This is a genomic window from Sphingomonas xinjiangensis (assembly GCF_014199255.1).
GTDB classification, from domain to species: Bacteria; Pseudomonadota; Alphaproteobacteria; order Sphingomonadales; family Sphingomonadaceae; genus Sphingomonas; species Sphingomonas xinjiangensis.
This window is the reverse complement of sequence record NZ_JACIJF010000013.1, coordinates 1-80778: the sequence shown is the minus strand read 5'-3', so window position 1 is coordinate 80778 and position 80778 is coordinate 1. Positions and strand designations below refer to the sequence as shown.

The 80778-nt window shown below is 57.9% G+C and carries 75 protein-coding genes and 6 pseudogenes; 37 read left to right on the top strand and 44 right to left on the bottom strand.

Annotated features, from left to right (window positions below; translation table 11 throughout):
* Window positions 1-136: 136 nt before the first annotated feature.
* The 6 genes from FHT02_RS16725 to tnpA all read right to left on the bottom strand — a co-directional run bounded on the left by FHT02_RS16725 (window position 137) and on the right by tnpA (window position 4247).
* Window positions 137-430, bottom strand: coding sequence for a hypothetical protein (locus FHT02_RS16725; RefSeq protein ID WP_184090307.1), 294 nt, complete (start codon window positions 428-430; stop codon window positions 137-139).
* A 91-nt stretch (window positions 431-521) separates the two neighbouring features.
* Window positions 522-1049, bottom strand: coding sequence for a DUF2059 domain-containing protein (locus tag FHT02_RS16720; protein WP_184090304.1), 528 nt, complete (start codon window positions 1047-1049; stop codon window positions 522-524).
* Between the two features lie 258 nt (window positions 1050-1307).
* Window positions 1308-1586: a hypothetical protein gene (locus FHT02_RS16715; RefSeq protein WP_184090301.1), complete on the bottom strand. Its 279-nt coding sequence runs from the start codon at window positions 1584-1586 to the stop codon at window positions 1308-1310.
* A 124-nt stretch (window positions 1587-1710) separates the two neighbouring features.
* The gene (tnpC, locus tag FHT02_RS16710; protein ID WP_184090297.1) at window positions 1711-3360 is read right to left on the bottom strand and encodes an IS66 family transposase; all 1650 of its coding nucleotides are present in this window, start codon (window positions 3358-3360) and stop codon (window positions 1711-1713) included.
* Window positions 3361-3423: 63 nt separating this feature from the next.
* Window positions 3424-3777, bottom strand: coding sequence for an IS66 family insertion sequence element accessory protein TnpB (tnpB, locus tag FHT02_RS16705; RefSeq protein WP_184090294.1), 354 nt, complete (start codon window positions 3775-3777; stop codon window positions 3424-3426).
* Window positions 3774-4247, bottom strand: a complete 474-nt coding sequence (gene tnpA / locus FHT02_RS16700) for an IS66-like element accessory protein TnpA (RefSeq protein ID WP_184090291.1) — start codon at window positions 4245-4247, stop codon at window positions 3774-3776. The genes tnpB and tnpA overlap by 4 nt, the downstream gene beginning before the upstream one ends.
* A gap of 117 nt (window positions 4248-4364) precedes the next feature.
* Here tnpA and FHT02_RS16695 point away from each other — a divergent pair, with 117 nt between their 5' ends.
* From FHT02_RS16695 to FHT02_RS16680, 4 genes are all read left to right on the top strand, one after another.
* Window positions 4365-4583: a hypothetical protein gene (locus FHT02_RS16695; protein WP_184090287.1), complete on the top strand. Its 219-nt coding sequence runs from the start codon at window positions 4365-4367 to the stop codon at window positions 4581-4583.
* A gap of 5 nt (window positions 4584-4588) precedes the next feature.
* Window positions 4589-4855: a hypothetical protein gene (locus FHT02_RS16690; protein WP_184090285.1), complete on the top strand. Its 267-nt coding sequence runs from the start codon at window positions 4589-4591 to the stop codon at window positions 4853-4855.
* Window positions 4856-5045: 190 nt separating this feature from the next.
* The gene (locus FHT02_RS22295) at window positions 5046-5279 is read left to right on the top strand and encodes a Panacea domain-containing protein (protein WP_184090282.1); all 234 of its coding nucleotides are present in this window, start codon (window positions 5046-5048) and stop codon (window positions 5277-5279) included.
* Window positions 5280-5387: 108 nt separating this feature from the next.
* Window positions 5388-5840, top strand: coding sequence for a hypothetical protein (locus FHT02_RS16680; protein ID WP_184090279.1), 453 nt, complete (start codon window positions 5388-5390; stop codon window positions 5838-5840).
* Between the two features lie 310 nt (window positions 5841-6150).
* Here the strand turns inward: FHT02_RS16680 and FHT02_RS21960 are convergent, their stop codons facing one another.
* Entirely contained in the window at window positions 6151-6285 is a 135-nt protein-coding gene (locus FHT02_RS21960) for a hypothetical protein (protein WP_281393257.1), read from the bottom strand.
* Window positions 6286-6979: 694 nt separating this feature from the next.
* Here FHT02_RS21960 and opgC point away from each other — a divergent pair.
* The 3 genes from opgC (at window position 6980) to FHT02_RS16665 (ending at window position 10422) form a co-directional block, all read left to right on the top strand.
* The gene (opgC, locus tag FHT02_RS16675) at window positions 6980-8083 is read left to right on the top strand and encodes an OpgC domain-containing protein (protein WP_184090275.1); all 1104 of its coding nucleotides are present in this window, start codon (window positions 6980-6982) and stop codon (window positions 8081-8083) included.
* 386 nt (window positions 8084-8469) lie between these two features.
* A complete protein-coding gene (locus FHT02_RS16670) occupies window positions 8470-10155 on the top strand; it encodes an FAD-dependent oxidoreductase (RefSeq protein ID WP_184090272.1) in 1686 nt (561 codons plus the stop codon).
* 87 nt (window positions 10156-10242) lie between these two features.
* Window positions 10243-10422: a hypothetical protein gene (locus tag FHT02_RS16665; RefSeq protein ID WP_184090269.1), complete on the top strand. Its 180-nt coding sequence runs from the start codon at window positions 10243-10245 to the stop codon at window positions 10420-10422.
* Window positions 10423-10690: 268 nt separating this feature from the next.
* On the opposite strand, the gene FHT02_RS16660 is transcribed toward FHT02_RS16665, so the two are convergent.
* Both FHT02_RS16660 and FHT02_RS16655 read right to left on the bottom strand, forming a co-directional pair.
* Window positions 10691-10897, bottom strand: a complete 207-nt coding sequence (locus FHT02_RS16660; RefSeq protein ID WP_184090266.1) for a hypothetical protein — start codon at window positions 10895-10897, stop codon at window positions 10691-10693.
* A gap of 45 nt (window positions 10898-10942) precedes the next feature.
* On the bottom strand, window positions 10943-11797 hold the full coding sequence (locus FHT02_RS16655) for a hypothetical protein (protein WP_184090263.1): 855 nt from the start codon (window positions 11795-11797) through the stop codon (window positions 10943-10945).
* A 66-nt stretch (window positions 11798-11863) separates the two neighbouring features.
* On the opposite strand from FHT02_RS16655, the gene FHT02_RS16650 reads away from it, so the two are divergent.
* A complete protein-coding gene (locus tag FHT02_RS16650) occupies window positions 11864-12106 on the top strand; it encodes an XrtV sorting system accessory protein (protein ID WP_184090260.1) in 243 nt (80 codons plus the stop codon).
* On the opposite strand, the gene epsI is transcribed toward FHT02_RS16650, so the two are convergent.
* Together epsI and xrt are read right to left on the bottom strand one after the other, a co-directional pair.
* Window positions 12093-12815 carry an exosortase-associated protein EpsI, V-type gene (gene epsI, locus FHT02_RS16645; RefSeq protein WP_246352483.1) on the bottom strand — a complete coding sequence of 241 codons (723 nt, stop codon included), beginning with the start codon at window positions 12813-12815 and terminating at the stop codon, window positions 12093-12095. The genes FHT02_RS16650 and epsI overlap by 14 nt on opposite strands.
* A complete protein-coding gene (gene xrt, locus FHT02_RS16640; protein WP_184090254.1) occupies window positions 12812-13717 on the bottom strand; it encodes an exosortase in 906 nt (301 codons plus the stop codon). The genes epsI and xrt overlap by 4 nt, the downstream gene beginning before the upstream one ends.
* A 365-nt stretch (window positions 13718-14082) precedes the next feature.
* Between xrt and FHT02_RS16635 the strand changes: the two genes are divergently transcribed.
* Entirely contained in the window at window positions 14083-14691 is a 609-nt protein-coding gene (locus FHT02_RS16635; protein WP_184090251.1) for an FxDxF family PEP-CTERM protein, read from the top strand.
* A gap of 1794 nt (window positions 14692-16485) precedes the next feature.
* Window positions 16486-17304, top strand: a complete 819-nt coding sequence (locus FHT02_RS16630) for an N-acyl amino acid synthase FeeM domain-containing protein (RefSeq protein ID WP_184090248.1) — start codon at window positions 16486-16488, stop codon at window positions 17302-17304.
* 370 nt (window positions 17305-17674) lie between these two features.
* Here FHT02_RS16630 and FHT02_RS16625 read toward each other — a convergent pair whose 3' ends face one another.
* The 10 genes from FHT02_RS16625 to FHT02_RS16575 form a co-directional block, all read right to left on the bottom strand.
* Window positions 17675-17830, bottom strand: a complete 156-nt coding sequence (locus FHT02_RS16625) for a hypothetical protein (RefSeq protein WP_184090246.1) — start codon at window positions 17828-17830, stop codon at window positions 17675-17677.
* A gap of 177 nt (window positions 17831-18007) precedes the next feature.
* On the bottom strand, window positions 18008-18643 hold the full coding sequence (locus FHT02_RS21665) for a hypothetical protein (RefSeq protein ID WP_246352472.1): 636 nt from the start codon (window positions 18641-18643) through the stop codon (window positions 18008-18010).
* 279 nt (window positions 18644-18922) lie between these two features.
* Window positions 18923-19198, bottom strand: a complete 276-nt coding sequence (locus tag FHT02_RS16610; RefSeq protein ID WP_184090240.1) for a hypothetical protein — start codon at window positions 19196-19198, stop codon at window positions 18923-18925.
* 728 nt (window positions 19199-19926) lie between these two features.
* Entirely contained in the window at window positions 19927-20676 is a 750-nt protein-coding gene (locus FHT02_RS16605; RefSeq protein WP_184090237.1) for an SLBB domain-containing protein, read from the bottom strand.
* Window positions 20677-20742: 66 nt separating this feature from the next.
* Window positions 20743-22062, bottom strand: a complete 1320-nt coding sequence (locus tag FHT02_RS16600) for an outer membrane beta-barrel protein (RefSeq protein ID WP_184090234.1) — start codon at window positions 22060-22062, stop codon at window positions 20743-20745.
* The gene (locus tag FHT02_RS16595; RefSeq protein WP_184090231.1) at window positions 21989-22786 is read right to left on the bottom strand and encodes a WecB/TagA/CpsF family glycosyltransferase; all 798 of its coding nucleotides are present in this window, start codon (window positions 22784-22786) and stop codon (window positions 21989-21991) included. The genes FHT02_RS16600 and FHT02_RS16595 overlap by 74 nt, the downstream gene beginning before the upstream one ends.
* Before the next feature lie 10 nt (window positions 22787-22796).
* A complete protein-coding gene (locus FHT02_RS16590; protein WP_184090228.1) occupies window positions 22797-23639 on the bottom strand; it encodes a tyrosine-protein kinase family protein in 843 nt (280 codons plus the stop codon).
* Between the two features lie 38 nt (window positions 23640-23677).
* Window positions 23678-25054, bottom strand: coding sequence for a GNVR domain-containing protein (locus tag FHT02_RS16585; RefSeq protein WP_184090224.1), 1377 nt, complete (start codon window positions 25052-25054; stop codon window positions 23678-23680).
* Entirely contained in the window at window positions 25038-26348 is a 1311-nt protein-coding gene (locus tag FHT02_RS16580) for an ATP-binding protein (protein WP_184090221.1), read from the bottom strand. The genes FHT02_RS16585 and FHT02_RS16580 overlap by 17 nt, the downstream gene beginning before the upstream one ends.
* Window positions 26349-26856: 508 nt before the next feature.
* Window positions 26857-27942, bottom strand: coding sequence for a glycosyltransferase (locus FHT02_RS16575; RefSeq protein ID WP_184090218.1), 1086 nt, complete (start codon window positions 27940-27942; stop codon window positions 26857-26859).
* 227 nt (window positions 27943-28169) lie between these two features.
* On the opposite strand from FHT02_RS16575, the gene FHT02_RS16570 reads away from it, so the two are divergent.
* Both FHT02_RS16570 and FHT02_RS16565 read left to right on the top strand, forming a co-directional pair.
* Window positions 28170-29489, top strand: coding sequence for a cellulase family glycosylhydrolase (locus tag FHT02_RS16570; protein ID WP_246352481.1), 1320 nt, complete (start codon window positions 28170-28172; stop codon window positions 29487-29489).
* Between the two features lie 624 nt (window positions 29490-30113).
* Entirely contained in the window at window positions 30114-31331 is a 1218-nt protein-coding gene (locus tag FHT02_RS16565) for a glycosyltransferase (protein ID WP_184090212.1), read from the top strand.
* Between the two features lie 188 nt (window positions 31332-31519).
* On the opposite strand, the gene FHT02_RS16560 is transcribed toward FHT02_RS16565, so the two are convergent.
* The gene (locus FHT02_RS16560; protein WP_246352471.1) at window positions 31520-32614 is read right to left on the bottom strand and encodes an IS5 family transposase; all 1095 of its coding nucleotides are present in this window, start codon (window positions 32612-32614) and stop codon (window positions 31520-31522) included.
* A 354-nt stretch (window positions 32615-32968) separates the two neighbouring features.
* Between FHT02_RS16560 and FHT02_RS16555 the strand changes: the two genes are divergently transcribed.
* A complete protein-coding gene (locus FHT02_RS16555; RefSeq protein ID WP_184090209.1) occupies window positions 32969-33799 on the top strand; it encodes a glycosyltransferase in 831 nt (276 codons plus the stop codon).
* 901 nt (window positions 33800-34700) lie between these two features.
* Here the strand turns inward: FHT02_RS16555 and FHT02_RS16550 are convergent.
* From FHT02_RS16550 to FHT02_RS16540, 3 genes and pseudogenes are all read right to left on the bottom strand, one after another.
* Window positions 34701-35897 carry a glycosyltransferase family 4 protein gene (locus tag FHT02_RS16550; protein ID WP_221239534.1) on the bottom strand — a complete coding sequence of 399 codons (1197 nt, stop codon included), beginning with the start codon at window positions 35895-35897 and terminating at the stop codon, window positions 34701-34703.
* Window positions 35898-36103: 206 nt separating this feature from the next.
* Window positions 36104-37057 carry a polysaccharide pyruvyl transferase family protein gene (locus FHT02_RS16545; RefSeq protein ID WP_184090203.1) on the bottom strand — a complete coding sequence of 318 codons (954 nt, stop codon included), beginning with the start codon at window positions 37055-37057 and terminating at the stop codon, window positions 36104-36106.
* A gap of 442 nt (window positions 37058-37499) precedes the next feature.
* Window positions 37500-38252, bottom strand: a pseudogene (locus tag FHT02_RS16540) (HAD-IIB family hydrolase).
* A 465-nt stretch (window positions 38253-38717) separates the two neighbouring features.
* Between FHT02_RS16540 and FHT02_RS16535 the strand changes: the two are divergent.
* Entirely contained in the window at window positions 38718-38906 is a 189-nt protein-coding gene (locus FHT02_RS16535; protein ID WP_184090199.1) for a hypothetical protein, read from the top strand.
* A 633-nt stretch (window positions 38907-39539) separates the two neighbouring features.
* On the opposite strand, the pseudogene FHT02_RS16530 reads toward FHT02_RS16535, so the two are convergent.
* The 3 genes and pseudogenes from FHT02_RS16530 to FHT02_RS16520 all read right to left on the bottom strand — a co-directional run.
* Window positions 39540-40028 (bottom strand): annotated as a pseudogene (locus tag FHT02_RS16530) (IS630 family transposase); the annotation flags it as partial.
* Between the two features lie 8 nt (window positions 40029-40036).
* Window positions 40037-40199 (bottom strand): annotated as a pseudogene (locus FHT02_RS21660) (transposase); the annotation flags it as partial.
* Between the two features lie 91 nt (window positions 40200-40290).
* Window positions 40291-41790 carry an oligosaccharide flippase family protein gene (locus FHT02_RS16520; RefSeq protein ID WP_184090196.1) on the bottom strand — a complete coding sequence of 500 codons (1500 nt, stop codon included), beginning with the start codon at window positions 41788-41790 and terminating at the stop codon, window positions 40291-40293.
* Between the two features lie 1042 nt (window positions 41791-42832).
* On the opposite strand from FHT02_RS16520, the gene FHT02_RS16515 reads away from it, so the two are divergent.
* The 3 genes from FHT02_RS16515 (at window position 42833) to FHT02_RS16505 (ending at window position 46810) form a co-directional block, all read left to right on the top strand.
* Window positions 42833-43942 (top strand): glycosyltransferase family 4 protein, encoded by a 1110-nt coding sequence (locus FHT02_RS16515; RefSeq protein WP_246352470.1) that lies wholly within the window; start codon window positions 42833-42835, stop codon window positions 43940-43942.
* 104 nt (window positions 43943-44046) lie between these two features.
* The gene (locus FHT02_RS16510) at window positions 44047-45372 is read left to right on the top strand and encodes a hypothetical protein (RefSeq protein ID WP_221239533.1); all 1326 of its coding nucleotides are present in this window, start codon (window positions 44047-44049) and stop codon (window positions 45370-45372) included.
* 880 nt (window positions 45373-46252) lie between these two features.
* Complete coding sequence (locus tag FHT02_RS16505; RefSeq protein ID WP_184090187.1) at window positions 46253-46810, top strand: methyltransferase family protein; 558 nt, start codon at window positions 46253-46255, stop codon at window positions 46808-46810.
* 445 nt (window positions 46811-47255) lie between these two features.
* Here FHT02_RS16505 and FHT02_RS16500 read toward each other — a convergent pair.
* Window positions 47256-48019, bottom strand: a pseudogene (locus FHT02_RS16500) (IS5 family transposase).
* A gap of 393 nt (window positions 48020-48412) precedes the next feature.
* Between FHT02_RS16500 and FHT02_RS16495 the strand changes: the two are divergent.
* The 4 genes and pseudogenes from FHT02_RS16495 to FHT02_RS22290 form a co-directional block, all read left to right on the top strand.
* Window positions 48413-48586, top strand: a pseudogene (locus FHT02_RS16495) (IS481 family transposase); the annotation flags it as partial.
* Between the two features lie 192 nt (window positions 48587-48778).
* Window positions 48779-49948 (top strand): GumK N-terminal domain-containing glycosyltransferase, encoded by a 1170-nt coding sequence (locus FHT02_RS16490; RefSeq protein ID WP_184090184.1) that lies wholly within the window; start codon window positions 48779-48781, stop codon window positions 49946-49948.
* Between the two features lie 374 nt (window positions 49949-50322).
* The gene (locus tag FHT02_RS16485; RefSeq protein WP_184090181.1) at window positions 50323-50649 is read left to right on the top strand and encodes a hypothetical protein; all 327 of its coding nucleotides are present in this window, start codon (window positions 50323-50325) and stop codon (window positions 50647-50649) included.
* A 975-nt stretch (window positions 50650-51624) separates the two neighbouring features.
* A complete protein-coding gene (locus FHT02_RS22290) occupies window positions 51625-51831 on the top strand; it encodes a DUF5818 domain-containing protein (RefSeq protein ID WP_425506450.1) in 207 nt (68 codons plus the stop codon).
* A gap of 1063 nt (window positions 51832-52894) precedes the next feature.
* Here FHT02_RS22290 and FHT02_RS16480 read toward each other — a convergent pair.
* Window positions 52895-53077: a hypothetical protein gene (locus FHT02_RS16480; protein ID WP_184090178.1), complete on the bottom strand. Its 183-nt coding sequence runs from the start codon at window positions 53075-53077 to the stop codon at window positions 52895-52897.
* Window positions 53078-53508: 431 nt separating this feature from the next.
* Here FHT02_RS16480 and FHT02_RS16475 point away from each other — a divergent pair, with 431 nt between their 5' ends.
* Both FHT02_RS16475 and FHT02_RS22285 read left to right on the top strand, forming a co-directional pair.
* Entirely contained in the window at window positions 53509-54090 is a 582-nt protein-coding gene (locus tag FHT02_RS16475; RefSeq protein WP_184090175.1) for a hypothetical protein, read from the top strand.
* A 323-nt stretch (window positions 54091-54413) separates the two neighbouring features.
* Window positions 54414-54761, top strand: a complete 348-nt coding sequence (locus FHT02_RS22285; protein ID WP_425506449.1) for a PilZ domain-containing protein — start codon at window positions 54414-54416, stop codon at window positions 54759-54761.
* A gap of 183 nt (window positions 54762-54944) precedes the next feature.
* On the opposite strand, the gene FHT02_RS16470 is transcribed toward FHT02_RS22285, so the two are convergent.
* A complete protein-coding gene (locus tag FHT02_RS16470; RefSeq protein WP_184090172.1) occupies window positions 54945-56000 on the bottom strand; it encodes a mannose-1-phosphate guanylyltransferase/mannose-6-phosphate isomerase in 1056 nt (351 codons plus the stop codon).
* A gap of 1653 nt (window positions 56001-57653) precedes the next feature.
* Here FHT02_RS16470 and FHT02_RS16465 point away from each other — a divergent pair.
* The 3 genes from FHT02_RS16465 (at window position 57654) to FHT02_RS16455 (ending at window position 60395) form a co-directional block, all read left to right on the top strand.
* Window positions 57654-57851: a hypothetical protein gene (locus FHT02_RS16465; RefSeq protein WP_184090169.1), complete on the top strand. Its 198-nt coding sequence runs from the start codon at window positions 57654-57656 to the stop codon at window positions 57849-57851.
* Between the two features lie 428 nt (window positions 57852-58279).
* Window positions 58280-58993 (top strand): N-acyl amino acid synthase FeeM domain-containing protein, encoded by a 714-nt coding sequence (locus FHT02_RS16460; RefSeq protein ID WP_184090166.1) that lies wholly within the window; start codon window positions 58280-58282, stop codon window positions 58991-58993.
* A gap of 1042 nt (window positions 58994-60035) precedes the next feature.
* Complete coding sequence (locus FHT02_RS16455) at window positions 60036-60395, top strand: response regulator (RefSeq protein ID WP_221239531.1); 360 nt, start codon at window positions 60036-60038, stop codon at window positions 60393-60395.
* Window positions 60396-61257: 862 nt separating this feature from the next.
* Here the strand turns inward: FHT02_RS16455 and FHT02_RS16450 are convergent.
* On the bottom strand, window positions 61258-61614 hold the full coding sequence (locus tag FHT02_RS16450) for a response regulator (RefSeq protein ID WP_184090163.1): 357 nt from the start codon (window positions 61612-61614) through the stop codon (window positions 61258-61260).
* Window positions 61615-62382: 768 nt separating this feature from the next.
* On the opposite strand from FHT02_RS16450, the gene FHT02_RS22085 reads away from it, so the two are divergent.
* The 3 genes from FHT02_RS22085 (at window position 62383) to FHT02_RS16435 (ending at window position 67960) form a co-directional block, all read left to right on the top strand.
* A complete protein-coding gene (locus FHT02_RS22085; protein WP_184090160.1) occupies window positions 62383-65091 on the top strand; it encodes a PAS domain S-box protein in 2709 nt (902 codons plus the stop codon).
* Window positions 65092-65575: 484 nt separating this feature from the next.
* Window positions 65576-66169: an SOS response-associated peptidase family protein gene (locus FHT02_RS16440; RefSeq protein WP_184090157.1), complete on the top strand. Its 594-nt coding sequence runs from the start codon at window positions 65576-65578 to the stop codon at window positions 66167-66169.
* A gap of 195 nt (window positions 66170-66364) precedes the next feature.
* Window positions 66365-67960 (top strand): ATP-binding protein, encoded by a 1596-nt coding sequence (locus tag FHT02_RS16435; protein ID WP_184090154.1) that lies wholly within the window; start codon window positions 66365-66367, stop codon window positions 67958-67960.
* Here FHT02_RS16435 and FHT02_RS16430 read toward each other — a convergent pair.
* A complete protein-coding gene (locus FHT02_RS16430) occupies window positions 67930-68307 on the bottom strand; it encodes a helix-turn-helix transcriptional regulator (RefSeq protein WP_184090151.1) in 378 nt (125 codons plus the stop codon). The two genes, FHT02_RS16435 and FHT02_RS16430, sit on opposite strands and share 31 nt — an antisense overlap.
* A gap of 331 nt (window positions 68308-68638) precedes the next feature.
* Window positions 68639-69126, bottom strand: a pseudogene (locus FHT02_RS22280) (transposase); the annotation flags it as partial.
* Window positions 69127-70158: 1032 nt separating this feature from the next.
* On the opposite strand from FHT02_RS22280, the gene FHT02_RS16420 reads away from it, so the two are divergent.
* From FHT02_RS16420 to FHT02_RS16405, 4 genes are all read left to right on the top strand, one after another.
* Window positions 70159-70422 (top strand): hypothetical protein, encoded by a 264-nt coding sequence (locus FHT02_RS16420; protein ID WP_184090148.1) that lies wholly within the window; start codon window positions 70159-70161, stop codon window positions 70420-70422.
* Window positions 70422-71306 carry a DUF7146 domain-containing protein gene (locus tag FHT02_RS16415; RefSeq protein ID WP_184090145.1) on the top strand — a complete coding sequence of 295 codons (885 nt, stop codon included), beginning with the start codon at window positions 70422-70424 and terminating at the stop codon, window positions 71304-71306. Before FHT02_RS16420 ends, FHT02_RS16415 begins: the two co-directional genes overlap by 1 nt.
* A gap of 114 nt (window positions 71307-71420) precedes the next feature.
* Window positions 71421-71690, top strand: coding sequence for a hypothetical protein (locus FHT02_RS16410; protein ID WP_184090141.1), 270 nt, complete (start codon window positions 71421-71423; stop codon window positions 71688-71690).
* 770 nt (window positions 71691-72460) lie between these two features.
* The gene (locus tag FHT02_RS16405; RefSeq protein ID WP_184090138.1) at window positions 72461-72604 is read left to right on the top strand and encodes a hypothetical protein; all 144 of its coding nucleotides are present in this window, start codon (window positions 72461-72463) and stop codon (window positions 72602-72604) included.
* A 284-nt stretch (window positions 72605-72888) separates the two neighbouring features.
* Here FHT02_RS16405 and FHT02_RS16400 read toward each other — a convergent pair whose 3' ends face one another.
* Window positions 72889-73017 (bottom strand): entericidin A/B family lipoprotein, encoded by a 129-nt coding sequence (locus FHT02_RS16400; RefSeq protein WP_184090135.1) that lies wholly within the window; start codon window positions 73015-73017, stop codon window positions 72889-72891.
* Window positions 73018-73510: 493 nt separating this feature from the next.
* On the opposite strand from FHT02_RS16400, the gene FHT02_RS16395 reads away from it, so the two are divergent.
* A complete protein-coding gene (locus FHT02_RS16395; protein WP_184090132.1) occupies window positions 73511-73687 on the top strand; it encodes a hypothetical protein in 177 nt (58 codons plus the stop codon).
* A gap of 586 nt (window positions 73688-74273) precedes the next feature.
* Here the strand turns inward: FHT02_RS16395 and FHT02_RS21645 are convergent.
* The 3 genes from FHT02_RS21645 to FHT02_RS22070 form a co-directional block, all read right to left on the bottom strand.
* On the bottom strand, window positions 74274-74534 hold the full coding sequence (locus FHT02_RS21645; protein ID WP_246352476.1) for a zincin-like metallopeptidase domain-containing protein: 261 nt from the start codon (window positions 74532-74534) through the stop codon (window positions 74274-74276).
* Window positions 74440-74862 carry a hypothetical protein gene (locus tag FHT02_RS22075; protein WP_343056979.1) on the bottom strand — a complete coding sequence of 141 codons (423 nt, stop codon included), beginning with the start codon at window positions 74860-74862 and terminating at the stop codon, window positions 74440-74442. Before FHT02_RS22075 ends, FHT02_RS21645 begins: the two co-directional genes overlap by 95 nt.
* 74 nt (window positions 74863-74936) lie before the next feature.
* Window positions 74937-75485, bottom strand: coding sequence for a ParB/RepB/Spo0J family partition protein (locus tag FHT02_RS22070; protein WP_343056977.1), 549 nt, complete (start codon window positions 75483-75485; stop codon window positions 74937-74939).
* Between the two features lie 155 nt (window positions 75486-75640).
* Between FHT02_RS22070 and FHT02_RS16380 the strand changes: the two genes are divergently transcribed.
* Complete coding sequence (locus tag FHT02_RS16380; RefSeq protein WP_184090129.1) at window positions 75641-76063, top strand: hypothetical protein; 423 nt, start codon at window positions 75641-75643, stop codon at window positions 76061-76063.
* A gap of 7 nt (window positions 76064-76070) precedes the next feature.
* On the opposite strand, the gene FHT02_RS16375 is transcribed toward FHT02_RS16380, so the two are convergent.
* The 5 genes from FHT02_RS16375 to FHT02_RS16355 form a co-directional block, all read right to left on the bottom strand.
* Window positions 76071-76400 (bottom strand): PIN domain-containing protein, encoded by a 330-nt coding sequence (locus tag FHT02_RS16375; protein WP_184090127.1) that lies wholly within the window; start codon window positions 76398-76400, stop codon window positions 76071-76073.
* A gap of 409 nt (window positions 76401-76809) precedes the next feature.
* Window positions 76810-77196 (bottom strand): type II toxin-antitoxin system VapC family toxin, encoded by a 387-nt coding sequence (locus FHT02_RS16370; RefSeq protein WP_184090124.1) that lies wholly within the window; start codon window positions 77194-77196, stop codon window positions 76810-76812.
* A complete protein-coding gene (locus tag FHT02_RS16365; protein ID WP_184090121.1) occupies window positions 77193-77438 on the bottom strand; it encodes an AbrB/MazE/SpoVT family DNA-binding domain-containing protein in 246 nt (81 codons plus the stop codon). Before FHT02_RS16365 ends, FHT02_RS16370 begins: the two co-directional genes overlap by 4 nt.
* Before the next feature lie 297 nt (window positions 77439-77735).
* Window positions 77736-78101 (bottom strand): cupin domain-containing protein, encoded by a 366-nt coding sequence (locus FHT02_RS21640; protein ID WP_184090118.1) that lies wholly within the window; start codon window positions 78099-78101, stop codon window positions 77736-77738.
* A 56-nt stretch (window positions 78102-78157) separates the two neighbouring features.
* Window positions 78158-78619 (bottom strand): acyl-CoA thioesterase, encoded by a 462-nt coding sequence (locus FHT02_RS16355; protein ID WP_184090115.1) that lies wholly within the window; start codon window positions 78617-78619, stop codon window positions 78158-78160.
* 111 nt (window positions 78620-78730) lie between these two features.
* On the opposite strand from FHT02_RS16355, the gene FHT02_RS16350 reads away from it, so the two are divergent.
* Together FHT02_RS16350 and FHT02_RS16345 are read left to right on the top strand one after the other, a co-directional pair.
* Entirely contained in the window at window positions 78731-79321 is a 591-nt protein-coding gene (locus FHT02_RS16350) for a TetR family transcriptional regulator (protein WP_184090112.1), read from the top strand.
* Window positions 79318-79737, top strand: a complete 420-nt coding sequence (locus FHT02_RS16345; RefSeq protein WP_184090109.1) for a PaaI family thioesterase — start codon at window positions 79318-79320, stop codon at window positions 79735-79737. The genes FHT02_RS16350 and FHT02_RS16345 overlap by 4 nt, the downstream gene beginning before the upstream one ends.
* Before the next feature lie 313 nt (window positions 79738-80050).
* Here FHT02_RS16345 and FHT02_RS16340 read toward each other — a convergent pair whose 3' ends face one another.
* Window positions 80051-80386 carry an RcnB family protein gene (locus FHT02_RS16340; protein WP_343056976.1) on the bottom strand — a complete coding sequence of 112 codons (336 nt, stop codon included), beginning with the start codon at window positions 80384-80386 and terminating at the stop codon, window positions 80051-80053.
* Window positions 80387-80778: the final 392 nt, after the last annotated feature.

The following is an 80778-nucleotide window of genomic DNA, read 5'->3' as shown; positions in this document are numbered from 1 at the left end:
CGAGGTCAGGTTCGACCCCGATCCAGGCATCGTACGTGAAGGGGCTGCCATTCCATCTGCTTTCGAAACGCAGCCGCCGCGATACACCATCTTTTAGCGTCCGCTTTGCGGGCGCGGAACGTCGTGGTGTGGGTGGTTAGCTGCCGTTCTTCGTCAGGTCGTTGGAAGGGCGCTTCACTACCTTTTCTACCAAGCGGCCCTGCGGCACGTCACTGGCGATCAGCCCAGTTTTCGCCATCAGCCAAAGCCTCCAAAGCAAGAAGACCATCCACGCAACCGCGATGACGACACCCGGAATGCGCCACCAATCGCCAATAATCGGGGTAGCGGACAGCGGAAATGCGCCAGCGGCATACAGCAACTTGCCCGCGTAGAGGCTTCCAGACTGAACCTCATCGACCCAAATTCGGAACCGCTGGTAGATCGTCACGAGGCCTCCTGCGAGACACCGTAGCAGGTCGCGCTGTGTCGGAAAGTGGGCGTTAGCTGCCATGACCCCGAGGCGGGAAAGAGGACGTTAGTTATTCTGCCAAGCTGGCTTGCGCCTCGGCCACAATCCCTTGCTCAACGTCCTCGGTGTTAGTGTCGGTGTACGCCTCCATGCGCCACCGGCCATCGAGGTAATGCCTACCGGCGGGGCTCTCCAAAAACGCTACGATGACAGCGAGTTCTTTCTCTGTGAACTCCCAGTTTACGTGATCGTCATAGGCTTGCTGATAGGCCGTACGATGCTTTTCGTAGGCTCTCTTGAGCGCCGACATCCGCCGTTCAAATCCGCCACGCAGATCTTCCATTGGCTGACTGCCGGGCTTGATCGGCCACATAACTCCGCCTGGTATTGCGTAGCGCTCAAGGAAGCTTCCACTATCAAGCTGCTCTTGCCGACCAACGGCCCTCAGAAACCGCCTGATTAGAGCACGTTTGCTCGCGCTCGCCGGTGTCTCGGTCATCGCAGAAGGGTAGGTCTGGTTGGGAGCGATCCGCCTGTGCGGCTCATCAGGGAGTGCGGTGCTCATCAGTGCTGCCATGCCAAGCCAAATTCCGCTCATGTCACTACGTTGAACTAGAACCGCGGTGTCCGCAATTGGGCTATTGTGTTGAAAAAGTCGGCCCATCAGAACATCGCGAAATATCTGAACTCTGAATACTTCTGGCGCGCACGATCGATGCAAAGATGGCGTGAACCTGGTTCTATCCCTGCGCCTTTACGCAATAAGATTTCGCGCTCCGACTTTTTCAACAGAATAGGGCGGAAGCGGTCGGTCTGCTAACAGGGCAGTGCTCCGAAAGCGGACACGACTTCGCTGTCAGTTGAGGCCCCACATCGCGGCACGATTGCGGGCAAGCTCGCCCATAAAAACGTCCAACGCTGCTAATCGTCGATCGATTTCCGCACTTGGCACGTCGTTCCAGACGGAATGGTCATAGTTGGCGCGAGCCGATTTCAGATCGTCACCGGCTTGGTAGCGCTCGGATATATACAGCGTTTCAAGCAAGTCGGTGGGGCGCTCACGCTCGCTTGTTTTAGCTACCCCATACTTGACGAGATACTCGGACATAATGCCATCGTTGGATGTGCTGACCATGATCTTCCCCTTTCATTGAGGAACATGGGTAGATAGTAACGGCTCGTCCAGAGCAGGTTTGCCTTTGCGACCGGTGACCGGCGGCAAAATGACCGCCATTGGGCGGGAGCCGACGGGCAGCTTTTCACTCAGTTTCGGACGACGCAGCTGCTGAAGCAGTCCAGTTCCAGGGCAGCAGCTCGTTAGTGCGATTGATGGGGTGACCACGCCCGACCCGCTCAAGCACATCGGCCAGCCAAGCCTGCGGGTTGATGCCATTGAGCTTCGCCGTCTCGAGCAGGCTGTAGATCGCTGCAGCTCGCTCACCACCGCAGTCCGCCCCCGCGAACAGCCAATTCTTGCGGCCCACGGCGATCCCGCGCAAGGCGTTCTCCGCCAGGTTGTTGTCGATCTCGAGCCGCCCATTCTCCGTATAAGCGAGCAGTGCCGGCTTGAGGCGAACCGCGTAGCGGAGTGCCTCGGCGAGCGGAGACCGAGCCGACACTTGGGCGAGCACGCCGTCTGCCCACTTGAAGAAGTCGAGCGCCTTCAGCTTCGAGTATTTGCGGGCTTTGCGGCGGTCCTCATGCGGATCTCGGGTGATCCGTCGCTCGACCTCGTACAGGTCGCCTATGAGCACCAGCCCCTCGCGGGCAATGGACCGAGCATCGGCCACCAGCACATCGTTTAGCTTGCGGCGCACATGAGCCCAGCACGCGACCGGCGTGATGAGCCCCGGCTTTCGATCAGCAGCATAGAGCTTGTCGAACCCGGCATAGGCATCGGCTTGCAGGAAGCCCGCAAATGTCTGGAGGTGCTCGCGCGGTCGTTCTCCCTTACGATCAGGGCTGTAGCGAAAGAGTGCCGCCGGTTTGTCGCTGGGCCGCCATCGTCGGTTATCGCGGAGATACACCCAGAGCCGCCCCGTCGCCGTCTTGCCGCTACCCGGCGACAGCACCGGAACCGGCGTATCGTCGGCATGCAGCTTGGGGCTGGCCATCACATGCTCGGCGATGCGGTCGACCAGCGGTTGAAGCAGCCAGCTGACCTGGCCCGCCCAGTCCGCCAGCGTCGATCGGCTGATCTCAACGCCCTCACGCGCGAAGATTCGGGACTGGCGGTAGAGCGGCAGATGGTCAGCGAACTTCGACACCACCACATGCGCCAGCAGGCCTGGCCCGGCTCGGCCGCGGGGCACCGGCAGCGCCGGAGCCGGCGCCTGACTGATCGCGTCGCAGCGCTTGCAGGCTAGCTTGGGCCGAACGTGCCGAACGACGTGGAAGCGGCCCGGCACATATTCCAGCACCTCTGTCACATCCTCGCCCAACCGGGCCATGGCGCCGCCGCAGCTGCTGCAACCATCCGCTGCAGGCGCAGGGTGCAGCACCTCTTCGCGGCGGAGATGTGCAGGAAGCGGCTGACGGCGAGGCTGGTCACTCTCTGAGGCTGGTTCCTCTGCCGTCCTGCCGGCGACCACGCACGTGGCATGCGCCTGCGCGGCCTCCAGATCCTCCAGCGACAGCTCCAGCTGATCCGCTAGCAGCAATAGCCGCTCCGAGGACTGGCCGAACTTCATTTTACGCAGGCGGGCGAGCTGGACCTTTAGTTTCTCGATCTGAAGCGTCGTCAGCTTGATGGCATTCTCGGCCGCGGTGAGCTGTTGGCGCGTCTCCTGGTGCGCGGTTCGCTCGTCCGCCAACGCCTGCTCGGAGGCAGCGAGCTTGGCCTGCATTGCCGCCAAAAGCGCCTTCACCGCATCGGGATGGTCGGGGATGTCCAGCGCGCCGGAAGACATGGTTTTCTATACCAGAACAGCGACTCGCGCCCAAGCAAAATGCGGGTTTTCTGCCGCTTTCCGCTACATCTGGACCGGCAGGCGTGGCGCCTCCGGAGCCACGGTACGACGCCAGTCCATCGCCTCGATCAGCAGGGCAAACTGTGCTGCGCTGAGCACTACGCCGCCGTTGACCAGCGGCGGCCAAACGAAGCGATGACGCTCGAGCCGCTTGGCGAACAGGCAGAGGCCGGTGCCATCCCAATATAGCGCCTTGAGATAGCTGCCTCTTCGGCTGCGGAAGAGGAAGACGTGCCCGGCATACGGCTCTTGGTCGAACAGTGGCCGCACCAGCGCCGCCAGGCCGTCGAAGCCGAGCCGCATGCTCACCGGCTTGCTCGCCAGATACACCTTGGTGCCCGGAGCGAGCGAGATCATGCCGTTTCCCGCAGTGCCCGCAGCACGCGAGCCAAGGTTTTCTCGTTTACATAGCTGTCGACGGAAACGCGCACGCCGCTCGGCAAGTCGATGTCGATGCCACCGGGGCGCAAGCCCGGGTTGGGTCGCAGCAGCTCCTCCTGTGTCGACCCTGTCTCGCGCGCCGGCGCACGGAAGGACGCAGTCGGCAGCTCAGCGGTCATTGGGGAGGCCAAGGCATTTGGATCGGGGGCGGAGCTGATCGGCACTTCGCCATACGGTATAAACTGGAGCGGCTCGCTAGCCAGGAGGGCCATGTCGCGCTGCTTCTTACGCCAACCATGGATCAGGCTGGGGGACATCCCCAGCTGCCGAGCGACACCCACGATGGTAGCACCCGGCCGATCGCATTGCGCCAGCACCGCCGCCCGCTCCCCGTCCGAATACCGTCGGCGGCGCTCCACATGCGTGATGACCTCCATCCGCCCCATGCGCACTCTCCTTTCGGAGTGCCAAAGGACACTCCTGAGTGCTCATCGCCTCGCGCAGCAGAGCTCCGACCGCAATACGGGTCAGGTCGGACGCTTACCGTCATGAACGGAAATCTGATGGTTGAAGCGCCGGTCGATATCGGGTCCGGCCGGTCGCTGCTGGATCAGCAGGGCCGCGGGGATTGGATCGGCAGTCTGGCTAAGCAGCAAAGCAGGACCGCGCCTCCCGAAGGACGGCAGCCCCGAGGAGTGCGGGCACGGCTGGAGACGCTCGGCGCTGACAGCGACACTTTCGGAGCGCTCGACGACGCCGAGCGCCCCTGGCTCCGTCAATGAGGATCATGGTCGCAGACGAGCGTCGGACGCGGTTCGGCGAGCTGGTGCAGGCCTATGGCAACTCGGCTGAGCTGTCGCGGGTGCTGGGGCGCAGCGACGGCTATATTGGCCGCCATCTGCGTGATCGGGTGCCCTACGATCTGCCGGACTATGACCGGCGCAAGCTGGCGCAGTTCTTCGGGGTGCATGCGGAGACGCTGAAGCAGCTGCCGCCGTCACCGTCGCGGCTTCGTTGGCGGCGACCGCGGGTCTCCGAATGTCGCGGATCATAACCGAAAGTTGAATGTTGGTTTGATACATTCCGTCTAACTTGAAGCGGCGCGCTTCGACAGAAGGGCGCTTTTCTGGCGATTCACGCTCATGGAAAGAAAGGAGGGCTTCGCAATGACCGCGTTCCCACCTTTGGCAATTGCCAATGCGTAGCTTGATGAAGCGCAAAGGCAGGGCAAGTCTCTGACGATCATGCAGCTTTTGAGGCTAGTTTACATCGCTCATGGCTGGTCGCTCGGCCTGCTGAACGAGCCGCTTGTAAATGAGGAACCAGAGGCATGGCAGCACAAGCCGGTGTTCCCGGCCGTTTACCGGGCTTTTCGGAAGTTTGGCGCTGGCGGTATCAGCGAGAGGGCAACTACTCCGTTCGGGCCAATTGCTAGTCCCAGCTCTCCCCGGAGCAGGCTGGCATCATCAGCTCGGTAGTCAAATCCTACGGCAATATGCACGCCTTCACACTGTCGAACATCAAACACCAGCCCGATACGCCTCGGTCTCAGACCTATCGCGCGGGCAGCTCGAATGAGATCTCGGATGAACTCATCGCCGCCCACTACAAGCTACTGGCCATGGCACGGCAGGCGCAAGCGCGGCCCTGAGGCTGAGTTCGACGCGATCATCGCAGGCGTGGCGACTCAACAGGAGTCCGCCGCGCCGGATGAGCCTTCAATTGAGATTACGCGGCTGACCGAGCGCGTAGACCTGCTCGTCGCTGACTTCGGTAGGCTGTCCGACCATAAAGCTGCGTCGGCCGAGTACATCCGTGAGTTCACCACCGAAGTGAATTGGCACCGCTGGACGCGGATCGTCGTGGCGGGCTCATGCGGTGTGATCGTGATCGCCCTGGCGGCACTGCTTATCGTCGTGCTGACCTATTCACGACAGATTTTCGGGGACAAGCCCGGGTATGCCCTGACAGCTCTCATCGTTGCCTGCATCAGCGGGATTGTCGTCATTACGATCGCGGCGCTTCGTGGAGCGTTCTGAACGTAAAGGACCGTAACGAAGATTTGCCGATGCCCGAGCATATCAAACAAGCCGTCGAGACTATGCACACCCTCTTGGGCAAGGCCAAATTGAAGCGGCGGGACGGGGCCGCACCGTCCGCGCAGGCGGGGGCTACTTCAATGCATTGCCGTGGGTTTGCGATGCCGTTCTCGCTGCCTCTGGCCGCGCTCAACCGGTTCCTGACTACGCTCTCGGGCTCGCTGCGACCGGTCCATCAGCTTGCGAAACTGGAGCCGCCATGCATCTAGGCTGTCGGCTGGTGAGCGTCGGCGCTCTTACGGGCTATGCCTCAGAAGCTCAGGGAGCGGCGTTCGTACTCGCGCACCATGTCCATGTGTGCGCCGAAGGCCGTCATCGTAGCAGCACGCATAGCGGCGATACGCGCATCAAGGGCTCGAGAGCGGAAGTATTCAAAGTCGCTCACGGGCGCTCCAATCACTGCACCCGGGATATGGTTATGATTCCGTAAACGAAGAAGCTGGGTGTTATACGGAAGCCTGCACGCGCTCCGAAGGTGGCCGTCCCTGCGCACGACGCGCGTCAACCGCCTGCGCACCTGCCCGCAAATGTTCTGTTTGGCTCGGTGCCTTACGCCTGCTATACAGTTAACGGGTCTCCAAATGCCCACCTGACAAAGAGCCGAGCCGCGTTCATCCCTTTCGCGGCTCGGCTCGCCCGTCTCAGCGCGAGACACGCAAACTCCAAAATAACTAATCGTCGTTATGGCAGCGAAACCGCCTGTCGAGCATTGTACGCTCGGCTTTCCTGGAGCGCCCTCCTGGAAAGCCTGATAACGTGGCGGGCCGCGCAGAACTACGAAGCTGCGCGGTCCGCTATCAACCCTATGAACCAGAACGATAGTCTAAGTTGCTGGTGTAATGTTTCTGCAACGCAACATAGCCGAAGCCGAGGCATTAAGCCTCTGCCACGAGCACTCCTCTCCGCCGTGCGCGTAACTAAGCGCCCGGCGAAATTGGAAGTTCGCCGGGCGCTCTTTTCTACTCGCCCCGTAGCTGGGTCGGCACGACAGCGACGAAGCGCTTGGTCGCCGCGATCCGGCCATCAAACGATGTTTGCCAGCCATGCTTCAGCAATGATCGTACGCCACCCCCTAGAGGATGAAGGTGAAAGCCAAGGCACGAGACGCGCGGATTGACATCGTTCGTGGCGTAGCGATGTTGACTATCCTCATCAACCACATCACAGGAGGGTTTCGCATCTATGGCTTCGATGGCGTTGAAATATTGACGCCGACGAGCGTTGGTTACGCTTCAGCAGCACCTTTGTTCGTCATAATGTCGGGCTATATGGTCGGCATGGTGTATCTCAGAAAAGCTAAACCAGCGGTTGCAATACTAAAAAGGGCGAGCACTCTATACGCTTACAACACCCTTTTACTAGCGTCGCTACTCCCCGGGTTGATTTTCATGAGCGATTTAGAGGTCAAGTCATGGGGCGCTGACTTCATAGTCAACGGAGGATTGTTGGGATGGACAAAGTTCCTCGCGCTTTGGAAAGCTCCGATGCCTTTGGACGTCCTCCGGTTGTACGTAATATCAATGCTCCTGACGCCTGCTGCCATATGGGTGTACCGCAGATCGCCCATGATGCTAGCCGCCGGCTCGATAGCGATTTGGCTCGTCTGCCAGCTTGCTGCTGTCACGCGTTTTATTGATCCGGGGACCGTTCGATGGGGGTTCAACGCGGCCGCGTGGCAGTTGTTGTTCTTCATACCGCTCATTCTCGGAGCGAGCCGCGCACATGAGAGTTTTTTCGGTTTACTCGAGAATCGAAAGTGGCTGACGTTTGCGGTCGCGGCGGCCGCCGTAGCTCTGGCGGCAGCAAAGATCCACCAAGCCGATAGCGCCTTCCCTGGGAGCTGGTACTTATCGCTAAAGGGGAACCTTGGCCCTCTGCGTTTGGCCCATGCCTGCATAATGTTGGCTCTATACTGTGGCCTCTTGTCGCTCAGCGCGAGGATACCGGAGCTGCCGCCAATGCGCGCGTTGGCTTGCCTCGGGAGGCAGACGTTGAAATGCTACGTCCTCAGCGTCTGGTTGACTTACGTGCTTGCTGTAACCTGGGGTCGACTGGGTAGCGGTAACTGGGGATACTATGCAGCAGTAGCTTCCGTGGTGGTGGTAACATTCCTAGCTGCAGCGATATTCGAAAATCCATCAACTCGGCACGCGAAGCTTATGAAACCTGAACCAGCGTTGTGAGCGCCCCTCATGCTCGTTCGGGGAGGTGACGCGAGGCGTTGACGGCTCAACAAGCCGCATGTGCTGAATTCCCTAGAGCAGGGCCATCTGCCGAGCGGGGCAGCGGGAGCCTAGGTTTCCGTAAGGTAAACCAGAGCCACGGACCAGGTAAGCAAGTCCGGTAAGCATGTTGGTCCCGAAGCTGGACTAATATTCTGAATTTCCTCTGGATGTATCCTGATGTTGCTGCCATCGCGCAGTGATTGGGCCGGGGCCTGGCTACGGGGGAATACATGAATCGTCGTGAGTTGCTTTGCGCCGTTGGCGCAGGGCTAATGCTGTCCGCTTGCGGTCAGCCGCACAGTAGCGCTCCCAATCGTCGTCACTTGATACGGCAGGGGCGGACGTTGATCGCCGACTTGGTTGTCTACGGCTCGACCCCGAGCGGCATCACCGCGGCTGTCCAGGCTGCACGTGATGGTCTTGCGGTTGCTATCGTTGGTGGTTGGCGCGACAATCATATTGGCGGCATGATGAGCGGAGGTCTCGGCTTCACGGACTTCCGCCGTCTTGATGCGTTCGGTGGTTTGGCGCGCGACATCACGGTCGCAGCAGCGTCGGGTGGCACGCAGAAAAATGCTTACGCCTTCAAGCCATCGAGCGCAGAGGCCGAGTTTGAGCGCCTTCTTCGTAGCGAAGGCGTTCCGTTTATCCGGACCTCCGGTGTGACCGAGGTGATCCGTCAAGGCAAAGCCATCAAGGAGATCCGCACGGCGGATGGCCGGGTCGCGCGCGGACGCACGTTTGTCGATGCGTCTTATGAGGGCGACCTGATGGCTCGCGCAGGTGTCGGGTTTATCGTAGGTCGCGACGAGGCGGACGGCCGCAACCCGCTTGACGGGTATTTCGGAGAGACCAGGACTTCGGGAGGAAGCGAGCACCAGTTCGGCATGAACAAACAGCTGCTCGACGTTGACCCGTTTGTCATCGCTGGCGACCCATCATCAGGGTATTTGCCGACGGTGAAGGCTGCGAGCAACAAGCCGATCGGCTCTGCAGACAATGCAGTCCAAGCCTACAATTTCCGCATGGCCATGACAGATCAGCCGAGCAAGCGCCTGGACCTGCCGTCAACACCACCTGCCGGCTACGATCCTGTGAACTACGAGCTACTCCTTCGGATGATCGCCGCGATTGAGGCTGCAGGTATGCGGCACGGCCGTGATTGGGACTTTCCCACTGACATCATGGGCGCGCATGCCGTGGCGGACGGAGTCTATGACGTTAACGCAAACGGAGGGTTCTCCACCGACCCGTTCGGCCTGAGCTGGAACTATCCAAACGCCAGCTACGCTGAGCGGGAGACGATATGGAAGGCTCACCAAGACTTCATCAAGGGCTTCTTCTACACCTTAGGTTGGTCGAAGGACCCGCGCCTGCCTGCCTCCTTGCAAGCGGAAGTGCGTCAGTGGGGTTTAGTAAAAACTGAGTTCCAAAGGCCGCACAAGAATGACGAGGCGGGCTGGCCTTACCAGCTATACGTTCGTGAGGCGCGGCGGATGAATAACGGCCTGCTCTGGTCTGGCGCAGACCTGGAGCAGCGGGATCGCACACCTATACGTTCGGGGTCGCCCGTGGCCATGGCGTCTTACTGGCAAGACAGCCATCACGTGCAGCGTATCGCTATTGCGAAGCCAGGAGGCGGCTGGAAGGTTTGGAACGAAGGTAACCTGTTCGCGACTGCGGGCGGCGCCGACAAGATGTCGCAGCTGCCTTACGAGATCATGCTACCTAGGGCAGAGGAATGTTCCAACCTATTGGTGACGTTCTGTGTAGCCGCTTCGCACCAGGCATTCTCTTCAATTCGAATGGAACTCACCAGCATGGTTCTCGGCCAGGCCGCAGGTGCGGCTGCCGCACTGGCATGCGCTGGGTCAGACAAAGCAAGCTTCCACTCCGTTGATCGGGGCTCTTTGCAGTCCAGACTGACGGAACTTAACGTAGTTTTCGATGAGCCCGGTCTTGTCGATCGAGCGATAGAAAAGGTCGAGCAGAAGTTTGCTAGTTTCAAGAGCAGGGTAGTTGGCGGGTAACAAAATCAAACGCACTCTCCCCCTCCTGGGGAGAGTGCGTCTGTGCGTCTAGTCAGCTACCGCATTCACTCGCCCCGCAGCTGCTTGATGAACGGCGTCACGACGATCTCGAACCGGGTTACCCTCTTCCAAGGCATCGAAGTCGACCGAAAGCTGGCGGACTTCAAGCTGGTCACCACCTTGCCCGCGAGAGACGCGACGCCGCCCGTTTCGCCAACTCCGTTGATGGGGACCCGGCTCGCTGCGTACGTGAGGGTCGCCGGCTGATAGTCCGCCTCGATCCAACCCGTTGTGGTGATCGCCTGCGGGTTGGTGATCCGCCGCTGGATGGCGTCATCGCCGACAGCCTGGAACGCTGGGTACTTGGCCCGGAGATCAGCGGGGTGTGGACAATGCCGGCCATGGGGGAGAGTAACGCGGGGGCGGGGCGGGGGGTGCCGCCCGAGGTACGCCCCGCTCCGCTCTCAGCTCGACCGATCGCATTGCACGGTCTGCATTCACGCTGAATGCTTCCACCTGACGTGCGGCCTTAAGGCTAGACCTCAATCCAGTCGAGCAGACCTTCTCCAAGCTGAAGGCGCATCTGCGCAAAGCCGCCGAGCGCACCATCCACAGCCTCTGGACTGCCATTGGACGCATCCTCGACCTCTACTCGCCCACCCAGTCCGCAAACTTCTCCCCAACTGCGGCTACGATGAGATTCGATCGATGATCGCTCTAGCGTGACGTCGCTACGCGGCATCTGCGCCGCCGCCGTCCAGCGCCTTCAAGTGCCCTCAAAGCCAATTCAAGAAGTGGGGGACTTAGCGGGACCATAGCCTTTTGCATACTCAATCTTGACGGAGCCGCGCAGTGCATCTGCCTGTTGCCTAAGCCTTTCAGTGACACGCACCCTTTCTAAAGCTTTCCGAGCAATCGCCTGAGCCTTGTCACTAGGCAGCGGCGCGTCCGTCATCGACGTAGCAACCTGAGCAAGACTGCTCTGCCCGTCCGCAAGGATAAGGGGCTCGCCCGAGAGCGACTTGACCAGGCCGTCGAACATCTGGTGTGGTAAGATCGCCGAATCTAAGCTAATGTTAGTCGGCTTGTTCGTAACGCCATTCTGTTGCAGCAGCTGGGCGATTTCTCCCAGAGATCTAGCATTCTGAAGCTTAGCAATGATCCCTTTATCGGTAGGCATAGTGAATTGAATTTGGTTGATATTAACGATTTTTCTACCCTCTCCATATTGAGGGTGCTGAGCAAGATAATTGTTAATATCTGCTTCCGATATCATGGAAGAAACGCCGGCAGTAACCTGCTCCAGGTACTTTCTAGCGAGTAATATCTCTTCCTGACGGTCAGCCTGGAGACGAAAATTGGGATCCTTGTCCAATTTTTGCTCTTTGGCAGCGGCCACGAACAATTTGCGATTGATCAATGATTGAAGGGCTATGTTGCGGCTACTTTGATCGCCAGTGCTCTGGTCAACCGTTCGATCTACATCTAGCTCGGCTTGGGTTACCGGCTCGCCGTCAACAACAGCAACTGTCTGTCCGCCAGGCTTTGGGCCTCCGCACGCGTTCGTTCCTAAGGCAACGATCAAAGCCGAACCCGCTAAAAAAACGGCGCGGCGCGCTCCGTGACGGATATGTACTGACATCTGTGGAACTCTTCTGATAGTGGGTTCAGCGCGATTAAGTTGATCGTGTAAGAGGCAGCGAGCGCTATGGAAACCCCCTTCGACTGGATTACAGTTGCAATTTTTGCGGGACTCGCCGTACTACTGTTGCAAAGATCGATGGAGGATAAGCCGTCGGATAGCATTGCCATGTATTTTCCTCCGGCCATTGCATGCGCACTAGCGAATTGGCTAGGTAATAACGGTTACGGGATGCTGGCCGCAGCACTCTGCGTTGGGGTGCTCGCCTATGTCTTCATTGTGTTGAAGCCATTCCCTAAACGTAGCTGAGGCGACCGGCGAGAAGTGATCTTCCTTGTGGACTAGTCGAACGATAAAGAGCTGAGACAAACTCGCGCAGCGTCTCTAACGCGCGGCCTTCGTCTGCCGAAACCAAGGATACGCGGATCAAGGCGCCATCTGGGATGAAGCCGCGCAAGTTCTGCTTCGCAAGGCTCTCACGTTCCTCGTCCCAGGACGAAACAAACTCATCCCCCAGGCGGCTCCAATAAAGCACTTGTTCGATTCGCGGCAATTTTTCCGCGGAGATGAACCGTCCCGGGACGGACTTACCAGCCTCCAGTGAGATAGAAGCCGGTCTGTCGGCAGTGATTGAGAATCCCGCTCCTGGGTAGCATGACTCGGGACGGTGTATCATCAGCATACCGCTCTGCTCCCGCGCGTATGCGATCAGCAACATGATCTGAGTGTCGTTGCCGTTGCTGTAGGTCAAAGCGATTTGATCATCATAGACGGCGGCAGCCTTTCGCTCGTCCTCCGGCGGGAGTACGAACCCACTGTCAGCTCCGGCGCGCCAGCTTTCGAAACGGGTTGGAAAAAGGTTCTCAATACTTCCGGGAACCATCACGACGCTCCTGCGCGGCAGTCGTGCAAAGGTCAAACCAGCCAGAGCGAGCAAGCCTCCACCTACCAGTAGGTCTCGACGCTGGGAACTCAAGCGATCGGAAAGGCGAAGGCGGCTAGCGCTGCTGTCTGTCATCGTACCCATCCTATGCGGCGGACCAATGGGTACATAACCTCGTCAAGCGCGAGAAGTAACACAAGGGCGAGTCCGAAGATGGCTATACCACCGAAGTCATGAGCAAAATCGAACGCCGCCCCGTCACCGTACGCGTGGGTTACAAGGATCAAAATGATAATTCGCAAGAAGTTTGTTAGCACCGCTAGTGGAACGAGTAGGATGACCATAACGGCAGCGTAGCGCGCCTGGCTCCCGTGGCGGAGATAAATATAAAAAAGACCTATAGCGATTATCCCAATAAGTGAATTCACACCAGAACAGGCGGCTGCAACCTGAAGCTTATAGCCGTCAATCAAGATCATACTAGCTGTGCCAGCGATATCGAATCCCAACGCAGCCATGATATCAATGGAGCCCGCCGCAAGTGCGGACTTTAGTGGTCGCGTGGCGACAAAGAGCCAGTTTTCCGGCGGTGAGAGGATGAACGCCAGGTACAGAATCGGAAACCAAAATCGTATGACAGTGCTCCAGCCGAGCTTCAGGGCTGCGACAGCGATTATTATCGCGAAAAGCGCTATGCCCTCGGCGAGGAGTATCTGCGTCACGCGGCCGATGTAATAAAGTGGAAATGCGATTAGCAGCACTAACCCCGCTGTAACAAAGGTCGCTGGAACGCTCGGCATTACGAGGCGGCGTTCATGCCAAAGCAGCCAAAGGCCTGTAGCCAGCACAATCGGGCCGTGGGCGCCCGATTCGGTGGACCAGCTCCACCGAGCCAAAGTCCACAAGGTGGGTGCGGCAAGAGCCAGCAAGCCCGAAGTCAAGATCGCTTGGCTCAGCAAGGAAGGCCACGAGGCCGTTGGGACAAACTCGCGAATGCCCGCCGCTCTTTCAGCCTTCACGTAACTATTCTCCATCATGTCAGCTCGATCAAGGCGCGTAGGTGGTTGCGGCGCCTTAGCCCGTTTCCACCGGAGATTCGACCTGCCCTCCGAAGGGTTCCTCATCATGGTGCCGAATGGCCATTGTGGAACCAGGCATCGTCAATGTCCACGATTGTCAGATGCGCCAGGCGATAACGAACGGCCCGCGGCAGTCGCGCTCTGATCGCTTTGCCGCAGCGGCCGGCATTGTAGGAGTTGCTGGATGCTGTGCTGCAAAAAAAACTGGTGCAATTGGTAAACAACGTGTTAATGGTCCCCAGAGCGGATTCGTAGCCGTTCGTCTAGGGTTAAGCTCCTTGCGAAGGGCGCCTGGGGGCTTTCTAAAAAGGGAGTTTGGGATTATGAAGAATTATCTACTCGGCGTTGCCGCGGCCTCTTTGATGATTGGTGCTGCTGGAACAGCGCAGGCGGCTTCGATCATCGCTGTGAATAACTCGTGTAATACGGATGGACGGCAAAGTTTCTGCGTTGATGGCGATGCGCAAGCTCCCGGTGTTGATGATTTCATTTCGGCTACTATCTCCAATAGCTTTCGCGGCAACACCAACTTCGATGACACGTATTCGTTCATCATCGATAAGAATGGGATCGGCAGCGGTGGTCTGCAGACGTCGTTCGCTACCGAGGCGAATTTCGTCAACATCACTGATTTGATCATCAATAACGTTTCTTATGCGAGCTCCATCGTTTCGACCCCAGCCGGGCAGTCGGCGTCGGTGAACGGCATTAAGATTATCGCCGGGGCGCTTAACTCGATCCGCGTCGTCGGCTCTTTTATGCCTTCGACGCCTGCTGGTGCAGGTAACTATACTGGGAACCTTACTTTCAGCGCTTCGGCGGTTCCGGAAGCATCCACCTGGGCGATGATGATGCTCGGCATGGGTGCTGTCGGGTTCGGCATGCGTCGCCGGCGCAAGGCTTCCAGCTCGGCGCGAGTAACGTTTGCCTGACTGACCGGCCGGATTGAACACCGGGCGAGGGAAGCTTTGTAGAAGCTCTCCTTCTATTGGTGCCAAGTCGAAAGTGCGGGAGCTTGCGCTCCCGCACTTTTTGTTTAATCAAGATCACGAAGACGGCGATCGCTTCTTTCATCGTCGGCACCACGCTTACAACGGGAACATTCTCCATTCTCATCGCCGATGGCTGGACGAAAGTCTCGCGAGCGGGTCTAACTACAATCAAACCGTTTGAGTGTTGGGTCAGCGTCTTGGTTGCATTAGCAACTGGTCAATCTCGTCGGTGACGGCAACTCTGCCTCGCCCGTGTAACCCAAGCGGAGGTATGTAGCCGCTCAGCGTAGATCAAGAAGGTGGTCCTGAGGGCATAGAGCGGCGGACAATAGGGCTTTGACCTTGGTCTTCTTGACGCCAGGCCCATGACCGACCGCTTGCGCCAGGCGCCCCTTCTACGCCAACGCACGAGCGCCTCCCGCTGATGTTTGCGGTGGCAGTGCGTCGCAACACGGCGTACGGACACGGTGACGAGCAGCTCCCAACCGAGCCTTCAATCCGATCAGTGGATGAAGCGGTCGCATGTTGTGGCCCATGAACTCCGAAGCGAGTGGAACCAGTGGCATGCCCCTTCAGCAGATGCGGAATGCTGGATAATGCCGCAGATTGCCCGCCGCCGCCCGCGCACCGGGACCGAATGTATTGGTAGATGCGCCCTCTGGCATCAACGAACACAGCAACGGCTGGGTTGGCGAAATGCGCCTGAGGATTGTGACCGCAAAGTTCGGTGTTCGACGAGGGGAGGCGATGAAGCGGAAAGAAGTGGGCGTCGCATAATAAGAAGGGTGGCTGAGGCGCCGGCCCGGTGAAGTGAAGATCGACGCGACCTACCATACTGGATCAAGCCCGTGGTGAAGAGCTTGATCTCTGACGCGGCATCGGCGGCATCGCTACGAAACTGCATGCTGTCGTCGACGCTAAGGGCGAGCCCACAAAGCTTCCTCATGATGACCCCATAGATTCGCGATCACCGGAGCGGCTCCACTGCTGCACGGTTTGCCAACGGCGCAGTGGCTGTTCGACCACCGCCTCTACAACGCTGATGGTTCGGACGTGCGCTGCAAGCCTGAGACAAGCAAGGTTGGAACCTCGAGGTTATTCCGAACGAACGGGTCAAGTATGGCTCGCGCCGGCACTCATTCTGCAGCGTATATAGATTATGTTCGGGTCTCCTCGATGACCGCATGCGTCAGCACCTGCCAGGTCCGGTGTCCAGGGATCTTTCTCGCAATCGTTCGCAAACTGGGCATCTGCTCAATGTGACCGCTGAGGCTAAAGTCTAATGTGACGTCGCAAGGTTAGCAGTGAAATGACGGACAAAGCACTGCTGATCAGGACGTTCTCTGCGCCCAGCCGCGAAACGCATGGTTCCAAGTCAACGTGCTCCACTCATCGCACATTCGGCTCTGTTCACATAAAATAGGTCGCCATGTGGGCTCACTTGAACGACGTCTTGTAAACGGAACGGCCGGGGGAATCTGGGTATGACTATCCTGTGATAAAGGCGCCGCAGGAGGCGCGAGATCACCAAACGAGTTTTGAGGACCGCCTGAAAAATTTAGGGCGTCAAGTCAGGCAGCCCTCAGTTTGGCTCTTGCTACGGTCTCTTAGACTTCCGTCGTCGTTAATGACGGTCGTCACAGTTAATCGGCAATAACCCTATAAATTCACCGATTTGGAAACTTTGGACGCGATGAGCGGCCAAGGAGTTTGCAAAGCTCGAGGGTCGCAATAATGTCCATTCACATTCGCAGCAATGAATTTTCCGGAGAGGTTTTCGAACTGCCGGCTTCACCGGCTTCTTTGTTGAAGGCGGAAGCCTGTAGCGTTGGCCCCGAGACCGGGCAAAGCTCCATCGTGCTTCGGCTCGCTGAAACGAATGAAGATAAATTAGGCGCTGCTATGTTGTTAAACCGGCGCTTCGGATGGAGAGGCTATGGGTCGCAGCATACAATTCCGGAGGATCCCGGTCATACGACCTTTGTAGCTCTCGTGGATGATCAGATTGTTGGTACGATTACCTTGGGAATTGACTCGCCAGCGGGTCTTTCGATCGACTCTGTGTTCAAGGACGAAGTGGATGTGTTCCGAGACGGTCCCGCCGCCCTAGTCTGTGAATTAACGAAGTTCGCTTTTGAAACAGAGCTTCCCGATCAGCAGAACCTTGCGATCCTATTCCATACTGTTTTTCTTTACGGCCTGCACAATCATCAATGCAGCGACCTTTTCATCGAAGTGAATCCGAGGCACAGACGATTTTATCAAAGTATGCTGGGGTTCGAGCCAATCGGCGACATGAGGACCAACCCGACGGTCGGCGCGCCTTCCCAGTTGATGTGGCTCAACGTTATGCAAATCGCGAAGAGCATCTCCCACCACCGTACAAACCCATGCGCCTCTAAATCGCGCTCCCTCTATTCACTTTTTCTCTCGCAGTGCGAGGAAGCGCATGTTCGCACGCGTCTGGCGCTACGCCAGCAGGAAGGCTCACTGCATGGTACTAACCTCATCGAAAGAAGCATAGTGGCGAGACAAGTCGTCCCGACACGCTAGATTGCAGTCCCGCTCCAAGTGGGTCGGCCCTCGCGGGTTGCTCAGCGACTGCAGCTATCTTGGCGGAAGACCCAAAAGCTCGTTTGCGCAGCCGCATTGATGCGAGCTGGACCAAGGCGAGGAACCCGGTGGCGAGCTTGTTTAGCGGCGGCCGCTCGCCAGCACTGCCTTGCCTTGGAGAAGAGGCGTCGGATTGTAGCGGTTTCCCCGCCTTCTGAGTCGTTGAGAATAAACACAGCGGGGGTGCTCTGAATCAGCCTTACTACGAAGTTGAGAGGGCCGGTATGGATGCCAGGAGTGCTGTCACAGGATTCCGTGGGCGGGTGGTACCCGCGATTGAGAGTGGGATGTCCTGCCGGGCCGCAGCGGCTCAGTTGGGGTGAGTGCAGCGAGCACGATCCGCTGGCGGCAATTGGTCCTTCAGCACGGCACGCCGGCTGCCAAGTTGCAGGGTTGCGATCGTCGTGCGGCGGGGATCGACGCCGACGAGCTTCATGCTGGGTGCGATCGAAGGCAGGGGCGTCATTACCCTGGTGGACTTGCAGGGGCTGCTGGCCGAAACGGGGTACCCCGGTTGGGATCGGCCGCCTTTTGCGGTTCTTCGACCGCCACTGATCACGCGCATTGAAACAACGGCCCATGCCACCGAGAAGGGCCGACCCGACGGCGAGCAACGCCGGTCGCTCGGACGATTGGCCAAACTTCATCGGCCGCAGCCGCGCAAGCTGTACCTTGAGCTTTTCAAGTCCCAGGTGGTCACTTTGACTGGGTTCTGCGCAGCCTCGACCTGCTTGCGGATGGCCTCGTGTGCCTCCCGCTCCATCGCCAGCGCCTGCTCGGAAGCTGCAAGTTTCGCCTGCATGTCGGCAATGAACACCTTCAGAGCGTCAGGATCATTGGGGGATGTCGGTCTGGTGGCGACATGGACTCTTAACCAGATGCAGCCGTTCGCCCCGAGCCAAATGCCGGGATTTCCGCGGTTTCTTCTCACAACTGCACCGTAATCCGGGTGGCGGCGGAGCAACTGCTCGCCGCCAGTCCATCGCCTCGACGACCAGCGCTGGCTGCGCCGGCGAGACCACCACGCCGCCGTGGATAAGCGGTGGCCAAACGAACCGGCGCCGCTCCAATCGGTTGGTAAACAGGCACAGCCCAATGCCAGCCCAGTGCAGCGCCTTGAGGTAGTTGCCGCTTCTGCTGCGGAATAGGAAGACGTGGCCAGCATAAGGCTCGTCCGAGAACAACGGTCGAACAGCGCGGCGAGGCCGTCAAAGCCCAGGCGCATCCTTACTGACCGGCTTGCCAGATTCACCCGCTTCCCTGGTGCCAGCGAGATCATGCGCCATGCTCCAGCGCGCAGCACCCCTGCCAGGGCCTTTTCGTTGACGAAGGTATCCGCGGCAAGGTGAGCCCCTGATGGTAGCGTGATGTCGATGGTCCCTGCACGGGCGTACGAGGGGGCGGACCGTTTCCTCTCACGCGACGGCAACCCGGTCGGCGGAACGTGGGGTATTGGCTGCCGGAACCACTTGCGTCCCGCGCGGGCGCGGCGTCTCGATCTCTAAAGCCGGCACTGCACTAGATGACAATTTGCATCGGCTGGACGAGGCTAGCGGCCTTACAGTGCAACGACCGTCGATTGTAGACCTGGCTGTCGGGCCTTCTCATCGTCGTTGTAGATGCGCCGGCGTCCGGTCCGGGTGATGATCTCCACCCGAACCATCTTCTGTCCTCCTTCTGGACTCCAGAAGTAGAACTTAGCAGTCAGCGGCATGACCGCCTTGCCGTTCCCCGCAACACGGGTCAGGCCGGACGCGTACTCGAGACGGTGATCTGCCCTGCTTTGTGCCGTCCCCACCTGCTTGCGGGCGTCAATGGAGGTGGTGTCCATCATCTGAATGTTGCCCCACGCACGGCGGTGATGGCGTCCATCAGCCGGCGCCGTTCACGATCGCACGAGGCAATTGTAGCACGTGGTGCGCGGATCAAAACGCTCGAGTACGCCGCGCCACGGTACGTCGGGCGCAAGCAACAGAAGATGCCGTTCAGCGCGCCTCGATCATTGATCGCGCCGCAGAGGGACGTGTTGCGTCGGCACCGAACGTGCCCCCGACCGTGGTAACCTACTTGTCGGCGCGCTGTTCACCTCTACGGGGATCGTCCTGAGATTCACCCTGGCCCATGCCTTTCTCTCTGGCGGGTCACCTTGCTGGCTCTCCTCGTCTGCCTGATCAAAGTGCTAGATGATCGTTATGCCCCTGCCGCCGCCGGTCGCTTCCCCCGGCCGCAACTACCATCGTCAGCAATGCGATGAGTGGCATATAATTCGTTCTGCCACTCCGCTTATAAGCTCACGACCTGGCGACTACTTCGTCAGGTACCATAAACAGCGCACGGGCGTTGCAGCCAAACTATTATATGCTCGCCCGCTCAAGCGCCCCGCGTCGCCGCCCATCTCTTCCGCCGTTCAACCGCCTTCTTCTTGCTGACGCGCCTGCTACCGTCGTACTATCAAACTTGTGATCTGCGCGTCCGGATCTTAGCACTTCCGCCGGACCGCAGACAGCGCGCAGGCATGGAATTGGGCGATCCTAGTCTAGAACCGCCCCCGAGCTATAAGAATCAGAAAAGCCGCTCATGCACGTAAAGGACGTCGCCGTCCCGCACGTCGCTATCAAGCTCTACGCGCTTGATCTTCTTGCCATCGCGATACAAGGAGATGTTGTTCTGGGACCCTCCGAGTGTAGGGCCACCAGCTCTCGCAAGTGCCTGTAAAACGCTCATGTTGCTTTTGATGGAGTAGGATCCCGCTGAATTCACTTGGCCGTAGATATAAATAGTTGGGGCTACGGGCACGTACAATTCGTCGCCAGGAAGTATAGGTGTGGAACTGCTCCATTCCCCCGATCCATTCGAAAGTATGATACGGTGCTCCGCTCCGCCACGCCTCAGGATGACGAAGTCGGCGGCGGTGCCGCGGGTTCCACCAGCCTTTGCCATCAGGCGAGCGACTGTGAGCGGTTGATCCAAGGGATAAAGACCAGCCGTTCCAACTTCGCCGAAAACTGTAACGGTATTGCTAACGAATTGAAGCACTTCAACACCCACAATAGGATTGTTGAAGATACCCCGAGATTTTAGTAGCTTAGTCAACTCCTCGGATAGCTGCCTCGCAGTTAAGCCGGTCGCCTTGATCGCTCCGAGGTATGGAACAATGACGGTACCATCCTCAGTTATGCGAGACCGTACAGCCTGAGACTGACCGGCGCCGAAAATATTTATCTCCACCTGATCATTGATCCCAAGGACGTAGCCAGCATCTGCGGACGCTGCTGCGGGACCTACTACGCTTTGAGCAGCAGCGGTAGACAAGCTTGGAGCCAATGCTACCAGAGCCACAATTGCTATTCGCCTAACGAACATTATAAACTCCCCAAATCAAAACCTGCTACTCAAGGAGAGACCAAGTCTCGTCGCATCAAAGTCAAACAATTCTACATCAGCCCGGCGCGACAACAAGCCTCCGTTGAGCCCCAGTCGGAGCCGGCGTCCGATACTTCGCGTGATACCCACCGTTAGGGCATCGGACGCTTCAGAACCAATGTTCGACCCGGTGCCCAAATCGTTGCCTACGAAGCGTCGCAATTGCCGCACTGCTTGAAAACTCAACGACGTCCGATGAAAAACATTCAAGTCCAACCCAGTGCGAAGGTCTCGTCGCACCATGTATGTCGCCGATATGCCGGTGCTATTTTCGACATCTCGCATGGCGGACAAATTCAGTATCACCTGCGGAGAAAAGACGTAGCGGACGCTTGCGCGATACGAAAATCCAGAAAAGTCGGGAACTTTCTCACGCTGTGGCAGCGCCTGCAGGTACCCGATATTCCCAGTGAGCTGGAGTCTAGGAGCTACGGCGCGGGATAACGACACGTAGACACGCCTCATTTGAGTGGTGTCCGAGATACCTGTGGCTTGCTCAAATTCAGGGCGAGCGAGCCGTGCAACTTGTCCGTAGATTGTCACTGATCCCAGGGATGTTATATTGAGGCGGAGGCCCAGATGTCCTTCGAGGTAGTTGCTATCTGACAGCGAGGAGGCGCTATTCTTGACTATCCGATAAGATGTGCCGAGGCTTGGCGATAGGCCAGGCCTAGTACAGGAGGCGTCAGCAGTGATATTTTGAATCGTCTGAACTGAGCTCGCAACGGTGTCAAGCTCGTCTAGTTCATATTGCGCCTGCTCGTGGTCGAAGGAAAGCGAGACTGGACAGGGCGCCCCAACCGGCGACCGGACTGCGATACTTCCGGCAAGACGCTCCCTGTTCAAGTAGCGAAAGCGCGAGTTGAAGTCATATCCGGCGGAGCCAGCAAGGCGGATCTGTGTCCTCCCTATCTGTCGATTGTAGCTCAGGTTTAGCGACGGCGTGTAGCGAACGTTGTCGGTCGATCCGGCAACAGCGTCCGCGTCACGACGAAGAACGTTGCTGTCGTAGGCTATTGCAATGGAAGGCTCTACTGTGACGCGCTCGCGATTTCCCGCTGCCGCCGCTGGCCCGTCAATGCCGCTTCCTATGAGCGGCCGTCCGACCGTTCCACCTTGCGCGTTCGCAGGGATGCTGAAGGCCGGCAACACGGAGCAAAGAAGCGCGATCCTTAAATACAAAAAACGACTTGGAGCATTTTCAAACATGTGTCTGTAACTTGCCAGATGAGGACGCACGGTGCTGCCGCCAAACTCTGATGAGAAATACACCATTCCCCCAAAGGTACCTTTTCGCAAGCCTTCTAGGCTCAAGCAGCAGGCGAAACAGCCACTCGACTCTCAATTGGCGCATCCAGAGCGGAGCACGGGGGATCGCTCCCGCAGCCCGATCAATCAGGGCTCCGACACACAAAGAGGGAGCCTTCAGAGCTCTCATGTTGCTTGCGGCCCAGATCTCCTGCTTAGGGTGCCCCATGCCGACTAGAATCAGATCCGGATCCGCGGCTGCTACCTGATTGGCCACCAGCGACCCCTGATGATCTGAAAAATAACCGTGATGGCAGCCAACAAGCCGGACGTTCGGGTGCATAGCCGAAAATGCCTCCGCAGCTCGCACTGCTGTATCTGGTGAGCCCCCGACGAGATAAACCTTTGTGCCTTCGGGGAGCATTTCGAGCAAAGCTGGAGTCAGGTCAGTGCCGTTCAAGTTCTCCGGGAAGGCGGCTCCAAAAAGCAACCGGCTCGCGATGTCCACGCCGACACCATCATTGAACATCGTGATTTCGCCCACCGCCGCGCGGAAACGAACATCTTCGGCAGCCATATTAACTGTGTGGGCGTTGCAGAAGCCCCAAGTGGAACAACTCCGAGCTTCCACCGCCGTGCGGAGACGTGAAAGGGCGCCGCGTTGTGTTTCTACTTCAACTTCAACATGGCCAAGGCGACGTTTTTCGGAAGCCTCAATTCGAAGTCGTGACCTACTCATAAGCACCTCCATGCTGGCCTTATCAGTCGATAACTACCAAGCCGAAGGACGCTTCGCCCGTGCCGCGCAGTTTCTCGAATATTCGTCTCGCGTCTCCCAGTGGGGCTACGTCGCGCTGAACGAGTAATAACACGGCGTCGAAGCCTTGCGCGCATGCAATTCCCACCTGATCCGCCTCGCCAACGTCGACGATTACAGCGTCGAACGTTTCTGAAGCCCGCTCTGTGGACGTCGCAAGTGCTGCACGGTCGGTAAGCTCGGCAGTTATACTGTTTGCGGTGCCGATCGGCAGGAGGCTCAAGCCCTCCACATCAGTCGCCTGGATCAGTTGATCAAGGTCAGCCTTCTTCGCCAGGAGCTGCGAGACGCCATGCCCCCCGGCGCGGTGGAATATGCCGTGTTGAACAGGATTCTTGAAATTGGCGTCGATCAGAAGTGTCCGCTGGCCGCTGAGAGCACAAGCAACCGCCAGATTAGCTGCAATGATTGAGTTCTCAGTCCTAGCTCGAAGCGCCAAGAGAGCATATCGCCGCGGGGTAGTACCATCACGATTCTGCATGGACCCGAATGCAGCTCTTAGCTCCCTTGCGGCGCGGGCAACAGGATCGTCGGGTTGGGACATCATAACGACCAACGGGTTCAGATCCTGATCTGTGCCCGAGCCAACACCTCTCGCCGAAAACGTTTTGACGTTTTTGTACGTCTCGCCCGGGAGGTATCCCAGCTCCATAGCGCAATCTTGGAATGACTTGCCCGTGCTTTGTTGCAGTTGCAGCACTAAAGCGCGCTGCTCCGGAAGAAGAGCGGAATCTATACCACTGGAGTCACGTGCGGAAGAACCCACGGGCGACACGTCGCCGAGCAAGCCAGAACCCTGTTTGCTCGTATCTGATGATCGGAGTCTCATGCGGCCTTCTTGTCAGGTTTCAAATGATCTAGAGTACTCGAGTTCGTGAAGTTCACAGAGGTTATTACAGGCACGCCTGTAACCTCCTGAAGCGTTGCCGCTGACCTCACAATCGGGCGAGCCAGTTCCAGCAGAATAGCTACTCCGATCGCCAGAAGAGTTGCCAGAACGAGGCCGAGAAGTAGGCGGAGGGTGATATTCGGTTCCGATGGCAACACGGAGGCTCTCGCGACATCGAGCTGCCGGACTCCCGCCGTAGGGGCGGCTGCGGATAGTCGCATGGCGTCAAGGCGCTGAGTTACTTGATCATATGAGGCGCGAGCCGAGTCGACATCGCGTCGTAGAACATCGTACTCGGCGCGCTCTCCTGCTAAAGTTAGCATCCTGGCTTTTTGCGCTTCAAGATTCCTTCGCAGTTCAGCTTCTTTGCTCTCAGCCGCTGAGCTTGCCACATTTATTGAGGCACTCTGTTCTGCGATGGCAGACGCAAGTCGGGAGTTTAGAGCGGCTAGCTCGGCTTGCGCAGCGCGGCGGTCTGGATGATTTGGGCCAAGAGATACGCTCATCTCGCTAAGTTGAGCCGATTTCGAGGCGATGCTCGCTCTCAGGCCAGAAACAACGGCGCTATTTTGTACGTCTGGAGAGCGCGAGGCGGCATTTGCGCTGCGAGAACCAAGATCGGCAGACCCGACCTCAGCGCTGGTAACTGCAGACTGAAGATCAGTAAGTCGCCCTGTCTCCGCGTTCGTGCTATCCGTATCGACGATGCCGGTTCGCCGCTTGAAAGCGGTCAACTTCGCTTGCGCGGTCTCGAGGTTCGCTCGCACTTCACGAGTCCGATCTGCGTACCAGCGAGAGTAGGTTTTCGCAGGGTCGGTCTGGAGTTCGAGTTTCTGATCCAAATAGGCTTTCACGAAAGCGTTTGCTAACTGTGCGGCCACAGCCCCGTCGTTGGATCGGTAGCTGACTCTTACGATTCGCGATGCGCCGTCGGGAACGACTTCAAGACCGTTCAACAACCGAGACCCGAACCAAACATTGACGTCTCCGGCGCCTCCTGTCTGCGCGCGCCACTGAGAAAGGATGTCGGGGGTGACGAGATTGAGATTTTGCACCACTTTCGCCGCCACCAAGTCGCTCTTGATAACGGCGGCTTGCGTGGAGAGCAGAGTGGAAAGATCGCGGTCCCCGCCCGCAGCGTCTTGAACAGGATCGATGGGCTTCTCGTCAAAGAGCAGACTCGACGTGGAGCGATAGACTTTAGGGGAGAGCAAAGTCATAAGGGCGACGATAGCCAAAACCAGCACAAAGACAGCCACTTCGATCCTGAGTCGCTGCTTGATCGCGGCGGCTAAATCACTGAGCGGCAACATCAAGCGATCCTTCCTGGTGACGAATTTGTGCTGCGTCGCTTTCGGCTAAGACGGTCGCGGCCACAAGAAACTGCGGAGCAAGACTATCTGCAAAAGCCCAGTAGCCTTCAGCATGTGCGGAAGGAACTACGCTGTCGCGTAGCATAGCCAGCGCATTACTAGATGATGAATCCGCCGCGAATTGGTCCTTCATCGCAGCTTCTCGGGCAATCTTCTCGAGCTCGGGTTGCAGGAACGGGTCCAAAGCGACGGACAAAAATCTGTTCGCGTCAGCAGGATTGGTCGCGGCCCATAGCTCGACAACTTCCGCAAGTCCGGCACGAACGTCGGTCGACGATACCTCTGATGCGCGGCGATTATAAGCTTTCAAGGCGGCCTGCCTGCAAAGTAATCTCACGTGATAAGGGGAGCCCATGCTGACGCGTTCAACGATAGAGCGAGCTTCCTCGCTAAAGGGCAACCCGGTGACTGCTTCACCATTAGCGATAAGCGCCTTTACGCTGGTAGGTTCGATCCTCCCAATTCGCGTGACCGCTATGTGACGGCGCAGTGACGGATGGGCATCGAGAATGTCGCTAACGCTGCTTGCGATTCCGACGAGCATAATACGAATCGCTGCGTGCGTGTCGGATAAGAGCTTCATAGCGACAGCGATGTCGGTCTTCGTCTTATCGTCTGTTATCCTATCGAATTCATCAAGGATGAGGACGACAGGCCTCGCAACAGCTTGAGCCACCAAGTCGACAAAGGACGATGGTCCGAAGTGAGCTGGAAGATTTTGCAGGCGCGAATTGAAGATTGGCCGCTCCTGCGGAGCGATCGCCGTTGGCGGCAAGCCATCGATGAGGGCTCCCATGAGTTGGGCGAAATTCGCCTCTGGCTGACAAGGAAAGTACAGTACGACGGCGCCACACTGGTCGGCGAAATCGCCGAACACCCGGGCGACCGAGGTCTTGCCGGAGCCCCGAGCTCCGTAAACAACTGCATGTTGATGGTAGTCGAAGACGGCCAGCAGTAGCGCTTCGATTTCGCGCTGCCTACCAAATAGCTGAGATCTGCCGCTGATCGGTCGCGATGCGTCGAATGCTTGAAGAACCGTCCTCCGGTCGACCCCGTTGTTGACGGAAAGCTTCGATGCCGGTATGCTACTTTCCTCATCAGGAGCTAGCGGGCGCCTTTCTGTTCTTGCGTCTTCTTCATCGCGTGGCGGATTGTAAGGCAAGTTTATGACCCGCGGCTTACTCTCCCGGAACAAGGAGGTAAGCCAAGACGCCGCTTTAACGAGAATGGACAAAGCTGCTACCCTGATTACGAGATGCAGGAGATACCCGCGGATGCGGCATTGCACAATCCGCATTTTAGGCGGTGTCGTGCCCTCGAGGTGTGTCGATTAGGGGCGACCTAATCAGGTTGGGGTTCGTAGCTTACGGTGAGAAGTGCTGATTGTGGCGCTCTCGAGCTGGCTGCGAACGGCGCGGAATTCACAATCTTCGCTGTTGATAGAAGTTTTAACGCTTTGGCTGAAGCTGATGTCGACGAGTGGCAGGAGGGGAGGTCCTTTCCCCTAGTCCAAACTTGGCCGATCGTTTTGCGGGCATCCAGCAATCGGATGATGAGCTTCTTTCGGTCAAACGGGCTTGTCGCGTCCTGGCGCACTGCTAGCCTCGGACCAGTTGATGGCTTCGAAATTGTTGCGGCTCGATGTTGGTCCAATCTGATCGATAAATATTTCGAAAAGCTACGCTCTGCCGCGCTGTCCACAAGCTGAGTCTAAAATGCTCGTGCAGCCGGTTCTCTGGCGCTCAGAGGCTCCTCTGAAGCAACCATCTTTTCAAGGTCTTTGCTATCACGATTGCCGACGTCGGATGGTGAAGGACCGACGCGAGAACCTGAGCGACGGCCTTCTTTCTGATCAACTCCATGATCCGGCGCTCGCGTCCTAATCGATCCAACGCGTCGGCGCGTTTACGAAGCAGGGCCGCGAGCCGGCGCTCCCCGAGTTCATCTTGAGCCACGCTAAGCCTAAGCGTATCTAGACGAAGTGATTCGTAGTCGACCCTAGTTTGACTTAAACCTGAAGATCGTGCTGTGTAGCTGTAACCGACTTCGGGGGCAAAGATAAACTTCCGACCATGTAATATAAACCGGAAGTAGAAAAGGAAATCCTCTCCGTGCCTAACCAAGGCGGGGTAAGGTTCACTCATGGCCTGAACCGCTTCTGTTCGGAAAATTGGTTTCAGCAAGCCGAAATCAAGCTCACCAGTTCCCGGACGAGCTCGGTCGACAAACTCATAGATGTCCACTTCATGAGCGAAGTTCGAACGCTGAATGGCAGGTTTGCTAAAGCTCTTGTTGATGGCGTCGTAGTACCTGACGTTGTCTGCGACAGCATCTGCACGAGCGGCTTCTCCGGCTTTGGTCAGACGAGCAAGGCGACCCTGCTCGAAAGCGTCATCAGCGTCGAGGATGGCGATCCAGCGACCGTGCGCATGCCTGATGCCAATGTTGCGGGCGTTGCCAGGGCCCCCGTTGACCTCCAGCGTGATGACATGAACATTATCAAAGCTTTGATAATGCCGTGCGACGAAACCACCCGTACCCTCAGGGCAACAATCGTCGACGACAATGACCTGAATAGAGGCCCCATCTTGATCAAGAGCAGAGTCGATGGCGCGTCTGATGAATCCGGTTGCCCGGTATGCCGCTATGACCACCGTGACATCGGCTACGGAACTGCTGTCATCTGATGGCATACTTCTGATTAAGTCCTGTTTGAAGTCACGGCTATCGCTGCATAAGGCGTTGCTGCTATTGCTGCAATGGAGGAGGTTATCGGCCTCGAAGGGGCCCGCTGATGAGAAAAAATTAGAGGGAGTGGCTGCGGACACCGCGAGTTTCGAAGGATTCGCTTCTAGCGACCGGTGAAATGGAAATGAGGCGGTGCTCCATTGGCGCGGCGGCACCACCCACTTGCGAAGGTACCAGCGGTTTTAGGCGAGGCGGGCACGGGCGGCCGACGAAAAGTTCAACGGGCGCTATCAGTCGGACTTCAAGTTCGACTGGCATGTCGCCCCGGGAGGCGCCTACTTCCACCACCCAAAGGAGATTTCCAGTGATGCGCCTAACCCCTCTCTTTGCGGTGCTCGTATCGGGCGGCGCCGGATTAGCTTTTGCCGGTACAGGGCACGGCCTCATCGGTGAGAACCCGACGTCAGGTCACATCGTGTGCGCTTCGGAATCCGCCGTCCCGCGCAACCAAGTGGGTCGACGGCTGCGATCGGCCGGAACGCGCAGCCAAAGTTTGGAGGTCTGGATCGACCGCAAGAACGGGCCGGACAGGTCAGTCGAGGGTGCCGCCGGCTTATGGTCTTCAGGGTCTGCGTTTGAGGGCGGGACTTTCGGGCCCACAAGCTTCGGCGCGTGCACGGCGCAGGCCTCCCGAATGCTGATCACTTCAGCCCCAGTATTCGGGCATTTCGCTCAAGCCAAACCTCGACGTGCGCTGTTCGGGGTCAATTTGTCGGGTGCAGAAGCGGGAGGAGGCGACTCCGTTCGTCCGGGCTTGAACGACTTCAAGGGCTACATCGAACGTTACCGTTTCAAGCTGATCCGTTATCCCTTCAAGATGGAGCGCATGACGCCAGTGCGCATCTCGGAGCTACAAGCCAATGTCGGTTACGCTCGCTCTAAACGGGTTCCAGTAATCCTTGATCGACATGATTATACCTGGCGCAAGCCGGAGGTGATGATTGCCGACTGGACTGCGCTCGCCCGCAACTTTCCCGATGACGGATCGGTGGTTCTCGATTTGGTTAACGAGCCACGAGGATTTGACGACGCCGTGGTCACAAACGACTGGATGCAGTGGATCCGCGACAGCAAGGTGATCATCGCCGGCCTGCGTAAAAACGGTATCCGTCATCCAATCGCGTTGGAATATCCCGGCTGGTCGGCTACCTTTCGCTTCGACAAGGGGGAAAAGCCGGGCAAGGCTTGCGAAAGCGCTGGCTGCGCGATCGATCGCGACAGGAGCGGGCCTTTAGACCCAATCAACCTAACCTACATCAGCGGCCATCGTTATTGGGATAAGGGCTCTAGCGGGACTAGCATGTCCTGTGACAGAACCTGGGGCGACACCAGTGGCTTCGATCGATTCGCGGCGCAGCTGCGCAAGCGCGGGCTTAAGGCGTACATCACCGAGGCGGCGTTTGGCGCCAGCCACGGCGTGAAGGAGAACTGCAAGGGCATCGGGGCCGACGCGATTGCCGATGTCAAGGCCAACTCGGACGTGCTGCTCGGGATCACCTGGTGGGGCGGTGGCCGTATTTGGCCCGAGGAATACCACTTTAAAATCGAGCCTAAAAAGAACACACGTTTCAAGGTGGATGTCCCGCCATTCATACGGCAGCTCCGTGGGGAGCAAAGGCAAGATTAGGCAGACTGATTCAGAAGGGGTTCACTAAAACCCGGCACGTTGCTCAAGAAGTGAGATGGCTGGGATATCCAATGTTGCGCCGGCGCGGGAATATCTCTCGATCTAAGCTCCCCTCGTGTGACGAGGCAATCGAACTGGATGGTTTCGTAGTGCCCTCGCGAGCGGCTCTTGAAGCCGTATCACCGACGGCGCAAATCAGTGGAGCTCTGGGGTAGTTACAGCATGCGTCGTTAGGTGAAGAATGCCAGTGCAAAAGCCGATGCTTTTTGTGAAGCACCTAATTGGGCGACAAATTCGCTTCCAGAGGAAGCTCCTATAAAAAAGCGTTCCCATGCAAAGCTCATTCGACGATCTGCCACCAGCCCCGTGTCGCACCAGACGTAAGGGCGTATCCAGGGCCGCGCAGAAGCTTGGAGAAGTTCAGAAAGGTCGGGCATCCGAGAGTCGCAGATAGGATGCTTCTGCGTAGCTCCTCACAAACCTCGGCTTACTGACAGCGTACCCGCGCTCGGGTTGCGTCGTCGCTATAGCCACCCTACGACCGCCGAGCTTCGTCGCCTGCACCGTCCCCCGCGTCCGGGTCCGGCGGCAGGCGAGCTGGACGGAATTCGACGCGAGGTGGAAATGAAGATAGCATTTTTTCTAGCTGAGTATCCCGTCGCCTCAGAAACATTTGTGGTGCGCCAAATCCGAGGGATGCTCGATAAAGGGCATGATGTCACCATTGTAGCTGGTACGTCGAGCGAGCTTGTGCCCGACCCATTAAATGGTCGCGCAAAAATATGCGTAGTCCGCGGAGGTAAAGCCGGGGTCTGGCAAACTGCTAAAACCACGCTTTCTCTTGCAATTTCTTCTTTGAGCAACGAAGCGAGTAAGCAGGCACGCAGGCAGTTCAAGGTGATCGCCTCCGGCCTGCGCCACAGGTTCACGGCGCCTGTGGCCGATATCAGCGGATTGGGAAGGCGGTCGCTCGGCAGTTTCGACGGAATTGTCGCTCATTTCGGACCCGCAGGCGTACGAGCGATGTACTTACGGGAGGCAGGGCTTCTCGCCGGCCCGATCGCCACTGTATTTCACGGCGTCGACATGACCGACAAGCACCTGATTAGGCGTTATCTGCCGTTGTATCGCAAGCTCTTTTTGGAAACCGAGCTGCTTTTGCCGATAAGCCAGCTTTGGAGGAAGCTACTTCTTCAGTGGGGCGCATCAGGCAGTAAGACGAAAGTTTTACGCATGGGTGTTGACGTAGATCAAATCGCGGCGCTTCCCGACGAACGATCTCTTAACCGGCCACTTAGGATACTAAGTGCAGCTCGGTTTGTTGAAAAGAAGGGGCTTCGGTACGCGATAGAAGGTATCCGAAACTGTGAGGAAGCCGTTGAACTCCGGATCATCGGATATGGCCCGCTTGACAGGGAACTTAAGGCCCTCGCCTCTGGTGAGAGGAACATTATTTTCATGGGAAAGCAGTCCCATCAGAGTGTGTTTAGCGAACTTTCGAGATCTGATCTGTTCCTCCTACCTTCGGTGACCGCGGAGAGTGGCGACATGGAAGGCGTGCCTGTTTCACTAATGGAAGCCATGGCAGCTGGCGTAGCCGTGATTTCGACGCGACATAGTGGCATACCAGAGCTGATCGAAGATGGCGTCAGTGGGTTCTTAGTGGATGAGCACGATCACGTGGGAATAACCCGGACAATCACGAACATTGCGAGTGGTGCCTTTCGCTTGGATGAAATCCGACGAAATGCTCGAGCCAAGGTTGCGAGAGATTTCAACAATATCTTTCTTGATGACGAGCTTGAGAAAGCAATCCAAGGTCTGAGTCGGGACAAGGCGTAGCGGCCTTGGAAAGCATCTTAGGCATGTTCCATGAGGGCCATGTTCCTCGAAGTTACCCGGATCGAAGAACTAGCCTCCGTGAATCCGTCGGTAGGGCTGATTTAGACGCCCTTGTGGCGGCTCTTAGCCCGCCACGGAACCATGCGAAAAAGACGGCTCATGCCAGTAGGCAGGACCGCGCCGGCATTTTAGAGCAGCGCTGGACCGGGTTCGACGACCAACTTGACCTCGAGGCGGAACGCCTCGTGTTCATCGATGAGGCCTGAGCGTCCACCAACATGGACCGCCGCTACCAACTTCGCCACACTAGCATGGTAGCGTCTATGGTATTCGACAGACCAAACAACCGGAACGTCTAGTGAGCCTACGTCGATCAGCTGCTCGTGCCGGGACTGAAGCGCGGTGACGTCTTGGTCATGGACAACCTGTCGAGCCACAAGGCGCCAGTCGTGCGCGGGATGATCAAGGCGTCGGAGCCAGCCTCCTCCTCTTCCCGCCCAGCAGCCAGACCTCAACCCGATCAGCAGGCCTTCTCCAAGCTTGAAGGCGAGAGCTGTGGCGAGCGCCATGCCTGAGAGGAAGTTTGCGGCGAGCTTGTCGTAGCGGGTGGCGATCCGACGGAACTCCTTGAGGCGGCAGAACGCGTTTTCGACGACGTGGCGGCCGCGGTATCGATCCTTGTCGTATCGGATGGTGCGCGTGCGGTTGCGCCGGTCAGAGATGACCGGAACAGCGCCTGCGTCTCGCAGCGGGCGCCGCAGTTGGTGAGCGCCGAATCCCCCCTCGGCAAGCAGGTAGCGCATGCGCCCGGCCCGCTGGAGAAGCGTCGGGCGGCCTTGTTGTCGCTGACATTGCCGGCGGTCAGCATCAGCGCATAGGGGTGGCCGACCACGTCGGTGAGCGCGTGGACCTTGGTCGTCCAGCCACCACGCGAGCGGCCGATCGCGTGAGCCGAGCGTTCCTTTTACGCCGATTGCGGCACGCTGTGCCTTCACATAGGTGCTGTTGGTTGCAGTGCTTTTCGTGACCTCGCTGGCACCCACAAGCGCGTCGAGCAACTTCAGCCAGAGGCCCCGGTGCGACCAGCGGGTGAGGAAGCTGTAGACCCTCGTCGGTAGCCCATACTCAGCCGGGCAGTCGTACCAACGGCATCCTGATTTCAGCACATGCAGAATGCCGGAGATCACCCGCTGGCCGTTCACGCGCCGGGGACCGGGCTGGTTCTTGGGCAAGTGCGGCTCGATCGCTGACCAGGTCACGTCCGACAACCAGAACAGCGTCATGCCCCACCTCCAGTGATCCACGCCGCCGTGAATCAGGGAAGCCCCTCTGCCTCGACCCGCTGATTGGGTTTGGACCCTAGTACCGTTCTCGGGAGGATTCTGGGTCTCGCCTTTAGTGACATCGTGCACTAAGAGATTGGGAAGCATGGCCGGTGCCCCTTATGGCGTACTCGCTCTTTCATTTGACCTGCGCATGCCAATAGTTTTACTTTCTGATTGTCGTACTGGTAAGCTCTGTCCCACCCCTGTGCGTCACAATGAGCGTGAGATGATGCGCTTGGGCTTGGTCCGTCGAGCGGCGGGTCGTGACGACGCTCAGCTCCCCCGTTTATTGAAGCGAGAAAAGTGAAATTCGTGAATACGTCCATCTATGATCCCGGAATACCGGTCGAGCCTTGGCGTGGTGCAACCATACCGCGCATTATCCATCAAACTTATCCGTCGATCGATCTACCCGACACTCTAGCAAAGAGTACCACCGCGTTGAAGGAAACCAATCCTTCTTGGCAACACTGCTTATATGACAATGCGGCTATCGAAAGGTTCATCTATCAAAACTATGGCTCGCGAGTACTCGCGACTTATAAGCGGATCAATCCCGTGTATGGGGCTGCACGCGCTGACCTTTTTCGTTACCTGCTCATTTATAAGGTCGGCGGTGTATACTTGGATATCAAAAGCAGCTTTAGCCGCCCGCTTGATAGCGTGCTAAGCTGTAACGAAGGTTTTGTTGTGTCTCGATGGAGCAATAAAAAAGGTCAGAGGTACGAAGGATTTGGAATAAGAGATGAACTGCCGGACCTCCCGGAGGGCGAGCTTCAGCAATGGCATGTGATAGCTGCGCCCGGCCATCCGTTTCTCAAAGCCGTTATTGATGCGGTATTAAAGCGAATTGCCACCTATCGCCCGTGGCGCGACGGAACGGGAAAGCCTGCGGTGTTGAAGCTCACGGGACCGGTAATTTATACTCAAACCATCCTGCCACTGCTCTCCGATTACCCATGCAAGATCATAGAAAATGAGCAGGCTATCGGACTCGAGTACAGCGTCGTTTCTGGCGAGGGCCACCGTAACCTTTTTGCGCAACATTATAGCCTCAGCCGCTCATCATTAGTGCGACCTCGCGGTTTCGCAAGTGTTCTTCACCTGCTGTGGGGAACGGCTCGAACTCTTAAACGCCGCTGACCTTTTGCACAGTAGCACCTGCCCGTTAGGCCTCCTTCAGTCCCGGCTATGGGGCGGCTAACACCTCTCGTTGATCGCGGCCGCAGATAAATGCAACTGACTATGCAGCCGTTCGAGCCTCTGAATCGTCGTCGGTTCGGCGTTCCCGACGGCGCGCGTCGCCATCACCTCGGCTACACAAATCGCAACATCGACGGTGAATGCAACGCGGTAAGCTGACTGGACCGGGACGGTGATCAGTGACCGCGAGCATCAGGTATCCGAACAAGCTTCTTCATGTTGGCCTACGTTTGCGTTGGCCTTGGGAACGGCGCCTCTTGCCGCCATGCCTCGACGAAGCGCGTCAGCCAGCCGCCCCTTGCGGCCGTCACCTGTGCAGTCACCTCATCAACGAAGATGGAGCCGATACACCGCTTCAAGCGATGCGGCCAACACATGGATCCGATTTCAAGAGGGACCGACTAGACTAGTGAACAGCTTCTTCCTTGCCATAATCAGTGCCAGCACGGATCCTCAGAAGCGGCTTGAAGTGTACGGGCTTGAAGCAGCAGGCCGGCTAAAAGCGCAAGCTTAAGCGCATATGCTCACCGAGGCTTAGCGTGGAGCATTGTCTCGCCGTGGCTAGCAAAAAACACCGCGAGCGCTCATGCGGACGCGTCGAATCAGGCGGCTAGACTAACTTGGCTGAGGAGAGCGCAGTCACCTCCCATAGCAGCGCCGCCGCTACAGAGATCGCATGTGCGCTTCCTCTAGCCGTACTTTCGGCTGCGCCACTGGCTCCTACCGCGGACTGGCTCGTCAATTGAGATGAACTAACCCCCAGTGAAGCTACTTCCTGAACGACGTTGAAAAAGGATATAGAGAATTCTTCCACGATCAGCGTTCATTCAGAACCACGTAATCACAACACCATTGTTCTTACTGCCTGCGCGAGGGTCTCAGGACTAAAGAATTCTTGCTGATGCTTTCTGCCGTTTGAAGCTAGGCTACTCCTCAAGGCTGGATCCTCCGCCAACCCGATCATTGCGTCGGGGAAATCGCGAACGCCGTCCACTAGAAGAGCGTCTCTCCTGTTTCTCAAGGATAATCCTTCCGCTGCAAATCGGGTGGCGATCAAAGGCCTGCCGTAAGCAAGAGCTTCAAGGATCTTGATCCTGGTGCCGCCACCGTAGGTGATTGGCGCGATAACAGCATCGCATTGCTCGTAGAATGGTTGCACCGACGGTACGTTAGAGTACAACGGTATAGATAGGTTAGCGAGCCTCTGCTTAAGCTCCGCGGGCGGCGACATCCCCACAACCGTTAGCGAAAGCTCAGGAAGTCGAGAGCGCAGCGAGGGCCAGGCTTCATCAAGAAACCGCATTAGGCCGATCAGATTTGGTCCGTGAGTGAAACTGCCAACGAATAGATAGTGGCGTCCATCACCCGGGGAACTTGGGAGCAAAGGACGTTCTATAACATTTGGAAGCTTGATCACCCGCCTGTTCGGCCATGTTTGAACATCCTCATCGGTGCACACGCTTACTGCGTCCCATGTGCGTGTCGCACGATCTTCGGCGACTCCGATCGCCGCTGCCTCCAACGCAGCGTAGACGCGAGCATCGATGCGAGCCCGGCTGTCCAGCCTAGCCTTCTGCTTGATCACTTTGGACATGACATCGTCGAAGTCAACTACCCGCCTTTTTGCGTGCAGATATCCGCTGCTGAGCAGCGCATCAACTAGCGCGGCACTGGGCAGCCGTCCCGCGAAGACTAGATCAGTCTTGTTCCTCGGAAGCTGCCTTGCAATACGGCGCAGATTACTTCGACTGAAACGTGGATATTCCTTGGAACCAAATCGTGCATAATCTACCCATCGGCCAATTGACCATGGTATCCAACTGCGACGATCAGATATCGGCTCGGTCCCAATCTTTACGATTGAAACGCTTGCCACCTCAGTCGTCAAAGGAACAAGATCTTCGAGCTTTCTATCCTTTCTCCGGGTCAGATAGACTAAATCAACGGCGCCGATCCGCGCGAGGGATTGAAGCAAAAAGGCTGCGCGTTGTGAACCGCCATCTCCATCTTTAGACGGCCACAGAAAAGTAAAGAACATTAGACTTGCCATGGCTTTTCTTCCGCTTTCGGCTTAGTGGGGATGGAGAGGCGCGCATTCTCAGTGACGCTACTTCTGGTACCAACAAGCGGATCGCAAAGGCTTGCAGGTGGTATCACCTAAGTCAAGACGATTTTGGCCGCGTCTTACCATGTTGGATTTTGTCACGCGAAGCATTGCGAACTCTTTTGTTCCACTTGCATCAGCTACCTTAGAAAGCCCCTGGCCTGGTCGCTTCGAGCTCGATCAAGCGCGTTTTTAACTCTCGCAATCGCAGACCGAAGATCTTCGTCGGAACTCAGTTGGCCAGGTGCGTGTGTGACGAGGCGGCGAAGCTCTGTGATTGCGACCCGTTGCTCGAAACGCGTGCTCCTCGGCAAACTAAGAGTGTCGAACTGTTTCCCGGCAAGCGTCCCCATGGCCTTAACGGCCCGCTTGAATGAAGAATAACTAAACGCAGGTGGGGAACGCCGAAGCTCAAGGATCTGATGGAACTTGACATCAACCGAGAGGGCGCCCGCCCAGTCAGCCCACTTCACAGCGTCGAACCTTCGGGATATGCTCACGGCGACCCAAGGCACGCGTAGCGCATCCGCGACGATGGCACCATGCATCGCCTCGGTGATGACTTTGTTTAGTTTTCCTATTGAAGATATAGTCTTTAATGAGTCAGCATGGGGATCTATATAGGTAATGCCTAAGCGTTGGCAGTGAGTTTGCCAATCCCACTCTCGAGCGCTCCATACGTGCGGCATAAAACCGACGCCGTCTCTGCCGGTAGTTTGAAATAATTCGCTAAACTCGTTGATAAGAACCGCAGGATCTGCAGTAATGAGATTTGGGGCCAAACGGTAGTAGGCCGCTGTGAGCGGCCCTCTGACACCATATAACTTCCAGTTGTTGCTTAGGTCGACGAGTGCTCCTTTGCCACCGGATCCAGTTCCGATAACCACCTTCAACGCCTGTGCCGGCAAAGCCTTTTCAAACCAAGAGCCTAGGAGGGTTCCGATGCCGATCAAATGACAGGAGGGGTCATCATTAACGAAGCCTGGCGCAGCCCGATCCCAAAGCCACTCGTTCAGATCGTCGCCGAAGTTTCCCTTTGGATCTTCGTAGTATGAAAGCCGCAATAAGCCCTCCTGTTGTTGCGGGCCCACCATCCACACAATCCGACAGGCGCCCAGCTAGAGCGCTGTCGCCATAAACCGTAGAACCACAATGTCAAAACGGGAACTTCGCGCTGCAGCGTCATAACGCCGCTTAGTTGGCACTTCCAGCGAGCGCCTTGCAACTCTCCGTATCAGATGCGCGAAAAAGCTTGTCGAGTAGTACTTCTTCTTCGCGCTGATCATAGAGCCCACTACGCCGCTCTTGAGCCGCGAGTTGCGGCTGAAGTGAACTCAAGGGGCACAGAGCGACTGGATGGCCTTCGCACCCACTATGCCGGTCCGCTGCCAGCGCCTTCCGGGAGACTGCGACACTAACTCTGCGTCCGTGACGTAGATTTTCGCATAAGACGCCGAACGGCACTAAGTGGTTTTCGAGCAAACTGCATCGTCGAAGATGATCTTTCTTCGGGATTGGGCCGAAAGCCGCGTTCCATCAACCTTTAAGGCAGATCACGATCGTGTCGATCGCGCTACGTGTGTCGTCGATCGTTTCGACCTTAACGCAATCTATGCCTGCTTCGAACGGCGGATAGTCGTTGCCACCTGGAAAGATGGCATCGCCAATGAATATCATGTCAGCGGTTGTGATACCGGTGTGGGCGGCAAGCTTCTGCAGGCCCGTGGCCTTGTTAACGCCCTCGCGGGTGATATCGGCTGAACTCGCGCCGCCAAGTGCGATCGCGAACCGAGGGAGGCGCTGCTTTAGATTGGCCTGGATCACCTTGCGCTTGGCGAAATCAGGATCCCAAGAATCCTTGGCCTCGACCGGTGCCTCCTGGCCAAGCGCGGAGAAGGTAATCGGGCTGCCGCGATCCTCGATCAGCTCGCCCCAGGTCTGTTCTGGCTTGAACCCAGTAGCGTCCTAGGGAAGCGTGAAAGGCGGCGATGATGAGCGCCTTTTCCTCGTCAGCGAAGAGGTCGGTGTAGACCGCCTGCCACCTAGCGTCGTTGTGACGGTACATCTTGGTGCCGGTGGTTGGCATGATGAACAGCCTCTCGAACTGAGCGTCGGCTGGCATCTGCGACATGACCTGCTTCTCGAACTGTGGCCAGTCGCCGCCCGATATGACGGCTACCTTCGCGACCGTCAGCGATTTATTGAAAGGCGTCCGGCCACGTCAACGTCAAGGCGCTGCTTCGCCATCGCTAATGTTCCATCCATGTCAAACGCGACAAGCCTATTCATGCAGCCCCACAAGCTACTGCTATTCGGGCCCGCATGTACGCCGGACGAAGCGGTCAACGGTTGAGCTGCAGAGCACCGTTCCCCTGTGAGGCCGCTCCCCAATGCCGCTTGGTTGGTCTGGATTTTTCCCTGATGGAGTCAATGCGGACCGCCCGAGACTCGCCACTTGCTGTCGAACCGCTTTGCCTCGCCGAAGCTGCTGGTCGCCCACCAGGCTGACCGCCGCATACAAGGAAGCGTTGTCGAATCAGCGGCAGAGAAGAGTCCGTTCCTTGCCGGCTGCTCGCCACTGTCAGCAACGCCAGTTGGTGTGAGCTGGCGTACGCCTCCGGCACTGTTACCCGTACCTCCGGAGGGGCTTGCGAATACGGGCGCAAACGCCGGTGCCGATCTGACTGGATACAAGTCCAGCCACTTTCGACCTTGAAGTCGCTATTTATTGATCCGACTGAGCGGAACGTTATCTTGGCTGATGTAACCGCCGGAGCGGCGGAAGCAGATGCCGGCGCTAGTGCCAAGGAGACGGTGCTCAGCTCGATCCCATGCGTGCGAGAAGGCGAATTTCTGGAGAACCCAATCTTGGTAGCGAACGTATGTCTTGCCGATCTCGTCGACGGGCAGCTTGATGTGACGAGTAAAAATGCCACACGGTGATGCTCAAGACGATGGCGGCGGTACCACGCGTGCAAAGCACTGGCTGCACTCGCCGCGGAAAGCGCGAGCGCGCTGCTGGCGATGCCTTCCGATCATGTCATCGCGACGTCGCCGCCTTCCGCGCGCCGACTCAACGCGGCGATACCGCTGCTCGCGGCCGGCTGGCTGGTCACGTTCGCGATCGCGTGCGAGGAGCCTGACACTGGTTACAGCTGAATCAAGGCCGGCAAGGTACTCGCTGGTGGCGTTCAAGGCGTCGAAATCTCTGGAGAAGCCGCCGCGGGATCAGGCCTAGGCATGCTGGGGGCAGGCGATTATCCCGTCGCTGGCGACGCACGCGCCCACGACGCTGGACACGTGCCAATTGGCGATGAGCAATGCCCCCGTGCGCGTGCGAGCGCACTCTTCTCGACGTCCAAGCGTTTCCCCTGACAAGTTCATCGCGTACGTAGTCATGGAGAGGGCAGCGCGGGTGGCGGTGGTGCCGATCAGCACGGGAGCGAAACAACGAAGGCCGTTGGGACGCGCTGCACGTGATCAGCGATCTAGATGCTGCCGGCAACGCGCATTCGAACTGCACTCGAGGCCCAATTGTCTAGTCCGGACGGGCGGCAGGGGGTGGCAATTGGCGGTGTCGCTGCATAACCTGCGTTCTGCCGTCTGGCAGAAGCGCTTCACAGAGGTGAGGATCTCGTCGGCGGACTTAGTCCATCGGTGAGGTTTTGGGTTCTCGTTGTGCCGCTCGATGAAGGAGCGGATGTCCTGCTCGAGCTGCGTGGTGGAGGTGTGGACGCCGCGCTGGAGCTGCTTGCGGGTGAGTTCGGCGATCGAGCGCTCTACCTGGTTGATCCACGATGCCCCGGTTGGCGTGAAGTGGACATGATAGTGCCGTCGGCGCGCGAGTCATGCCCGCGCCAGCGCGGTTTTGTGGGTTGCGTAGTCATCCATGATGGTGTGGACGTCGAGGTCGGGGGGCACCTGAGCATCGATCTGCTTGAGGACATCGAGAAACTCAGCAGCGCGGCGCTGCTTGTAGCATTTGCCAATCACGAAGCCCGAGGCAATGTCGAGCGCGGCAAACAGCGAGGTCGTACCGTGTCGAACATAGCTATGGGTGCGGCGCGCACGCCCCAGCGCATCCGCCGGTTGTACAGCGTCTTTTGCGGGCCATAATCCTCGGGCGCGCCGCGCCACCGCAGCCCATTTTGGTTCACGAAAACGATTTCGCTCAATGCTCGGCGGTCATCAACTCGGGGCTTGCCGTGCTCTTGGAAACGTTCGCACGCGCTCCATCTGCTCGGCCGTCAGCCAGTACCGGCCGCCCACCCAGATCTCGTCGCAGAGCCTGAATCGGATCGCGATGCGCCCACCGATGGTCCTAATTTTAAGCTGATCTCCCGAAGAAGCTAAGTGACTTTCGCGCGATTGCAATGAAGCCAAATGCGTGGACCACCTCCATCATTGCACGCCGAGAAGTTGCAAAGGCTGTGCCCGCAACAACCGCCAAGCCGCTACCAGAAGCCGAGATTATTGCAAGCGAAGAGAAAGGGTCCTCAAGATACATATGATCGGTGAGCCACAGACCGAGTAATGAGCCAACTGCTGCGCCGCATGCCAATGGAATCCCGGGTACGATCGCGCTCAACTGATCACCAACTCCTACTGGTCCCTTTCGACCGGCGACGGTGAGGCGAATAACGGCTACTAGAAGGGTGGAGCAGGAAAAGGACCAGGCTGTCGCAACAACTCCAAAGCTCATACCAGCAACTATCGCACCGACGCGGATCACCAACTCCACGAGCCCCAGCGTTCTGAGTTCGGCAGATCGGTTCTGGGTGATGAATAGATCGCCGATCGCGTAAGCGGCACCCATCCCTGCAAATGCTGGAGCAAGTGCGGCAAATACGAGGCCGGCCTCAGCCCATTGAAAACCCAGTACGATGTTCACCAAGTAGGGGCCAACAAAAAAAAGGATAACCGACATTGGCATCAAAAAGGTGTTTAATTTCCTCGTGAGTCCCAAGTAAGCGGCGCGATATTCGGCGGGATACTGGCGAAGGCGGGTCAATAGGGGCATGGTCGCTTGAGCTATGGGTTCAATTAGGTTCGTGATAGGAAGCTGAAAAAGCTGCTGTGCGCGATTGTACTGCCCTAGAGACGCCGCGCCAAGGAATCGTCCAATCAGCAGGGCCGCGGCATTTTGCGCAGCAAAGATAGAAATCGAAAAAACAGAGGCGTTCGCGCCGAACCGCAATAACTCGCCTAATTCTTCGGTACGTTGCGGTCTGCTTGGCCACCACTTAGCAGCGAGCACACTGCCGACGGAACCAAGCACCGTCTGAACCAGCGTTCCGTACACGATAGCCCAAACACTGTGCCAATGCAAGGCAAGTACCAAGGTAACTAGGAAGCCTCCCAGTTGCCCGACGGAGTCGATTGCAGCGATGTAGCTGAACCTGAGCTCGCGATTCAGAAGCGCCCGGTGCTGGAGTGATAATCCACTGATCACGAATCCCGCTAAAGACACTAAGATTATCTTGGAGACTACAGGTTCATTATAAAATAGAGCGATCCATGGTGCTGAGGCCGCGAGTGCGACGGTCACGGCGACGGTCATCACAGCATTGAACCAGAAAACGAGGCTCATCTCTGATTCAGTGATTGTTCCCTTACGGAGTATTGCATTCGTAAGCCCGAAATCTCGAAAGATGGCTCCGAAACTCACCAGAACGAGCGACATATTTGCTAGGCCGTACTCGCGCGGAGATACGAGGCGGGCGATCGTTACGGTTGATAGTAGCGTGATACTAATCGCGAATAATCGCCGAGCGATGAGGAAGATCGGTCCACGCCGAGACCGCCTCTTGGCTTCTTCGATATCCACTAAGCGCCTCCAATGAAGCGGATATGATCAGCGAGATCAAATGGTGGAGCTCGGAACTCGATCTTACGCATCAACCTCAACGCCAAAGATTAATATGTGACAGACGGTACCCACGCCGAAACAACTCTACACGCATAGACTGGCCACCCCCGCAGGCTCGGGGCCTATCCAGGCGCTGGCGTGGTTGGAAAAACCGTATCACATCGTTCCACATATAGCTATGGGATCGCTTGTAGCGGTTCTCGGCCGATCTGAACCGTTGATGATCCCCCGGGTTTCCCAATTCAGCCTTCCTGCTGGCGAAGGAGGCCGGCTGGGATCGATCGAGCCTTGTCACGTGATCTTCCGGACTGTGTGGTTACCGCTCTTGAGGGGCGGGGGCGTGCCGGGCGGCGGGCGAACAGTTTAGAGTGAGTACTGCGAGCGCTATCTGCTGGCGTCAGCTGTCGCTTCGGCATGCTCGACCAAGATCGACGAACATGCGGCCTCATCCACGCTGCGATCGAGCGGGAATCCGACCTCACCCTGGCGAAACTGCGTACGATGCTGGCTAGGCACGGGGTGAGCACCGGCATCTCGACCTTGTTTCGGACACTTTGGCGGCGCTGTCAGGCCCGAACGGTTCCGTGAGGGGCGCTACTTTACGATGCACAGCCTGTATCCTCTCGCCCGCAAAACATCGAAGCCGGGCCCGCAGACCGGTAGCTGCGTATCCAGCGAATCCAAAGGCCGCCCTGCCGGTCCGGCATAGAACCTGAAGTCGCTAGTTCGCTACGTGATACTGGCCGCGCCACTGTTAGCATGCGGCTCCATGCCTTCGCCGCCTTGTCTTGGTCGGGCGACTTACCGCATGTTTATATCGACTAATCAGTGCGAAACGATCGGTGAGTAGCACCGATATTGGGGGACGTCAAACTCGACTGCGATTGCGGGAGCCATGCGCAACGATCGGGCTTTGGGACAAGAGGCACGATACAATCGCTTTGACACCTCCACTCCGTTCAGCCAAGCGCTTCGGCATCAAACTGGAGCAACGTAGCGCATGCATGTAAGACACGTTGTGCGGCAATATCACCCTGTCATCGGAGGACTGGAGAACACCGTCGCTAGTCTTATCGACGCCCTCCGCGCACAGGGCGTCCAAGGGTCCGTCGTTACTCTCAATAGAAACTTCCAAGATCATAAAACTAGGCTGGAGGCCAATTCCGAAATCAATGGCTTTCCCGTAACAAGAATACCTTACTTCGGATCTTCGCGCTACCCGATTGCGCCGCGGGTTCTCGCGACATTGAAGGGCGCGGATATCGTTCATGTTCATGGAGTAGATTTCTTCTTCGACTATTTGGCCTCGACCCGGCGAATTCACGGGAAGCACTTAGTGGCCTCCACTCACGGGGGATTCTTTCATACCACTTTCGCCAACCACTTGAAGAAGGCGTACTTCAACACTATAACTCGAGCATCATCGCGGTCCTACGAAACTATCATAGGCTCGAGCGATAATGACGCCGCAATGTTCCAAAAGGTGGCGCCGAACAACACCGTGTCTATCGAGAACGGCGTCGATGTCGGCAAATGGCACAATTGCGCTTCTTCAACACCGACTACAAGCCTCCTCGCACTCGGCCGTTTTTCATCCAACAAAGCTTTACCGGACCTAATTGCTATCGTATCTTCTTTAGGAGCTCCCTGGCGCCTGATCGTCGCCGGCCAAAACTCAGACCTCACTGGTGACGAGTTGCGCGTTATGGCCGAGGCGCACGGAGTAGCGGACCGAGTGCAAGTTCACGTCGGTTTGAACGAAAGTGAGATCAGGAGCTTGATCGCTCGCGCAACCTACCTCACGTCCGCCTCTCGCTACGAAGGGTTTGGCTTGACCGCCGTGGAAGGCTTGTCGGCTGGCCTGATCCCAATCTTGAACGATATACCCCCATTTCAGAAGGTGATTTCAAACGCAGGAGTGGGTTCTATCGCGAACATGTCAAAGCCGTCCGAGGCTGCGCAATTGATTCGAGACTTGCATGAAGATGTCACTCGAAGCTTTTCAAAAATGAGAGAAAAGGCAATTCAGGCCAGTATGCCATTCAGCTGGGAGAGCGTTGCGTCGCGGTTCGCCTACGAATATGCCAAAATAATGTCTAAAAACGGGTAGCGAGGTCGTGTATTTGGCTTGTTCAGCCGACCGGGACTAATGCACATTACAAATTTGCGGGTGAACTCGCCAGTGTGGCACAATTAGAGGCGACGACTCAAGGCATGGCCGAGCGTATAAATAATCCTAAGAGCCCTCGACGATATCGCGAGTCACTAGGTCTGAGTTCACCACATGGCTCGGTGAGGGCGCCGGACTCGCGCGTGCAGGTTGGCTACTGCTTGCTAATCATAGTCGCCGTCTGTTACAACATGCTTCTAGCAGCAGCGAACGCTCACGGGCTCAAAATAAGCTATGGTATAGTTGCGTTGGCAGAAACAGGCATTCTTGCTTCTGCTTTGTTGTTCGTGGTAGGAAGCAAATTACGTACAAGTGACATACCTGTTCTGACGTTCCTTTACCTTTCAGCCACTCTATCGGTTCTGATGTCGCTGGCTCATGAGACGTTTGCAATCGATGCTTTGCGAAATTTTCTGATCGTTGGATGTTTTCTTCTTTTGGGAAGTAGGTGCTCATTCGAGACGATAAAGACGTCTTTTTTGTGCACCGGACTGCTAGTTGCGGGCGGTCTAATTCTGGAGATCTCGTCAGTCAGTACGTACATTGATTTATTTCGCCCGGCGGATTACTTCTCAAGCACACGAGGCATCAATCCGCCGGAGTTTCTGAAGGAGCGGGGGCTCGCTATTGGTACGATCGCTTACAACGGTCGATTTACCTTCGGAGTTTGGTCTGGCCATAGAACCTCATCTATTTTTCTTGAGCAGGTCGGAATCAACACTTACGCTATCGTCGTATCTATATACCTGCTGGCTTTCTGGAAAAGGTTGAGTCGTTTACATCTCATTTTCTTTGTTCTCCTGTATTTAGCGATAGTATTGACTAACAATGCGCGCTTGGCCCCGCTGGTGGGGGTGTGCTTTGTTGGTGGGTTCTTCGTATTTCCCCACTTACCCCGTTATCTTCAAATCCTAATGCCCGTCGGCATCATTGTTGCTACGTTCCTCTTGTTCAACTTTGTTAACGGAAGGGCCGGAGACGATGTGATCGGACGGATGTGGGTAACCTACGAGTTTCTGCATAGCCTTACAGTAGATAACCTGCTATTTGGCGCGCCCAGGAGGGTGTCTGGGGCAGCAGATACCGGTTACGGGTACCTTGTTGCGTCGGCCACAATGTTCGGTGCACTTATATATCTTGCCTTCGTTGTGCTCATATGCCCGCAAGAGTCTAGGGAGGAGCGGCGTCTAGCGTGGGGGTTGGCAGTCTATATCTTCTTTTGGCTTCTTGTGGGCGGCACTGGTTCATTCACAATCAAGAGCGCCTCTCTTCTTTGGGCGCTTGTTGGTTTCGCTCGTTCCGGATTGCTGCGAGATAGGTTCCAGGACGATGTAGAAAGGGGAGCCCTCATCGGCAGCCCGCTCTCCTGAGCACCTAGATGCTGAGCCACATGGGCCGTTTCTAGTGCCGTAGGTTCACCCTCCTGTTAAATTCTAAACAGGAAGACACGCGCCTCGCCTTTTGCGTAGCAACAGGCGCTTCCGATAATCAGGTGAGATTGTAGGGTCACTCTTGCCAGGGCTGTTGCAGAATCGATCAGGGCCGTACCTTGCTGCGAAGTGCAACAACCCGAGGCGTGGCATTGGAAACGTAATGACCTGCACGGGTGACGTGAACAGTCTGCCTATCGAAGAGAAGGTGCCCAGCACCAGCGTATCCCTAAATTCCCGACGTGCCGGGCGATTATTCGACCTGGTTCCTAAAGTTCGCATCACCGAGTTTGGCAGATGAGTTTTGCCGGCGAAGGAAGCGCCCCAAGGTAGACCATGAGTTGTCTGCTAGAGCAGAGTGCTATTCGAGGCCAGCATGTCTCAGGTGCTCAAGCGCGAGGACGGCGATGGCGCTTGAAGTTGTCGGCGGCGGACTCGTTGCGCAATTGATCTTCCACGACTGTCGCGGCTCGAACGCGAGATATGGAGTTTAATCGAGTCGCGCGTTCAAGGCCGGAGCTTCGTTGTGGAACCTCGTCGCGCGGTAAGCTTAGCCTGACACTACATCGCGTCGGGTCATATCCCCCAACTAACCCGAGCGCCATTTTCGAACTCCACATGACATCGCAGTACCTTTTGTTTAGCCCTGCGAACCTAATTGTCATGTTCTCGCCGCTCAAAGCTTCTATACGTCGCACATAGCGGCGTGGTGGTAGCATGCCGATGAGTTCGTGGGATTAACCCCGAGGTAGGTTCCTCGCGATATCACTTCGATGTACTGTCGCCGACAACGGACTGAGTCGGCTGAGGGGAGTCAATGATGAGCGTGGCAGATCTGGCGAAGTATGGGGCGCTTTTATATTTTTTCGGTATCGGCGCATGGTTCGCTACAGCTCAGGCCCATTTTGATCGGTCGAGTCAGGCGAAGCCACTACTGATCATTGTCGTCGTTTTGTCTACCATTCTGAGCCTTGTGACCATCGTGATCGCGCTGAGAAGCAGCCTACCTATAGAACGACTCGTCACTGCCATGGTCGTTGCCAGTGCCGCAGCTCTTTTATTCCGGTGGGCGCTGAAAACGATTGCGACGAAAAATCTTGGTCTCGTTTTCAGTGGCTTAGTGCCGCCAGAAGTTGTCCAGAATGGACCTTACCGGTGGATCCGGCATCCGCTCTATACAGCCTATTCGCTATTCTGGATTAGCTGCGCTTTTTTAACTGCCTCGCTTCTGAGCTGTGTTCTAGCGGGCTTCGTTGTTATCTTGTACATTGTAGCCGCCCGTGCCGAAGAGCGTGATATCATCCAGTCGAAGCTCGGACCTGCTTATGAAGAGTATCGCAAGCGCACAGGCCTGCTGCTGCCACGGCTGTTCCGGTAGGTATCGCTGTACGGATACTCGGTCGCGTCGTGATAGTGAATCCCCGGACCGGGAAGCTACGGTTCCGATGCTTCCTTTTAGAGGCAACATGCGGTAGAAGCTACGTGTCGGACGAGCAATGTCGACTGTGGGTTCGCGTTCTCGCCGGGGCGGTGACGGGAAACGCGACCTTTGCATGTCAGCGAGGCGTTTTCGAACGGAATGCCGCAGGCTGCCGCTGCGGCAGAGCCAGCCTGGCGCCCCGGTTCTGGAATGAAGGTTGATGTTGACGCCGCCTGCGAAGACCGGGTGTCCCGCGGCGCACTGCCGTTCCTTTCGGCCGAGACGAACCGCCGGAGGCCGACCGCTTCCGGGACTATCGAACCGCTAGTAGAATGGGTGGCTGCTCAATCCACTCCAAACGCCTCGGCGGATTGACGCGCTACGAAGCGACTCGCTTCGTGTATTAGGCTGTAAACTCATGAGCACGGAGCCACAGCCGCATTGAGGCGAGTTGGATCGTGGCGAGGAGGTTGGCGGCGAGCCTCTCATAGCGGTTGGCGAGGCGGCGAAAGTGCTTCAGCTTGGAGAAGAACCGCTCGATTAGGTTGCGCTCGCGGTAAAGACGCTTGCTGAAGCAGGGCCTCCGGCGCCGGTTGCTCTCACGCGGGATGTTGGGCGTGGCGCCCTGGTCCTGGATCATCTCACGGATCTGTTCGGCGCCATAGGCCTTGTCGGCCAGCACGATAGTACGCGGGCCGAGATGGGCGAGCAGCGCGTCGGCGATCTGCCCGTCGTGTGCCTGTCCGGCAGTCAGGCCAAGCCGGATCGGGAGACCCTATGATCGATCACGACGTGGATCTTGCTCGTGAGTCCGCCGCGTGATTGACCGAAACAGTGATCTGCACCCGCTTTTTTGCCGTGGCTACCGTTGGTGAGCGCGAACGGAGGTGCTGTCGATCATCTGGATGGCGCCGTCATGAGCGGCGCTGATGGCGTCCACCAGCCGGTCCCACACACCCGCCTTCGGCCATCGTACAAAGCGGTTGTAGCAGGTGGTGCGCGGCCCTTAGCAGTCGGGCAGGTGGCGCCATGGCGCACCGGAGCGTAGCACCCAAAGATGCCGTTCAGCACCCGCCGGTCATCCACGCGGGGCACGCCCGAGGGCCTGTTCGGCAGCAGCGGCTCAATCACTCTCCACTCCAAGTCGGTCAGGTCGTATCGACTCATGGTGAGCATGAATCACGATTGCGCGTGCGAGAAAAGCCACCAGCCGGCAAGCGCCGCACCCAGCGGCCGGAAGAAGCTGCTCAATTGCCGTGATGGAAAAAGTTCACGAGCCTCCGCACCCCCCACCAGGTGCCAATCACGAGCAAAACGAGTGCAAGTAGGGCGATGTAGAGGGCCGTATTGTGGGGCTCACAAGGGCGCGGCAGCCCTTCGCACCCGCCGCCGGACTGAAGGACCATCACCAACATCGGCATACCGATGAACAAGAACGCGAAAAAGGCTCCGACTACCCCGGCAAGGGCACCGCCGCTAGGTAGCCATGTCCCTGGATCGCTCATCACCAAAGTTTGTTCGCTCAATCACCTCACGTCAACGATCATTCAAAGGCTCGCCCATGAGCAACTTCGGACGCACCTGGCCGACTTCCTGGCCGCCTACAACTTCGACCGTCGGCTTAAGACGCTCAGCGGCCTCAAGCCTTACGAATACATTGACATTATCTGGACTTCAGAACCAGACCGGTTCATCGTCAATCCGGTCCATCAAAGGCCGGGACTAAACACCTAGGATTGCACCCCCGAAGGGCGGCTGGATAGCGCTGCCGAGGGGGTGACGCTGCTTGCCCTTTACGAGCTTCGCTTAGCGGTCGCTTCGTTACTGGACTTATGCTAAGCACAGGGTGATCTCATAGCTGCGAATGTGTCGGAAGCCCGCGGTGCTTTCGGTTGACGTGTGGCTGGTTGCGACAGGGAGCATGCGGTGTTGTTAAACGGCTCGGAAGGTTCAGCTAGTCGATCGGAAGGGTTAAAGCAGCGAGTTGTAATCTTGTCAGCTTTCCAGGACTACAGGTCACGGAAAAAGGCTAGCATACAGCAGGTTGCTGAAGGTTTGAGCAAAACAGGTTATGAGGTTACGTTTATTTCGACGAGATTCAGCCAATTGTCTGCTCGGACCGGCGACTCGCGTCTATTTCTACGTGAAAAATCGAACAAAATCGAGTTAGTAGATGGAGTTCGCTGCTACTTATGGCGAACAGCCGTTCACCCGTTTAGTTCGAAAAACGTAGTTTTGCAGGCGCTAATGTACCCCGCGTTTGAAGCATACAAACGGTGGCCCAATGAAGATGTTGATCAATTGCTAAGTGATGCTGACTATGTTGTTGTAGAATCTGGCGTTGCCGCAATTTACATTGAGAGGGTTCGTAGGCTCAACGCCGCGGCAAAGATTATTTACTATGCCGCAGATCTGCTTGACACAATTGGTGTCCATCCATTCGTGCAAGATCAGCTAGATAGAAACCGCGTGCATATCGATCACGTTTGTCTGCGCTCAACCTTAATGAAGGATGATTTCCCTTGGGCTAAAGGACGTCTTTACAAGGCGGAGTTTGGCATCAATAAGGCAAACTATGAGCGGATTGGCCCAAACCCGTATCCGGGCGGCCAACATGCTGTTTCAGTGGGGTCTATGCTTTTCGATCCGGCCTACTTCGTGGCGGTGGCCGAAGAGATGCCGGCAGTGACGTTTCACGTGATTGGAAGTGGCTTAACCTTTGCTGCGCCGGAGAATGTCAAGATATACCCAGAGATGAGGTTCGTGGAAACACTTCCGTTTCTCAAACACGCAACTATCGGCATTGCTCCTTACAAGCTTGCTCCGGGCGTAGAGTATCTTGCTGAGTCTAGCCTGAAGCTCGCGCAGTATGACTATTTCGGACTTCCCTCAGTGTGCCCGACCTTCGCGGTGGGAGAACAGCCTAATCGGTTCGGCTACAATCCTGGGGAGCGGGCGTCGATGGTAGCCACGACGGCCGTTGCTCTTGCGGCTGCCGCGAACGGTCCTATGAAGGGGCGTGAGTTTGGTAGTTGGGCCCAGGTTGGGGAGCGTATGCTACAACCTGTCCAGCACGGGGTGCCTCTGCTCGCTTGAAGAAGAAGCCGGAGCTGGCACCGGGGAAGCGAGCGACCCCGCTCGCGTGAGTTATCGACCTCGTTTAGCTGCCTCAAATCGCATCATCGGATCGGCACTTTGTCTCTATGGAACCCCTGTGGAGAGCGCGCTCGCATCAAGAGTCACACAACAAGGTAGCGCAATCGGGGTTTGAAGCAGATCTGCAGCCAGGCGCCTTCCCGTCGCACTGACCCACGGGTTGAGCTGAACTGCCCCTCAGTTTTTGACTGACAAACCGTACACATAAGCGACTTGCACCTGTAGCCTACCGCAACGGCTTCGCCGCCAAACGCTAACAGCGCGCGATTATCGGCGGCCTCGCTGGGGGACCACACCCCGGGGAGAAACAAAAGATGTCGCGCACTTCACGCCTGCCTCGGGCGACGCTTCCGTCCACCTTCGCCACCTTGGGCATCGCTCAATCCGCCCACGCCCAGATCGCTGGAGCCAGCGCCGACGAAGATGCGCAGAATGCGCGGGCTGAGCCCGAGGAGGAGATTGTCGTTACCGGCTCCTGCGCGCAGACCCTCGCCGGGGCGACGGAGATCAAGCGGCAGGGCCCATACATGGGGCGCAAACAAATTAGCTCAACCTCAGCCAAACAGTTGGGTAAGCCACGCGACGAAAAGCGCGAGCACTACCAATGCCATCGCGCCCGTAAGTTGAGTTTCGTCGCCTGAGCCAGCCTCCTGTGATTGGGGTACTGGCATCACCTCGGATTGATGTGTGTACGTGACCATCAAGGCTATATACTGGAGTCGTTCCCGCTTTAGCCTTCTGGAAGATGCCGAGGCCTGGAATTAACAAGCTGCCCTCCGCCGCTGCGGGTGCGATAACTACAAAAACCTAGAACCCAAGCATCTTGCTATACGCGGAGAGCGGATCAGGACATTGCGGCCAAGTATGCGGGCAAAGGCCCTCGCGCAGCCATCTAACGAGCAAAATGCTTCCGGTTGTGCAGGCCCCGGTCAGGATGGCAACTCTAAGTCGAGGCTTGAGGCCACTGGCAGATCTGACTCCCCACTCGGTTAATCCGGCGAGGAGTAAAAAGACGAGTATATGCACCCGTGACTGCGTCTGTGGCAGAGCGTGACGGCTAAGCGCTGCCAATGCAGTAAGCGCCGTAACCTGCGCGAGCGTAAACATAGAGCCTGTCGCCATGGCTTCAACTTGCCTTTATTGCACCGACAGCAGCTGCATATCACTTCCTAAGAACGATAGGCGCGATCTTATCGTTCCTATCGAGCGGGTAAGCCGCGCGAAACGCCATGAAGAAGGTCTTGTATGCTGGACGCTCGTCGTTTGTCCCCCCCCTCGCTCGAGGCTTGAGACTCATTCACGACCAAACGTGGCGAGCCGATACATGCTCTTTTCGATCAGTGTAGGTATTTCTATCTGATGATTCAGAACGCCATCCGCATCTTGGTCTGGCTCGTAAGGCTGGTCTGAATGAACACGGAATCTCGAGGCACGGGGTGCTCCCGGTGGAGAGAGTCGAAGGCTGCGCGATCACGGTCTCATGTCCGCTTGTAAAACGCGCCTCTTTTTCTGCAAGCTCGGGGCGCCATCGCAAAGGATCTGCTAACGTCCGGTAGGGCGATTCGATCACCGGATGAGGTCGCGGCGAGAGAGGCCCGGTGATCTAAGGGGGTTCGATGAGGAAGCGTGTTCGAGTGACAGGAGAGCTAATGCGTTCTGGCTCTGGAGGGGCGATCATCGACCAGCAAGGTAATTTTTGGAGGCTGGAGTTAGATGAAGAACACGAGAGGCTGATCGGGCGCTATGTTCTCGTTGATGGTGTAGCAGCAGGGGAGCGGATACGGGTTGATTATTTGGACCTGCTGCCAGGCGGTGACGCATAGCAAGGAGGGCTCTGAAGCTGCCCCTTCAAGCGTTTGTGATCTCGAGCGTCAGTTGTGGCAGCAGAGGGTCATCTAGGAGGGGTAATGCGATCTTCCGGACGGAGTGAACGTCCGGATTTGCGAAACACAGATGACCGCGACTGCCTACAGCGGAGGTAGTGTTGGGCAGTTCGCGGCTGAGAATTTCCAAAGCTCGGATTGAAGATGTTTTAGGCGCTGCACTTTGCGCGCGCCAATAAGCTGTCATGACGCTCCGCTGATGGCGGCCCGAGTGTCACTCGGGCGACAGCACAGTCGCCGGCGTGAATCGCCCATGCCCCGCATGCGGACTAAAGTCGGTCGGGGCTTGCTCGCGAGCATCGCCGCTACTGCTTACCGGTGACGGACGGGTGCTACGGTAAGAGCGCCGACGTTGAACCCCGTGACAAGGTTGCCGGCTTCTGCCCGGTTCCAGTGATGCTTGCTATACCCCAACTCGGGCGCAGCGCTGATTTGAAACGGCGCGGCTCCGTTCTGGCAGCCCCAGTCAACTTCAGCAGCGCTCTAGTCGAGCTGATAGGCGGAAGCTTCTCTTTACAAGGAGCGAGAGACCTTAAGTCACCCCGTTCGCTGAAGCGCTACCGACGGGCTCGCAATGTAAGGGCGCACAGCTCTGTAGCCGACGTACGTTATCGCGGCTCGTACCGAAGAAATCCTGCCGGCTGCCATTCTCACTTCAATTTCAAAGCAGAAGCCGCGTGTCTCAGGCCCGCTTTCGGGGGTCGAACCCGATTTCGGTGATGCCCAGTTGGCAAACCCGCGCCGACGGCATCTTGGACCACCTGCTTGCCGGAGCAGAACGTCGTGACAGTACGCCGCGTCGGTATCGACCCTGGCGGCAGACCATGTCGGGAGACGCCCAGGTCTCGTCGATGAACACCAGGCGTTCCGGCTCTAGGTTAAGTTGGCCGTCGAACTAGACCGATCGCTGCTCTACGATCTCGGCGAGGTCCTGCTCACTGGCATGAGCACCGAGGGCCGCATCGTCCTCGCTGTTGGTGACGGCTGTAAAATAGGAGGTCGTTCATCGGCGCAGCGCCCTGCGCAGGACAGCTTTGAAACCGTCTGCGATGCCGAGTTCGGCTGTCAAACGATCAAGTTCTAATTTTTGCGTGCGAACCTCGACCTGAAGCTTTTCGATTGCGGCGACGGAAAGGCTTAAAGCTTCGAAGAGATCCCGGATCCTGCGATCGCTGTCATCACTCATCGGCAAATTCCTCTCTGCAGCTTTGAGCGTATGCACCGGAACCGGGCCATAGCGGGTGATAAGGGTTTAACAACCTAGCCCGCCCCTAGTCGGGCGTTGATAGCTAAACTTGATCAAATGAGCTTCTGAGTGCCTCTCCACCGTTGCGAGCTCAGGCATCGGGTCGTGACACTCTCGAACAGGCAGTGGCACTTTGCCGCTTCGGGCAACATTCAAGATGCGATCTCGGACATCTCCAGGCGACCCCTGGCGTGCATCGCGGTGAAGGGATCTCCAATAGTGCAACTCTGGTTACCGGGTGGCATGGCGACGTTCGCACCTGCCAGCTGTGTCACTTTACCCCGCGACGGTGAAGTGCCGCGAGCGGTTAAAGTGCAGATACACGGACAAGTGGGATTCACTCGGACTCGCGGTTGTGCTCTAAATGTTCCATGTTTCAGCTGGACCTCTTTACGCTCCAAGAGCGCGCCGCCGAACCCCTGCATGTGAAGCCGCAGCGGCTCCTTGATGTACCTGCAATTCTCGAGCGCTTAACTGCCGTCTGTGAGCGGCCGCGATACAGTTTCATGGTTCTTAATCTTATCGCTCAGGCGAGTGTGAAGACGGGTTCGGCTGGACCCTACATCCGGGAGGGAACCCGCAGTATCCCTGTGCGCGATTGGCTATGTGACGCTCTCATCCCAGTTGCGCAACGGGATCCCCGAAGGCTTGCGATTAGGACAAAGGTGCGACAGGAATTGGAAGCGAAGCGCGCGCTGCCTGCAGATCGGGAGGCCGCCGAGCGCCTCGTCGACGCCCATGTTCGAAAGCGCGTGAGGCAGTCTGGTCGCACCAACGTGAGCCGTGCAGTCTCCGAGCTGGTGCGGGCCGGCTTCGTCCGCCGCCATTATCAAGGCTATCGGGTCGATCATCATAATCGCGGAGCACAGCGTCAGGCGGTCTACACGATCACTGAGGAGGCGCGTAGAGCGTTACATCCAACCGTTGATTGTCCCACCCGTGGCATGGTCTAGGAGCTACAGGCAGCAGCGGGATAGGTGCCGGTTAGTTACTATGTGCTTGAACGGTGGAAAGTCGTGCGTAGGCGAGCCGGCCGAGGCCAGATCGAGCGCAACCAGCGCTGAGATCCGCTAGGCCCAGATCAGCCGTCGCCGCCCGGAATTCGCCCGCTGCAATTCCGCAAGCTGCAAGATATGCAGCATGCCTCACCTGGCTCCGGAACAGTGGTCCCGAAATCGCGATAGGCGTATCTTGTGTGCCGAGGATGCAGCCCCGTTCGAGCGGAACCATTGAACCATTTACACTTCAGCAAGCAGTCGGCGCTTAAGGTGGCGGGATGTTGGATGGAGAGTTTTTTGGGGAAAACGAGCGGCGTGCGCGCCGCTATAAAATCGACGCGCCGGCTGTGCTGGAATGTCGAGAAAGTCCACCTGTAAATGTCGCAGTACTGAATGTAGGCGCGACAGGTTGCCGCCTGAGGCTAACTGAACCTCTGCGAGTTGCTTCGTCCGTCACGCTATCAGTGGGCGGATTGCCTCAGCTGCATGCGTTGGTCTGCTGGAGTCATAAAACCGCTGCCGGACTGGCTTTCGATCCTCCCCTGGCGCCAGGATGCTTTGATAAAATTCCTCGACTACTGAGACCGGAGACGTCGCTCCGCTTCTGTACGACAGCTGAGCACTAGATTGATTGACGAACAAGTACGGAGTGTCTCTTACCCGCCGCAGGTCAAAGTTCGATAATAATCTACGGGCGAAATTGACATTAAGCAGGGTCCGGAATCGTTGCCTTGATGGGCGATGCTCCTATCCGGAAGCATAGCGGCACATCTTGTTGAGTGCGGCCGTGCGCCGCACTCAACCGTGCATCAGTCCTTCATTGCCTCGATAACTCTTTTCACTTCCTGGCTCCGGCCGCGAGGAAGCACCAGCACATCGGCACCTGAAACAACGACGATAAGATCGTTCACACCCACAAGTGCTACGCGTTTGCCGGGCTCGCTCTGCACCAGGCAATTTCGCGAGTCGATCGCTACGACATCCCCGCGTACGACATTGCCGCCCTCATCCGGGTCACTGATGGCGTGCAGCGCGTCCCAGCTCCCGACATCGCTCCAACCCATAGAGACCGGCACTACCGCGACACGAGGCGCCTTTTCCATAACGGCATAGTCAATAGAATCTGAAGGGCAGGCCGCAAAGGACTCTGCATCCGGCCAGATGCGGCTCCCTTCACGCCTACTGCGCTCGATTGACTGCTGAGCAGCGATCAGCATCTCTGGTGCGTATACGCTAAGCGCGCCTAGGAACATGTCGGCTCGAAAAAGAAATATCCCGCCGTTCCAAGCATGATCACCCGACGCCAACATTGCTTCTGCCGCGTCGCGCGGCGGCTTTTCTACGAACCTGTCAACCCGGTGAATGCCTTTGGCTAGCTGTTCGCCTACCTTTATCCAGCCATAGCCCGTTTCCGGCGCGTCAGGCGCAATGCCGAAGGTTACGAGCCAGCCTTCGTTCACTAGCGGCAGTGCATCCCGTATGGCGGCGTGAAAGCTATCCACGTTAGCGATGACATGGTCGGATGGCATAACGAGCATCGGCTCGCTACCCCCACCGGCTACAATTGCAGCAAGGGCGATGGCCGGTGCCGTGTTACGCCCGATCGGCTCCAGGATCAGCGCCTGCGCCGCGGACTCTACCGCTGAAAGTTGCTCTTCGACCAAGTCTGCATGGAAGGCGTTTGCAACGACGATCGGGTCTGCAAATTGGTGTCCAGCGGCCCGTTGGACGGTGAGCTGTAACATGGTTTGCTCCGCGGTCAGCGAAAGCAGCTGTTTTGGCTTTTCGGGCTGGGACATCGGCCAAAGGCGCGTGCCGGATCCTCCCGATAGAATGACGGGAATAATGGCCTTCGATTCCGGCATGACGTGCAAGCTCCTTATCAGTTGCTCGCCTTAGCTGATGTTCTCGCAAACCGAAACGGTGCGGAGGCGAAACGGCTTATTGTAGCGGCGGCAAGGCGCCATACCGCCTGTCTGTTTCGGTTTCGCTTCACCTTCCGGCTACGCCGGAAACGTTCGGTGCGTCTGCCCAAGCATTGCCTCTCAAGTCTCGCTCCGGGTGTAGCGAGCTCTCCTTGGGGAAGGTGAAATTATAGCGACCGCTTGGGCTTAGTAGGCTGGCCGCATCCATTCGAATAGACAAGGCAAAAGCACAGGCCGAATGTCTGCCGCAACTACCGCTGAAAAGAGGTTGTCCGCCTCCGGCAACGACAGATGGTACTAGGTAGTACTAAAGATCTTCAAATCTCGGTTTGCCGTGCCAGCTGAGCCGACCGTGTCGCCAGTTGGCGATCTTCAAGCGTCGAGCCGAGCCTGTGGTCTAGCCCTAAGCGCGAGCTCACTTCCGATAATCGATTGTGCTCTCTGCATTTGCAGACTTGCCTGGCGAACTGAAATCGCGATCAACAAGAGCAGGCCGTGCTGCTGTATCTCGCTTCAAGGGCCCCGCATCAGCTTATTTTCGCTACTGCCTGGAGGAGCGCGGGATTTGCGTGACGAGGTGGCCGATATTCCGGCGAGCACCGCCGCGCCGAAATCAACCGTTCGCTCGTACTTTGGAGCGCCCTCGCGGTTTGCGCAACTTGACCGTGGCCGCAAGTTGAAGTGTTTGCGCCCGCCGAGCGCTGGCTGGCGCAAACACTTCTATACGTCCGTCGGGTCGGCCGCACGATTCTGCTAAATGCTTCAGTCGCGGCAATGTTGCGTCGCAGCATCGGAATGAGCACTCAGGCCGACACTCGCAACATCGAAAAGGGCAGGTAGAGCCGAGCCGCAAAGGGACGGAAGCGGCTCGGCTCAAGGGGCGGGACCCTCTCAACCGTATAGCAGGAGCAATGCGCCGCACCAAGCCGGGTGTGCATACCGGTGGGACAGAATCAACAATCGCCTTTGTTCCTCAGGTGGAATGCGGCCGAGCAACCGTCAACCACCTATGGCTTGCCGCACTTAGGACGAACTGCCCGGGCACTCTCTTCGGTGCCGAAAGGTCAGCCGCGGTGGCTGGATAGGACAATCGCACAAGCAAAATTGCGAGGCTTCAACCGGTTGTTCTCGGTCGAACAATCCTTACGAATGATGTCGGTGCTTGACAACCTTTGTACTGTTTACATTCAGGATTACAGAGACAACGGTGTATATCAACGCGATCTGCCGATCAACGACGGTGGCAATCGTAGTATCGTGCAAAGAAGAAATTAGCCTTGAAATTGAAGTGACACCCTAGAATAAGTTTGGAAAACCGTTGGAACTTGGTTACAGTTAACCTCACGGAGCTAGAAGGGCGCCGCAGCTTTCCTGTTATCTCGCTGAGCTTCAAGCCAAGCGAAGAATCCTGATTTTCAAAAGAGGATTCTATCTCTCGCAGACGCCATCGCCGATACGCCCTCACAAGGTCGATGGTTTGAAGCCGGAGAGCCACTGATCGTAGCCGCACTGTGCCCCCATGTATCGGTAATACATCGGAATTCCAACTAGAAGTTGGCCACCTTACACGCGGCCGTCATCTTGGAAAGCACCATGAGCGATCTCGAATACTTTCGGCTTCGCGCGGTAGACGCACGTGTTGCGGCTATGCGCGCAAAGACGATGATGGCGTTCCGCGCCCACATGCATATGGCGCGAGTTTATGAAAGCCGTTTGCTGCGGGTCGGAGGTCGCTGCCTTGATTTGAATGACGCCGGGCACGGCGGAGTTTTTGGCTTGCTCCAGGACTAATGCGAGAACCCTCAGCCCCCGACCTTCGCTGGTGGAGGTAGAAAAGATGAGGCGGTCTCCTCTGACACGTAAGACTGGCGGAGCTTGTGAGTGTTTTCGACTACAGCGGGGGCTTTCACTTAAGATGAGCGTAAGCACAAGCGGATACCATAACCTGATGCCGCCTGCTCAACAGAATGCGTTTTAGCTACTAAGTGGAATCCCGACCTGTTGATTGTCCTGAATATGGCGCCTGCCGGGAGCCGCTTACGAAAGCCCGAAGCACGAAGGGTTTTCATAGTGGCGCACGCTACGCAACATTCGAGGTCGTGATGTACTCTCAGCGGTCGACATTAAGCGCGCACGGGATCGAAGTCGATTTTCCTCGAACGTCCACCCGAAGAGCAGGGGCGGGCGCTAGCGCGGACGAGGCTAAAAGTAGCGGGTCAATGAGCCGCATCCTGGCATTGCGCCTTGCTGAAACTCGTGAGGACCGCGATCAGGCGATCCAGTTGCTCAACAGGCGCTTCGCATGGCGCGGCTATGGTTCCGACCACCAGATCCCGAACGATGAGAGCCATACGACCTTCATGGCGCTCGCTGATGAGCAAATCGTCGGGACCATCACCCTGGGCGTGGACGCCCCTGGCGGACTGGCAGTTGATGCTGTGTTCAAAGATGAAGTCGATATCTTCAGGGCCGCGCCGGGAGCCCAAGTGTGCGAGTTGACCAAGTTCGCGTTCGAGACGGAGCTTCCCGATCAACAGAACTTAGCGATGCTCTTTCATACGGTGTTTCTGTACGGCCTGCAGAATCACCGCTGCACCGATCTCCTGATCGAGGTAAATCCGCGCCATCGCCGGTTTTATCAGAGCATGCTTGGCTTCACTCCAGTAGGCGACCTGCGGACCAATCCTTCCGTAGATGCGCCATCACAGCTCATGTGGCTGAATGTTTCGGATGTGGCTGAAAGCATCGCCTCCTGCCGCTCGGGCTCTGGGGCAACGCGCACGCGCTCGCTCTACTCAATGTTTCTTTCTCATTGCGAGGAGGGCGTCATTATGAGGCGGCTGCAAGAGCGGGGCCAATCGGACAGCTCACGTGTTCGAAATCTCATCGAGCGTCGCGTTCCGATTGCCGGCGCGAGCGTGGCCTCGCGCTAGCTGTTTGGTGTTTGCCGGTTGCAACAGCGGTGTGCCGAGAGGCCGTCACTTAGGGAGGCAAGCGAAGTTGATGCCGTGTGCAAATGCGCAGCAATTGCCGCCCCAGCTGCGCCACGCCCGCCTGGTGATTAGGTCGGCAAGCAATAGAGCGGGAGCCGTAACGGTGCTTTAGCAAGTCGCCGAAGGTTCATAGCGCGATTAGTAATCGGACGGGAAGTTGTGGAAGCGCTCAGTTGCTACAGACTGCCGGCTGGCAGTCGAACGGAAGAATTGTGGATTTTGTTCGACGCGCGGAGAGATCGGCATTTCGGCATGACTGGATCTCCTGTCAGATACCGGAACTACCTGCCCTGAAATAGAAGATGAACCCGGTGAAGTGATAGTGAACCTTCTATAACGTGGTTTGCATTAGGTATCGATTTTCAAGCTATACCTAGTCTGCTCATCGGTGTTGATCAAGCGTTGCGACCGGGCGATGCGCGGTATAGGACTTCAGGGTACTTGGTCGCTTACCATTATCTATTCTGTCGTTGACGAAAAACCTTCGTCAACTGGGTGCTTAAACAGAGCGTGCCTATGGCGACGGAACGTGCGGAACTCCGCCGGTTGACGGCATACACATAGCTGGCAGCCCTTGGCCACTCCCGTCCAGCCCATGTCCACCGTCGGGTCGTTAACCCTTTGTTTACCTCGTTTGGTGAAACTGGCGAACCATCCGGGGGGCCGGAGACGACCATGAACACTGCGGACGATCTAGCTCGTGAGCTTGAGCGGGTGCAACGCCTCCGGGCGGACCTTTACGATCCAGCATCGCGGGCAGCGCTTACCTGCTACGCCCGTGACATTGAAAGCAGCTTGGAGCTGGCTCGACGTGCGTCGGCCTGCGCGAGATATATCCTTTCGGTTCATCAAGACCGAGACAAAGCGATCGCGTGATACTCACTGCCCGAGCCTGTTAGGTTCGGGGATAGAGGTCGTTAGGCAGGGCTAGCATAGCTAGACAGTTCAGCTCTCGCGTTCGCGGAGCAACAGGGAAATCATATTGTCCAGAGTCTTAGTTGTTGAGGATGAAGCCCTCGTTCGCATGGTGGCATTAGAGATAGTCGAAGAAGCAGGCTTCCAGGCGCTTGAAGCCGCGGACGCAGACGAAGCGCTTGATACTTTAGAGCGCACAGGCGCAGTAGAGATCCTTTTTACGGACGTCCGGATGCCGGGTTCAATGGACGGATTGAAACTGGTTAGCATGGTCAGGCGGCGGTGGCCGTTCACCAAGATCATTGTGGCCTCTGGGCATGGTGGGTCCGAAGAAGCAGAAGCTGCAGGCGCCGATCGCTTTCTTCGCAAACCTTTTGCGGCTCAGGCGCTAATTTGTACATTGCAAGAGATGGGTACCACCACCTGATCAAGAAGCTACTCCTGCATTCCGGGGCAGATCCGGATCGTCTGCTCAAGGGTCTCCGAGCCCAATCTCGCCAGGCAAAACGCTGCGGAAGAACATCAAGGACGCTGGTATTGGCGATATAGCGTCCTACCTGTTCGACGGTGATCGGGGCCGCGCTGGTGGCTGCAGCAGGAGCGTGAGTTGCGAAAGTCGCATGCGAGGCCTAATCCGCTGCCGGCGATGCCAGGGGCTTTCCACAGGCGCTTGAGCCTATCAGAGCTTCACAAGCTACCACCGCTTACAACCTCGCCGGTTGTATGAGCGCCGCGGCCGGAGCGTGTTAGCACTGCATTCATAGTTACACATCACCTCCGATGTGAGGTAAATAGCCCCAGGTAAGTTATTGGCCAGTGTGTCGCGTTAACGGCGTGCGAAGGGAATACGTGAGGCGACAGAACATGCGCTCTACGGCCTAGGGCTTTTGAAGCGTGCGTGACAAGCAGCTTTTCCGCCCGTGATTTGCCTGTGAGGGCTGTCAAGAATTGCACTCTGTTGTTCGATCCGTTTTACTGCCGCCGCCGCAAATGGGACGAATATTCTGTCAGATGGCTTTTGCCGCACACGCACTTTGTGCGGCAGCAACAGTCCAGACGGCTTAACTGCTCCCTCAGCGACAACTGCCTAGATCCTACGACAACGCTATCCAGAAAATGAGCAATTGCCAGGCGCCATGGGCAGATCATTGATTTTCCGCCCTGTGATTCGCACTGATCCATCCGCTAGCGCCACGCAGGTTGACGCGTGAGAAGTTGATCGACGCCTTCCACTTGATCTTCGTCCGATGAGCTTCAGTTCACGGTACACCGAACGGCCTAGCTTTGGTTCAAGCGGATCCGGTGAGTGCAAGAATTGTATCGGTTAGTTTGAAGATGCTGACCGGCTTGGACATGAAGCAGTCCGCCCCAGCTGCTACACAGGCTTCCTCATCATGCCAGTCGCTTAGGACGGTCACTGCCACAATGGGGAGGGTTGCAGTCGCATTGCCACGTTTCAACGATCTAATCAGGTCTATCCCGTTGATGTGGGGCAATCGAACATCGATGATGGCCACGTCGGGATGATGTTTGGCGGCGACGGTTTCAGCATTACGCTCATCTGCCACCATTATAGGGTAATGACCCGCATGGGTTAACCAAGATTCATATAGCTTCAGATGTAGGGGATCATCCTCCACCACCATGACTCGCAACTGCATCCGATTACCTTGGTCAAACCTGCGGAAACGCTAGCATGAAAGAGCCGATCCCGACGACAGCATCGCCTGCCGCCAGGTGCGAGCATCCGATGCACTAGCTTGTCAGCCACAGAGGTCCAGCTCCACATCTTGTTATAAGCGAGTCATCCGACGTGCATGTGGTGCGACCTGACATTGCAAGCAACATCCTAGCAGGGTTCGCCGGGTCGTTATACATGCTCGGCTTGGCAGGGCGCATTGGCCGCGTGCGCTCGGTGCCAGCAGCCCGCAGCACGCGTCCCATCGCACATACTGCACACGCGACGGGTTGTAGCTCCTTCGGTTGCTCTTTCAACGTGCCTGATCCAAGCCAAAGGAGAGCTGGAGAGCTCAGTTGCTGGTAGTACTCGCATCCATCGGGCGAGGCGGCGTACAAGAGCGGCAATCTTGGGATCGATCCGGACGCGGTGCGAAGGTCGCAGGGAAGGCGCGAAGCCAGCGCACATTGCGCGGCATTCTGGCATGGTCGGCGGTACTGTTTACCGCTTCTCGCCGCAGCGGCGAGCAGGGGCGCAATCGGCTGCACCCGCGGGTGGCGCAGTTTGGTCATCGGGCGCTAGCCTCTGGCAGCTGTACTTGTTGTGGCAGGCATTCACCGGGGACCATTAGCGATATCGATGCGGCTATTGCTTGACGTAGGCGCACAAGCGGTCAGGTATTTCATAAGGGGGGCATCCGGTCGGGTGATGCCGAGGCGAGATTGAGGGCGGGCAGGTGAAATCCACTGAGCGGCGGCTGAACGCAATCTTGAACAACGTCACTGTGGCCATCTTCCTGATAGATGAAAAGCGGCACTGCGTCTTTATGAACAAGGCGGCAGAGGAGCTTACTGGCTATTCCCAGGAAGAGGCGAGGGGCAGGTCGCTGCGCGAGGTAGTTCACCACCCGTTGCTCGATGACAGGCCTTGCTCGAGCGGAGACCGCCTCACCGGTCAGGCTTTTTACGAACGCGAGAAAACGCAGGGCGAAGAAGTCTTCCTCCACAAAGACGGGCATTTCTATTCCGCTTTCTTCACCGCTTCGCCTGCCGCAGGCGATGACGGTCAACCCCTTGGCACCATCATCGAAATGCGCGACCTAACCGAGGAAAAGGCGCGCGAGGCGGCGTTGCGGGAGAGTGAAGATCCCTTTCGCAACATGGCGGATCATGCGCCGGTTATGATGTGGGTCACCGATCCCACTGGCTATTGCACCTACCTGAACCGCCAGTGGTACGAGTTCACCGGCCAAACTCCTGAAGAAGCGAAGGGATATGGCTGGCTGGAGGCGACGCATCCTGAGGACAGGAAGCGTGCGGAGGCGGAATTTACGCGCGCAAACGACCTCCAGACGTCGTTTAGAGCTGAGTACCGACTTCGCCACGTCTCCGGCACTTATCGTTGGGCGATTGATGCAGCGAGCCCGCGGTTTGGAGACGGCGGTGATTATCTTGGCTACGTGGGCTCCGTCGTTGATATAGACGACCGGCGGAAGGCAGAGGAGCAGTTGGCGCTGAAGGAGGAGCAGCTGCGGCTTGCCCTCGACGTGGCCGAGATCGGCCAGTGGGATGTCGACCAGGCTTCCGGCCGCATGTTCTGGCCACCTCGAGTGAAGGCCATGTTCGGTATCTCACCCGATGTGCCGGTCACTTTGGACGATTTCCTCAACGGGGTGCACCCCGAGGATCGCGATAGAACGCGCGAGGCATATTCCGCGGCGTGCGACCCAGACGTTCGCGCGCTCTATGACATCGAATACCGGACAGTCGGTAAGGAAGACGGTATTACCCGTTGGGTCGCAGCAAAGGGAAGGGGCCTCTTCTCTACGCAAGGCATCTGTTTTCGGGTGATCGGAACCGCAATTGACATCACGCGGCGCAAGCGGGGTGAGATCCGATTGCGTGAGCTGAATGAGCGGCTTGAGCACGAAGTTACTCATCGAACGGCCGAGCGAAATCGGGTTTGGGAGATGAGCCGCGACCTGCTCGCGATCATGGGCTTTGATGGCCGGCTCAAGGCAATCAACCCGGCATGGGAAAGCACGTTAGGCCGCAACATGGAAACTTTGCTCTCCTTGTCCTTCAAAGAGCAGGTGCATCCTCACGACCATGCAGCAGGAGAGGAGGCAATGAGGCGACTGCTACGTGGCGAGACGGTGGAGCGGTTCGAGGACCGGCTTGCCCACGCCGATGGATCGTGGCGCTGGATCTCCTGGACGCTCGTGCCGGAGGGCGATGTCTTCTACGCCGTGGGCCGAGATGTGACCTCCGAGAAGGAGGCGGCCTGGGAGTTGGGGCATGCACAGGAAGCACTGCGTCAAAGCCAGAAAATGGAAGCGATGGGTCAGCTGACCGGTGGTGTCGCGCACGATTTCAACAATCTGCTTACGCCGATCTTAGGCTCGCTGGACCTGCTCCAGCGGAAAGGGTTGGGTGGTGAGCGCGAGCAGCGGCTGATTGAAGGTGCCCTACAGTCGGCAGACCGGGCAAGGACGCTGGTCCAACGCCTCCTCGCGTTTGCGCGGCGCCAGCCGCTCCAAGCAGCCGCAGTGGATGTTGGCAAGCTCGTCGGCGGCATGGCCGATCTTCTCGCGAGCACGACCGGTCCCCAGGTCAGGGTCGTTGTTGAGGTGGCCGACGATCTGCCGCCGGCCAGGGCTGATCCCAATCAGCTCGAGATGGCGCTGCTGAATCTTGGCGTAAACGCGCGCGACGCAATGCCGCAAGGCGGTACGCTGCGCATCACAGCAACGCGCGATAGTGTTCGCAGCAACCGCGGCGCTCTCAAGCGTGGGCACTACGTCCGCCTGTCGGTAGCCGACACCGGCGTTGGAATGGACGAGCCGACGGTAGCACGGGCGATTGAGCCATTCTTCTCGACGAAGGGGATCGGGAAGGGGACTGGGCTTGGCCTCTCCATGGCGCATGGCTTGGCTGCCCAGCTCGGCGGCGCGCTTACCATAAGCAGTCGAGAGGGCGTGGGCACCAACATCGAATTATGGCTTCCGATCAGCACGCTGGTTCCAAGTCATGACAAGACGGTTAGCGCCCGCGTTTTCACTGACCATGCTCGAGGACTTGCGCTGCTGGTCGACGACGAGGAAGTCGTACGAGCAAGCACCGCGGATATGCTTGAAGAGTTCGGCTATGAAGTGCAGGAAGCTGACTCGGGCGAGGCTGCAATGGCGCTCGTTGCGCAGGGATTCAGGCCAGACCTGCTCGTCACCGACCACCTTATGCCGGGCATGACCGGAGTGGAGCTGGCTTCGGCTCTCCGGGCTCAATTTCCAGAACTGCCAGTACTAGTCGTATCGGGTTTCGCAGAGTTTGAAGGGGTAGCTCCGGCCCTGCCGCGGCTTACAAAGCCATTTAGAAGCGCCGAGTTGGAGGAGTGTCTCGCAGCGCTTACGACAAATGGATGGCCCAATTCTGAGATGAATGCTTAATCGGCATCTCCGCATGTTGGCGTTTGACGTCCACCTCCCTAGCCCTTTCAGCGCCCAGACAGAGTTGCAAGCTGCGGGGCACCCGCCGAGCGTAACGGCGAAAGGATGTCCTTCGGCAGATATGGTCCCGGAACCGAATTTTCTCGCGCGATGACCTTACCCGATGTCGTAAATGAGCTCCGCGGAGTGTAGCCGCCCTCAAATATGTGCACGATTTTGGAGCGGGTCGGCAACGCGAGACGTTCAACCCTTTTCGCCGCCAGTCACCGTAGCTCCTCGCAACGATCGCACATTCAGTTTTGTTCGCGAGAACCGTCCTTTTCACAGTATCAAGCGGGAGGCGAGATCAGAAGTGCCAGGAGTGCGACGCCGCTTGCCACTGCCTATCTTCTGCACGAGACATGTATGGACCGCGATGTGAGGGAGGCAAGCAATTGCCATCTTTGGAGCGAAACCTTCAATCTTTTCAGGCAATACCCTAGCCATGTGCAACGAGCATCGCAGCCACGTCGACATCGACCAGCTCTCGTATGAGTTTTCTCAGGTCGGCTTACCGATCTGTTTTCCTGAGGGGGTTCCTAACCTCCCGCTCAGCGACAGCATCAAGATCACTGATCGGCACGCCATCGTTCGCGCAGGGGCCAAGGGCGCTGACTTGGTTATGCGGCGCTGGAGCTGGCCTGGGCCGACGGGCAAACCGGTCTACAACTTTCGTTCTGAGGGCAGGGAGTTCGACAGCGGGCGCGTGCTGATCATCGCTGACGGCTTCTACGAATTCACCGACCCTCCCCCCGTTGAAGGGGGGCCTAAGAAGCGGCCGAAGAGCAAATGGCTCTTTACGATGCCCGGAGAGCCATTCTTCTGCATCGCTGGCCTCCTGCGAACGGAGCAAAGCGTGGGCGAGGCATACACCATGTTGACGACCTCTCCGGGCCCGGACATCGCCCCTTATCACAACCGCCAAATTGTCGTGCTCGGCCGCAAAGATTGGGCGAGGTGGCTCAACCCTGCCGTTCCTGCTCAGGATGTGTTGTTGTCGGCACCAGCCGGGACCCTCGCGGTGACGCGGGTTCGCTGATCAGCAGCCATCGCAGCCGGTCTGAACATTCAGAGCGCGCCTTTCGCTGCGATTTACGGACGTCACTCCAAAACAAACGTGAAGGCCGCTAGATGCCCATGGCCGATAGCAAACGTAGTGTTTACCTTCTGAGACGGCTCATCCAAAGTGCATACGATCTACCCTGCATCTTTGTTGGTGAGAGGATCGCCTGTAGTGATCGAAAACGAGGCACCAACAGCCGGTAAAGACCCGGAAGAGGCAGCATTCATAGAACGGTTTTGGGGATTGCCTTGGCATCTTGGATCGCTCGGGCACACCGATGGTTGGCCCTCGCTGCTTCGCGGGGTGATCCGCTACCTATTCGACAACCGACAGCCGATTATGGCAACTTGGGGAAGTGACGATGCCTTCCTCTTCAACTTCGCATTCTCGAAGCTGCTCGGACCCAACCACGAGGAGGGATTGGGACGACCATTCTGTGAAGTCATGGCTCCGGAATGGGCAAGCATTTCTGGTCATTTCGTGCCCGCTCGAAATGGCTCTGCAACCATCGCTCACGATGTGCCACTACGGACGTGGCGGAGTAACTTCAAAGAGCTTCGCTATTATACGTACGCATACACACCAATCAGAGATGACCAGGGTGCGGTTTGCGGTGTTACCTGCATATGCTCGGATACCACTGAAACGGTCGAAGCGCAGCGGCAGATCCGATTAGAGCGCGACCTACTCGGTTGTTGGTTTGAGGACGCTCCGGGCTTCTTAGCCATGTCGGATGGGGCGGATCACATAGTCACCATGGCGAATAAGGAGTTCCGCCGGCTCATCGCAGACCGTCAAGTCATCGGGTTCAAGGCGTTTGAAGCGCTCCCAGAACTCGTACCTCAAGGCTATCAGAAGGTGCTTGATGACGTTTTCGCAAGCGGCAAGCCGTTCGTCGGCAAAGAGCTTGGGATATCACTCGAAGATAACAAGGGTGGGCATGCCGCGTATTTTATTGACGTCGTATATGCCCCCAGGAGGGACCCAGCCGGCAACATAGTAGGCCTCATCTGCCAAGGGTACGACGTCACTGACCATGTCGGACGCGGCGAGCGCCTGAAGGCCCTGCAGAGCGAGCTGATCTACCTATCAAGAGCGAGTGCTATGGATGCCATGGCCGCGACCCTCGCCCACGAGCTCAATCAGCCACTTACCGCCATATCCAACTTCGCTGCTGCCAGCCAGCAACTGCTGCTCGCCTCAGCGTATGATCGGCTTGGAACACCGCTCCAAGCCATACGCGAAAGCGCCCTGAGAGCCGGCGCGATCATCAAGAACGTTCGAAATATGACCAAGAAAGGATCCGTACCTAACAGCATTGTTGATTTCGGCGAGGTCATGGAAGGGGCCTTCCAAATGATGCCTGCGGCATCAATGCAAAAGGTAAAGTGCGATATAGAAGCCCCTGCTCTTGTGCTCGGCGACAAGATACAATTGCAGCAGGTGGTTATGAACCTCGTCAAAAATGCCTTGGAGGCCATCGACACAATCCCAGACGGCACAGTACGCATTTGCGTGACGCATGAGGGTGGTAAAGTCCTGGTGAAGGTCATCGACAACGGTTCAGGTATCGATCCTGAGCGCGCCGATACTATATTCAACTCGTTTGTGACGACTAAGAAATCAGGAACCGGGCTGGGCCTGTCTATTTGCCGTGCGATCGTGGAAGCGCACAATGGGAGAATATGGGCGACGAACGTGCCTACAGGAGGTGCCTCAATCAGCTTTACCATACCTCATTGTGAGATTGATGAGCGAAGTTTCTGAGCTCGCGCATGTTGCTCTTTGCTCTTCCACTCCGCGATTCGCAGCGTGACATATTCCCGGAGGAGCTGCACCCGTCGCGGGCGGAAACTGCTTGCGCCCCGCTCCAGCGCTTCGATCCGGGGTACCTCGAAGGTCCGGTGAGCTTGGCGTAACAGGCACCAAGCGACGAGCATCAAGGTTCGTGGGCTGTAGGACATACCAAGCAGCAGTATTTCGCGTTCGGTCGGCCGCCCGTTAGCGTCACGACAGGCTATCCGGACGCTGAACTCATCCCAGCAGGCTTCGCGCAGAAGATCGAGCTTGATCGTGACGGCGGCGCGCGGCTCAGGCGGGCGCCAGGATCGCATTGATGCGTGCGCTGCCTGCCGCGCCTTCCGATCGGGTAAGATGGCAACGATACTGGCAAGCGCGTTGCGACCTGCTGTCGTCAGCAGTGGACGCCCGCAAAACGCAAGCGGTAATTGGAGGATGGGGGAAGTAGTCGGATGCAGTCCGGCCTCTAGTGCGGCCTAGAGGCTGCGGGCCGGTATGGGAGTTCGCGGACCGAAACCACTTCACCCTGAGCGTGCTCACGGCACGGTGGAAAGCACTGGTTCTTCCGGCCCCGTCTCGCCGACTGTTGTGCCATAGCCTCCTTCGACCGACTACGTCTCCCGACGACCCCTGGTCCACGTTGGCTTACGCCGCAGCTGCGACCGGCGCTCTATAATCCTCTTTGCTCATGAGCAGCGCCCAGATGATCCGCGCCGTCTTGCTGGCGAGCGCGACACTCACCAGCATGCGCGGCTTCCTGGCAAGCATCTGCTCAAGCCACGACCCTGCCGGGGCGCCTCGCTTGCTCGCCTGTAGCACCACAGCGCTGCTGCCGATGATCAGCAAGCGTCGGAATGTTCGCTCGCCCATTTCCGTGATCGAGCCCAGCTTCTGCTTGCCTCCCTGTCGAGGCTTGCGGCGGCGCTACGCCCAGCCAGGCGGCAAAGTCGCGGCCTTTGGCGTATGCTTCGGTCGGCGGCGCCAGTGCGGCAATCGCGGTGGCTGGTGATCGGCCTCACGCCGGGGATCGTATTGAGTCGCCTCGCAATGGCTTCCTCGCGTGCTCGTCGTGCGACGTCCCTATCGAGATTGCCGATCCTGTCATTCAGCTCCTCCAGCAAACCAAGCCGGGTGCAAACCGTTGCCCAGGTATAGTATCAGAGATCTCCGACAATCTTCAGGAGTCCGACAGTGAACGTTCAGCGTGCGCGGCTTGTCTCTGGCGGTAGGCTTCAGCTGCCGGCTGAAATCCGGAAGGCATGTCTCTCGACGATGGAGATACAGTGCTTCTCGAGCTCGTAGGCGGGGAAATACATGTTGTCCCCTTCGTGATGCTGTCTCGCATGTTCAGTCACGTCTGCGTGAGTATGTTTCCGCCGACGTCAGTCTCTCCGACGAGTTGATAGCTGATCGGCGAGCGTCTTACATCGCCAGCGTTGCTGGCGGTTGCATTTGAGCTTTCCAACACAATTGGGCGTTTGCTGCCGTTCATCCGGCAGATGAACCAAGGCCGCTTTCGGGTGCAGCGGCGAACGTGCCGAACGGCGGACTTTAGGGTGTTACCGGCCTCTGTTTATTGCCTTCCGACTGGCCGATTGCGAGCCTCAGTGGGCCGCTGCGGTCTCGCTCTGCTGCAGGTCGTGCCGGAGCACATCAAACAGATCCCGCGTGTCGAACCACCTCCCGCAGCTCAGGCATCGCTCCAGGTGAGCGCACCGGTTAAGAAGGATTGGCGGCAATTCGGGTGTGTGATTGTAAGTCTCGCGATTCAACATGGCCGATCCTGAACGCTACCGGTGCACATGGGCTGCACCACACTCAATTATAGACAGGAACTTGGCGCAGGACCCGAACAGCTACTCCTTATTATCGCTCTGACAGAGCACCTGCTTTTCGCCGTCCCCCGACCGGGGGCGATTGCAGCTTGACCCGCCGAGATCGCAAAAGGGGAGACTAAAGAAAACGGAGGATTGGCTGCCCACACTAACAAGCGCGCCGTGTCGAGAGTTCCTTAACTCTTATAGTCGTTCCGCAGTAGGAACGGGTTAAACAAGCCAAATGAGAGAGGAGAGGGGAAGGCAGGACGAGCTGGCGCGGGAGAAGTCCCGGGGCTGAGCCGATCCACAGGACGGATCACCGTCCCGGTATTGGGAAGGTCCTCGATCATGACCCGCATCGTACTTTTAATCAGGGATGCGAACGCATCGCAGTCGGCAGAGGTTTACGAAAGCCACGATGCCGCCGTGATGGCACTAGAAAATCATGCCGTCGCGAGACTGACCGCCAACGGATCGCCGCATAAGTATCGGCAGGAAGCTGTCGCGACGTACTTCGCCTCCGAAGACACCGAATACGCGATTATCGAAGGCGGTCGCCACGTTCCTCTCGGCCCCGCTGATGCTGGTGGCTTGTTCCGGGGAGTCAATTGATGGCCCTCCTCGCACGCTCCCCAAGCCAGTATCTGGTGAGCTTGGTCGCCGCATTGGGCGGCAGATGGGACGGCCATGTCGCGATGTGTCGATGCCCCGCTCACCAGGATCGCACCCCCAGCCTGTCGCTACGCCAAGGGGATAGGAACATCCTCGTGACTTGCTTTGCCGGCTGCGACGCAGAAGACGTGCTTCGCGAGCTTGCCCGCATCCCGATCAGTGGCAGACATCCGGCGCCACCACCGCCGGCGGCTCGGCAAGGCGGCACCGCAAACGTGGAGCGGATCTGGTCGGAAGCGATGCCCGTCGAGGGCTCGCTGGCAGAGCGCTACCTTGAAACGCGCAAGCTACTGCCAGCGTTCAATGACCTTCGGTTTCATCCACGGTGCCCGCATGGGCCTAAGCCGCACACGAAGTTCAAGCCGGCGCTGCTTGTCGGCGTTCGCGAAGGCAACCGGCTGATCGCGATCCAGAGGATCTTCCTCGACCGCCAGACTGGCTACTACACCGAGAAGGTCAACCTTGGTCTGCTAGCCGGCAGCGCGTGGATGGGCGGGGGATTGGCCGCGACGATCGGATGGGCCGAGGGCTTCGAGAGCGCCGCTGCCTATTCACGCCTGAAAGGCATTCCCTGCTGGTCACCTCTTGGCAGCCGACGCTTCGACCTGGTGAGCCTCCCCGATTGCGTCACCACATTGGTCCTTGCTGGCGATAACGATGGCCCTGGCCGCTTGGCGGTCAGAAAGGCCATTCGGCGCTACGTCTCCAACAAGCGGATCGTGCTCGTCGACTATCCCCCTCCAGGGTTCAACGATTGGGCTGAGGTGCTTGAAAGCAACCTAGCCGACACAGGCGAGCTCAACCACTGGCGGAACAACGCGTGAGTTTCACCGCCGTCTTACGACGCGCCGGCTCATTGCGCGAGCTGCACCTGCACCGATAGCTCATGAGGACAGAACGGACATGGAAGATCTGAGTCACGCAAGCTGATTTGTTATTTGGCAATCGCGCAGAGCGGCCTTGATCCAGATCAGTCGGAAAACTGCAAGAAAGTTTTGTTTCGGTGTCGCATTGTGCGCCGCAACATGATTGCGCTAAACCTTACCACGGCAGAGATTGTTGAAAGATTCGGTGAGCTTTCTTTCCGGCTCATCGAGGATGAAATGCTGCGCGCTATTGCCCGAAATGACGATGCTGCGGCGGATAGGTGGAGGGCAAAGCTAATGGAAGTGAACGCGCTCGCACCAGTCAAATCCGGACGCTCTTGAAGCTATCATTCGTCCCTGTCGCGGAGAGCGCTGGACTAACATGCTTCAGTTTCCGTCGCGTCTCATCTCACCCGAAGACCGTGCGGGCGATTGCATGGTTGCGGAGGCAGGGAAGTTCCGGACACATCCCGCCGTAGATTCAATCGAGGTGGTAAATGGATGAACTGTCGCGCTCTTCATCGGCACCCAGCCACGATGGAGAAACTCTTCTAATAAGAGCCGTTCTGGACGAGATCACATCTGCGGTTCGCCGTGGAAGCGACGATGATGTTAGGGACTGGGATCATATTCTTCGCGCCGTTGAACGGAAGTCCGCGAGCCGCCCATGCGAAGTCACGCGCCCGCCGTTGTGAGGCGCTGATCGCGCGGTGAAGCGGAATCCGAGCGCTTCTAAAGCTGCTGCTTGCGAACTTCCGCTCGAAAACAATCGCTTTCGCGTCAGGAAAGGATGCTTGTTGATGCCCGCGATCGTGATCGCACTACTTTCGACCAGCGATTAAAGAGCCACACCGGTCTGATCGGCCAAATCACCGAGAGCGCGTCCGGCTCGAGCCAGGGCATTTACCGGACCTGCGAGGCCGTCGCAAAGGAAGCCATGGCGGCTCTCCGCGCAAACTCAGACGTGCTTTCAGGCATCCTGTGGTGGGGCGGTGGGTGCATCTGCCCGTAGAGCTACATCTTCAAGATCGAGCCGAAGAAGGCTGAGCGGTTTACGGCACCGGTGCTCAGCTATGCGCTGAGACTGCGGGGGGATTGAATCGGCTGGCGGGATGACTTTCGAGAACATCGGCGCGCCAGTCGTACTCAGCCGCCATCACGGTCATCGCGTCTCGACCACGCGCGACGGACATACCGCCCGCCAGGTTGCGGCAAGTCTGAGCCTGACGCCTGAGCCGCTCCGCTTCGCTGCTTAACAACATGCGCGCCCACATACTTCACAAGGAGAACGCGGCAATTCAGGCGTTTTCCATAATGCTAAACTGAGCAGCGGATTGGGGCTCCGGCGCTGCACGAAGGGGCTGCGAGGAGAATGAAAGTGTTCGCGCCCAATCGGGCGCTGATCAGGCGCGAACACTTTCGTGCGCTCGTCGGGTCGGGCGCACGACCATACCTAATGCCACGGGAGGGTCGTCGTTGCGTTTCGGTGATGTTTCTGCGCCGTCTGTCCTAAAAATGGACGTTCCTCAGTAGGGCCGCTTCAGTCGACGGTGTTCGCCACCGTCTCACCAACGGACTCCACGTCCTTACCAGCGCCGTCGATAGTGTTGCAGGCTGCCACCATCAAGCTGCCGGCAACGAGTAGCAAAGTGAAAGCTTTACGAATCATGGTCTTGCCTCCTGTCTCGCGAACGCCGATCCATTGCCGATCGCCCGCAGTGTTGATTGCGGCCGCATTCCGCCGGCCCTTAACGCCCCGCTTGCTATTAAGCCCCATGGCCGTGGTACGACATCGGCGAGCTGACCAGAGGGCCGAGGAGCTGATCGTACGGCAGGCGATCGCGCAGGTAGCGCATGACCTAGCCTTCGCTGCGCCCCAGCACGCGGAAAGCGCCCCCGAGATCAGGCCACTCCGTTAGTGGCATTGATCGCGAAGCGCGGTCTGCACCGGATCACATTGCACGGTCTGCATCACGCTGAATGCTTCCGCCTGACGTGCGGCCTTATCGCTCCTGCCGCGCCAAAAAAATCGAAGCCAGTTCCGCGACATTGAAGGTCTCCTGCTGTTGTCAGGAGGCAAGGCTGACAAACAAACATTACGGCGGCATGCCCGCGCGGTGAGCTTCGTCGCCGCGTTCTACTCATGACAAGAGGAAAACAGCATGAGCGGCGGAAAAGTGCCGATGCCGGCGACCGGACAAGATAGCTCCAAGCTGCGCAAAGATGGGGTGAGTGACGTCGACACCCATGGGTTGAACGGGAGCACTCAATCCGATGGAGGGTCCTACGAGAACCCCCACACCGGCAAGGAAGATCGTGGTGAAAGCCCCGGTTTCTAAGGTGGTCAGAGGGTACGCGGCTACTACGGCAAGGGCCAGTTCAATGACGAGAAGGCCGATTCGGAAGAGGAGGGCGCTGTCGGCAGGGTGGTCTCAGGAGCGACTGACAGGTCGCCGAGGGGCTCACAACCAGAGCTTCGCTTGGTGGCGCGCTAACTGCCTCCCTGATACGGAGACCGGGTGCATTATCGCCTAACCCTCGCCAGCGCGGCGACCTTCACCGTTGCGGCGGCAGCGAGCCGCACGCTTGCGCCTCTGATCGAAAGCCGCGTGCACCTGTTTTGGTTCTGGCTAAGCGCGATCTTGGTCGAGCTTCTAGCTTCGCCCCTTGCACATGAACGGCCCTGCGGAAGAAGGCTGCTCCTGAACGGGGTCGCGGCGACGCTTGCAACCCTAGCGGTTCGCTGGGCTGTCGAGGGGCCCCCCTGGTTCAATCCTCGCTAGGCGAAATAGCTCATGCAGCGACTGCTTGCGCGTCGCGCTCTGCGCCGAAGCCAGGAAGGAAGGTGACAGAATGCTCGGCCTTGCTCGACGCGAGAAAGATCGCGGATTTGTCCGCTTTGAAGACATCGATCCAATGCCCAAACTAACTGGCATGGTGCTCGTGAAGCTCGGTAGGCAAACCCAACTCAGCGCAGATCATCGCGGTCGATAATTCGGCAACGAGTTCTTCGACCGCGTATGCGTTGTCGCCGAACCGTTTACCAAATGTGCGATCAAGTCTCGTCGATCCGCCCGACCAATGCGCCGTTTCATGCGCTGGACACCTTGTAAAGCATCGGTCGTGCGAAACGTCTCGGGCTTGGGCATTTGAATGCGGTCGGGCAAGATTGCGTAATAGGCTCAGTCGCCACCGTGACGAACCTCGGCAGGGATAGGGTCGAAGAAGGCGCCGATCGCCTCCTGCCGCTCCGAGCTCTTCGGGAAGGTTTACCCGGTGAAGTGTGCGCGCCGCGTCCCAGGTATCTGTCGAGGCAGCGGATCCAGGCCAGACCAAGTTCAGTGCCGAGCCTGCCGGCCTCGTCTTCCAGGAGCTTGGCCGCGATCGTCTCAGCAATCTCGCGGTTCAGCCAACAATCGCCGTTGTCGCTGAATAGATCGCGGTCGATCACGCCGCCGGCTGCGACATAGGCCTCCGCGCCCACGAGAAGCGCGACGGGCTCAGTCGACTTCATGGACTCATTCGCGATAACGCGAGGGATCGTGTCAGCGCCGTAGTGCCGAGCGCTGCCATACCGCTCCGAGAACATCAGCTGGCGGTCATGGCTTGCGGTAGACGCATATGCCTTAGCGACGTCAGGGTGATTTCGCCTGCCGCCAAAGCTTGGAAGATTGGCTCCGCGAGCGACGCAAGGCGCAGACCCTTGACGAACTTGCGCGTAAGACCGAACCGCTTGGCAACGCCGTCAATGTCGCCGTCCTGGCCGATGAAGTGCTGGAAGGCGCGGCATTCGTCTGCCGGCGACATGGCGAGGTGCTGGAAGTTTTCGGCAAGCGAGGTCTCGGACAAAGCTGCCTCGTCCGCTTCGATCACCATCACCGGCACGTCGTACTCGGCCGCCGCAATCTTGCCCTGCTCGTCCAGAAGCATCAGAGCGCGGTGGCGCCGGCTGCCGGCGATCACGGCGAACGTGCCGCGCGGCTTCTTCACCGGCGTCACGATCAGGTTCTGGATCACGCCGCGGCTGTCGATGTCGGCCGAGAGCTGCTCGAGCAAGTCGTTGCCGGGGGTGCGGACGTTGATTTCAGACAGTGCCAGCTTGGCCAGCTTCACGGTCTGGATCATGGGCTTGGTCATGGTCGGACTCCTTCTGGTATCCGGCTTTTTCCAGACACCTCCCTCCCATTCCCTCCTCTCTATCTGCCCTGGTCGCTTGCGAACTCTTCGCAATATGGCCTTGTTGCAAAGGGGTCGCAGCTATTTCGGACGTGCAGGCACTCCCATTTGTTCTCATGATGTTCTACATGGGAAGGATGTCGAGTCTGTTTAGCTTTTTGCCGGCAACTGGCCAGGATTGGTCGCTGGCCGCGGGCAAGTGGGTGATGCTGGTGGAGGATGAACCTTTCCAGCGACCTCACAACCGCGTGGTCGATCTGCAGCCGTCTCAAATCGAGGACGGAAAGCTGATCGTTGACCTGTCACCTGGAACGAGATTGGTGCTGAGCCGGCTCGAAAACGATCGCTACCTAATCCATGGCGACATCTACTGGGCCTCGGAGGTGCCGTTGCCGGATGGCGACCCGGGGCTGCTGTGGAAAGAGCTGGAGGACGCCGATGTGGACGATCCTCGCTTCGACGATCTTCCAGGCTGTGACCCGGTACGCCTCATCCGTGATGATGTCGCGGATGCCATGTTCGTTGCGAACGACCCCTGATTCGGGCTCATCGTGTGCAGCGCCGGCAATCCAAGCACGCGTGAAAGAGCGATACAGGCACAGCCTGCCAGAGACAGCCGATGCTCGCGCGCAAGTGGCGTAGGGAAGCAGCGACACTCGCCTGCAGCGCGTCGAACGCCACGATAGCCAGCCCAAGGCTTTGCAGCATCTCTTCGGTATCAGTCGCTTCCATCCCAGCATCGATGAGCTTCTGCTGCACCTCGATGGCATAGACGGCGGAGAGAGAGGATCCAGAGACCAGGGAGGCAGCCTTTGCCGCACCCTTCTCACTGTTGAGCAACGCGACCACTGCCGAGGCATCGAAGACCCGGCTCACGCATTGCCCCCGTCAACTTCGGCGCGGCGCTCCGCCAGAAGCTCGTCGACCAGAGAGCGCTTGCCACCGATTAGGATTTTCATCTGCGCCTGGGCGCGGCGGATCGCCTGCTTTTGGGTACGCGTCCGGCCTGACCCGTGTTGCGATGAACGGCATAGGCGGTGATGTCGGTGGCTGCTGGGGTCTACTTCTGGAGTCCAGAAGGAGGTCAGGAGATGGAGCGGATGGAGATCATCACCCGGACAGAACGCCGGCGCATCTACAACGACGATGAGAAGGCTGCGGTAAGCTGCACGACCGCGCTCCACCCAAAAATGGACATAATGTGGGTGTGAGGCGCGGCTCTAAAGCGGTCGTTTGTTCATGGGCTGGCACGTGAGAGTAGACGGGCACCCAAAAGACGGTGCATTCAGCGGATAGCTATAACCTTGACCTCGACGGCATCTGCTACCTTTTTCCAGTTCCGGTCACCGGTCCACGCAGGCAATCCGTCACGACGTGCGAGCGCCAGACAGAAGCGGTCGCCCAGGCTCAAGCCTGCCTCCGCAGTCACGGCTCGCATGCGGCCGGCGATCTGCGCGAGTGCCTTGTCCGCCGGCACTACTGTGAGAGGAAGGGGATCCAGCATTGCGTCGACCTGCAGTTCGGGCATGCCCGCATGGATGAAGTGGCTGACCACTTCAGCGTAGTTGACGCTGCTAATCCGCGCCCCAGCAATCCCGGCTGCCACCTTGGCCGCGCCCCCCTCTCCTTTGAGCAATGCGATGAGGGCAGAGGCGTCGAGTACCACGCTCATTCCCCGCTATCGTCGCGGCGGCGAGCAAGGAAGGCATCTACTGACGCGTCGGGATTGTCACCGGTGTACTGCTTGGCAAGCGCCTGAGCTCGCGCCACCGACTGCGTGGCTGTTCGCAAGACAATACCGTCTTCAGTCTCGTCCAGATAAATCGCGCCACCACCCGTCAAACCCAAACGCTTCCGAATGTCAGCAGGCAGGCTCATTCGACCGTTAGGAGTGATATTGATCTGGAACGTCATGGCAGCACCTTGTGAGACGTCGTTGTCCGGTCCGTATTTTGTAGGCGTGCCATTGTCCGATGGCAAGAAGACGGGCCGATGGCACGACCGCAGAAACGCGCCAGAGGCACGACGGAATGCCTCAAAGGCATCGCGATGACCGGCCGCGCTGCAGCCCGGTACCGTGGCCCTGTCGCGAATGTGCTGAGTTTCGGACGTCGCGTATGTTGCCTCTTTTGCGACAACTCTGCGGCCGAAGGTGATGGCAACGAAATGGTCACTTTCGGGAGTCATTGCGGACGAGGCAGTCGTTCAATGCTAGCTGAGTTGCTCCTTCAGACTCCGCGTCCGGGACGTCACCTCCTCGCCGGTATGCTTCGTCGATGCGGGTTCGATCAGCAGCACCCAACACTCCTCTTGCGCGACCGGATTGTGGCGCACGCCGCTGGGTACCGTCAGGAAGTCTCCCTCTACAAGGTCGACGGCTTCATTCTCAAATTCGATGCGCAGCGCCCCTTTGACGACGTAGAAGAGTTCGTCCTGCCCATCGTGTGCGTGCCAGACGAGTTCGCCCTTCAGCTTCGCTGCCTTGAGAAGCTGGTCGTTGACCCGGCCTATCACCTTGGGCGACCAATAGTCAGTCACGCGATCAAACGCCTGTGCGAGCGTGGTTGGCGATAACACCTAAGCCTCCATAGTGGGGTAGGGGACGTAACTTCGAGCCTGCTCTGGATTCAGCATCATACAGACCCGCCGAACGGCAGCAATTGAGTGGCCGTTTTGATGGTAACAACGTTCGGCGGATCGGCCTCTTTGAGGAAGGGTCCAGCTACGTCTCCGGGTACTCGGGCAAGGCGCCCCGTCGACCGGTCGACCATCGCCAGAGTGGTCCTGGCCTCAACCTTCATGCGCCCATCTTCACCAACAAAGCGGACGAGCCGGTCGAACCGGGCACCTCGCGGAGGCTCACCAACCCATGTCTCTCCCGTGACGGTCTCCCCCAAGGCGACATTGCCGCGATAGTTGATTTCGTGGCGCGTCACGACCCATGCATACGCCTCCACGTGCTCGATCGGAGCCACCGCTTCCCAGTGCGCCGTGCCGATCGCCTGAATCCACTGCACCCAGATCGCGTTGTTCACGTGCCCGAGCTGGTCGATGTCGCCCGCACTTGCGGTGAAAGGCAAGGTAAAAGGCGTCATCAAAGGACCTCATTGGATGATCGAGAAGCGCCAACCAGGCGAAGGGAGCCTCAGCGCTTGCGTTCGACAGGCGCGGTAATATGATATGCGTCATATAACGGGAGGCGGCAAGTGCGCTATTCAAGCGACCACAAGGCAGAGACGCGGGCGCGGGTTCTGCGCGAGGCAAGCCGGGAGATCCGCGCCAAAGGGCCGGACCATGTGACCGTGGCCGCCGTCATGAAGCGGGCCGGACTGACGCACGGAGGCTTCTACAGCCACTTTGCATCGAGGGACGCATTGGTGGTCGAGGCGATCGACGCCATGTTCGAAGACGCGCTCAGGCTCTCCCGTGCGGTTGAGGCGAAGACCGAACCGCGTGTTGCCTTGCTTGACTACATCGACATCTATCTCTCGCGCGCGCATCGCGACGCTCGGGAGCGGGGGTGCCCGCTGCCAGCGCTGTCCGGCGACCTGGCGCGCGCCGGTCCCGCCGCGCGTGATCGCTTTACCGCTGGGTTGGCGGTGCTGACTGAGCGGCTTTCCTCAGCCGTTGCGGCATTGGGCGTGGAGCATCCCGATGTTCAGGCATCGGCGATCTTGTCACAGATGGTCGGGGCCATTGTGCTGGCCCGGGCGGTCGAGGGGCCCGCGTCGGACGCAATCCTGGAGAATGCGCGGTCCTCGCTGATCTCGCGCTACGGCCTGGAGAACGCAGCATGACCGGCATCGAACAGCTGCGCGCGATGATGGCGCAGGACGCACAGCCGCCCATGGGGCGAACTTTGAACTTCTCGCTGATTGAGGTGGAGGAGGGTCGCGTGGTCTTCGAAGGCAATCCGGGACCGGAGACTTACAATCCGATGGGCACGGTGCATGGCGGTTATGCCGCGACCGTCCTCGATTCCGCGTGCGGGATCGCGACGGTGTCGAAGCTCCGCGCGGGTCAGTCGATGACGACGCTGGAGCTGAAGGTCGCCTACCACCGCGCGATGACGGCGGACACGGGCGTGGTGCGTGGAGAAGGCGTTGTGTTGTCCATCGGCAAGCGGGTTGCGTTCGCCGAAGCCAGGCTGACCGACGGCGAAGGGCGCCTGCTCGCCTCCGCTACGTCGACGCTACTGGTCACAACAGTGTGACTTAGAATCTTGGCCGACGAGGCTCCGCTTATCGCATTGCTCGACGGAGCCTCGTTGCCGCCAATCATGTGGACTTCAGCGAACTAGGGAGCGGCGGATGAGCGACGACGGAGAAGCGGGACAGCGGCCATGTCGCGGCATTGCTTTCTGCGGGCCGTCGCGAATGTTGCCGTTTTGGCGACGATCCGGCGCTCGCTGGTCATTTAGCGGCGATGCCCCATGGCAAACGTTTGCCGACGGGCGCGTTACACAGACCAAAGCGGCGATGCCTGAAGGCACCGCCGCTTTCCTTCATTTTACAGGATCTCGTCCGTTACCGGACCGCATTAGCGAAGATGGCGGCGATGATCCCGGTCGAGATGCCGACCAGCACGGCATCGTTCCCTGACTGGACATAGCGGTAGCCGCGCGGCGGAGCCTTCAAGCCGCGATATTTTCGGTAATCGATCTGGCGATAGTTGCGTGCCTTACGGCTGTCGAAACGCTCGCCCTTGCACCAATCGCTGCGGTACTGCGTGCGTTGCGGCGCCTGTTTGGCAACCACCTTCTGCTTGACCGCCGTATGCCGCTGGGACTGCTGCTGCGGGGCGGCCATCGCGTTCCCCGAGATCAGCGAAGCTGCAACCGCCCCCAAGATGAACTTCTTCACGAATTTTCTCCCAGTTCGAGATCCGGCGCCTGCCCGGCGTCGATGACCTAAATAGGCTCCAGGTGTCACAGCCATGTCCCGGAAGGGAGTGAAATGGTCGCAATTTGTAACAGTATACGAAGCTGGAACCGGCCGCCTGAATGGAAGCCAGCTCCTATCAACCCAAGCACGCCAGCCAAGCCTTGTCGGGGAAGTGCTGAGTTCCGAGCGTCGCGTATGTTGCTGCTCTTGCGACACGGGCATGTGGAGTTTTGGGTGATGGGGTGGACGCCCCCCGACGGCATCGATGTGCCATAGTGGAGGTGTTGAACACCACTTGAGGAGGCGTCCATGTCGGAAGTTACCACGATTGGTTTGGATATCGCCAAGAATGTATTTCATGCCCATGGTGC

Excerpts from the sequence above, each read along its gene's own strand:
- opgC (WP_184090275.1), top strand. The coding sequence starts at position 6,980 with ATGAAGGTGAAAGCCAAGGCACGAGACGCGCGGATTGACATCGTTCGT.
- FHT02_RS16395 (WP_184090132.1), top strand. The coding sequence starts at position 73,511 with ATGAGCGGCGGAAAAGTGCCGATGCCGGCGACCGGACAAGATAGCTCC.
- FHT02_RS16545 (WP_184090203.1), bottom strand. The coding sequence starts at position 37,057 with ATGGTGGGCCCGCAACAACAGGAGGGCTTATTGCGGCTTTCATACTAC.
- FHT02_RS16690 (WP_184090285.1), top strand. The coding sequence starts at position 4,589 with ATGGTCGCAGACGAGCGTCGGACGCGGTTCGGCGAGCTGGTGCAGGCC.
- FHT02_RS16355 (WP_184090115.1), bottom strand. The coding sequence starts at position 78,619 with ATGACGCCTTTTACCTTGCCTTTCACCGCAAGTGCGGGCGACATCGAC.
- FHT02_RS16515 (WP_246352470.1), top strand. The coding sequence starts at position 42,833 with ATGCATGTAAGACACGTTGTGCGGCAATATCACCCTGTCATCGGAGGA.
- FHT02_RS16400 (WP_184090135.1), bottom strand. The coding sequence starts at position 73,017 with ATGATTCGTAAAGCTTTCACTTTGCTACTCGTTGCCGGCAGCTTGATG.
- FHT02_RS16505 (WP_184090187.1), top strand. The coding sequence starts at position 46,253 with ATGAGCGTGGCAGATCTGGCGAAGTATGGGGCGCTTTTATATTTTTTC.
- FHT02_RS16415 (WP_184090145.1), top strand. The coding sequence starts at position 70,422 with ATGGCCCTCCTCGCACGCTCCCCAAGCCAGTATCTGGTGAGCTTGGTC.
- FHT02_RS16465 (WP_184090169.1), top strand. The coding sequence starts at position 57,654 with ATGAGCGATCTCGAATACTTTCGGCTTCGCGCGGTAGACGCACGTGTT.
- FHT02_RS16420 (WP_184090148.1), top strand. The coding sequence starts at position 70,159 with ATGACCCGCATCGTACTTTTAATCAGGGATGCGAACGCATCGCAGTCG.
- FHT02_RS16430 (WP_184090151.1), bottom strand. The coding sequence starts at position 68,307 with ATGCGATCCTGGCGCCCGCCTGAGCCGCGCGCCGCCGTCACGATCAAG.
- FHT02_RS16510 (WP_221239533.1), top strand. The coding sequence starts at position 44,047 with ATGGCCGAGCGTATAAATAATCCTAAGAGCCCTCGACGATATCGCGAG.
- FHT02_RS16405 (WP_184090138.1), top strand. The coding sequence starts at position 72,461 with ATGACTTTCGAGAACATCGGCGCGCCAGTCGTACTCAGCCGCCATCAC.
- FHT02_RS16610 (WP_184090240.1), bottom strand. The coding sequence starts at position 19,198 with ATGATGGACACCACCTCCATTGACGCCCGCAAGCAGGTGGGGACGGCA.
- FHT02_RS16585 (WP_184090224.1), bottom strand. The coding sequence starts at position 25,054 with ATGTTGCCGCTCAGTGATTTAGCCGCCGCGATCAAGCAGCGACTCAGG.
- FHT02_RS16595 (WP_184090231.1), bottom strand. The coding sequence starts at position 22,786 with ATGGAGGTGCTTATGAGTAGGTCACGACTTCGAATTGAGGCTTCCGAA.
- FHT02_RS22075 (WP_343056979.1), bottom strand. The coding sequence starts at position 74,862 with ATGAAGTCGACTGAGCCCGTCGCGCTTCTCGTGGGCGCGGAGGCCTAT.
- FHT02_RS16570 (WP_246352481.1), top strand. The coding sequence starts at position 28,170 with ATGCGCCTAACCCCTCTCTTTGCGGTGCTCGTATCGGGCGGCGCCGGA.
- FHT02_RS16345 (WP_184090109.1), top strand. The coding sequence starts at position 79,318 with ATGACCGGCATCGAACAGCTGCGCGCGATGATGGCGCAGGACGCACAG.
- FHT02_RS16380 (WP_184090129.1), top strand. The coding sequence starts at position 75,641 with ATGATGTTCTACATGGGAAGGATGTCGAGTCTGTTTAGCTTTTTGCCG.
- FHT02_RS16370 (WP_184090124.1), bottom strand. The coding sequence starts at position 77,196 with ATGAGCGTGGTACTCGACGCCTCTGCCCTCATCGCATTGCTCAAAGGA.
- tnpA (WP_184090291.1), bottom strand. The coding sequence starts at position 4,247 with ATGGGGCGGATGGAGGTCATCACGCATGTGGAGCGCCGCCGACGGTAT.
- FHT02_RS21665 (WP_246352472.1), bottom strand. The coding sequence starts at position 18,643 with ATGATCTCGCTGGCACCAGGGAAGCGGGTGAATCTGGCAAGCCGGTCA.
- FHT02_RS16715 (WP_184090301.1), bottom strand. The coding sequence starts at position 1,586 with ATGGTCAGCACATCCAACGATGGCATTATGTCCGAGTATCTCGTCAAG.
- FHT02_RS16440 (WP_184090157.1), top strand. The coding sequence starts at position 65,576 with ATGTGCAACGAGCATCGCAGCCACGTCGACATCGACCAGCTCTCGTAT.
- FHT02_RS16460 (WP_184090166.1), top strand. The coding sequence starts at position 58,280 with ATGAGCCGCATCCTGGCATTGCGCCTTGCTGAAACTCGTGAGGACCGC.
- tnpC (WP_184090297.1), bottom strand. The coding sequence starts at position 3,360 with ATGTCTTCCGGCGCGCTGGACATCCCCGACCATCCCGATGCGGTGAAG.
- tnpB (WP_184090294.1), bottom strand. The coding sequence starts at position 3,777 with ATGATCTCGCTCGCTCCGGGCACCAAGGTGTATCTGGCGAGCAAGCCG.
- FHT02_RS16720 (WP_184090304.1), bottom strand. The coding sequence starts at position 1,049 with ATGAGCGGAATTTGGCTTGGCATGGCAGCACTGATGAGCACCGCACTC.
- FHT02_RS16625 (WP_184090246.1), bottom strand. The coding sequence starts at position 17,830 with ATGACGCCCCTGCCTTCGATCGCACCCAGCATGAAGCTCGTCGGCGTC.
- FHT02_RS16655 (WP_184090263.1), bottom strand. The coding sequence starts at position 11,797 with ATGTCAGTACATATCCGTCACGGAGCGCGCCGCGCCGTTTTTTTAGCG.
- FHT02_RS16650 (WP_184090260.1), top strand. The coding sequence starts at position 11,864 with ATGGAAACCCCCTTCGACTGGATTACAGTTGCAATTTTTGCGGGACTC.
- epsI (WP_246352483.1), bottom strand. The coding sequence starts at position 12,815 with ATGACAGACAGCAGCGCTAGCCGCCTTCGCCTTTCCGATCGCTTGAGT.
- FHT02_RS16365 (WP_184090121.1), bottom strand. The coding sequence starts at position 77,438 with ATGACGTTCCAGATCAATATCACTCCTAACGGTCGAATGAGCCTGCCT.
- FHT02_RS22290 (WP_425506450.1), top strand. The coding sequence starts at position 51,625 with ATGAGGAAGCGTGTTCGAGTGACAGGAGAGCTAATGCGTTCTGGCTCT.
- FHT02_RS22285 (WP_425506449.1), top strand. The coding sequence starts at position 54,414 with ATGTTGGATGGAGAGTTTTTTGGGGAAAACGAGCGGCGTGCGCGCCGC.
- FHT02_RS22070 (WP_343056977.1), bottom strand. The coding sequence starts at position 75,485 with ATGACCAAGCCCATGATCCAGACCGTGAAGCTGGCCAAGCTGGCACTG.
- FHT02_RS16660 (WP_184090266.1), bottom strand. The coding sequence starts at position 10,897 with ATGCCGCGTAGCGACGTCACGCTAGAGCGATCATCGATCGAATCTCAT.
- FHT02_RS16475 (WP_184090175.1), top strand. The coding sequence starts at position 53,509 with ATGTTTCAGCTGGACCTCTTTACGCTCCAAGAGCGCGCCGCCGAACCC.
- FHT02_RS16550 (WP_221239534.1), bottom strand. The coding sequence starts at position 35,897 with ATGTTCTTTACTTTTCTGTGGCCGTCTAAAGATGGAGATGGCGGTTCA.
- FHT02_RS16450 (WP_184090163.1), bottom strand. The coding sequence starts at position 61,614 with ATGGTGGTGGAGGATGATCCCCTACATCTGAAGCTATATGAATCTTGG.
- FHT02_RS16665 (WP_184090269.1), top strand. The coding sequence starts at position 10,243 with ATGAACGGCGTCACGACGATCTCGAACCGGGTTACCCTCTTCCAAGGC.
- FHT02_RS16680 (WP_184090279.1), top strand. The coding sequence starts at position 5,388 with ATGAACTCATCGCCGCCCACTACAAGCTACTGGCCATGGCACGGCAGG.
- FHT02_RS16470 (WP_184090172.1), bottom strand. The coding sequence starts at position 56,000 with ATGCCGGAATCGAAGGCCATTATTCCCGTCATTCTATCGGGAGGATCC.
- FHT02_RS16630 (WP_184090248.1), top strand. The coding sequence starts at position 16,486 with ATGTCCATTCACATTCGCAGCAATGAATTTTCCGGAGAGGTTTTCGAA.
- FHT02_RS16695 (WP_184090287.1), top strand. The coding sequence starts at position 4,365 with ATGGTTGAAGCGCCGGTCGATATCGGGTCCGGCCGGTCGCTGCTGGAT.
- FHT02_RS16600 (WP_184090234.1), bottom strand. The coding sequence starts at position 22,062 with ATGGTGTATTTCTCATCAGAGTTTGGCGGCAGCACCGTGCGTCCTCAT.
- FHT02_RS16480 (WP_184090178.1), bottom strand. The coding sequence starts at position 53,077 with ATGAGTGATGACAGCGATCGCAGGATCCGGGATCTCTTCGAAGCTTTA.
- FHT02_RS16560 (WP_246352471.1), bottom strand. The coding sequence starts at position 32,614 with ATGACGCTGTTCTGGTTGTCGGACGTGACCTGGTCAGCGATCGAGCCG.
- FHT02_RS16485 (WP_184090181.1), top strand. The coding sequence starts at position 50,323 with ATGTCGCGCACTTCACGCCTGCCTCGGGCGACGCTTCCGTCCACCTTC.
- FHT02_RS22295 (WP_184090282.1), top strand. The coding sequence starts at position 5,046 with ATGCAGCTTTTGAGGCTAGTTTACATCGCTCATGGCTGGTCGCTCGGC.
- FHT02_RS16635 (WP_184090251.1), top strand. The coding sequence starts at position 14,083 with ATGAAGAATTATCTACTCGGCGTTGCCGCGGCCTCTTTGATGATTGGT.
- xrt (WP_184090254.1), bottom strand. The coding sequence starts at position 13,717 with ATGATGGAGAATAGTTACGTGAAGGCTGAAAGAGCGGCGGGCATTCGC.
- FHT02_RS16565 (WP_184090212.1), top strand. The coding sequence starts at position 30,114 with ATGAAGATAGCATTTTTTCTAGCTGAGTATCCCGTCGCCTCAGAAACA.